We start from the raw sequence: 113,640 nt of genomic DNA, 5'->3' as shown, positions 1-113,640 counted from the left end.
GCTGCTTCCCGGCGGTGGGTATGCCACCGAAGTGGTGGTGCACGAAGGCCTGGCGCTGCTGGTGCCGCTCTCGATGGACCTCGTAGACGCCGCCGCCCTGCCCGAAGCCTAGCCACGGTGTGGTCTAACGTGTTCATGAGCGCCGAACTCGCGCCCGGCGAGACCCTGCTCGTGCACGGTGGCGGCAGCGGAATCGGCACCACCGCCATTCAGTTGGCCCGCCTCCTGGATGCCCGCGTGGCCGTGACGGCCGGCTCCGCCGAGAAGCTCGCCATGTGCGCAAGCCTCGGGGCCGAGACGCTCATCAACTATCGCGAGCAGGACTTTGTGACCGAGATCAAGGCCGCTACCGATGGGCGCGGTGCCAACGTGATTCTCGACATCATGGGCGGCGCCTACGCGGCGCGCAACATCGAGGCGGTCGCGATCAACGGTCGCATCATGGTGATTGCCAACCAGAGCAACGAACCGGCCACCTTCGATCCGGCCCGCCTCATGCAAAAACGTGCACGCTACTGGGCCACCACGCTGCGTGCCCGCTCGCTCGCCGAACGAATTGCCATCGTGCGCTCGCTGGAAGCGGCGGTCTGGCCCTGGATCGCATCGGGCGAGTTTCGACCGGTCATCGACGGCCGATTCTCTTTCGAGAACGCAGCGGATGCCCATAGCCGGCTGGAATCATCCGCTCACGTCGGCAAGATCGTGCTGGTGCCCTGACCGGGCACGACACGGGTCACAAACGGTGCGACCGCCGTACACTGCCGTGGGTTATTCGGTCAGTGCAAGTTGCGCAGCCAAGTCGCCGAGTTCGCGGGCCTGCTCGCTCGCATGGCGCTACAGCCGGGGGCGCCCGGCCCAGCGTTCGGCCTTGAGGGCCAGATGCAGCTCAAGGCGAGCCTGACCGCCCAGCGGATCGACGCCGATGAGCGAACGGATGCGCCCGAGCCGGTTGTAAATACTCGTGCGGTGCAGGTGCAACTGCTCGGCGACCTCGGCCACCGAACCGTCCTTGTCGTACATCAGCTCGAGTACCGGCAGCAGCTCCCCGTTGGGGTCGAGTTCGCGCAGCTCGGTGTAGAGGGTCGACTCCCCCGGCGACACGTCCCGCCCCTCAACCGCCAGGAACTGGTACACCCCGATGGCGCGAAACGACACCAGAGCCCCCAACTGGGCGTCCACCCACGCTGCCTGCACGGCGCTACGCGCCTCGGCGTAGGCTCCGGGCAGCCGGCGCAGGTCGGCAAAGGGCTCGCTCAGGCCGAGCAGGGCCGGCGCGGCCGACTGCCCACCGCGGCGCGAAACTTCCAGCCCGAACCGACGCAGAATCTCGGACTCGTCGATGCAGTCGATCACGTCTTGCAGCAGCAAAACAGCGTGCGTTTCGGTGCCTGCGGAGAACAGCACTGTGTTGATTCCGAGCGTGGCATACAGGGCAGAGAGCCGCTGCAGCAGGTTGCTCTCGGCGGAAGTGCGCCGGGCGTTGTTGCCCCGGTCGAGCAGGGTGGCCAGTCGCCACGGCCCGCGCCCGTGCACTCCCGGCCAGCCGCCCACGGACACGACGGCGTCGCGGTCGCCGAAGCAGGCGGCGAGAAATTGCGCCTCGCGGGCACGACGGCCATCGGAATCCGCGCTCGTGCGATTGAGCAGCATCTCGGCGAGTACGTCCAGCTCGGGGCGAATGATACGCAGTTCCTGCACGATGGAATCGGGTTCGAGTTCGTCATCCTGCTGCAGCACCCAGAGATACCCCACTCGGAATCCCCGGGCAAGCAGCGGCACGCACACCCGGCCCAACATGCCGAGCTCGGCATTCGCCGGAACCGGAACAGGCTTGACGGCCCTGGCGATGCCGTGGCTGAGCTGCCAGGCGCTGACATCGGGCGGAACGAGCTTGCTCAGCAGAAAGTTCGTGCGCACGCGGTCGGCCGTAGCCTGATGCGCGCTGTACGCGAGCAGGCCGCCGTCGAGGTCTTCCAGGGAGAGGGCGCGGCCAAGGCGCGCGGCGATGAAGGCCACCACCCGGTCGATATCGGCCGCGTTCATGGGTTTAATCTTACGCAAGCGTGTGAACGCCAGGCGACAATCGACGCGGCGTGGCGCTACAGATGTCGAACCAGGCCCGCCCGAGGCTCGGGCCATGCGGCGCATCTCCGGGAATAAAACTCCCGGACAAGTGCTAATTCCGGGGCGGTGAGACGTGCGGGGGCCAGCCCACGGCATCCGCTATCAGCAGGGCCCTGGCGCGACAGCCGTCAAAACGCGGGCTTATCGTTTCTACGCTGACCAAAGTCGATCGGCGACGCGCCCTGAAGAAGTAGGAGTTCCCCATGATCATTGGTGTTCCGACCGAAGTGAAGAACAACGAATACCGTGTGGCGATCACCGCCGCCGGAGTACACGAAGCCAAGCTGCACGGCCACACCGTGCTCGTGCAGGCCGGAGCCGGAATCGCCTCCGGGTTCTCCGACGCTGATTACGCGGCCGCCGGCGCCGCGATCGTCGAAACCGCCTTCGAGGTGTGGGCGAGCGCCGACATGATCCTCAAGGTGAAAGAGCCGATCACCGCCGAGTACGTGCACTTTCGTCAGGGCCTGATTCTCTTCACCTATCTGCACCTGGCCGCTGAGCCCGAACTCGCCACCGCCCTACTCGATGCCGGCGTCACCGCCATCGCCTACGAGACCGTGCAGAAAGCCGATCGCTCGCTGCCGTTACTCGCCCCGATGAGCGAGGTCGCCGGACGCCTCGCCGTTCAGGTCGGCTCCGCGTCGATGACCCGCCCCGGCGGCGGCCCCGGAATTCTGATGGGCGGCGTACCCGGAGTACGTGCCGCCAAGGTGACCGTGATCGGCGCCGGTGTGGCCGGCTCCAACGCCGCCGCAATGGCCATCGGCATGGGCGCGGACGTCACGATTCTCGACATCAACATCGACCGCCTGCGCGAACTCGACGCCCAGTACGCCGGACGCCTCAAGACCATAGCCTCGAACGCCTACGAGATCGACCGTTCGGTCACCGAAGCCGACCTCGTGATCGGCTCAGTGCTGATTCCGGGTGCCAAGGCCCCCAAGCTCGTCACCGACGAGCTCGTCTCCCGCATGAAGCCGGGCTCCGTGCTCGTCGACATCGCGGTTGACCAGGGCGGCTGCTTCGAAGGCACCCACGCCACCACGCACGAGAACCCCACCTTCGCCGTGCACGGCTCGATCTTCTATTGCGTGGCCAACATGCCCGGCGCCGTGCCGCAGACGTCGACCCTCGCGCTGACCAACGTCACGCTGCCCTACGCCCTGTCGATCGCCGACCGTGGCGTGCGAGCAGCGTTCGAGCGTGACGCCGCCCTCGCCGGCGGGCTCAACATCGCCGCGGGCAAGATCGCGAACCGTTCGGTCAGCGTGGCTCTCGACCTCCCGCTCGCGGACTGGACCGACCTCGTGACCGAGGCCGAGCTCACCCTCGTGTAGTCGTTGGTAACGGATGCCGGGGTCGGCCGATTTCACCCCGGCATCCCTTACCGTGTTCTCCCCGTGCCAATCGCCTGGACTACAAGGAAGTATCTCCGATGTCGCAATTGAAACCCAGCACTCGATCCGCGCCCAGCGCGCAGCCGCACCTGGCACGCTCACTGTCGAATCGTCATATCCAGCTCATCGCCATCGGCGGGGCGATCGGAACGGGCCTGTTCATGGGATCCGGCAAGACCATCTCGCTGGCAGGACCGTCGGTGATCTTCGTCTATATGATCATCGGCTTCATGCTGTTCTTCGTGATGCGGGCCATGGGCGAGTTGCTGCTCTCCAACCTCGAATACAAGTCGTTCAGCGACTTCGCCGGTGACCTGCTGGGGCCGTGGGCCGGCTTCTTCACGAGCTGGACGTATTGGCTCTGCTGGATCGTCACGGCCATCGCCGAACTGATCGCTATCGCGTTGTACACGAGCTTTTGGTGGCCCGACCTGCCCCTGTGGATTCCCGCTCTCGTGGCGGTCTTGGTTCTGCTGGGCTTCAACCTCACCAGTGTCAAGGCGTTTGGGGAGACCGAGTTCTGGTTCGCCCTCATCAAGATCGTGGCCATTGTCACGCTGATCGTCGTGGGTCTCGTGATGGTGTTCACGCAGTTTCAGTCCCCCGGTGGCTCCCCGGCGCGTTTCAGCAACCTGTGGAATGACGGCGGTATGTTTCCGACTGGCCCGATGGGGTTCATCGCCGGTTTCCAGCTCTCTGTGTTCGCGTTTCTCGGGGTCGAGCTCGTGGGCACCACGGCCGCCGAAGCGCAGAATCCGCAGAAGAACCTGCCCAAGGCGATCAACTCGATCCCCATTCGCATCATGCTGTTCTACGTTCTGGCCCTGATCGTGATCATGGCGGTCACTCCGTGGCGTGAGGTCACGGCCGATGTGAGTCCGTTCGTAGCCATGTTTTCTCTCGCCGGGCTCGGCGCCGCCGCGGCCGTCATCAACTTCGTCGTGCTCACCAGCGCGACATCCTCGGCGAACTCCGGGCTATATTCCACATCGAGAATGCTCTTCGGGCTGTCGGCGGAAGGCACAGCCCCGGGGCGCTTTCATCGTCTGAGTCGCCACAAGGTGCCGGCTAACGCGCTGCTGTTCTCCTGCATGTTTCTGCTGGTATCCGCTGTGCTGCTATATGCGAACCCGTCGATCCTGGCCGTGTTCACCGTGGTGACGACCATGTCGTCGGTGCTGTTCATCTTCGTCTGGGCGATCATCGTCGTGAGCTACATCGTGTACCGCAAGCGCCGCCCGGCGCTGCACGCGGCCTCCAAGTTCAAAATGCCCGGCGGTGTGTTCATGTGCTACCTTCTGCTGGCCTTCTTCGTCTTCTTGATCTGGGCACTCACGCAGAAGACCGACACGCTGCAGGCGCTGCTCGTGACGCCGGTGTGGTTCATTGGGCTCGCCACGGTGTGGTTCATCATTCGCCGCCGCCCGGAACTGGCCGCCCACCACGAACTTCACCGGGCGAATGTGGAGGCCGACCGGGCGTCGGCACTCGCCTTCCGCCGCTGATATCCGTGACCGGCCGCCAGTAAGCCGCTTTCGGGCTCAGCGCCTTCAGCGCGTGTAGTGAGACTCCTGCAGCTCGTACACCGGGGTATTAAGCCCCTCCATGCGGGCTTTGATCTGCAGCGCAAGGTAGTTGGAGTAGTGCCGGCTCTGGTGCAGGTTGCCGCCGTGAATCCAGAGTTGCGGAACGTTCGTGGGCTTCCACATGTTGCGTAGTTCACCCTCCCACGGCCCCGGATCCTTTGGCGTGTCGGACCCGTATCCCCAGCAGCGCCCCACCTGGTCGGCGACCTCCGGTGAGACCAGATCGGCAAGCCATCCGTTCATGGAGCCATACCCGGTGGCATACACGATGAGATCAGCTTCGAGTTCGGCACCGTCGGCGAGCACCACCGACTCGGGCGTGATGCGGTCGACCTGCCCCGACTTCACCGCGACGCGACCGTCGATAAGCAGCTGCGAGGCTCCCACATCGATGTAATAGCCGGAGCCGCGTCGCAGGTATTTCAGGAACAGGCCCGAACCATCCGTGCCAAAGTCGAGGTCGAAGCCTGCGGCGGTGAGTTGGGAGTAGAACTCGGCGTCGCGCTGCGCCATCTGTTCGAACACCGGAATCTGCGCGGTGGGCAGGAGGCGGTAAGGCAACGACGCGAAGAGCAGGTCAGCCTTTTCGGTGGTCACCCCGTTGGCGAGCGCCTGCTCGGAGTAAAGCCCACCGAGTGCGAGCTCCATGAGCGAATCGCTGCGTGAAATGTGCGTCGACGAGCGCTGCACCATGGTGACGTCTGCTCCGTGCTCCCACAGGTCGGCGCAGATATCGTGGGCCGAGTTGTTCGACCCGATCACGACGGCCTCTTTGCCGGTGTAATCACCGCCGCCGCCGTGCTGCGATGAGTGATGCTGCTCCCCTGCGAACGACTCCGCGCCGGCGAAGACCGGCGTATTCGGATACCCGGAGACGCCGAGTGCGAAGACCAGCTGCTTGGGTCTCAGGGTGACCGGTGTGCCGTCGCGCACGACCTGTACCAGCCACTCCTGGGCGTCGTCGTCGAAAGTCGCTTTGGTGCATTCAGTGCTCGACCAATAGTTGAGTTCCATGATGCTGGTGTAGTGCTCGAGCCAGTCACCGATCTTGTCTTTCGAGGCAAAAACGGGCCAGTCCTCGGGAAACTTGAGGTACGGCAGGTGGTCGTACCAGACCGGGTCGTGCAGGTGCAGGGATTTGTAGCGATTTCGCCAGGAGTCACCCGCCTTGGCGTTCTTCTCGATCACGATCGTGGGAACACCGAGCCGCTTCATGCGGGCTGCCAGGCCGATGCCGCCCTGGCCCCCGCCCACGATCACGCAATACGGCTGCTCCTCATAACCGAGCCGAGCCTCCTGGGCCGTCTTCTTCTCGAGCCACGAGGTGCGTCCTTTCGTGATTTCGTGCGACACGCCCTGCTCCCGGGTGCGCCCCTTCTTCTCTTCAAAACCCTTGAGCTCCTGCATCGTGGTGAGCAGGGTGTAGCACAATCCGTCGTTCAACCGGAGGTGGGCGTATCCGCGAGCACTACCGGTTTCGAACGTAACCCAGGCCTCCACGGCACCGGCTACACCGGTTGCCGGTTCGGCGAGCGCCCAGCTATGCGGATTTACCTGGTCGAGGGTGGCGGCGAGCATCCGTTCTATGTCGTTCTTACCCTCAAGGGTTTTCAAATTCCACGTGAACGAGATGAAATCCCGCCAGTAGCAGTCGTCAGCGAAGAGCGCGAGGGCGCCCTCGAGGTCACGGTGCTGCAGGGCGGTATCGAACCGGGCGAGCCAGTTCTCGACGATAGTAATTGGTGTATCGGGCATGTCACTCCTTTGTGAACCAGCGAAGAATCGGCCCATTGTCGGGCGCGACCTGTATGTTCAAGTACACGGCCGCAGGGGTTGCACAGGCGTTACACCTGGTCTCTGCTCGGCCTCATCGTCGAATCCAATGAGGGAGACAGCGCATGTCCACAGAGCCCAGCGGCGTGGTTCTCGCTGCTGGCCTGCGTTTTTCTTCGCCCCGCAAATACGAGCGGATGCTCCGCGCTGCCCACGATCACACCCGCGACGGTGCACCACCGCCCGCGATCACCGGCGACGTGTGGAACTCCTGGCAGCGCTCACTCGCCGCCGGCATTGACCCCGACCGCCATCTGCCCCGGCACCTGCATGAGGTGGCGGATGCCGTGGCGCTCCGCCGCGGGCATGCGCTGCAGACGGTGATGCCGGCCCTCAGTGAACTTCTCGCTGATGAGAGCTCTCAGGGTCAGCATCTGCTCGTGCTGGCCGATGCCCACGGTGAGGTTTTGTGGCGAGTCGGCAGCCGGGCGGCCTTGCGGCAGGCCGATCGGCTGGAGTTCGTGGAGGGGGCCGACTGGTCCGAGGCGGGTGTGGGCACGAACGCCATCAGCGAAGCAGTCCTCAGCGGCCGAGCGGCCCAGCTGTTCTCGGCGGAGCACCTCGTGCGCTCGCATCATGCCTGGGCGTGCACGGCCTCGCCGATCCGAGACCCGCAGACCGGAGTGGTGCTGGGGGTACTCACCGTGTCCGGGCCTCTCCACACGGTCACGGCAGACAGCGTGCGCATGGTCAAGTGTGGGGTGCGCGTTGCCGAGGAGTTGTTGCGGACCGCACAACGGGTGAACGACCGCACAACCAGAACCGTGGGTGCGGTCACGGTTAATCCGACAGCCGGGCACTCGTCAGCGGTCTCCCTCGACTTATTGGGTGAGCACCCGGCGGTTCTCACCGCCGACGGCCACCGGGTACTCCTCTCGCCGCGGCGCGCGGAAATTCTGGCCCTGTTGGAGTCGCGGGATCGCGGCTGGACGGCCGACGAACTCGCCTACTCCATTCACGGTGAGACCGGTTCTGCGGCAACCATCCGCATCGAAATGCACCGTATTCGGCAGGTTCTCGGCGATGCGCTGCAGTCAACGCCGTATCGCCTGGCCCCCGGCCTGCGCGGCACGTCTGACGCGGCGCGGGTCTTGCACCTGGTGCGCCAGGGACAGGTATCGGCAGCACTCGCCGCCTATACGGCCCCGTTCCTCTCCCGCTCAACCGCCCGGGCGATTGAACCTCTGCGGGCCGAGATCACGAGCGCGGTCGGGGCATCCGTTCGGGCCAGCGGAGATGCCGAGCTGCTGCGCCGGTGGTGCGCGACCGAGATGGGCAGCGATGATCGCGCCGCCGTACACGCCCTCGGGCGGCTAGCCGGCCAGGCCGATGCCGCCTATGTGTCGTCACTGGCTCGCCTCAGCCGCATCGACAGCGCGCTCGGCCTCTAACCGGGGCGCCTGCGCTGAGCGTTGTGCCCGCAGGGGCCGCACCGACCGGCGCGGCCCCTGCGTGCCGAAGTTACGCCGGTTTGTCGGCCGGCTCGGCGGTCTTCGCGGTCTCGGCGGTCTTCGCGGTCTCGGCGGTCTTCGCGGTCTCGGCTGCGGCCAGGCGTGCTGCCCTGGCCTCGGCCTTTGCTGCCGCAGCGGCCGCCTTGACGTCGGCTTCGATAGCGTCGACGAAAGCGGTGTGCTTGGCGCCGGGCATCCAGCCCTTGTTGGTGACCTTGACCTGGAAGATGATCGCAGCGACGACCAACACCACGCCGATGAGCACGGTGAGCATCACGCCGATGGCGGTGTTGTCGCCGAGCAGGCTCACGCCGATGAGCGTGCCAAACCAGCCGAAGTCCGCGTCACCGAAGGTGCTGTTGGCGAAGCCGAAGTTGCCGAGTACGAGCAGCAGAATGGCCGGCAGGATGGTGATCAGGATTCCGTTGACGAAACCACCGACCATGGCACCGATACGACCACCGGTGGCGTTGCCGTAGACACCGGCGCCACCGCCCGTGAAGAAGTGCGGCACCATGCCGGGCAGAATCAGGGCGAGACCAAACACCGGTCCGAGCCAGATGGCCAGCACACCGAGGCTGATCAAGCCACCAGCGAAGGACGCCAGGAATCCGATGAGCACGGCGTTGGCCGCGAACGGAAAGACGATCGGAATGTCGAGCGCGGGGCGGGCACCAGGCACGACCTTTTCGGCGATGCCTTGGAACGCTGGGACGAGCTCGCCGAGGATGGTGCGCACACCGTAGAGGATGATGGCCACACCCACGCCGAACTGCAGCGCCTGGGCGAAGGCGGCCATGATGAACGCGCCTCCGTCGACGGAGCCGAAAATAGCGAGGGCATCCGCTCGGGGAAGCGCGATGAGGCCCCAGATGGCGAAGACCATGTAGATGGCGACCATCGAGACCGAGGTAGCCACCATGGAGTCGCGCAGAAAGCGCAGGTTCTGCGGAAAGTTGATGTGCTCGGTGCTCTTGCTGCGCTTGCCGACGGCCTGGCCGACGGCGCCGGCAGCGATGTAGCCGAGGGTTCCGAAGTGGCCGATGGCGATCGTGTCGTCGCCGGTGATGCGCTTGGTCCACGGCTGGGCGAAGGCCGGCATGACGACCATGATCACGCCGAGCAGGCCACCGCCAATGACGACGACGAGCCAGCTGAGCTCGGATCCGAAGCCGACCGAGAGCACGACCGCGAGCATCATGGCCATGAAGACCATGTGGTGCCCGGTGAGGAACACGTACTTGAGTGGGGTGAATCGTGCCAGAAGCAGCATGACGATGAATCCGACGACGAGCACGTAGGCGCTGGTCGCTCCGAATTCCTCGGCGGCGAGGGCTGTGATGACCTCGTTGGTCGGAATCACGCCCTGCGCGCCGGTGACCTTGAGAATCAGGTCGCCGAGCGGGGTGAGTGAGGCGACAACCACACCGGCACCGGCACCGAGAATGAGAAAGCCGAGGGCTGCCTTGAGGCTGCCGCCGATGATGGTTCCGACCGGGCGGCGCAGGGCGATGAGTCCGACGGCCGTGATGATGCCCACCAGGTAGGCCGGCACATTCAAAATCTGCTGGCCGATGAAATCCAGAATGACTAAGAACCACTCCATGTCGGGGTGCTCCCTCTCTTACTCAGACGTGCGGTTGATGAAACAGGATTATTCGAGTGCGTCGGTGAGTTTCTGGGTGATTTCTTCAAGGTCGAAGAAGTTGTCGATGACGATGACCTGGGCCTCGACGTCGCCGATCTCCTCGGCGAGCTCTTCGCTCGTCAGCACGATCTCGGCGTCGCGCGCCATGCCGCGAGCCACGCCGATGTCGGCGGCCTCAACGTCGGCGTCGATGCCGAGTGTGCGCAGCACCTTCTCGGTGTTCATTTTCAAGAGAACGGATGTGCCGATCCCCATTCCGCAGACCGCGATGATCTTCATGAGAGTGCCTTTTCTGTGAGCAGTTGGGGGTTGGACATGATCGCGAGAACCTCGGCCGGCGAATCGGCCGCCTTGAGCGCGGCGAGCAGGTCGGCGTTCATCAGCACCCCGGCGAGGGCCTGCATCATCTCGAGGTGGCCTTCGTGGTCGGGGGCGGCCAGGCCGATAACGAGCGACACCGGGTCGTTTTTCTTGTGGCCGAACTTCACTGGCTCGTCGAGGGTGACCCAGCTGAGCCCGGCGCGCAGCACGGCGGGCGATGGGCGGGAGTGGGCGATGGCCAGACCGGGTGCGATGACGATGTAGGGGCCGAGCTTGTCAACCGCAGCGATCATCTCGGCCGTGTAGTCGTCGGTCGTGACGCCACCGGCCACGAGCGCGTCGCCGGCCAGGGTGATCGCGGCCTGCCAGTCGGCGGCGACGACGTGGGTGCGAATGGATGCCTGGTCGAGTTCGTCGGCGAGATTGACTGCCATGCCTGACTCCTTGGTTCTGGCCCTCAAACTGCAAGACCACGTCGTCTGCCCCAAAATGTTTGGTGCCGTGTCTCCGAGCCTAATGCGCATTCGGAACTTTTGTCTACAAGTGATCCAAAGTCGGGGTGAAAGTCCTTAGCGCGTGAGGTGACTGATGCGGTCGGCCTCGAACAGGGCGTCCTGCGCGATGAGCGAGGCACCGAGAACGCCGGCCTTGTTGCCGAGCCGGCTCGGCTCCACGGTGAGACCGGTGCCGGAGAAGGCGCGCACGTGCGCGAGGAGGGCCTCGCGCACCGACGACAGGTAGGGGTCGCCGGCCTCGGCGAGCTGGCCGCCGATGACGATCATGGCGGGGTTCAGCAGCCCGGCGACATCGACGAGGGCGTTCCCGATCTCGGCGCCGGCGGCAGCGAGCAGCCGCACGGCATCGGGTGAGCCCATGCGCGACAAGGCAACGATGTCGCCGGTGGTGCGAATGCGGTAGCCGAGAGCGTTGAGCTCGCGGCGAATGGCGTAACCGCTCGCGACGGCCTCGAGGCAGCCGCGCTGCCCGCAGCTGCATAGCTCGTCGCCGTAGCGAAAGCTGTGGGAGAAGTCGCCGGCACCGCCGCGGGCACCGCGGTAGACCCGGCCGTCGAGCACGAGCGCGCAGCCGATGCCGAGGCCAACCTTGAGCACGGTGAGGTCCCGATGCTCCGGCCAGCCGAGCCGGGATTCCGCGACCGCCATGATGTTCACGTCACGGTCGACGGCGAAAATGGCGGTGTAGTCGGCCGAAAAATAGTCCTGCACGAGCACGTCGTTCCACTGCGCGTCGATCTGGGGGGCGGCGAGCCGGCCGGTCGCGGCATCCACTGGACCGGGAACGCCCACGCCGATCCCCCGCACGTCGGCGCGGGTCTTGCCGAGCTGGCGCAATAGGTAGTCGAACACCTGGTTGGCCCAGGTGAAGACGGTGTCCGGGCCTTCCCAGAGGCCGATATCAGCCTGGTCTTCGATGAGAATCGTGGAGACCAGATCGGTCACCGCCACGCGGGTGTGCGAGCCGCCGATGTCGACGCTGAGCAGCAGGCCGGCGTCTGTGTTGATCGCGAAGCTTTCGGCGGGGCGGCCACCACGGGAATCACTCTGGCCGGCGACAATGATGATGCCGGCCGCGAGCAGTTCGTCGAGCCGGCGGGCGAGGGTGATGCGCGACCAGCCGAGTTCGTCGATCAGTGCCGGGCGAGTCGTCGCCAAGCCCGCGCGAATGAGATCGAGCACGACACCCGACCCGGTCGACATGGCGTGGGCCACCGCAGCTCCTTCGATTGACTTAAGTATATTTATATACCAATGTGTAAAGTATGACTGTGAATTCTCGTTCTGTCACCATCGATGCCGATGTTGATCGCTCCGCTGAAGCTCGGGCGGTTGCTGCTGCCACTGCTATTCCTGCCCACATAGTGCAGTCGAAAGGCCACGGCCACGGCGGCACCGCGATGGCGCTCGCCCCACTCTCGCACGTGCTGTACTCCCGCGTGATGCGGCACAGCCCCAGCAACCCACACTGGGTGGCCCGCGACCGGTTCGTGCTGAGCGCCGGGCACGCGAGCCTGCTGCTCTACGTGCAGCTGTTTCTCACCGGCTACGGCCTGACCCTCGACGATATTGCGGCCAGCCGCACGCTCGGTTCGCGTACCCCGGGGCATCCGGAACACGGCCATACCGTGGGTGTCGAGATGAGCACCGGCCCGCTCGGGCAGGGGGTGGCATCCGCTGTGGGAATGGCGATCGCCGCCCGCAAGGAGGCCGCCACCTTTACGCCTGGCTCGGCTTTGCTCGACCACACCGTTTGGGCGGTGGCCGGCGACGGTTGCCTGCAGGAGGGCGTCTCGGCCGAGGCGTCGAGCCTGGCCGGCACCCTCGGCCTCGAGAATCTTGTGCTGATCTGGGACGACAACGGCGTGACCATCGACGGGCCAACCACGGATGCCTTCGCCGAAGACGTGCGCGCCCGCTACCGCGCCTACGGCTGGCGAGTGCTGGAGATCTCCGACGCCACCGACCTCGACGGCATCGAACGGATGCTGCGCCTCGCCGCCACCCGCACCGGTCGCCCCACCCTCGTGGCCGTGTCCACCACCATCGGAGCCCCCTCGGCCGTGTTCGGCGGGCAGCCGGCCGCGCACTCCGGCGGATTCGGGGCCGACGAACTCGCCGCCATCAAACGCTCCCTCGGGTTCGAGGCGCACGCCACACTCGCGCAGCTCGTTTCGCCCGAGGCACTCGCCTTCTGCCGCCGCGCCGTACAGCGCGGACTCGACCTGGAGGCGGGCTGGGGCGCGGACTTCGCCGCGTGGGCCGGTTCACACCCCTTAGCGGCGCAGGCCTGGCTCGCCTTTCACTCCGGCACCGACCAGGCGGCCGCCACGGCGGCGCTCGACGCCGTCGTTATTGCCGCGCCGGGCACGCCGGTGGCCACCCGCAAGACCAACGGCCAGGTCATTCAGGCGCTGACGCCAGCGCTGGCGCTCTGGGGCGGATCGGCCGACCTGAGCGGCTCCACCAACGTGACCGTTCCGGGCACGGCCGTTTCGGCGACCAACCCCGGCGGGGATTTCATCCACTTCGGTATTCGCGAGCACGCCATGGCCGCGATTCTCAACGGCATCGCCCTGGCCGGTCCGTGGCGGCCGTTCGGCTCGACCTATCTCGTGTTCAGCGATTACCTGCGCCCGGCGATGCGACTCGCTGCGCTCATGCGCCTGCCCGTGCTCTACGTCTTCACCCACGATTCGGTCGCGGTCGGCGAGGACGGCCCCACCCACCAGCCGGTTGAGCAGATCGCCTCGCTGCGCACCGTGCCGCGCCTGGCCGTCATTCGCCCAGCGGATGCTGCCGAAACCGTGGCCGCCTGGCGTCGCCTCGTTGCCCGCCCCGACGGGCCAGCGGCACTCCTACTGTCGCGTCAGGACGTGCCGGTCGTCGGCGTTCGCAGCGGGCTCGACGCGGGCGTTGCCGCCGGCGGATACGTGACCTGGCAGAGCGGAACCGGCCTCGACTTAGCGCTGATCGCGACCGGCAGTGAGGTCTCCGTGGCCATTGCTGCGGCCGAACAGCTCAGCGCTGACGGCCTCGCGGTGCGCGTCGTGTCGATGCCGTGCGTGGAGTGGTTTGCCGACGCATCCCCGGCCTACCGCGACGAGGTTTTGCCTTTAGCGGTGCACGCCCGGGTGGCCGTGGAGGCCGGGCGCAGTGACGGCTGGTGGCGCTGGGTCGGCCCTGACGGCGAGGTCGTCGGCATCGACGACTTCGGCGAATCGGGCAGCGGGCCTGAGATCATGGCGCTTAGCGGTGTGACCGTGGAGCACGTGGTGGCGGCGGCGCAGCGGGCGCTGGCGCGCGGCATCCGGTAACACCGACCTCGACCGGGAGACCCGGTCCGTGCAGGCATCTGCCACGATCGCCACGGCGGGCGGGTTGCGCATCACCGTCGTGCGGGTGCTCGACGGCTTCGGCCCTCATCACTTTCGCGGCGCCACGGTGACCGTGGCGACCTGTTCCACCAGCGGATGCCCGTGGTCGCCGTTCGACACAACGCCCTTCTCCCACTTCAGAACGAGTCCGGCTGGGGTGTCTTCGAGATTCGCCAGGCAATTATCAAACCACGGGCCCTTGACTCCCGCCCAGTGAAATGACGGCGACGTGACCCCGGCGGATCGGGCCAGCAGCGCGGTCAGCCTTGTGGCGATGGTGTAGGCGAGCACGGCGGAGAACGAGCGCATGATGATGGGCAGCGGATTGCGGATCGGCGAGCAGACGGCCTGCACGATGCGGCTCCCCGTCGCGCGCTGCACCTCGGAGGCCGTTGAGTAGTGCACGTCGCCTGACAGGAATGTCACGGTCTGCGGAGCCGGGCCGCGGCGGCCGTCGGCCACCTCGGTGGCCATTCGTGCCAGCTGGCGAAAACTGCGCTCAAACGCGGCCCAATGCTCCAGATCGACGAGCCGGCGCAGGCGCTCGCCCACCCGGCCGCGGGCCTGCCCGACGCTCCTGTGGAGACTGCTTCATCCCACGATTCGAGGTGGTGAAGGCCGGGCGGCAGGAGAAAGGGCAGTGAGGTGCCGACCAGCAGGTGCCGAAAGCCGCCGCGCATCCGCTCGCCGAGCCGGGCGGTGAGATCGAGTTCGGTCTTACCGATGTGGGCCGCGATCTCCCGCCAGATCTCGTCGGCGGCGCGTTCCGCCGGCGACATGTTGCCGAGATGCTGGTACACCCAGTAGGAGGCCAGCCCCGCCACGATGCGGCCGTGCCACCATGACGTCGCCTCCATGTCGCGCTTCCAAGCCAGGGACGTGTTCCAGTCGTCGCGAATGTCGTGGTCATCGAAGATCTTCCCCGCATATCATCACGGCGACCCTCAACGGAGTGAGCACGTCGATCAATATCGAAGTCATTCCGACCCCGCGCTGCCACTAGCCGGCGCACTCCTGGCTCTTCTGGCGGGCATGACTGCCGTCATCGCGCTGGCTCGGCGGGCATCCGCTTAGGCGAACCGCTTCCCGAAGCTGGGCCGGCGTGCAGAACTGCGGATGGATCACCAGAATCAGGCAAAATTTTCACTGCAGCACGTGGGTCTGGTCGAGATCTCCGCAGTTGTGAACGACGAGTCGACCACATCGGCCCGTTTAGACTCGGCGCATGCCCCGCCTTGTTGTCGTTCTGCCGCTTACGCCGCTCGAAACCGGAGCGAGCTTCTTCGTCGCCGCCTGGCCGCTGCACATCACCGTGCTCGCGCCCTTTGAAACGGATGCCTCCCCAGACGAGATCGCACGCGCCACCGCCGCCGCGCTGGCCGGATTCCCTGCTATCACCGTGGTCGCCGGGCAGGACGAGCTGTTTGGTCGGCACCATGACATTGCCGTGACGCTGATCGACGAGAACGCCGCGTTGACCAGGCTGCACGACCTGCTCGTTGCCGTGCTGCGGCCACTCGCCACGTCTCCGGCCGGGCCGGCGTTTTCCGGGCCGGATTTTCGGGCGCACGTCACCGTGAAGTCGCAGGGTCGAGTGCACGCGGGCGACGCGCTCAGGCTGACCCAGATCGCGCTTGTGGACATGGTGCCGCGCGCGTCATCGAGCGGCCGCACGGTGCTCGCGACGCTCAAGCTCGGCAGCTGATCTGAACGGGCGGTCTGGCTCGCGGCCACTCCAGCGGCGAGTACGCTCGAAACCGTGCTGTCCCGCGATCTGATTCGTCTGTACCCCGAGCTCTACCACGTGGCCGCCGACGGCAGCTGGCCCGCCATCGAGCGGCACGGGCTGCTCAGTCCGGCCGCGCTCGTGACCCGCTGGGGCGTCAAGCAGGGCGCACCTCAGGCCGCCATTCTCAGCAAGCGACGAGGTGAGTCACGCGTGCTGGAGCATGCGGAATTCGGAACCGCGGTCATCCGTCATCAGAAGGCCATTCATGAGCCGTCGCTCGAGGACGCCCTCGACGATATGACCCTCGCCGAATGGTACGCAGCCCTGAACGACCGGGTGTTCTTTCACCTGCAGCCACGGCTGCTGCGCGACCTGCTGAACGCCCGCTCCTATCGGGACGACGCCCACACCGTGATCACCCTCAGCACCAAGAGTCTGGTCGCCGCGCACGAAAACGAGATCGAGCTGAGCGCGCTCAACTCCGGCTTCGCGCAGCGGCACAGCAAGGAGCCGCGGGGGCGCGACACCTTCCAGTCGATCGAGGACTACAAGCATCCGACCCGGTCGCACGCGGTGACCAAGGGGCAGGATATCGCCGAACTCGCCATTCCGCGCGGAGTGCGCGACCTGCGCGACCACGTCGTACGCGTCGAGCGGATGCGCGAGGGCACGGTTCTCGAGCGCCTCGCCTAGCGCACCGCGAGATACTCGACGGCGGCGACGATCAGGGGTGAGGTGGCGACAGCCAGCACCGTCGCAGCAGCCGCACCGGCGAGCACCGCGAACGTGGTGCGTCGGGTGCGGGCTGCGGCAACCTGCTGTTCGAGTGTGGTGAATCGTGCGTGCAGGTGCGCCGGAGCGAGCGGCTGGGCCGCTGCGCGCCAGGTCGCCGGGTCGTCGATGGCGGCGGTGAGCGCGGCCTGCTGCTCGGCGCTGAACACCCGCGGGCGAGCCACGAGCCACCGGCGCAAGCGCGGGGAGTCGATGACCGTCACGGCATCCGGCTTGCGAGCCAGCAGAATTTTGTGCGGATTGACCAGCACAATAACGGACTGAACCACGGTCGTGGCCGGCAGCACAGCACCGAGCAGTGCGGTGATCTGGGCCGATTCAAACCGGGCATCGCGCAGGTACGGCATGGCGTGATCATTGATCGGAATCGAGCGCAACGCCCCGGTCAGGTCGCGATCCCAGTGCGTCTTGGAATTGATCGAGAAGATTCCACCGGGGCCCACGACGAGGTGGTCGACCCAGAACGCGGTATTGCGAATGGGCAGGGAATGGTAAATGCTGTAGCCCTCAGGGAGCCGACCGAGAATATCGCCGACGATCATCTCGGCCTGCGCGGCGCGCAACCAGCTGAGCTCGTTCGCGTCAAGCGGCGAGGCTCCCAGGGTGCGCGCGATCCGAGAACGTGCCGGCCGATCGGCGTGCTGGCGGAGCAGTTCTTCGACGACGGACTGCCCGGCAAACCCACCGGGAGCAGACGGGACCAGAGTTGCGATGGGCATCACCGAGGCAGCCGGCTCGTGATCACGAGACGGTAGTCCAGGCCTAAGACTTGTCATAGCCACGTTCACTTGCCTCACCACGGGTTCGCACCTCGTACTATCGTGCCACCGGCACCTGCCGATTCAGTGTTCACAATCGGCAGGGCCGCAACATTGGTTAGCAATTAATAAGTAATGCTCATTCGAGTTGCGGAGGCGACGGCCTCCCCCACTCAGCCGGGCAACGTCGGCTAACCTGAAAGCCACCCCACTGATTGGAATTACTCGTGTTACACCTGACGTTCAACGTTTGCGCGATCTCAGGGCTCGCGTTCAGCGGCCTGGCCGTTCTGTTGCTACTGGCCAACTTGCTCTCGGGCAACCAGTTCGTCGACGTCATTCTGCCGGCGGCCGTGGTGTCGCTCGTGATCGGCGGCGCGTTCTCGGTGCGGGCCCGACTGCTCTCGGCCAAGGGTCACCGGCCAGCCAAACGTTAACGGGTCAGGCCGCCGCCAACTGCGCCCGCAGCGCCTCGACGACGAGGGCATGATCGTCGAGCTGTGGCAGCCCGGAGACGCCGACCACGCCCACCATCGACCCACGCACGAACAGTGGGAACGCTCCCCCGTGCGCCGCGAAACGCGTGGGATCAAGTCGGGCATCAACGTCGAAGTCGACACCGCGGCTGCGAAATTCCACGCCGACGGCGAGCGATGAGTGCCCGTAGCGGCGCACGACGGCGAACTTGCGCTCCAGCCAGCCGTCATTATCAGCGGATGCTCCCGCCAGGCCCACCTGGAACACCCGCTGGTCACCCAGCACGATCGAGATCGCGACCGGCAACGCCTGGGCGGCGGCGGTCGTGCGGAGGCGGGTGCCGAGCGCCCACGCATCGTCGTGACTGAACGCGTCGAACTGCAGGGTGCGTTCCTGGTCGAGCAGAATCTGCAGTTGGGCGAGGTCGTCGGTGTGCATCGAGGGTCCAATCCGGGGGCGTCATTGCCGTGCCACCGCGGTCGCCGGGTGGCTAGTCCCCCACGCTACCGGGCCGGGGCAGAATAGTCGGGCGACGACCCCAGGTGAGCGGGTTGTCGATCACGGCGGCGAGTTCCATGCGTTCGATCGGGCGCAACACCTGCGGGCGCGCGGCCAGCCAGTCGCCGAGCGTCGCCGCCCCGAGCACCGGCACTGTGGTCATTCTTCCCGAACGGCCGGTGACCCACAGTACGCGGGCGCCCAGCAGCACCAGCGCCGGCTGCACCGCGGTGCGTAGCGGCAGCCGCCCGCGAATCTGCGTGGTGAGCTGATTCGCGTCGGCCTGTGCCGCCGCGAGATCCGGCGAGCGCCGCCCGGCGACGAGCACGCTCTGGCAATGCACCCAGGCAATCTGACCGTCGCAGAGCTGCGCGTGCAGGGCGAGAACCCCGCCGGGGCCGACCAGCAGGCGCATCGCGCTCGGACCATCAGCATCGAGTGTGGGCAACGTGAATGCGGCCCAATGTTCGGGCAGCGTCGCGAGCAGCCTGTCGACGGCGGATTCAACCTGCGCACGAGCCAGCGCCAAGTCGGTCGGCGTCGCCGCGGGGCGGGACGCGCGGCCGAGCAGCCAGGTTGGGCCGGTTGATAATCGAGGCGCTCCGGTGCGCGTCGATTCGGGCAATACCGGGGGCGTCGACAGACGCCGCCGCGTGGAGAGTATGTGAGTCATCGGGCTCCTCGCCGGGTTCTATATCTTGCCAGTGCCGCCCCCGCCGCAAGACCCCCAGAATGGGTTACTTTTCATCAAGCGGATGCCGCCACGTCTCGAGGCGACCGGGTCGCACCACGTATATTCGAAGGGTCGTGCCGCGCGGCCAGAAGGAGCCCCATGACCGTTCGACGCCCGACCCGATCGTTCCTGCTAATTGGGTTGATCGTGGGGGTGCTCGCGGCGATCCTGGTGGGAACGTCGGTGGCGGGGTCATCCGTTTCGTCGAATCTGGCCGACCCAACCAGCAGCGGGGCACCGACGGCGACCATCGAGCCCAGGCCGACGGTAACGGCAAAAACCGCGCCGCCGCCCGGGCCCGACAACGCGGCCTTGGCCGTGCTGGCGACCCTGCCGGTGAAGGGGCGCGCGCCCAAGACCGGCTACGACCGTGAGGGAAGCTTCGGTTCGGCCTGGCAGGACCTGGACCAAAACGGATGCGACACCCGAAACGATATCCTGGCCCGCGACCTGACCGTGCTCGTAGTGGCCACTGATTGTGAGGTGCAGAGCGGCATCCTGCTCGGCCCGTACACCGGACTGACCATCGACTTCGTGCGCGGCCAGACGACCTCGTCGCTCGTGCAGATCGACCACGTCGTCGCTCTGTCGAACGCCTGGCAGACCGGAGCGCAGCAGCTGTCGCAGGAGCAGCGGGTGGCGCTGGCCAACGATCCGCTCAACCTGCTCGCCGTCGAAGGCGTCACCAACTCGCGCAAGGGGGATGGCGACACGGCCACCTGGCTGCCGCCGCTGAAAAGCTATCGGTGTGCCTATGTAGCTCGGCAGATTTCGGTGAAGGCGACCTATGCGCTGTGGGTGACGACAGCCGAACACGATGCGATGACGCGCATCCTGTCGGACTGCCCGAACGAGGTCGCGACGGCCACCGACCCCGTCGTCGCACCGGCGCCGGCACCGGTGGCCGACCCGCCGAGCGACGTCTTCTTTCAGAACTGCACCGCCGCGCGGGTGGCCGGCGCGGCCCCGGTGCACGTTGGCGAGCCCGGCTACGGCCGCCATCTTGACCGCGACGGCGACGGAACCGGCTGCGAATAGGCCGAGTCTGTTCAGTCGGCGCGCGGCAGCGTCAATGCGAAACGAGCACCGGCCAGCGCGCCAGGGGTCGCGATCGGGCCCAGGCACTCGAGGGTTCCGCCGTGCGCCCTGGCGAGAGCTCGGGCAATCGACAGACCGAGGCCGGAACCACCGCGGTTACTCGCCCGCGACGGGTCGAGGCGCACAAAACGTTCGAAGATGCGCTCGCGGTCGGCCTCGGGCACACCGGCTCCAGAGTCGCTCACCGTCAGCTGCACCGCGCCGTCAACAACGGCCAGATCGGTGCGGATGCTGCCGCCCACCTCGGTGGCGTTGCGCGCGTTCCCGAGCAGGTTGGTCGCAACCTGCGCCAACCGTGAGGCTTTCCCGCTCGGCGCGAGGCGGGTTGTCACGCAGCAGGGTCTCCGCGCTGGCCTGTAGACCGGCGGCGGGGGTGCGCAGCTCGTGCGAGACGTCATGCGGGTGAGTGGACGCAGCGCGACTCCGACCACACCGGTCAGCAACAGCCAGGTCACGACGATGGTGAGCAGGCCGGCCACGACCTCGATCGTGCGCAGCTGCACCAGCACCGCGTCGATGCCGGCCTCACTCGAGCTGAGGGTGAGGGTTCCGCCGGCGACGGTCTGGGTGACCGAGAGTCGGTCGCCGCTCTGGGTGACGACGGCGCCCGGCACTGATTCGGCGTGCGGCGGCATGCCAGGGCCACGGTCGGCGCCGGGAGTGGGGTCGGCCCGCCCGTAGACCGTGTCGCCGCCGACCGAGTAGGTCACGGTGACGTCGTCGCCGGTGAGCCGGTTCGCCAGGCTCTGCGCCTCCAGGCCCTGCTCGGCCAGAATCTGCGCGTACCCGGCCCGGTCGATCAGCCGCTGCTGCAGGTCGGCGCGCAGCTGACCGCCGAGCACGAGGTTGATCAGAATACCGACCGCCACCAGCACAATCGTGAGCATCGCCAGAACTGCGGCGACGACTCGCAGTCGCAGTGAGGTGGTGCGCATCGGGCGTACTTTCGTAGAAGGGAAACGGATGCCGCGTGCGCGGCGAGCAGACGGCATCCGCTGGTATCGGTGCCGGTCAGGCGGTGAGGCGGTAGCCGATCCCCCGCACGGTGTGGATGAGGCGCGGACCTGCATGGTCGGGGAGACCAGGCGTCCGGTGCGGCGGAGCACGGCGGTCACCCGTGCCGCGAGCTCGGCCAGTACGAAGGGCTTCATGATGTAGTCGTCGGCGCCGGCCTGAAACGCGGCAAGCCGATCGTCGACCGCGTCACGCGCGGTCACGAAGAGCACGGGTGTGTTGCCGGCAGCCCACAGCCGCTGGGCCAGGTGCAGCCCATTCTCGCCGGGCAGCATAATGTCGAGCACCGTGGCATCGGGCCGGAATCTGGCGATGCGCTCGGCGAAGTTCTCACCGTCGGGCGCGGTATCGACGACGAAACCGGCCTGAACGAGCGCCTGGCCGATCGCTCTGCGCAGCGTCTCCTCGTCTTCGACGACGAGAACGCGGGCAGGTTCGGTGGGCACGCTCTAACAGTGCGGGGCCAAGCTGAGCGTTTGCTATGCGCCTGCTGACCGTTTGGCGACCCCCGGCAAGATTCAGTTCGTCTTCAGATTCGCCCCCGAGGCTGAAAAAGAGAGAAGCCCCGAGTGGGCATCCACTAGCTCACGCGTAGGAGAAATTATGACCCGCACCAACGATTCCCAGCCCACCGACCCGAACGACCCGAACCCGTCGTCCAGAGCCTCGGAGGGTTCAACGCCCGAAACAGCTGCGGCCGCACAGGACGAAACGGCCGCGACCGAAGCCGTCGACTCGCAGTCGAGCCCGCCCTATGATGCTCAGGCCACCCTGCCGTTTGATTCGAACGCGACGGTTCCGCTGCACGATGTGCCGAACGCCGGGCAGCCGCTGGCCAGCGAGGCGAACGCGACCGTTCCGTTCGCGGCCGCCGCGAACGGCTACGCCATGCCGAACGCGCCGTACGACCCGGCCGCCCCGAAGAAGAAGACGGGAGGCTCCCGGTACCGCAAGCCCGTTCTCATCGGAAGCGTCGCCGCGGCTGCGCTGCTCCTCGTTGGCGCCGGGATCGGTTTCGGCATTGGCACCAGCGTGGGTTCGAACGCCGAATTGGCCTCGAATAACTCCAGCATCTCCAACGGTCTCGGCGCCGAAGCCGATGGCGACTCGGCCACGGAGCCCGGAGCGGGCCGCCCCGGCGGCGAGGACGGTCCCGGAAACGGCCCGGCCCACGGCGGCCCGCGGGGAACCGATGACGGCACCGCACCCGTCGCACCGCACCCGTCGACGGATGCCCCGACCGCACCGACCTCCTAACCAGCACGAGCAGAAGCCGCTCGAAGCCGTGCATTGTGCGGCGCCGAGCGGCTTCTGCCGTACCGCGCCACGCGGGTTAGAGCGCGCTGACGAGCCGCGGCAACGTCAGCAGCATTTCCAGGGCCCCGAGCGTCGTGAGAACCATTCCGAGCGGCAACCACAGCAGGCGGGTACGACGCGCCCGCGCCACTTCTGACTCAAGCTCGCCGAAGCGCTGCAGAATCTCAGCCGGTTCCAACGCTACGAGGGCCTGCCAGAGCGCGGGGTTCTCGACGAACCCGGCAATTTCCAAGCGGTCGAGGGGGGCAAGCACCGGAGGGAGCCCCTGCAGCCAGGCGCACAGATCGGCCGCCTCGATCACCTTTACCCGCGACGGTTGGGCCTTCACCGTCACGCTCTTGGTATCGACGAGCACGACCACTCCGTGTACCGACGCGGCGCGCGGCATCCGCTCGGACAGCAGAGTGGTGAGGCTGACCGCCTCGAATTCGGCCTCCCTTATATAGGGAATCTTGCGGGCACCGACCAGCACGCTGCGCCCGGCGACCAGTACCGACTTGCGCACCTGACGGTCGGAGTGCAGGGCAAATACCCCGCCCGGCCCGATCACGAGGTGATCGACGTCGGCGCCGCGCTCACCCACCGGCAGGGAGTGGAAGACGATCCATTCCCGGGGCAGTTCGGCCAGAGCCAGCCCCACGGCAATTTCAGCGCGAGCGGCGTCGAAGCAGCGCGCGCTGTCCGCGCCGAGCGGCGACCGACCGACCAGGCGTTGCACCGGGCTGCGGGGCGCAACCAGGCGTTGCTCCAGCAGGAGCACTTCTATGATCGACTGCGCAGGGCAACGCTGTCGCATTATGGAAGCATCGATGGTCACGGTTCTCCTCTTCGGGTTTTTGAACTTAGCCGTCGGACGGCCAGCCCCAGCAGCCCCCGATCGGGAGCTTGCGCGCGGGTCAGATGCCTGATTTATCGCACGAGGACGACTTTGTTCACCCCAGTACGGGGGCGGCATCGGCTCGGCTGGACTTTTACCGAATGAGTTGTGTCACGATGACATTGCCCGGTTGTTCGACAGCAACCCCACGGCACGACCAGCCCGGCATGTTGCCGTTGGTCGTAGAAATGACCGGGGGAAATTCATGATCGACAATGATCTGTCGCGCGCGGTCACCAATACGCAGGCCGCGGCGACGGCCGCCGTCGCCGCATTCAATGCCAGCACCTCCCCGGAACAGCCGGAGGGACTCCAAACTCCGTTCACAACGACTGCCCGGGCGACCGCAGCGGCTTCGGCAACGTCCTATGCCACCTGGCAAGGTGTCAGTGAGCAACGCCACATCAACTATCGGTTGTGGGTGCAATCACCAGACGGTCAGAGATACTGCGATTGGGCCCCGCGGGCGTCCCTGCTGAGCCAGGCTATCGCAGCTCGCGACGAGGCCATCCTGGCCGCCTGGCGGTTTGATGCCAGCCAAGTTATCTCGCCGGCAGAGCAGGAGGCCCTCGCCGCCAGCCAGGCCGGCACAACCACGCTCCGGTCGAAGCGCTCGCGATCCATTCGTCGAGGTGGAATTGCCCTCATGTTGCTGTCGCCCGTGGTCTGGGTCTTCGCCTACTTCTTTGTTCTGCTCACCGGCGGTGAAGTCAGCATGCAGGCTATTCTGCCCGTCGCCTGGCTCCTGCTCGGTGCCGGAGTGGTCTTCGCCGGAGCACGAATGGCTCGCCCGCTACCCACCGACGACTCCGACCTCACAGCCGGATTCGCTAACCGGGTGGCCCTGCTCGGGTTCGATCCCCTCACCGAGCCAGCCCGGCTGCCGCGGTTGTGGACCGAGGATCCGAAGGTGGGCGAGCGCCTCGATCAGTTCATGCGCGACTCCTACACGAATTTTCCGACGCCGAGCGAGCTGCCGGCTCTGCGCATTCCCGACGTACGATCGGGGCGCACCGAGGCGTCGATTCAAGTGCGGGCCGTTCTCGATCAGTTTGCCGCAACGGATGCGTTGAATCGCCTCTGACCGATCGGTCGCTCTCTCAACCAGTGAATTACCTGAGCGTGCGCGCGACCATTAGGGGACGTATATTCCTTCGATTATGCTGAAGCTAAGCAACTTAGGCATGGCCTTTTCGGTCCCCTTCGCCTGGGGGCACCGACGTAAGGCACCTGTACCATGAACAAGAAGAATATTCTCATCGCCAGCGCCATCGGCGTCGTACTCGTGTTGAGCGGCGCAGGTATTGCCCTGGCCGTCAGCGATATCGGCGATAACGATGGCCCCCTCTCCGGCGAGACGCTCGACCGTGCGAGTAACGCAGCCCTGGCCGAAGTTGGCCCCGGCACCGTGACGAGCGCGGCGCGCAACGATGACGGCGGCAGCGCCTACGACCTCGAGGTGCGCCTCGAGAACGGCACCACGGTCGACGTGGAACTCAACGACGCCTTCGACGTGGTCTGGGTCGGCGACTTCGACAATGACAACTCGAACAACTCGTCGAACAACAGCTCATCGGCACCGAGCGCGGCGACCGACACGAGCGCCGCCGACCAGGCTGCCAGCGAGCGCTCGAGCGCCGAAGCCGCAGCCCTCGCTGCGATCGGCAGCGGGCGCGTGACCGACTTCGACCGGGACGACGACTGGGACCACGTCTACGAGGTTGAGGTCACCCTCGACAACGGCAGCGACCGCGACGTCGAGCTCGACGCCAACTTCGTCGTCGTGCGCATCGACGACGTTCAGCAGTAACAGCCGTACTCGATCAACGGTTAGCGTTCGACCAGAATCCCGTCTTCGTCGCAGTAGACGGTGCGCCCGGGCGTGAAGGTCACACCGGCGAACTCGACCACGGTATCCGCTGTGCCCGAGCCGGTCTTGGAACTCTTGCGCGGATTGCTGCCGAGGGCTTTCACGCCGAGGTCGAGGGCGCCGATGGCGACCCGGTCACGCACCGCGCCGTTGATGATGGCGCCGGACCAGCCGTTCGCGACCGCGAGGTCGGCGATCATGTCACCCATGAGGGCCGAGTTGAGGGAGCCGCCGCCATCGATGACGAGCACGGCACCGTCACCGGGCGTGGACAGGATGGACTTGAGCAGGGCGTTGTCTTCGAAGCAGGTGACCGTGCGGATCGGGCCGCTGAAGCGGGTTCGCCCGCCGATTGTCTGAAACTGCAGGGGTACGGATTGCAGCTCGTCGCCACGCTCGTCGTACAAATCGGCGGTCAATACGGTCATTGTTCCTCCAGGGTTTCGTTGCTTCCAGAGTAGGCCCGGGCGCGCGGCCTACATGACGCTGTCGAGGAAGGCCTGGGTGCGCGGGTTCTGTGGATTGTCGAGCACCCTGGTCGGAGGGCCGCTCTCCACAACGATTCCGGCGTCCATGAAGACGACCTCGTCGGCGGCGCCGCGGGCGAAGCCGATCTCGTGGGTGACCACGACCATCGTCATGCCGTCGGCCGCGAGGGCGCGCATGACGTCGAGCACATCACCGACCAGTTCGGGGTCGAGGGCGCTGGTCGGCTCGTCGAACAAGAGCAACTTCGGATCCATCGCGAGGGCGCGGGCGATCGCGACGCGCTGCTGCTGGCCGCCGGAGAGTTGGGCGGGGTAGGACTGCGCGAGGTCGGCCAGGCCGACCCGGTCGAGAAGCGCGCGGCCTCGCGACAGGGCGGCGGGTTTCGGCACGCCTCGTACGCCGATCGGCGCCGCCGTGATGTTCTCGAGGGCGGTCATGTGCGGAAACAGGTTGAAGCGTTGAAAGACCATGCCAATACCCCGGCGTTGTTTGGCGACCTCGCGGCGGTTCATCTCGAAGATGCGGCCGTGCCGAGCGGCGTAACCGACGAGTTCGCCGTCGACGGAGATGCGACCGCCGTCGATACGTTCCAGGTGGTTGATGCAGCGCAGAAACGTGCTTTTGCCCGACCCCGACGGCCCGAGCAGACACATCACCTGACCGGCCGCAACATCGAGGGAGATGCCCTTGAGCACCTCGACGCCGCCAAAGCTCTTACGCACTTTGCGGGCGCTCAGCAACGGTTGATGAGCGGATGCCGTCGGGTCAGGTACGCGCTCGCGGTCGGTCACGGGGCATCCGCTCTGTTGGTGGTGGGACGAGGAACTGGACGCAGTATCTTCCACACCCGTGCGAGCGGCGTCGGCGGCAGGGTACGTGCGTTGCCGCGCCCGTAATGACGCTCGAGGTAGTACTGCGGAATGGACAGCACCGAGGTGAGGAACAGGTACCAGCAGCTGACGACGACGAGCAGTTCAACCTGTCGCAGGTTCTGCGAGGAGATCTGGGTGGCGACCGTGTACAGCTCAAGCACAGCGATCACCGAAAGCAGCGAGGTGTTTTTGAGCATCGAGATGGTCTCGTTGCCCATCGGCGGGATGATCACCCGCATGGCCTGTGGAAGCACCACCTTGAACAGGGTGAAGGTGGGGCTCATTCCCACCGAGTACGCGGCCTCATACTGGCCTTCGTCGACCGAGAGCATGCCGGCACGCACGATTTCGGCCGAGTACGCGGCCTGATTGAGCGTGAGGGCGAGCAGCCCGGCGGTGAATGCCGGGATGAGCGTGTTGGTGTCGATAGAGAACAGGGTGAAATCGGTGAACGGCACACCGAGCGATATCTGGGAATAGAGAAGCCCCAGATATCCCCACAACACGATCTGAATGAGCAGCGGCGTACCGCGAAACACCCAGACGTACATCCAGGCCAGCACGGTCATCACCGGGTTGTTGGAGAGGCGCATGACCGCCAGCAAGACTCCGAGCAGTGTCGATATCAGCATGGCGACGACCGTGAGCACGAGCGTGAGCAGCACTCCGCTGAGGATGCGCTGGTTGAAGATGAACTCGCTGATCGTTGGGTGGTGAACGTTTCCGTTGCCCCACAACGACACGCCGAGGCTGACTCCACCGCCCAGCAGGATGGCTGCAACGACCCAGCGCCACGGGTGACGCAGTGGTACGGCGACGATATCGTCAGAGTCAAGGACAGCCGGCTGCAACTGGCTCGCGCGTCGGCTCAGCGTTGTCGGCGCCATCAGGAACCGAGGTTGATGCCGGCCTGGTCGGCCGCGTAGTCGCCCATGTCGTACTTGTCGAGAATCTGCTGGTAGCTGCCGTCGTCCATGACAGACTGCAGCGCGAGCAGCAGGGCTTTGGTCAATTCCGAGTCCTTCTTGAGCACGCCGATACCGGTATAGACGGGGTTATAACCGGCCGGGTTCGCACTGTCGCGAACGACCTCGAACATCGTGCCATCACCTGCCGTCTGCGCGGCGTAGGCGGCGACAGCGGAATCAACCACATCGGCGACGGCCTTGCCCGATCGAACCGCAGTCTGAACATCCGTCTCCAGGGGCAGTTCGGCGATCTTCATCGCGGTCGAACCGCTCTTCGTGCATTCCTCGTCGTAGCCGTGCAGAATCTCGGCCTGCACCGTGGCCTTTTGCACCGCCACATTCTGGCCACACAGGTCGAGAACGGTCGTGATCTTTTCGGGGTTTCCAGCCAGAACCAGAATGGAGAACCCGGCGTGGAAGTAGTCGACGAAGTCGAGCGTGGCCTGGCGTTCCAACGTGTCATTCATGCCCGACATGATCACATCGTGTTTACCGGACTGCAGCGACGGAATAATGCTGTCGAAGGCCTGCGTCTGCAGCTCCATCGTGACACCGAGTTTGGCTCCGATCGCCTGCGCGAGGTCGTAGTCGAAACCGGTGAGGTTCTGGTTTTCGTCGAACATTTCCATGGGCGGGAACGGAATGTCGGAGGCCACCTTGATCACCCCGGCGTCCTTGTATTTCGTCGGCAAGGCCGCAGCGGCTGCCGCGTCGATCTCAGCGGCATTGGGTGTGTTGGCCGGTTCCGGGTCGCTGCTGGCTCCGCACCCGGCCAAGGAGAGCGTTGCGACAACGCCAATCGAGGCGAGAACCAGCCAGGGGGCTCTGCGGCGCTGCGTGTGATTCATGGTTTTCTCCAGACTGCTCGGCGTGATGTTTAGAAGCGGATGTTGGTGGTCGACGCGGTGACGTCCGCGAGCACGTCTGGCAGCACTTCGACACCGATGCCAGGGCCGGTGGGGAGTCGAAGGTGCCCGTTCTCGAGAACAAACGGTACCGTCAGGTCGCGCGCGTAGTACCGGTTCGAGGCCGAGGTATCGCCCGGCAGCACGAAGTTCGGCAGTCCGGCGAGGGCCACGTTCGCCGCGCGTCCGATGCCCGTTTCGAGCATGCCGCCACACCAGACCGGCACGCCGTGTGCTGCGGCGACGTCGTGGATGCGTCGGGCTTCGAGGTAGCCACCGACCCTGGCCGGTTTCACGTTGATAATGCTGCAGGCTCCGAGTGTGATTGCCGTCGCGGCGTCGCAAGCAGACTCGATCGACTCGTCGAGACAGATCGGCGTCGTGATGAGCCTGGCCAGTTTGGCGTGGCCGAGCAGATCGTCTTCCTTCATCGGCTGTTCCATCAACAGCAGGTCGAAGGGGTCGAGCCGGGCGAGTTGGCGGGCATCGGCGAGGGTGTATGCGGTGTTCGCGTCGACCTGCAGCAGAATGTCGGGGCCGAATCGTTCGCGCACTGCGCGGACCGGAGCGAGGTCCCAGCCGGGTTCGATCTTCAGTTTAATGCGCAGGTAGCCCTCGGCGAGGTAGCCGGCGACCGCGTCGAGCAGCTCGGGGATCGAGTCCATGATGCCCACCGACACTCCGGCCGGAACCGTGTCATTGACGGCGCCCAGGTAATTGCCGAAGGACACCCCGGTTTCCTTGAGTTGGGCGTCGAGAATGGCCGTTTCGAGCACGGCCTTGCTCATCATGTGGCCCTTGACCGGTTCGAGGGCGGTGGCGACGCGTTCGGCTGTGAGCCGGTCACCGAGGGCCTGCAGCCGGGGAACCAGATGGTCCCGAATGACGAGGTCGGCGGCGTCGAGAAATTCAGAGCTATAGAGCGGGTCGGGTTCTGAGGCGCATTCGGCCCAGCCTTCGGCATTGGCCGTGGTCACTCGTACCAGCGTTGTCTCACGTTCGGTCGAGGTACCGAAAGACGTTCGAAATGGGGTCACCAGCGGCAGGTGCACTCGGCGGAGCTCGATGTTTTCAATCTTCATTCGTGGTGTCCTTTGTGTTCTGAGGGCTGTAGTAGATACCAGCCGGTGCGGGTCATCGCTGTCGCCGTATACCCCTCGGAGAAGGCGTTTTGGAAGATGGCGCGGGTGCCGGTACGCCAGGCCGCTGCCAGAACCGGATCCTCTGCGCGGAGGGCGACGATGTCGGTCGGGACGCGGCACCAGAGGTCGTGGCCGAGCTCGACCAGGACCGGCTGGCCGTCCGGGCCTGTGCCACATACGGCATCCGCTGTGAAGTCGGGCAGTTCGACGAGCGCAGGGGTCCCCTCGCTGCACACCAACGTTTCGGGCGATTCGAGCAGCCAGAGCGCGACGAGACGGTCGCTTTCATCGTGCGCGTTGATTTCGTCATCCATCTCGCCGTAGAAATTCTCGACATATTCGCTGGCGTGGGCGCCGAGTTTGGTGAGATTGAAACGGGCATTGCGGCTGACCAGGGGGTCGAAGGTCCACGTCATGGTGGTGAGCCCCCGGGTAAGCGCCCAGGCGCGCTGGTGCTGTTTCAGTGCAAACCCGACGCCGGCGTCGCCGAGGCCCGGCAATACCCCGGCGATGAGCGAGTACATCGAGGGGACATCGGGAGAGACGATGGCCGCAGCGGCGCCGCAGAGCAGGCCTTCGCGGTTATAGGCGGCCGTGACGTTACATCCGGCATGGCCGATGCTGCGAAGCAGGTCGGCTGGAATCGGGGGCCCGTGCTGTGAGGTGCCCCAGACTCGAATGAGTAAGTCCGCTATGTCACGGTGGCGCTGCATCGAAGTCTCATCTACGACCCGCACCGCGGCCACGTTCGCCGCCCGCGAAGCGGCCAACTGCGCTTGGCAGACCAGGGGGCTGGGCTCGCGGATTCCGGCGCTGCGAGTGGGGATGTTGATCAACATGGCTTAAGTGTTGCCAGTCGACCCGACCAAGGCTTTAGCGTGCAGCACGAATGATATAGCAATTGTTTGTCGTACAGCACTATCACCGGTAGGTTGAGCCCATGGAGGACGGCCCAAAGCGCGAGCCCGATGGGATCGCGCTGTCCGAGCTACTCGGCATTCTGAATGGTTCCGGGCTGCGCAGCGCTTCGGCAAGGGTTTCGCGGTGGCTGCCGTTGACGAGCCCGACCCTGTTCGATCGGTGGATGCCGCCGACCGGGCCACGGAGCGGCATTCTGCTGGCCATCGGGGTGCATCCGGGCGCGCCGGAGTCCGTGGAGGTCCTGCGTGACGCAGCCCGGATTGGTTTTGGTGCGGTGGTCGTGAAGGCGCTCGCGCAGGACGTACAGCCGCTGGCAACGCTGGCCGACGACCTCGATATTGCGCTGCTGGTTGTAGACGACGAGATCGAATGGCGACAGCTGGAGGCGCTCATCAATGCTGCCCTCAGCACGGCCTCCGAAGCCGGCACCTCACCGGTGACTCTGGTTGTGGGCGATCTCTTCGCGCTGGCAAATGCGATTGCCGCGTCGATCGGCGGCGCGACTTCGATCGAGAATCTGCAACAGAATATATTGGCCTATTCCACTCTGCCGGGTCAGCCCATCGATGAGGACCGGCGCGAGGGTATCCTCGGCCGTCAGGTGCCCGACCTGCCGGAGAATGCCGAACAGTATGCGGCTCTATTTCGAGCTCCCGGCGCCCTGCGTATTGCCGGCGTGCCACCGGCACTCGACCGCCTTGCGGTCGCTGTGCGCGCCGGCACACAGGCACTTGGCTCGATCTGGGTGGTCGAGGCATCCGGCGTCCTCGACGCGGATGCTGCCGGCGCCCTTGAACGCGCCGCCGACATCGCCGCCCTTCACTTGTTGCGCGCCCGGAGCGCTGCCGACCTCGCCAAGCAACAACGCTCGGAGTTGCTGCGGCGTCTGCTGGAGGGAGGCGAAGATGCCCTTCTGGTGGTGCGCCAACTGGGTCTTGATCGCGCCGGGCCATTCACCGTACTCGCGATATCGCCCCGCATCGAGGGCCACGAACTGCGTCTGGACCGGCTGGCGGACCTTGTCGCGATGGCTTGCCAGGCACACCAATCCGGGACCGAGTGTGTGCTGATCGGTAACACGGTGTACGCCGTCTTCAGCGGCGTGGGCAGCGAGACTACGAGAGTGGAGGCGTCCGCCGCACGATTGGCCGATCGGGCAGCGGCCAGTCTGCGCGTGCCGGTACGCGCGTCCGTCGGCTCGCAGGTAGCCAGCGTCGGTCAGATCGCTCGGTCACGCCGCGATGCCGACCTCGTATTGCTGATCATGGCGAACGATGCGGCGCACGGGCCGGTGACCAGTGCGCGCGATGTGCGCAGTCAGCTCAGCCTGCTCGAACTTGGGCAAGTTCTTCGCGACACCCCACGGCTGTTTTCGTACTCGGCACAGGCTGTGCTCGACCTTGATGCCCGCTCAGGTACCGACTATGCCGCGACCCTGCGTACCTACCTTGATTGCGGGCGAGACTCGGCCAGAACGGCCGCATTGCTGTCGGTGCACCAGAACACATTGCGCTACCGCTTGCGGCGGGTGCATGAGCTGTTCGGTATCAACCTCGACCACGCTGACGACACGCTCATGCTATGGCTAAGCCTGCGCGTGGTCGATTAGCTGTTGTGCAGGCCGCCCACCGGGGCACAATAGTCAGGTGATTCGCAAACGAGTGCTCGCCCGCGGCGAGGTGCAGGGCGTCGGGTTTCGTTACCATGCCCGGGCCCAAGCGCTGCACCTCGGGCTGGTCGGGTACATTCGGAACCGGCCGGACGGGTCGGTGGAACTCGAAATCGAGGGGCGGGAGGCATCCGTTGCGCGCATGCTGCACTGGCTGGAAACCGGCCCGCGGTATGCCGTCGTGACCGCCCTCGAGGTGAGTGACGTCGCGGCAACCGGCGAGAGCGAGTTTCAGATCACCGGTTGAGGTCGGGGGCTGCCCGGCGCTGGCGTAGCGTTAGCCTATGACCGCGCGCACGAGCCCCGCCGGGGTACGGGAATGAAAGCGCGCACCGCGTTCGGTGTGGCGCGCCTCGGCCTGACCGCGGTCGAACTCGTGGCCCTCATCGGCTACTTTCAGTACACCCTCGGCGTGACTACCTTCGCCATCGCGAACTTCTTCAGCTACTTCACGGTGCAGAGCGCCATCGCATCGATGTTCGTCTTTCTGACCGCCGCGAGTGTCGCATTGCGGCGATCGACCGACCCGGCCTGGCTCGACATGTTGCGAGCGATGGTGACGACCTACATTCTGGTCTCCGGAGTCGTCTACGGCATCATCGTCTGGCAGTCGTCGAGCGCGAACTATTCCATCGAGGTGCCCTGGTCGAGCCAGCTGCTGCACTTCGTTATTCCGGTCTTGGCCCTCATCGACTGGATCGTCGACCCGTTCAAGGCCCGCCTGCCGTGGAGATATCTCGGCTGGGCCATCGTCTTTCCGGTGTTCTGGCTGGTCTTCACCCTGTTACGCGGGCCCATCGTGGGCTGGTACCCGTACTTCTTTCTCGACGCCCGCCAGGTGAGCGGCCCCGGCGAGACCGTGTTCTACTGCCTGATCATCGTGGTGATCATCACGAGCATTGCGGCCCTGCTCACCTGGATCACAAGGCTCAAGCGGATGCCGCACCACCGACTTGCGTACTGGCGCCCCTGAGCTGTTCAGCTGCACTACTACGGGTCGGGTACCGCCAGGAACGGCTCGAGCGCGGTGAGCGCCGCCGCGAGAAAGTCGTCGTCGTCGAGCTCGCTCAGCCGGGTCGCGTTTTCGGCTGCGACCAGACCCATTAGAACGGGATCGCCGGTCAGCGGCATCATGTTGATCCAGACCGGGAAGTCGGCGTCTTCGCCGACGATGGTCCAGAGGCGGGCGGAGGTATCCCAGAACGGCACGTCGAACCGCAACCAGACCTTGTCGACCACGCCCATGCCGAGCGCGCCGATGGCACCGCGGTGGGCGAATGGCAGCGCCGGCGAGAATTCGATGGCCGCGTTCTTCAGCACACCGAGTGGCACGGTCACGATCACCCGATCGGCGGACAGCGACTCGCCGGTACCAAGGCGCAGGCTCACGCCGTCGTCGTCGTGGGCCACGCGATTGACCACGCTCGAGAGCAGCATTTCGAGGCCTTCGGCGTCACTGGCGAGCAGGGTGGAGTAGCCGCCCACAACGAGCTGGTCGTCGTCGGTGCTCGCGATGTCGGTCGTGTACCAGGCCGATTGCTGGCTCGGTGTGGCCCCGGTCTCAACCTTGAGTTTCGTGGCGATCTCGTACTCGAGCCAGTCGGCATCCGAGAGGCCATCGGCGTTCGGGGTCTTCGACAGACTTGCTTCGCCCGAATCGACCAGGGCACGTTCAACCGAGACATCCTGCTGCTGATTGGCTGCCCAGCTGAGGGCTCCGGCCACGGCCTGAGTGCCGAGTGGTGACACCTCGACGATCGCCCCGGCTCGGGTTCGCACCTCGGGCGTGCGCACGAACGGCAGCAGCTTCACCCCGAGCGCCGTGAGCTCGTCGTCCAAAAAATTATCCGAGGTGTTGTGTACGAACGAGGGACCACGTTCGATCGGAAAGGGCCAGTCGTCGCTGACTGTGTCGATGCGCCCACCGATGCGGTCGCGCGCCTCAATCACGACCACGTTGAAGCCATCGTTGACGAGTTGACGGGCCGCCGTTATCCCGGCAATTCCGGCACCGACAATCGTGATACGTTCCCCCGGAGCCGCGACATCCCGCACCTGGCTGGCCGCCAGCAGACCAGAAGCGCGGGCACCCTGCACAGTGCCGGGCTCATCGGCCGCGGTCGCTTCGCCAGCGAAGAACACTCGGGCATCGACGGCCTGGCCGAGGGCTGTTCGGTGCTCTGGGGTGGCACCGACGCTGGCGTAGCTGAAGGATCCGCGGGAGAAAGGGTCGGCCGACCAGTTGGTTCTGGAGACCGTGAGCGGCTGCGGAACCAGCGAGGGGGTGAGCGTGGTTGGCGCCGGGGATGTCGTCGGAACCGGCGCCGGGGACACGCACGCGGCGAGAGCCAACACGGAAAAACCCGACGCTGTGCCGAGCAGAAAAGTGCGCCGCTTCACGATCGGTCTGCTTTAGAACGGCGGATCCCGGGCGCGCGCCCGCAGTGCTTCAGTACGGCGCCAGTCATGAGACCAAACTACCGCAGACCGTGCCGCTTGACATTTTCTTCTCGAGAGCCGCTGGTTACCGGCGCTCCTCGGCCACGGAGTTACCGCCGTCGACGACGATCACCTGCCCGGTGACGTAGGCGGCTCCTGGCGAGGCAAGAAACGCGATGACGGATGCGACTTCCCCCGGCGTGCCGCTTCGGCCGGCCGGAACCAGCGCACCCTCCAGAGCCTCGCTCGTGAGCTGGGAACCGGTCGAGATCCAGCCGGGCGCGACGGCGTTCGCCGTGATGCCCACTTCGGCCTCGTCCACTGCGAGCGCCCGCACCAGCCCGACCAGCCCGGCCTTCGCTGCGGCGTAGGCGACGTCATTGCGGCTGGCCATGATCGACCCGCTCACGCTCGACACCATCACGATGCGACCCCATCCGGCCGCGCGCATGAACCCGATCACCGTGCGAGTGGCATGAAATGCTGTGGACAGATTGATGGCGAGGCCGTGTTCCCACTCGGCCGGACTGGTCAGGATATCTCCGTGACCCATCTCGGCGTCGCCGACCGCGACCATGCCCGCGTTGTTCACGAGAATCGTCGGCTCGCTCCCGGTCGCGGCGAGCGCCACCCGCAGTCCCTCGGTACCGACGGCCGAGTCGAGGGCACAGACGATTCCGCTCGCATCGAGTCCGTGTGCCGTCAGTTCGCGCGCACGGTCGTGCACCCGCGCCGTCGTGCCCGTGAGGATCACCCGGCAACCGAGTTCACCCAGCATCCGTGCTGCGGCGAAGCCGATACCGGTGGCGCTGCCCGCCCCGGTGATGAGTGCGGTGTGCCCGCCGAGGTCGAAGGCGGCCGGGAGCGCGGTTGCGGGAGTCATGGCGTCAGGTTAGTGCCCTCTCACCGCAGACTGTGCCGGTTGACATTTTCCTCTCAAGGTAGTTAGTTAGTCACATGACCAACTAACCAGTGAACCGGCGGGGGCTGGGAATCGGGCAGCAGCATCCACTGAAAGCAGGCAGTCCTTGATCGAAGCGGGCAAACCGATCTTCGTGCAGATCGCGGAGCAGATCGAGAACGACATCATCGATGGCGTCATTGAGGAAGAAACATCCGTTCCGTCGACCAACGAATTCGCGGCCTTTCACCGCATCAATCCGGCGACCGCTGGCAAGGGCGTCAACCGTCTGGTCGAAGACGGCATTCTCTACAAGAGGCGAGGAATAGGAATGTTTGTAGCAACCGGAGCTCGGCAACGACTGGTCGTCGCCCGCACCGAACAGTTTCGGGCCAACTTCGTCGGCCCCCTGCTCAGTGAAGCCGCCAAGCTCGGCATCACCCCGGAACAGGTGGCCGGAATGATCAACATTGAATCGAGAAAGGGCAGTAACTCATGACTGACACCGCTGTGCGCGTCGCCGGCCTCACCAAGAAGTTCGGCGCCCTCACCGCTATCGACGACGTGAGTTTCACGGTCGAACGCAACAAGATCTATGGTCTGCTCGGCCGCAACGGCGCCGGCAAGACTACCCTGATGCAGCTGCTCACCGGACAGCAGTTCGCCACCAGCGGCACCCTCGAGGTGTTCGGCGCCTCCCCCGTTGAGAACGCGCGGGTGTTGCAGTCGCTGTGTTTCATCAAGGAAAGCCAGAGATATCCGGACAGTTTTCGGCCCCAACACGTCTTCGCGAGCGCTCCGTGGTTTTTCGCGAACTGGGACGACGCCTTCGCCGCCCGTCTGGTGGAGGATTTTCGGCTGCCGCTCAACCGTCCGATCAAGAAACTCTCCCGTGGTCAGCTCTCGGCGGTCGGCGTGATTGTGGGGCTCGCCTCGCGCGCGCCGCTCACCTTCTTCGATGAGCCCTACCTTGGACTCGATGCGGTCGCGCGGCAGATCTTCTACGATCGCCTGCTCGAGGACTACGCCGAGTATCCGCGCACCATCATGCTCTCGACACACCTCATTGACGAGGTCAGCAACCTGCTCGAGCACGTTCTCGTGATCGACGAGGGCCGTATCCTCATGGACCAGGACGCCGAGCAGCTGCGCGGCTCAGCCAGCACCGTGGTCGGCAAGAAAACGGATGTCGACGCTTTCGTTGCCGGCCGCGACATTATTTCCCGAGATGGTATCGGCGGGCTCGCCTCGGTGACCGTGGCCGGCCTCGGCGAGGCCGAACGGGCCGCCGCGCGCGCCGCCGGACTCGAGCTCTCGCCCGTGTCGCTGCAGCAGCTGATCGTGCAGCGCACCACGAGCACCACCGGCAGCGCAACCCTTGATGAAACCGAGAGCAAGACCGACGCCTGGAGCACACACTCATGACCGTCACCGATTCGCTGACCGGCACCGCGGCATCCGTTCACCCGCGGAGCGCGCCGGCCCGCATCTGGAACGTGGTGCGGTTGCACCTCATCGACCGCCGAACCTACATCGGTATCCCGTGGCTCATAGTGGGCATGGCCTTCGTGATCACCATCTTCATCGCCCAGATCGTCGGTTTCACGACCGGCGGACTCGGCACCCCCGACGCCATCGAGGGCCAGCGCTACAGCTGGGCCGTGCTCTCACCGCAGTGGTACCTGGTTGTCGTGGGCGTGCAGGCCATCTCCTTCGGGTTTCCGCTCGCGCTCGGTTTCGGCGTCACCCGCCGGGACTTCTACCTCGGAACAGCGCTGCTGTTCCTACTGATCTCGGCCGCCAACGCCCTCGCGTTCGCCCTGCTGACCCAGCTCGAACAGCTGACCGAGGGGTGGTTCATCGACACCTATATGTTCAACGCGCTCTGGCTCGGCATCGACGGGTTCTGGGTTGACCTTTTCTCGTTCTTCGTGATGCAGCTGCTCGTGTTCTTCATCGGGGCGTCGATCGCGACCATCTATATGCGCTGGCGCATGCCCGGCATGCTCGTGTTCTGGAGCTCGCTGGCCCTGGCCATCGTCGGCGCGGTCACGATCATCACCTTCACGAGCAACTGGCCGGCAGTTGCTATCTGGTTCGGCGCCCAGGGAATCGGCGGCATCTTCGCCTGGCTGCTTCTGCCCGCAGCGGTCGCCGGATTCGGCGGCTTCCTGGCTCTGCGCCGCGCGACCCCCAAGAACTAGCTACTTCAGGAAGCCATCGACTAAAAGGGCGCGCACCTTGGGCAGCAGCTCGGCGGTCAGCGCTGGCTCGTCCGCGTCGAGCAGCTGGGCGAGGGCTCCGATGATGGCGCCGACGGCGAGCTCACCGTCGCAGGCACCGACCAGCCCGGCCAGGGCGGTGTCGAGCGGCAACGAGCGGCCGAATCCGCTGCCCTGGTGCAGGGTCATGAGCGTCGGATCCTGCTGTCCTGGCCAGTAGTGGCGCTCTTCGGTGACGTCGGAGGCCACGGTGAGATTTGTGCGCAACAGGCGCGCATCATCCGTTGCCGCCTGCCAGTCGTGCGCGGCGAGACACTCGGCGAGGTGCGCGCCGAGCCCGGCCGGGTTGTGGCCCAGGGCATCGGGCAGGCGCTCGAGGCGACGCAGGCCGGGAGCGGTGCCCCGGGTGGATGCGGTTTCCGGCAGGCGCAGCAGCAGGTAGCCGAAGCCGACCCGACCCACTCCGCGCGCCTCGAAGTCGTTCAGCCAGGCCTTGTACAGCCGGTCGAAATCGGGACCGGGGCGGGTGCCGCCGTCGCGGATCCAGGTCTCGGCATACTCGCCCGGCGTCTGCACCTCGCGCTCGATGATCCACGCGTCGAGGGCACCCGGCGTGAGCCAGCGCTCAAGGCGCTCGAAGGCATCCGTTTCACCGAAGTATTCCCAGTTTCCGAGCAGCTGAACAACTCCGCCGGGCGTGAGGTGGTTGGCGGCGCCGCGCACAACAGCCTCGACCAGGGCATCACCGACCATTCCGCCGTCGCGGTACTCGTAGCTCGGCACTCCCTCGGTCCGCGGGGTGATCACGAACGGCGGGTTCGAGATGATGTGGTCGAACCGCTCCCCCGCCACCGGCTCGAACAGGCTGCCGAACCGAAACTCGATGTTGTCGATCTGGTTGAGCTCGGCGTTCAGCGCCGCGAGCTCGAGCGCACGCACCGAGATGTCGGTCGCGACGACATGCTCGGCGTGCCGGGAAGCGTGCATGGCCTGGATTCCGCAGCCGGTGCCGATGTCGAGCGCCCGCTCAACCGCGCGCGGCATCATGAGCCCGCTCAGGGTGCGCGAGGCGCCGCCGATGCCGAGAACGTGACTTTCGCCGAGCGGATGCCCGAGCGCCAGCTCCCCCAGATCGCTCACGATCCACCAGCTGCCGGCCCCGTGCGCGTCAATGAAGCTGTACGGACGGAGGTCGACGAGCGGGCGCACGAGCGCATCGACGGCGGCCACGAGCCCGAGTCGTTCAGCACCGGCTGCCCCGAGTGTCGGCAGCGCGGCATCGAGATCGACACGCGGAACCGCGTCTCCGAACAGAAACAGCCGAGCCAGCGTCGCGGCGGGCTCATTCCGCCCCAGTTTGACGGCGAGCGTGGCGAGCGCCCGCTGGGCCGGAACCCGCTGGTTGCGGCGGAGGGCGGCATCCGCTTCTATGCCCCACAGTCCGGTCAGGCCAGGAACCGAGAAATGAGCGGCCGCGAGGTCGGTGCGGAGGCGGGGAACGAGAGTTGCAGGAGTCACGGTTCTATTCAACTCGATGCGCGCGGTCACAACCAACGCATGGTGAACGCCCGGACCACCAGTTCGTTGGCCGGCGGCAGCGTGAGACCGCGCACGACGGCGTTGCGAACGCCGAGTCGCAGACCGTGGGCTGGCCGGCCCATCTGCATGTTGAATCCGGCTTGCAGGGCCGCTCGCCGGGCGGCGCGGCGGCGCGTGCGGTCGTAGCGGGCCAAAACGGATGCCGCCGCTGACGGTTCGAGCAGCGCCCGCTGCACCGCCGGCGCGAGGGCCACGGCGTCGAGCCAGCCGAGGTTCATGCCCTGCCCACCGATCGGGCTGATCTGGTGCGCCGCATCGCCGATCAGCACCACGCGGCCCGTGCACATGCTCCCCGCGAGCCGCTGCTGCACGGCGAAGGCGCTGACAGCCCCGAGCGGCTGGGCAACGCTGACTCCTGTTCGGTGACGGATGAGCGCGGCGAAGTCGGCGCTGTCGGCATCCGTTGCGAGAAAATCGGTCATCGCCACCCACCGACGCCGATCGCCGGGCAGCGGAAACGACTCGACCACGCCGCCGCGCTCGAAGTAGAGCACCGCGCCGGTATCTCTCGGGTCAGGATCGGCGAAGTCACCCATGAGATACGTTTCACCGCGGCCGAGCTGCCGCCAGGCGATGCCTGCCGCCTGACGCACGCGGCTGCGCGCGCCGTCCGCGCCGATCACGTAGCGGGTATCGATCGGGCCGGCGTCGGTCGTGAGTTTCAGGGCGTCACCGCGGTCTTGCACCCCGGACACGGTCACGCCGCTGCGATACAGGCCTGGGCGGAGTTGCTCGAACCGATCGCGCAGCAGCGCCTCCGTCTCGTATTGCGGCAGGGCGACCACGAACGGATACGCCGGCGCGACCTTCTCGAACGACATCTGCCCGAGCCGGCGCGAATCGCAGCGCACCTCTCCCGTGCGAATGCGCACGGCCCGCTCGAGCAGGGCGTCGGTGATGCCGATGGCGGCGAGGGCGGCCAGCGACGGCGGGTGAATGCCGATCGCCCGCGACCGGAGGGACGGCGTCTCGCGCTGCTCCAGCACCTCAACGTCGAGCCCGCCGACGGCGAGTACGCAGGCGAGCATGGTGCCGACCGGGCCGCCACCCACGATGACGACGTCACGCATCAGGCCGCATCCCAGCCCAGCACGAGCCGCGACGGCAGGCCGCGCGACACCGTCCACCCAGCGGGCACCGCCGCCCGCAGCTCGACGGCCGTGTAGCTGCGTTGAATCGAAGTGAGCCCGTCCGGGCGAATATAGGAATGCCGAAAGAACGGCCAGGTCGCCGCCGCGAACCCGAGGTACGCGTAGTTGGAACGCTCCAGATCGGCGTGCAGCACGCGCACGCGAGCGAGATCCTCCGAGTCCACGAGCAGCCCCTTCAGCTCGTCCACGCTCAGATGGTGCAGCACGTGATTGGACACCACGAAGTCGAAGCGCGCGCCCTCTGCGACGAGGTCGGAGCTGAGCGCCCGGCGAAACGAGAGGCCGGCGATCTTCGGCTGGCTGGTCGCGAAGACGTGCGCACGGGCATCCGGATCGATGCCGGTCACGGTGAGCCGCAGTCCGTCGCGCACTGCCCAGCGGGCCAGCGATCGCGAGACATCGCCACCGCCGGAGCCGACGTCGAGCAGCGTCGTTTCGGTCGTGGTGGACAGAGTCGGGCGGATGCTGCGGCGATAGATCCCCGGCCAGCCCGACACGACCGCATTGACCACCTGAAAATTCTGGTACGTGCGCGTGAGCATGGCCGGGTCGCACAGCGGGGAATCCATGATCTCCACGGCCCCATGCGCCCGCACGCGCAGTGACGGAAGGGCCATTCAGCCCTCGATCACGGTCATCAGGCCGGACTCCACGGTGAGACCGGGGCCGAACGCCATGGCGCAGACCCGTTCACCGTCGGCGGTGGCTGGGCCGTCGAGAATTGCCTTCATGACGAAGAGAATGGTCGCGCTGCTCATATTGCCGTTGGTGCGCAGCGTCTCACGCGAAGGCAGCAGCTGGTCGGGGCGGAGTCCGAGTTTGGCCTCGGTCTTGTCGAGAATGCTCCGACCACCGGGGTGGATCGCCCAGTGCTCGATCACCGAGCTCAGCGTGGCCGGCGGCGCGAGGGTGAGGACCGGGGCCGCGCTGGCCGCTGCATCCGCTTCACAAGGGACGGCCACGAGCTGCCGGGTGATCGACGCGTCGCGGGCAAACAGGGGCGCGAGGGCACTCTCGATGTGTTCGTCGATGATGTGCGGAACGTAGGTGCTCAGAATCATTTCGAAGCCCTCATCGCCGATTTTCCAGGCCATGTCGCCCTCACCGACCGGGGTGATGACCGTTTCGAACAGGTCGAGACCGAGGGCTTTCTCGCCGGGCAGCGGTGCCCGGGAGCTGACGATACCGGCGGCCGCGCCGTCGGAGAACAGCGAGGAGGCGACGATGGTGTCCGGGTCGCTCGAGGTGCGCAGGTGCAGCGAGCAGAGTTCGGCGCTGACCACGAGTACGACCGCATTCGGGTCGGCCTCGACGAACTGCTTCGCGGTGCGGAGGGCAGGCATGGAGGCGTAGCAGCCCATGAATCCGAGGTGGTAGCGCTGGGTGCTGGCATTCAAGCCGAGTTCGCGCACGAGCATGTAGTCGGGGCCGGGGGCGTAGAACCCGGTGCAGGAGACTGTGACGACGTGGGTCACATCTTCCGGGCGAATGTCGGGGCAGGCGGCGAGCGCCCGGCGGCCAGCCTCGACGAAGAGTTTGGTGGCTTCCGTGATGTAGAGCTCGTTACGCACCCGGGTACTCGGCACCAGCAGAAGTTGCTGCCGCGCATCGAAGAACTGCGGATCGGCCGAATCGTTGTCGAGGGTGAGCTCGGCAATCACGGTATGTCGGGTTTCAATACCCGACACGTTGAAACTAGTGCTGACCAGCCGTTGTGCCAGTCGGCTGAGTCCGGGCTGGGCGGCGAAAATGTCGCGCACCTGCTCCTGGATCAGAATCGTCGGGGGAACTACGGTCTGGAGCGCTCTCAACGTGACGGCCATGAGTTAGTCTCGCACGTGGTTTCGATTGAGTACACCCCTCCGAGGCCGAATCTCAGGGCGTTGGCGAATCTAGGGCAGTCGAGCGAACAGCCGAGTTCCACTCAGCGCGAGCAGCAGGCCGGCGGTCACGATGGCCGCAACCCCGCCCAAGTAGGCCACGATGGTGCCGAGCGTACCGACGCGCTCGAACAGGCTGCTGTCCAGCACGAGGGTCACGATGAAGGCCACGGCGGAGATCGCCCCGCACCCGATCGACAGCCAGCGCACCACGCGAATCGTCGACTGTCGCAGCCCGGTAAAGGCTGGCCATCGTGAGCTGGGGGCGGCAGCATCCGTTTGCGGCACGACACCTACCCGCGGCCAGGCCAGCACCGCCCCGGCGAGGCACCCCCAGAATGCGACCCAGAGCAGGGCTGCAATCACGTCGCTCGGCCGATGCCACTGGTTGGCAAGCGTGGCCACACCGGCCAGCACGGCGAAAGCGGTGCCCCACCCGGCGACCATCGGGCGCATGCGCGGGCTCGCGACCAGAAAGACCACCAGCGCGGATGCCGCCGCCACCGTCGTATGCCCCGACGGGAATGAGTTTCCGGCGTAGCCCTCGACCGCGAGGTCGGGACGGGCCAGAATGCCATACTTCAGCAGTTGGGCCGAGGCAGTCGCCGCCGCTGCCGCGACCAGGGCAACCACGAGGGTGCGCCAGTTGCGGCGCACGAGCGCGATGACGGCGGTCAGCACCACGCCGAATGCCACGGCGATGTCCGGAACAGAGTCCAGCATCCGACCGGTGAACGAGGTAATGCTGCGACGGCCGAATTCGGCGCCGTCATAGGCAAGCTGGTCGGCTTCCTGGCCGGCGTGGCTGCGCACGAAGAACAGGTAGAGACCGATGAAGGCCACGGTGGTAAGCGCGGCCCCGGCGACGTACCCGAGCGAACCCTGTTTCAGGGAGTTTCGAGGGGACCAATTGCGCACGGTCAAGCATGCCACAGTGTTTCTGGGAGACGCGGTTTCTGGGAGACGCGGTTTCTGGGGCCCGCTACCGGGTAGCGAGAACGACTTTGCCGTGCAGGTGGCCCGCCATGAGGTGGCGGTAGGCGTCCTGCACCTGATCGAGCGGGAACACCCGGTCGATCGGCAGCACGATCTCACCGTGCGCAATCAGTGTGGCCAGCGCCTCGAGGTCGTTGATGTCCGCGAACTGTCCGCCCACCTCGGTTACGCCCGCGCACCCGTACCTCACCGCGCCCGGCCTGCGGCTGCTCATCGTGCACGATGCTCAACACCTCTGGCTCACCAAATTCGTCAATGCGTACGTATCGAGCCATGCCTCAGCCTAGAGGCCCGCTCGTATGTCACCGACCGACCACGAATTGTCTCGCCCATTTACCCCAATTGCTGCACGATTGATGCGTGGCGTACACCGGTTGTTCAAGAACTTCTGATCGAATAGTGTCTACCACCGAGAGGGCATGCCGAAAGAGCGTGCACCCGACAAACGAATGGACGAGCTGTGAGCATTCGAACGGCTGAGTACCCCCGGCCGGACCACTTCCTGTTACACCTGAGCGACACCCACCTGCTGGCGGGAGGCTCAAAGCTCTATGGCAGCGTCAACGCTGAAGCCCATCTGGCCGAGCTGTTCGCCGAGGTCGAGGCATCCGGGGCCCGCCCCGAGGCCATCGTCTTCACCGGTGATCTCGCCGACAAGGGCGAACCGGGCGCCTACGAGCTGCTGCGCAAGATCGTCGAGCCGGCCGCTGCCAGGCTCGGTGCACGCGTCATCTGGGTGATGGGCAATCACGACAATCGTTCGGTTTTTCGCACCGAGTTGCTCGACCAGGCCGCGAGCGAGGCCCCGATCGACCGGTCCTATGACCTTAACGGCCTGCGCCTGATCACCCTCGACACCTCGGTCCCCGGTCACCATCACGGCGCGGTGAGCGACCAGCAGCTGCTCTGGCTCGCCGACGAGCTGCGGGTACCGGCGCCCGACGGCACGATTCTGGCCATGCACCACCCGCCGATTCCGAGCGTGCTCGACCTGGCCAACGCGGTGGAGCTGCGCGACCAAGATCGCCTCGCCAGCGTGCTCCGCGGCACTGACGTGCGCAGCATCATCGCCGGACACCTGCACTACTCGTCCATGGCCATGTTCGCCGGTATCCCCGTGTCGGTGTCGTCGGCCACCTGCTACACCCAGGATCTGAACGTTCCGGTGGGCGGCACCCTGGGTCGCGACGGCGCACGAGCCTTCAACCTCGTGCACGTCTACCCGGGCACCGTGCTGCACTCCGTGGTGCCGCTCGGCCACTATCCAACGCTCGACTACGTCGACGCCGCCGAAAGCGCACGTCGTCTGCGCGCTTCCGGCGTCGAGATCACGCCGTCGGAGACTCTGCCTGCATTGCGTGAGCCGCCAATGACCCGACCGATCCCAGTTCTGCGATAGTGGCAACACTGGCCCGTTCCCACGGTGCCACGATCGGAAAGTACAGCTCCAGAAATTCGGTGACCGCAGCGCGGCGCACCTCGGTGGAAATCTCCGGGTGACTGCCGTCGTTCAGGCAGAACATGTCCTGATCGCGACGCTTGCGCAGGTGATTCATCTGGCGCAGGGCGATGCGTAGTGTCGTCTCGATGTAGAGCGAACGCACCTGAGTTTGGGCGACCGCACGACCGGTCATCAAGGCGTAATAGTGGTACAGCGAGTTGGTGACCGAGATGTCGGTCGCCGAACGAAAACGACTCGCCGCGGTGCGGCTGAAGTCCTCGGGAAATTCCTGTTCCAACTCGAGCAGCACACTCTTGCGCATGGGAGCTGGCGTGTGCTCCAGGTGCCGGGTGGTGACCTTGCCGAAGCGCCCACGCAGCAGCGCCCGGTTCACGCGAGCGGCGTTCTCGAACCCGCTGCGGGTCGGATCGTTCTCGCCGAGGCCGATCCGAGTGGCTGCCTCCACAAACTTGGTCACCCCACCGGGTGAGAAGAACAGCTCCGGACCGACCGGGCGACCGAAGAACATGTCGTCGTTGGAGTAGAGAAAGTGCTCGGCCAGCCCGGGAATGTGGTGCAGCTGGCTTTCCACGGCGTGCGAGTTGTGAATGGGCAGCACGCTCGTGTCGACGAAGAAGTCCTCGCTGCGCATGATGGTGACGCGAGGATGCTCGGAGAGCCACTCCGGCACCGGTGAGTCAGTGGCGATGAAGATGCGGCGAATCCAGGGTGCGAACATGTATACGCTGCGCAGGGCGTACTTGAGCTCGTCGATCTGGCGAAAACGGGCGTCGGAATCGTCACCCTCCCCGATGACATAGGCCTTCATACGTTTGGCACGTTCCCGCTGAAACTCGTCGCTAGAACCGTCGACCCAGCTGAACACCAGGTCGATGTCGAAGGACACGTCGCTGGCCAGGTCGTCGAACATGTTCTGCAAGGTCAGCCAGGTGCGTCCATACAGGTCGATCGTGGTTTCGCGGGCTTCGGAGCGTGGCAGCCGGGTGCGCATGAGCGCGTTCTCGACCGGGGCGATGATTTCATCTTCGCCGAAACGCCACAGCTCGAACTGGAACGCGGTCTGGGCGCCGTAGCGCAGGCGGCCGATCGGTTCGATGCGCGGCCGGTAGACGCGAAAGACGGAGGACTTGCGCAGCGTCATGAGGGCGCCATCGGCGAGCAGAAACTGCTGGCTGACGTTGCCATCGAGCGGCTTGGCGTAGAACGGCTCGTTGGCGAATGCCGCAGTCAGGACCTTGGTGATTTCCTTGCGCCGCTTGCGGTCGACGGCGATGACCGGACGGTTGTGGTCGCCGCGCACGAGTAGAAAGTCGATGCCGGCGTTGGTGAGGGCGTCGTACACGGCCACGAGGTCCTTGACCATGGACTCGTGCGGAGTGTAGTGACCGTTGATGAGGGCGATCTCACCCTTGCGCACGACGAGGTCGTCGCGGTCGAACCGGCGCGTACGGGCATCCGGTGTGATCAGCACCAGCTCCGGCTCGCTGCTGAGCGACAGAGTCGGGATCAGGCCGGTGTTGGTGGGTGGTTCGGGTTCACTGGAGTCGTAGCCCACGGAGTCGGGGCGTAAGGCGTCGGTGTCGAAGATGTCACCGCCGAACGAGTCGGGGTCCCCCTGCTCGCCAGTCTCCGGTTGTGCGTCCGGAATATTGCGTGTCGCCATGGTCCTCCTTGAGAAAGTGGAGCACTCCAGCGCGACCAGCCGGGGCTGAAACCGAGGAATGCGGCCGAAAGTGCCGGCGTGAATGGTTCAGAGTGTTTCGCAGCGTGGATCTTCTCGAGAAGTGACGAGGTTCTCGATGAGCGACTGGCGTTTGGTGAAACGCGGGGACATTTGTCTTTAGTGTACGTCGCGATGTCGGTAGTTTGCTGCGGCGTCTAGCAGCCAGGGAGATGAGCCCAGGAAATGCGAAATGAGGAAGTGGGGCGAGGTTATACCCCGATGTTAGCGCTTGTGCGGCCGCACCGATTGTTGCGCTTCGGCGGTAATTTCGCTCAGGAGTCTGGCCGTGCCCGCGATCGGTGGCAGCTGCGCCGGGTCAGTGATCGGCAGCTGGCAGACGAAGTCGCGGCAGAGGTACGCGGTGGGTTGGCCGGCCTTGGCCATCCGCGCCAGGAACAGGCCGAAGCCGGCCTCCGCAAATGCTTGGGCCTGTGACTCTGAAACGGATGCGACCACTCGCGCCGCGTGGCGTCGGGCGAGGTCGTGCAGGGTGATGGCCGGGCGGTTTGCCGCGGCGGCACCAAACCGGTCGGGCGAGACGATCACGAGCTGCTCGATCGGGGCGTTGAGTTCGTCGAACAGGCGCAGGGCGGCGCCGTAGGCAAGTGGCCGGCTCGGTGCCAGAGTTGCGACGAGGCCGAGGCCGGCCTGCGCGGCCAAACGATAGCGGTCGTCGCCGGTGAGGCTGTGCAACAGCAGTGCGGCATCCGCTGTGGCGGAGAGTCCGGAGGGGTAGGCACCCTCGGAAGGGTCGATGGCGCTAACCAGGCCCTGCCGGCTGAGCACTGGATCCGCGCCGTTCGGAGAGCGGAAGGCAGGCGCGTCGGTGGCTGCTGGTAGCGTGCTGTCGAGCAGGTGACGAGCCTGGGTGGCGTAGCAAACGTTACCGGTGACGAGCGCGAGTTCGAGGAGTCCCCGTGCGTACATGCCGTAGTCCTCCAGCGTGGCGTTCGCTGTGGAGGTGCGTGCGGCAACGGAGGCACGAACGAGGGTGCCGTCGGCGCGCACGTGGTGTTCGCGCAGGTAGTCGGCCGCGCGGCAGGCGGCGTCAATGAGACGGGGCTGGTCGAAGGCGAAGCCGGCCCGGGCGAGAGCCTGAATCGCGAGTCCGTTCCAGCCGGTGAGTACTTTCGTATCGAGGGCCGGCGGGGTCTGCCGCAGACGGTCGCCCGGTTCGAGTGCGTAGTAGCCGCCCTCGACCCGATGGCCGTCGACGGTGCTTTCCGAGTCTTGGGCGCTGGCAAACCCGCCTCCCGGAAGCTGCATCACGTCACAGAGAAAGCGGGCAATTCCCTCGGCGACGTGACGTACCCACGGTGCGCCGGTGAGCATCCAGGCGCGGGTGTAGAGGCTGAGCAGCTGGGCGTTGTCGTAGAGCATCCGTTCGTAATGTGGATCACTCCAATCACGGTTGACCGCGTAGCGAAAGAAGCCGCCCTCGATCGGGTCGCGAAGCGGTGACGCGCCCATGAGCTTGAGTGTGCGCAGCGCGAGCATTGGCCCGTCGCCGTTCGCGTCGCCGTGCCCGAGCAGAAAGGAGAGGGCAGGGGCCACCGGAAACTTTGGTGCACCGCCGAAGCCACCAAAGCGGGCGTCTTCATAACCGACCAGCTCGGTGACCGCCCGGTCGAGCACTGCGGTGCTGGGATGCAGGGGCACCGCGGCACCACCCGCCGCCGCGGCACCCTCGGCGAGCTCACGCGCCGATTCGGCGAGCAACTCGGCCACCTTGGTGGCGCCGGCCCTGACCTCGGCCCGCCGGGTGTGCCAGGCCGTCGTCACCGCGGTCAGAACGTCGCGAAACGACGGATGCCCCGCCAGGGCCACCGGCGGAAAGTACGTTCCCGCGTGAAACGCCTGCCCGTCGGGGGTGACGAACACGTTGAGCGGCCAGCCGAGTCCCTCGATGAAGGCACTCGCGGCAGAGAGATAGCTCGCGTCGACATCGGGGTGCTCCTCCCGGTCGACCTTGATGCTGACGAAGTGGGTGTTGAGGTACTCGGCAATCGCCGGGTCGCTGAAACTCTCCCGCGCCATGACGTGACACCAGTGGCAGGTGGAGTAGCCGATCGACACCAGCACGGGCACATCGCGCTCGCGGGCTTCGGCAAAGGCTTCCTCGCCCCAGCCGAACCAGTCGACCGGGTTGTCGGCATGGCTGCGCAGGTAGGGGCTGATGGCGTCGGCGAGGCTGTTGGGCATGCTCTATTCTGCGCCCCGTTGCCCGGGCGGGCGAGGTCAGGGCAGCAGGGCAGCCCCGAGCAGGGCGTTGCGGCGGCGTTGAACCCGCACCCAGACCACGAAACCCACGAGGGTGAAGGCGCCGTAGAACAGGTACAGCACGGCCGAGGCGTAGTAGCCGGCGCTGATCAGCAGTGGCACGCCGACCACGTCGACGGCTACCCAGATCAGCCAGAATTCGGTCCAGCCCTTGGCCATTCCGTAGGTCGCCAGCAGCGATCCGGTAAAGATCCAGGCATCCGCCCAGACCGGTTCGAACGAGCCGAGGGCGCGAAAGATGGGGGTGAGCACCAGGGTGCCGGCGACGAGCCCGAGCCCCAGCAGGATGCGGGTGCGGTTACCGGCCCAGTGCGGGGCGACGGCAACGTGCACCGCCGAGTTGCGGCTGCGCTGCCACTGTACCCAGCCGAAGATCGACACGATGATGAACATGATCTGCCGGCCGGCCTGCCCGAGCAGATTGACCGGGTTGGGAGTGCCGAACACAGCGCCGAGAAACACGGTGAACAGCAGGGCGTTGCCGATGATGCCGACCGGCCAGGCCCAGATCTTGCGGCGCATGCCGCCGACGGCGCTCGCGATGCCGAAGGCGTTGCCGACGACCTCGCGCCAGAGAATGGTCTGGGTGCCGATCTGCAACTGGGCGTCGAACAGCCATTCAATCGGGTTCATGGGGATCTTTCTGCGCCCGCGGCATGTGCCGCGCCTGACAAAGCGCGGCGTGTCCAATCTACGCCGCTGCCCGGCCCTCTGCCGCCCGATGACAGAGCGGTGGCCCCGCAGAGTCTGCGGGGCCACTCAAACGGATGCTTCGGGCTAGTTCACCTCGTTGGGGTGCGCCGAGACGCGGCCGGCGCGTTCGAGCGCGGAGATCATGGTGACCTCCGTGTGGGTGAGTTCGAAGTCGAACACGTTGAAGTTCTCAATCATGCGCTCCAGCCGGTTCGACTTGGGGAACAGGATGTTGCCCACCTGCAGGTGCCAGCGAATGACGATCTGCGCGGGCGACTTGCCGTGCGCGTCGGCAGCATCCGTTATGATCTGCTCGTCGAACAGGGGGTACTTGCCCTGGCCCAGCGGGCCCCAGGCCTCAATGTTGATGCCGTTTTCGCGAGCGAACGCGGTGACTTCCGGCTGCTGGTGCGCTGGGTGCAGCTCGATCTGGTTGACCGCGGGCACAATGCTGGTCTCGTGCAGCAGGCGGTCCAGGTGCGGCACCAGAAAGTTCGAGACACCGATGGATCGGGCGCGGCCCGATTCCTGGATCTTTTCCAGGGCGCGCCAGCTCTCTACAAACTTGTCGTTCGCCGGAGCCGGCCAGTGAATCAAATAGAGGTCGACGTAGTCGAGGCCAAGCTTCTCGAGGCTCTCCTCGAACGCGTCAAAGGCCGACTCGGTACCCTGACGGTCGTTCCACAGCTTGGTCGTGATGAACAGATCGGAGCGGTCGATGCCGGAGGCGGCCAGAGCCTTGCCCACGCCCGCCTCGTTGCCGTAGATGGCGGCGGTATCGATGTGGCGATAACCGACCGACAGCGCGTCGGCCACGATGCGGGTGGTCTCGTCAGGTTCGACCTTGAACACGCCGAAACCGAGCTGCGGAATCGTGTGGCCGTCGTTGAGGGTGATGGTGGGAACAGATTTCGTCATCCCCTCACCCTATGCGCCCCGAAAGCCGTGCACCCCCCGAATACCCAGTGTTCACTGACCGCGAAAACGCCCTCGGAGTGCGACGAAGTATTATTGGAGCTTCATGGAAACGCTCAACATCACCTTCCCGCCCGAACTGCCGGTCAGCCAGCGCCGCGATGACATCGCCGCAGCCATCCGCGACAACCAGGTCGTCATCGTCGCCGGCTCGACCGGGTCGGGCAAGACCACCCAGCTGCCCAAGATCTGCCTCGAACTCGGCCGCCAGAACATCGGCCACACGCAGCCCCGCCGGCTCGCCGCCCGCACGATCGCCGAGCGCATTGCCGAGGAGCTCGGCCAGGAGGTCGGGCAGCTCGTCGGCTACCAGGTGCGGTTCACCGACAAGGTCGGCGCCGATACCCGGATCAAGTTGATGACCGACGGCATCCTCTTGAATGAGATTCACCGCGACCGCATGCTGCAGAAGTACGACACGATCATCATCGATGAAGCGCACGAGCGCAGCCTCAACATCGACTTTCTGCTCGGCTACCTGCGCCAACTGCTGCCCAAGCGCCCTGATCTGAAGTTGATCATCACCTCGGCCACCATCGATCCGGCCAGCTTCGCAAAGCACTTTGCCGCCGCCGACGGCACCCCGGCGCCGGTGGTCGAGGTGTCCGGGCGCACCTTTCCGGTGGAGATTCGCTACCGGCCGCTGGTGGCCGAGCCCGGCATCGACGACGATGACGACACGACGGATGCCGCTCCCCCGGTCGACCGCGACTACATCGAGGGGATCACCGCCGCCCTCGACGAGCTCGAACGCGAGTCGAACGGTGACGTACTGGTCTTTCTCTCGGGCGAGACCGAGATTCGCGACGCGGCCGACGCCCTGCAGGGTAAATACGCCTCCTCGGCCAGTCGCAACCCGACCGAGGTGCTGCCGCTTTACGGCCGGCTGTCGTCTGCCGACCAGCATCGCGTGTTCCAACCATCGACCGTGGCGGGGGTGAAGCGGCGCATCGTGCTCGCGACCAACGTCGCCGAGACCAGCCTGACGGTGCCGGGCATCCGCTACGTGATCGACGCCGGAACTGCGCGCATCAGCCGGTACAGCGTGCGCTCGAAGGTGCAGCGGCTGCCGATCGAAGCCATCTCGCAGGCCTCGGGCAACCAGCGCAGCGGCCGGAGCGGGCGCACCAGCGACGGCATCGCCATCCGCCTGTATTCCGAGGAAGACTATCTGCGGCGCCCGGAATACACCGAGCCGGAGATTCTACGCACCAACCTCGCCGCCGTCATTCTGCAGATGATCTCGCTCGGGCTCGGCGATATCGCCTCGTTCCCGTTTTTGACCCCGCCGGATTCCCGCAATATCAAGGACGGCCTCGACCTGCTCGCCGAACTCGGCGCGATCGAGGCAGAGGGAGCCGGCCGCACCAAGAGCGGCCGCGGCCGCGTTGCAACGGATGCCGCAGCCCCGGCCGGCCCGGCCACCCCGCGCCTCACCCGAATCGGCCAGCAACTCGCGCAGCTGCCGATCGACCCGCGGTTTGGCCGCATGGTGATCGAGTCGAAAACCCAAGGCACCAGCCGCGAAGTCATGGCGATCGTGGCCGGGCTCACCATTCAGGACCCGCGGGAGCGCCCGCTCGAGCGGCGTGCGCAGGCCGACCAGTTCCACGCGCGATTCGCTGACCCCACGAGTGACTTCCTCAGCCTGCTCAATCTCTGGAACTACCTCGAGAAGCAGCAGTCCGAACTGGGCTCGAGCGCCTTTCGGCGGCTGTGCAAGAACGAGTACCTCAACTACCTGCGGGTGCGCGAATGGCAGGACGTGCTGCGCCAGTTGCGCCAGCTGGCCAAACCGCTCGGCCTGCACCTCGGTGAGCCGAGCGCGAACCCCGACGGCGTGCACCGCTCGCTGCTGGCCGGGCTGCTCTCCCACATCGGGCTGAAGGACGTCGCCAAGAAGGACTATGTCGGGGCGAGGCAGCAGCGCTTCGTGCTGTTTCCCGGCTCGACCCTCGCGAAGAAGCAACCGAACGCTGTCATGAGCGCCGAACTGGTCGAGACCAGCCGACTGTTCGCCCGCATGAACGCTGTCGTCGACCCGGCCTGGGCCGAGCCGCTCGCCGGCGACCTGTGCAAGCGCAGCTACTCCGAACCGCACTGGGAGATGAAGCAGGGCGCCGCCGTCGTGTACGAACGCGTGACGCTGTACGGCGTGCCGATCGTGGCGCGGCGCCGGGTGCAGTTCTCCCGCATCGACCCGGCCTATGCCCGCGAGCTGTTCATTCGGCACGCTCTGGTCGAGGGCGAGTGGGACCGCGCGTCGGGGCCGCAGTCTGTCGCCGCCGAGAAAGAAGCCGACCGCGGCGGTCGCGGGCCTTCGCGCAGCGAGCGCGTCAGCATCTCCGTGGACGGGGGCGCTGCCTCGGGCGGGCGCGGGTCCGGCGGCGCGCCCGCGGTAGGCTCCAGCGCGAGCCGCGGCGGAAGGCCCGGCCAGACCGGCGACCCCGGCATGTGGGCGTTCGAACGGGCCAATGCCCGGCTGCGGGAGGAACTGGCCGAGCTGGAGGAGCGCACCCGGCGCCGGGACATCCTCTTTGACGACGAGGCTGTCTTCGACTTCTACCAACGGCGCATTCCGGCTGATGTCTCGTCGACCAAGAGCTTCGAGGGCTGGTGGCGCAGTGCCCGCTTCGACACCCCCGACCTGCTCACGATGACCGCCGACGCGCTCGTGGCCGAAGACTCCCCCGAGATCGACGAGGGGCTGTTTCCGCCGAGCTGGCAGCAGGGTGACCAGCGCCTGACCCTCGGGTACCGCTTCGAGCCCGGTGAGGAGGACGACGGCGTAACCGTGCGCATCCCGCTCGCCCTGCTCGCCCGACTGTCGCCGAACGGATTCGACTGGCAGGTGCCCGGCCTCCGCGCCGAACTCGTGACCGCCATGATCAAGTCACTGCCGAAAAGCATCCGGCGCAATGTCGTTCCGGCCGCCGACTGGGCCACGCGACTGCTCGGCGAGCTGCCCGGCGAACCCGGAATTGTGGAGACCCTGCCGACGCCGGTGCCCGAGGTTTCGTTCGCTGAGACCCTCGCCGCGCTGATTCAGAAGCTCACCTATGTGCCGGTCACCGCACGCGACTTCGAGCTCGGCCGCGTTCCCTCCCACCTGCGCATGACCTTCGTCGTCACCGACGAGCGCGGCCGCACGGTCGCCTCCGACAAGGACCTCGCCGACCTGCAGCGCCGCCTGGTCACCCGGGTGCGGGAGAGCGTCGCGAAGGCGACCAGCGCCGCCGCCCCCAGCAATGCCATCGAACGCGGCGGCATCACCACGTGGGACCTCGGTGAACTCCCCCGCTTCCTCGACACGAAGCAGGGTGACAACACGATTCGCGGGTATCCGACGCTGGTCGATGACGGGGCATCCGTTTCTATTCGCATGATGAGCACCGAGCTGGAGCAGGCCCGTGCGCTGCCCCGCGGGGTGCGGCGGCTGCTGCTGCTCGCGACGCCGTCGCCGGCCGCGTACGTACAGCAGCACCTGACCGCGGCCGAGAAGCTTTCGCTCGCGACCAGCCCGTACAAGAGCACGCAGACCCTGTTCGAGGATTGTCTCGCGGCCGCGGTCGATGACGTATTGTTTCGCGTGCGTCCAGGCGGCCAGGTGTTCATGAAGGCGGAGTTCGACACCATTCGCGACCGGGTGTCGGGGGTCGTGATGGATTCCATGTTTGAAACTGTCGGCCTGGTCGCCCGCATTCTGACCGCCCAGCGCCTGGCCGATAAGGCGCTCAAGGCCGCGACCAGCATGGCGCTGCTGCCCGGAATCAGCGATGCCCGCCAGCAGCTGACAGCGCTGGTCTACCCCGGGTTCGTCAGCGATACCGGCCTCGCCCGGCTGCGCCACCTGCCGCGCTACCTCGGCGGAATCAGCGCCCGGGTGCCGAAACTGGTCGACAATCCGAGCCGCGACCGGGTCTGGATGAACGAGACCCAGGCCGCAACCACCCGGTTCGAGAACGCCGGCGGAACCATGCCCCTGAAAGCGGATGCCGCGGCATCCGTTCTGCGCGCCCGCTGGATGATCGAGGAGCTGCGCATCAGCTTGTTTGCGCAGGAGCTCAGAGCGGCAGAGCCCGTCTCGCTGCAGCGTATCCAGAAGGCGCTCGCCGGATAGTTCACGCCCCAGGCCCACCTTATGAACCCGGGCCCAGTCTATAAACTGGGCCCGGGGACGGGGCCCGGGCCCCGTCCCCGGGTGGTGGTGCGGGGCTAGAGCACCTTGGAGAGGAAAGCCTGGGTGCGGTGGTGCTGGGGGTCGGCGAGCACCTCGGTGGGCACGCCGCTCTCGACGACGACGCCGCCGTCCATGAAGACCAGGGAGTCGGCGACCTCACGGGCGAATCCCATCTCGTGGGTGACCACGATCATGGTCATGCCATCGCGAGCGAGGCCCTGCATCACGTCGAGCACCTCGCCGACGAGCTCGGGGTCGAGCGCACTGGTGGGCTCGTCGAACAGCATGAGCTTGGGTTCCATGGCAAGGGCACGAGCAATAGCGACCCGCTGCTGCTGACCGCCGGAGAGGTGCGCCGGGTAGTAGTCGGCGCGTTCGGCCAGTCCCACCCGGGCCAGCAGGGCGCGAGCGTTGGCCTCGACCCCGGCCTTGGACAGGCCTTTGACCCGGATCGGCGCTTCCATGACGTTCTGCAGCGCGGTCATGTGCGGAAACAGGTTGAACCGCTGGAACACCATGCCGATATCGCGACGCTGCCGGGCGGCCTCCTTCGGGCGCATCTCGTAGAGCTTGTGGTTGGCTTCGCGGTAGCCGATGAGCTCGCCGTCGACACTGAGGCGTCCGGCCGAGACGACCTCGAGGTGATTGATGCAGCGCAGGAAGGTGGACTTGCCCGAGCCGCTGGGCCCGACCAGGCACATGACCTCGCCGCGCTTGACCTCGAGCGAGATGCTCTTGAGCACCTCATTGGAACCGAAGCTCTTGGAGACACGGTCGGCGACGACCATGGGGGTATCGGGCATCAGCGGTCTCCCTTGTGCGGGTCGGTGCGGGGAAGCACCACGGTGGGCTGGCCGCTGCCGACGACCCGGGTGACGCCCGTGATCGACGCGGTGGCGTCATCCGCTTTCTTGTCGGGGCGGCGGTCGCCGATGCCGCGGGCGAACCGCTTCTCGAGGAAGTACTGGCCGACCATGAGGATGGAGGTGAAGAACAGGTACCAGATCGACGCGACGATGAGCATCGGCACCGTTTCGAAGGTGACCGCGGCGATATCGCGGGAGCGGGTGTAGAGCTCGAGCGTGAACGGGATAGCCGTCACGAGCGAGGTGGTCTTGAGCATCGAGATGACCTCGTTGCCGGCCGGCGGGATGATCACCCGCATCGACTGCGGAACGATGACGCGCACCATGGTCTGGAACCAGCTCATGCCGAGCGCGGTGGCGGCTTCTTCCTGCCCGCTGTCGACCGAGAGCAGGCCGGCCCGCACGATCTCCGCCATGTAGGCGGCTTCGTTGAGCGCGAGCCCGATGATCGCCAGGATGAACGCGGAGAGCGCCACCCGGGTGGGGAAGGACACCCACGGGTCGGTGAATGGGAGTCCGATGTCAATGGACTGGTAGATCGTGCCGATCAGGCCCCAGAACACCAGCTGCACGTACACCGGGGTGCCGCGGAACACCCAGAGGTAGACCCACGCGATGCTGTTGACCACTGGGTTCGGTGACAGCCGCATGATCGCGAGGGTCACCCCGAGGATGATCGCGATGATCATCGAGTACACCGTGAGCTGCAGGGTCACGAACGCCGCCTGCGAGATGCGCTGGTCGAACAGGTACTTACCGACGGCCGGCCAGTCGTAGGCCGGCCGCATCGCCGCATCGGCGACGAACAGCGCGACAATGAGCAATAACACCACCGCGAAGGTGTTGCGCCACGGGTGGCGCAGGCGAATCGCCTTGATTCCGGGCTCCGTCTTGCCGCCCGGCGCGGCCGTGTCAGTCATGATGTGAGTCGCTTACTGCTCTAGCCGTTGGAGGCGGCGTTGATGGTGATGGTGTCGATGCCACCGTCGGTGACACCCCACTTGTCGAGGATCTTGCCGTAGGAACCGTCATCGACCATGGACTGCAGGGCGGCCTGCACGGCCTTGGTCAGCTCGGAACCCTTGTTGACGGTGATGCCGTAGGGCGCCGTGTCGAAGCTCTCGCCGGCCGGCTGCAGCTTGCCGCCCGACTTGGAGATGGCGTAGAGGGTGACGGGCGAGTCGGCGCTGAGGGCGGCGGCCTTGCCGAGAATGACAGCGTTGGTCGCTTCGTCCTGCGAACCGTAGGGCAAAATCTCGATCTTGTCCTTGCCAGCGGCGAGGCAGGCGTCATTCTTGGCGGGCAGCTCGTCGGTGTATTCCACCGTGCCCGACTGCACGGCGACGGTCAGGCCGCAGGCGTTGTCGGGGTCGACGGTCGTTCCGGCGGGCGAGGCCCAGAGAATGCCGGCGTTGTAGTAGTTGACGAAGTCAACCTGCTTCTCGCGCTCGAGGTTGTCGGTGAACGAGGATTCGCCCATGTCGACGGTGCCGCCGGTGATGCTCGGAATGATGTTGTCGAACGATGCAATCTGGTACTTGGTCGTCAGGCCGAGCTTGGCGGCGATGCCGTCGGAGAGTTCGATGCCCCAGCCGATCGGTGCGCCGGCATCGTTCTTGAACTCGTTCGGCGGGTAGGCCGCATCGGTTCCGATAATGAGCACGCCGGCGCTCTTGATAGTGGCGGGGAGCAGCGCGACGGCTGCGGCATCCGCTTCAATGGTGGCAGCGGCGCCGGGCGTCGTGGCGGCCGGAGTCGAGTTGTCGACACAGCCGGTGAGCAGCAAAACGGCGGCGGCGGCAAAAGCCGGAACGAAATAGCGTGCGCGCATGGCACTTCCTTCTTGATTTGGTCGAAAGTGCGGGATTCGCCAGTGAATCCCACACGCGGGTAAGACTTATCGAGCCTAATGCACACCGGAGCGCGCGAGAATCGAGACGGCACCCCCCATCCGCCGTTTTTTTGACGAGCGGATGCTGCGGATCTATCGTCAAGAGGTGCCCACCACCACCCCGAACATTCTGTACACCTCCCCCGACGATCCGCTCGCCGCTCCTCTCGTGGCTGAACTGTCGCGGGAGTACGACGAACGCTACGGCCTGAACGACGGCATTCCGTCGTCGGTCGAGCTCAGCCGCTACCCGACCCGGCGGTTTCAGCCGGTCGACGGTGGTACTTTTCTGCTCCTGGTCGAAAACGGGCAGGCGGTGGCCGGCGGAGCTTTCATGCGGGCCGACGACGACACCACCGTCGAGGTCAAACGGGTGTGGACGCACTCAGCGCATCGTCGCCGCGGGCTGGCCCGTCAGGTGGTGGCCGAGCTCGAAGCGGAAGCTGCACGGCGCGGCATTCGCTCGATCGTGCTGACCACGGGAGCCCGCCAGCCGGAGGCAGTGGCGCTCTACCTCGCGCTCGGCTACGAACCGCAGTTCGACCTGGACGAGGACTGGGAGTCGATCGGGTATTTGGAGTTTCGCAAGCAGCCTTCGGTCGTCGACGAGTCGGGCCAGACGCCGCTCTGACGGCACGCACACAACGGATGCCGCGCGCCCAGCTGGGCCAGCGGCATCCGTTTTTTGAAGCGTGCTACTGGTTGACGGCGGCGGCGAGCAGGGTGACGTAGTCGTCGAGGCCCCAGCTCAGCGAGAGTCCGGTGGGCGGCGAGACCGAGCTGATGAACGCGGCGCCGACCGGGCTTGCAACCGTGCCGGCCTGCACCTGCGGCATCGCCTGGGAGTAGCTGGCGTCCAGGAACGCATCCGACTGTTCTTGAGTGGATCCGAAGTTGACCAGCAGGTCGCTGGAGAGTTGGTCGAGCTGTTCGTAGCTGAGCGTGTAGTAGAAGCTGGCCTCGTCGGTGGCGAGCTCATCGACGGCGGGGGCGCTGACGAAGCCGAGGTCGAGCGTGAAGGCGACGCGCGGGTCTTCCTTCTTATAGACGTAGAAGGTTCCGTCGCTGTCGCTCGTGAGGGCGATGGTCTTTTCGGCGAATTCGGGGTGCGCGGCGGCTTGGTCAGCGATTTCAGTGTCGATGGACGCAAGCAGAGCGGTCGCCTCGGTGCTCTTGCCGAGTGCGGTGCCCGTGATCTCGATCAGATCGCGCCACGGGGTGGCCCAGGCGTCACCCGGGTAGGCGACGACCGGCGCGATCTTGCTGAGCAGGTTATATTCCTCTTCGGTGATACCGGAATACGCGGCGAGAATAACGTCGGGTGCGGCCGCGGCGATGTCCTCGTAGGGCGGCTCCTCGGTGTCGGGCAGTACGACCGGCATTTCCTGGCCCTTGAGCGCATCGGAGATCCACGGCAGTACGCCATTCTTGTCGCCGCCGTAGCTCTGGAACGGAATCGCCACCGGTATCACGCCGAGCGCAATCGCGTCATCGGCACTGCCCCAGCCCCAGGCTACGACGCGGGTCGGCTGCTCATCGATCGTGGTTTCGCCGAAGGCGTGCTCGATGGTGACGGGAAAGCTGCCGGATGCAGCGGTGTCGGCGGCGGGGGCCGTCGCGGCGGCGGTGCATCCGCCGAGCCCCAGGGCGAGGATGCTCGCTGCGGCCGCGAGCGTGATGGTCAGGCATCGGGACACGAATTTCTCCAGTTCGTTGGCAACAATACTTAGGGTAGCCTACCCTAACTTTAGACCTGCTGGTGTAGCCGGGAACGAGTCGCGGGCGCAGGATCGGCGGGCGCCGGATCAGGGTCGGCCGCTCGCCCGTGGAACCGGCCGATCGGAACGACCATGGGCGCACCACAGACCGGATCTGGCACGATCCGTGCCTCGAGGTCGAAGGCAGAGCGCACGATCTCGGCGGTGAGCGTGTCGGCGGGCGCGCCAGTCGCGATGATTTTGCCGGCGCGCATGACGACGAGGTGGTCGGCGTAGCGGGCGGCGAGGTTGAGGTCGTGCAGCACCATCACGACGGTCGTTCCGTGTTGGCGGTTGCGCTCGAGCAGCAGGTCGAGCACTTCGATTTGGTGGGTCACGTCGAGAAATGTCGTGGGTTCGTCGAGCAGCAGAATCTCGGGGTCCTGGGCGAGGGCCATGGCAATCCAGACCCGCTGCCGCTGCCCGCCGGAAAGGTCTTCGAGGTGGCGGGCTGCAAGCTGCTCGGTGTTCGTGGCGGCCATCGCCGCGGCGACGATCTCGTCGTCGGTACTCGACCACTGCCGAAACCAGCCCTGGTGCGGGTAGCGGCCTCGCCCGACGAGGTCGGCCACGGTGATGCCGTCGGGAGCGATGGGCTGCTGCGGCAGCAGTCCGACGACGGTCGCGACCTTCTTCCCTGGCAGCGCTGCGATGTTGCGGCCACCCAGGGTGACCTGGCCGGCATCCGGTTTGATCAGTCGGGAGAGCCCCTTAAGCAGGGTGGATTTGCCGGAAGCGTTGGCGCCGACGATGACCGTGATCGCACCGGGGATGACCTCGAAGTCGAGGCCGTCGATGATGGGCGTGTGGTCGTAGCCGAGGGTGATGCCTTCGGCGCGCAGTTGGTGGGTCATCAGGCGCCCTTTCCGGTTTTGTTGCTGGTGGCGAGCAGCCAGAGCAGATAGGGGGCGCCGATCGCGCCCGTGATGATTCCGGCGGGGAGTTCGAGCTGCCCGGGCAGCAGATGCTGTGCCGTGAAATCGGCCACGGCAGTGATGAGGGCGCCAACGAGTGCCGCGGGCACGAGTGCGAGGCCGCCGGTGCCGAGCACGCGCCGGGCGATCGGTGCCGCCACAAAAGCCACGAAGGCGAGCGGACCGACCGCCGCGGTCGCCGTCGCGGCGAGGGCAACCGCGACTACGAGCAGCAGGAGTCGAGTGCGTTCGGCCCCGACGCCGAGGCTTGCTGCGAGGTCATCGCCGAGTTGCAGGGCTTGCAGTCGCCCGTCAGCCAAGCGAATAACCGGCAGCAGCACGAACAAAACGAGGGCCACGACGGCGATGTCCTGCCAGCGGGCGCCGCTCACGCTGCCGACCAGCCAGAGCAGCGCGCCCTGCGCGTCGTTCAGGTCGGCGCGGGACAGCAGGTAGCCGAGCACGCCCTGCACCATGAAGGCGACGCCCACGCCGATCAGCACGAAGCGATAGCCGACCACACCGCCGCGCCAGGCCAGCAGGTAGATGGCGCAGGCGACAATGATGGCTCCGGCGAAGGCGGCGAGGGAGGTGGCGACACTTCCGAAGCCGAGAATGAGCATGCTGAAGACGGCGGCGGCGCTCGCTCCCCCGGTGACTCCGATGATGTCCGGGCTGGCGAGCGGGTTGCGCAGCACGGTCTGGAACAGGGCGCCGGACAGCGCGAACGCCACGCCGACGAGCACGGCGAGGGTCAGTCGGGGCAGGCGCAGCGAGAGCACGATGAAGTTTTCGCCCTGGCTGCCCTGGCCGGTGAGGGTGCGAAGCAGGTCCGGAACGCTGAGCGAGTACGCGCCGACGGCGAGGCTGAACGCCGCGACGACGACGAGGGCAGCCAGGAGTACGAGCACGACGCTCCGGTTGCGCAGGCCGCGCTGGGCGCGCGCGTGCGCCAGGGGGGTAGCATCCGCTCTCTGCAAAGTTGTCATCACAGGCCTGCCAGTTTCACGCGACGCACCAGGGCGATCAGCACCGGCGCGCCGAGAAACGCGACGACGAGACCGGCCTCGATTTCGCCGGGCTGGGCGATGAGGCGACCGAGCACGTCGGCGAGCACGAGCAGGGTCGGGCCGAACAGCGCCGAGAACGCGATGATCAGGCGGTAATCGGGGCCGGTGATCCACCGGGCCACGTGCGGCACGGCGAGGCCGACGAACACGATCGGGCCGGCCATCGCCGTCGCCGAGCCACAGAGCAGCACGATGGCGACGGCGCAGACGATGCGGGCGGTAATCAGGTTTTGGCCGAGGCCGCGGGCGAGGTCGTCGCCCAGCGCGAGGGCGTTGAGCATGCGGGCGGCCACGATCGCCAGCACCAGACCAACCAGGATGAACGGGGCCAGCGGCAGGGCGGCGTCGAGGCCGCGTGCCACGAGCGACCCGGCCGCCCAGAACCGGTAGCGATCGAAGGCTTCGGTGTCGGCGAGCAGCACGATAGTGATGAGCGAGGTGAACGCGGCGGTCAGCGCGGTTCCGGCGAGGGCGAGCTTGACCGGCGTCGCACCCTCACGGCCGAGAGAACCGATGAGGTACACGATGGTGGCCGCGACGGCGGCGCCCGCGAAGGCGAACCAGACATAGCCAAGCGAGGACGTCACCCCGAACCAGGCGATCCCGGCGACGACGAACAGCGAGGCGCCGGCGTTGACGCCGAGCAGGCCGGGGTCGGCGATCGGGTTGCGCGTGACGCCCTGCATGAGAGCGCCGGCCAGGCCGAGGGCGAGGCCGGCGAGCAGGCCAACGGCGGTGCGCGGCACCCGCAGGTCGAGAATGACGGTGTGGTCGGTCAGGGTGCGGTCCGGGCTGAACAGGGCGTTCCACACGGTGCCGGGGGCGATCTCGCGGGTGCCGACCAGGAGCGATGCGGCCACGCTGAGCCCGAGCAACCCGACGGCGAGCGCGAAGCCGATGACGACCCGGCGCGGGCGGGCGCACGGTGACACCGGCACAGCCACGGGTCGATCCGGAGCCAGGGTCATTGAGCTTCGGACCGGCCGAGCCGCCAGTAGCCCATGAAAGCCACCCTTGAGCGGTCGATGCCGGTCTGACTCACCAGAAACCGTCGCAGGAGTTTGATCGTGCAGGATTCTCCGGCGAGCCAGGCGTAGAACCCGGCCCCGTTCTCTTCGGCGGGCGATTCCCAGAGCACGTCACAGTCCACGTCGACCTCGGCGAGCGGCTGCGGGGCCGCCGCGACCGCGGCCTCGACCAGGGCGCGATTGCTCGCAACCCAGCCACGCACTGCGGCGTCGAGGCGCTCTCCGTGCGGCGCCCGATCGCGAGCCAGCCAGGTGATCTCGCACCCTGCGGGCAGAACGAGAGGCAGGGCATCCGCCCCAGTGGGTATCTCGATGAAGGCGTGGGCGCGGCGGCCGGCCGGCAGGCTTTCGAGGATGCTGCAGATTGCGGGGGCGGCGGTCTCGTCGCCGGCCAGCAGCAGGTCGGTCGCCTGGCCGGGGTGCCAGTCGAGGCCGATGGAACGACCCGGGCTGCGCTCGTCGGGGCCGACGATGACGACGTCACTGCCGATGGAAACGGCCTGCAGCCAGCGCGCAGCCGGGCCGAGTGCGCCGTGAGCGGCGTGGGTGACGAAATCCACGTCGAGTTCCCGCTGTTCGGGGCGCACGGCGCGAATCGTGTAGGTGCGAAAAGGGTTGCGATCGGCGTCGGGCAGTGCACGCCAGCGGTCATACCAGCGGCCCGTGGCAATGGTTTCCTCGTAGTCGGCGCCGATATCGGAGAGTCCCCGGCCGGGCAGCGGAAACACGATCTTGACGCGCTGGTCCAGCCCGGCCGTGCCGAAGGTGTCGAACTGTTCACCGAAGAAGGTCACCCGGGTGAAATGTTCACTCAATAAGCGGATGCCGACGACCGTCGCGCGATAGGGCCGGTAGGCCGGGCGGTCAGCGACCGTCATAGCGCCGGGGCCGGTCACGCTCGGTAAGGTAAGCATTACCTTAGTATGGCATGCCTTGCCTCAGATCAGGCTGTACGGTCTGAAACTGTCCTGGCGCGCTGACTCCCCAGTTTTCGATTCAACCGACCCTAGACTGAAATCATTGTGAAAAGTTACTGGACCCTTCTGCGCACGCCGGGCGTATCCCGCCTGATCGGCGCGCAGTTGACGGCGAGGTTTCCCTTTGGAATGCTCTCCCTCGCCTTTCTCATTCACATCGAGCGCATCTTCGATTCGTACGGTGCGGCGGGGCTCGTTCTGGGCGCGATGAGTATCGGCCAGGCCATCGCCGGTCCCCTGACCAGCCGGCTGATGGGCCGGCTCGGCATGCGCCCGGTCATCATCGCGACAATGTTCATCTGCGCCGTGTCGATCGTGGTCATGGCACTGGTTCCGCTGTCGGTACTGAGCCTGATGCTCATCGGATTCGTCGCCGGACTGTCGACCCCGCCGATCCAGCCGGCCGTGCGCACCATCTACCCCAAAATCGTCAACTCCCGCCAGCTCACCCCGCTGTTCTCGCTCGACGCCTCGGCGCAGGAGATCATCTGGGTGCTCGGGCCGGTGATCGCAACCTTCGTGGCTTTGCAGGTATCGACGACCGCGGGCATCCTGCTCGCCGCGTTCTTTCTGGTGGCCGGCGGAATCTGGTTCGTCTCGCTGCCCGAGGTCGGCCGGGTGCGCATCCCCCGCAGCCGGCGCAAGCTCGGCGTCGTGCTCAAAAAGCCCGAGGTACTGCTCAGCACCATCGTCGGGTTCACGTTGGTCGCGGCCTGCGCCGCCGTGGAAGCCGGGGTGGTCGCGGTGTTCGGCCACGGCAGCGCCGATGCCGGCTGGGTGCTCGGCATCTTCGCCATCGGCTCGCTCATCGGTGGGCTCGCCCTCGGCCACGCCCCGATCGGCCCCTGGGCGCTCGCTGCCCGCATGCTCATCGTCACGATCGGCCTCGCCCTGGCCAGCCTGTGGCTCACCTTCTGGTGGCTGTCCTTTGCCCTGCTTCTGGCCGGGGTCGGCATCGCCCCCGCCTTCGCCGTTCTGTTCGGCATCGTCTCGGCCAGCGTCAAGTTCAGCGACACCGCCGAAGCCTACGGCTGGGTCGGCACCGGCCAGCTGATCGGCGCCGCCATGGGCTCCGCCATTGCCGGGTTCTCGATCGACCACTCCGGACCGGTCTCGGCCATCTACGTCGCCGCCGGCTTCGCCGCCCTGGGCTGCATCATTCCCGCGCTCGGCCGCCGCTGGCACCCCGACCTGCGCGGCCGCGACATCAGCCCCATCCCCGACACCGAGCCCATTCAGATTCAGGTCTCGTAGCATTATGGGATGACCTCCCTCACGCTCAATGACGGCCACGTGATCCCCCAGCTCGGTCTCGGGGTCTATAAAGTAGCGGATGCCCTCGCCGCCGACACCGTCGAGGTCGCCCTCGCCGCCGGGTACCGTCACGTCGACACCGCAGCCCTCTACGAGAACGAGGTCGGCGTCGGGCAGGGTCTCGCGCGCTCGAACGTGCCCCGCGAGGACGTGTTCGTGACCACCAAGGTGTGGAACGACCGCCACTGCTACGACGAAACGCTGAAAGCGTTCGACGAGAGCCTGGCCAAACTCGACCTCGACTACGTCGACCTCTACCTGATCCACTGGCCGGCCCCGACCCAGAATCGCTACGTCGAGACCTATCGGGCGCTCGAGGCGATCCGGGCCACGGGCCGCGCCCGCTCGATCGGCGTCTCCAACTTTCATCCGCACCACCTCGACCGGCTGCTGAATGAGACCGAGGTCGTTCCGGTGCTCAACCAGGTGGAGTTGCACCCGTGGCTGCCGCAAGCCGAGGTGCGCGCGTATGATGCGGCCCACGGCATCCTGACCGAAGCGTGGTCGCCGCTGGCTCGCGGGCGTGCGATCGGCAACCGGGCCCTCGATGCGATCGGCGCCAGGCACGGCAAGTCGGCCGCGCAGATCGTGATCGCCTGGCACCTCGCGCTCGGCAACGTGGTCATTCCCAAGTCGGTCACGCCGGCGCGCATCCGCGCCAACATCGACGTGTTCGACATTTCCCTCGACGCCGACGACCTCGCGGCGATTGCCGGTCTGGAAAGCGGCGAGCGCACCGGCAAGGACCCCGACGACCTCGACTGAGCCCTATAGGGGAACGAGGGCGTCCGGCCCGAGCGGGTCTGGCACGTCTTCGGCGTTCGGCAGGATGCTGATGAACCGGTAGAACACGATGCCGAGCACCGTCGCGACTACGCCGCCAATGATGAAGGGCAGGGCAAGATCGATGCGCCCGACCAGACCGCCGAGCACGCTCCCGATCGGTGTCGCTCCCCAGAGCAGGGTGCGCCACGTGCCGTGCACTCGCCCGAGCAGATGTCCCGGAATGATGCTCTGCCGCAGGGACATCACCAGAATGTTCCAGACTGTCACCGCGCCGCTGCTCACCGCGAAAAAGATCACGGTCACCCACAAGTTGGGCCAGAGGCCAACAATCAGGAACGCCAGGCCGCTCAAGACCAGCATGATCGCCATGGTCGGCCCGGCATTCAAGCGGTTCTTGAGCGGTGCCGTAAAAACCGATCCAACGATGCCGCCGATCGCGCCGCTCAGCATGAAGACTCCGAACCAAGCCTCCGGTACCGCGAGCGGTCCGAGCACGAACAGCACGAAGCTGGCCGTGGCGAAGGAGAACGCGAGTCCGATGGTAGTGCTCAGCAGCCAGAGCGTGACCAGCATGCGGCTCTTCACGATGAAACGGTAGCCGTCGACGAACTGGCGATACCAGGCGGCTTCGGTCTGGTCGCCGATCAGAGCGTGCTGCCGTCCCGACGCGATCTTCGGCAGGAACAGCGCGAGCGCTGCGGCGACCAGAAAAGCCACCGCGTTCGCACCGAGCGGAATCAGCACCGAAACGGCGAACAGCAGGCTGGTGAGCGGCCCGGCCAGAAAATTCTGCACCACGAGCTCGCCGGCCTCGATGCGGGAATTGGCGCGGGGCAGGTCGGCGCGGCCGATGATGCTCGGAACGACCGCGCGGGTCGCCCCGTCGTACACGGTCTCGAACGCACCATAGATGAAAATAAGGGCGTACAGCCAGACGATGGTGAGGGCATCCGTTGCGGTGAGCACACACAGGGCGACGGCGAGGATCATGCGCACGGTGTTGGCGAGTGCGAGGGCGATGCGACGGTCGATGCGGTCGACCAGGATGCCGGCCGGGATGGCGCAGAGCAGCCACGGCAGCATCGCCATGGCCGCGATACCGGCGATCAGCAGGGGGTCGTCGGTGAGCCGCGCCGCGAGCAGGGGCAGCGCGGTGCGCGCGATACCGTCACCGAGATTGCTCGCGAGGCTCGCCGTGAACAGGTTGTTGAAGGCCGGCCCGAGGCCGCCCGACAGGCGACGCCGCATCACCAGCGGGGGTGAATCTGCTCCCGCAGGAGCCGATCGTAGACATCCTGCACGCCCTCGTTAAAGGCGAGGTCAAGTGGTTCGGCAACGCCCGCCGTGGCATTGCCCTGCGCCTGCGCGACCGAGCGAGCGCCGGGAATGACGGCGCTCACGCCGTCGATCTGAGCAACCCAGGCCAGCGCAGCCTGCGCGGGAGTGAGGCCGGCCGGGGCCAGAGCGGCAAATTCAGTCGCGGCCTGCAGGCCTACCTCGAAGTCGACGCCGGAGAAGGTCTCGCCAACGTCGAAGTGGCTGCCGTCACGGTTGAAGTTGCGGTGGTCGCTCTCGGCGAACACCGTCTCGCGGGAGTATTTGCCGGTCAGCAGTCCGCTGGCCAGCGGCACCCGCGCGATAATGCCGACCCCGGCCTCCCGCGCGGCGGGCAGCACCTCATCGAGCGGCTTCAGTCGAAACGCGTTCAGGATGATCTGCACGGTGGCGACGCCGGGGTGGCTGATCGCGGCGAGGGCCTGGGCGCAGGTCTCCACGCTCACGCCGTAGTTGCTGATGACGCCCTCGTCGACGAGGGTGTCGAGCGCGTCGTAGACCTCGCCCGAGTCGAAGACCGCGCTCGGCGGGCAGTGCAGTTGTACGAGGTCGAGGGTGTCCGTGCCCAGGTTTGTGCGCGAGCGGTCGGTCCAGGCCCGAAAATTGCCAAGCACGAAATTCTCGGGCAGCTGCTCGGCCCGCCGCCCCATCTTGGTCGCTACGGTGATTTCAGCGCCCGGGGCGTCGTGCGCGAGAAAATGCCCGATCAGGCGTTCGCTGCGGCCGTCACCGTAGACATCCGCTGTGTCAAAAAAGGTGATTCCGGCATCAGCGGATGCCGCCAGCACAGCGGTCGCGTCAGCGTCAGACACGGCACCCCAGTCGGCGCCGAGCTGCCAGGTTCCGAGGCCGATCACGGAAACAGTGCGGCCGGTTCGTCCGAGGGTGCGTTTGTGCATAGCTCCAGCTTAGGTAGGGGGCGGTTTCAGCGCCGCAAGAATTTCTGGTCTGGCGGGGAAGACGCTCAGACCGGGCGACCGCCGACGATCGCGATGGCGCGGGCGGCGAGACGACTACCGGCATCCGCTGCTGACGTCATCGACGCACCCTCGAGCCACGCTGCGACGAAACCGGCACCGAAGGCATCGCCGGCCCCGGACGCGTCGGTCCGGTCACCCCCTGCGGCTGGCACCATCACCGGAGGCTGTCCGTCGACTGCGACAACCGCGCCCTCGGCCCCCATGGTTAGTGCGACCAGCCCAAAACTCTCAGCGAGACGCGTCGCAACGTCGAAAGGATCCTCCAGCCCGGTGAGGGCACGCCCCTCGGGAAGGTTGGGCAACAGAACGGATGCCCCCGCCACCGCCCGCAAGAAATGCGCCACCCCGAAATCCGCCAGTTGACCGCCCGACCCGGGGTCCACGACGACGGGCACCCCACGCTCGCGGCATCGCCCCAGGAGGTGTTGGAAGGAATCAACCGTCCCCTCCGGGTCGTGCTGGCCGGAGAACACCGTATACCCGGTGAAATACAGCGCCGCAGCACCATCGAGCAGGGAATCGGGCACGTCGTTCGGAGTCAGAACCCGGTTGGCCCCGCGTTCGATCAGCACGGTACGGCCCTCGTTCTCATCGACAATGACGATGATCGTGCCCGTAGGACGGGTCGCGTCGGGAGTGAGGTGAGCCCGCACACCGAAATCAGCGAGGAAGGCGGCATGGTAGTCACAGTCGATGGCGCCGACCCGCCCGATGAAGTCCACGTCGACCCCGGCATCTCCGAGCCAGGCCGACACGTTGGCCGCAGCACCGCCCGGGACCTGCCGAATCGATGACTGCGTATCGGTATCGACAAGCGGCTCCCGATGCGGTCGAACGACGATGTCGTCGATCACGTCGCCGAACACCACAACCCGTGGGCGTCCACCATCGCTCAAGTTATTCCCCCTTGAATTAGTGCTGGCCGGAATTCTTAGTGGTCGGTCTGGCCAGGCCGCACCGACCCCCGAATGACCGAACATTCTCTGAGCCTAGTGGCCCCCGATGCGCTCCGCGATCAGCGGACCGCCATCCTGCACGGGTTCCCCCGGGTCGCCGATGCGCCAGGCACCCGCGACGGCTTCGAGGGCACGGGCGAACCGTGCTGGCTCGTCGGCGCTGAGCGTGAACAGGGGCTGCCCCTTGACCACGGTGTCGCCGGGCTTGGCGTGCAGGTCGATTCCGGCGGCGTGCTGCACCGGATCCTGCTTGCGCGCCCGCCCCGCGCCGAGCCGCCAGGCACCGATCCCGAACGGCAGGGCCTGCTGTTCCACCAGCACGCCGCTCCGCTCGGCGAGTACGACGTGGGTTTCGCGGGCAACCGGCAACGCGGCATCCGGGTCGCCGCCCTGCGCGCGAATCACGGCGCGCCACTTGTCCATGGCCCGACCATCGTTCAGGGCGGCCCCCACGTCGACGCCGGTGATTCCAGCGAGTGAGAGCATCTCCTCGGCCAGAGCCACGGTGAGTTCGACCACGTCTTTCGGCCCGCCGCCGGCGAGCACCTCGACCGATTCGCGCACCTCATTGGCATTGCCGATGGCAAAACCGAGCGGCACGTTCATGTTGGTCAGCAAGGCGGATGTCGCCACCCCGGCATCCTCGCCGAGTTCCACCATGGTGCGGGCGAGCTCGCGTGAGCGCTCGATATCTTTCAGAAAAGCACCGGAGCCGAACTTCACGTCGAGCACGAGAGCGCTGGTGCCCTCGGCGATCTTCTTCGACATGATCGACGACGCGATCAGCGGAATCGCCTCGACCGTTCCGGTGATGTCGCGCAGGGCATAGAGCTTGCCGTCGGCCGGAGCCAGACCGCTGCCGGCCGCGCAGACCACGCCGCCGATCTCCTGCAACTGTTTAAGCATCTCGGCGTTGCTGAGGTTGGCGCGCCAGCCCGGAATGGACTCGAGCTTGTCCAGCGTGCCGCCCGTGTGGCCGAGGCCACGACCCGAAAGCTGCGGCACGGCCGCGCCGAACACCGCGACGAGCGGCATCAGCGGCAGGGTGATCTTGTCGCCGACACCGCCGGTGGAGTGCTTGTCGGTGGTCGGCTTGCCGAGCCCGTCGAAGGTCATGCGTTCGCCGCTCGCGAGCATCGCCATGGTCAGCGCCCGAATCTCGTTACGGCTCATGCCGTTCAGAAAGATGGCCATGGTCATGGCGGCCATCTGCTCGTCGCCGACGTAACCACGCGTGTAGGCGTCGATCAGCCAGTTGATCTGCGCTTCGCTGAGTTCGCCGCGGTCGCGCTTGGTGTGGATGAGGTCGACGGCGTCAAACGCTTCGATGGTGGTCATTCCGTGTGTTCCTTTACAGCGTGATACTCGGCGAGCTGGCGTGGCCCGAAGGCATCCGGCAGCACCTCGTCAATGGTTTTCACGCCGGAGACGGTTTCAAGCAGCATGCCCGGCGCGGAGTGTTCATACAGAAGCTGCCGGCAGCGACCGCACGGCATGAGAATGCCACCGTTGCCGTCGACGCAGGTGAAGGCCACGAGGTGGCCGCCGCCGCTCCGGTGCAGCGCGGAAACCAGACCGCACTCGGCGCAGAGGGTGAGGCCGTAGGAGGCGTTCTCCACGTTGCATCCGCTGATCACTCGTCCGTCATCGACCAACGCCGCAACGCCCACCGGAAACTTGGAGTACGGCACGTAGGCGGTCTTCATGGCGGTGAGGGCGACCTCCCGCAGCGCGGCCCAGTCGACGGTCACCGTGCTCACTTGATGTACGGTTTTCCGTCGGCGGCGGGGGCCCGCGAGCGGCCGACGAACCCGGCCACGGCGAAGATCGTGACGACGTAGGGCAGCATGAGCATGAATTCACTCGGCACCGGCGAGCCAATGATGCCCAGCACGTTTTGCAGGTTGGTGGCGAAGCCGAACAGAAGCGCCGCGAGGGTGGCCTTGATCGGATGCCACTGGCCGAAGATCACCGCGGCGAGGGCGATGAAGCCCATGCCGTTTGTCATCTCCTTGTTGAACGCGCCGACAGCACCGAGGGTGAAGTACGCTCCGCCGAAGCCCGAGATGACGCCGCCGAGGGTGACGGCAACGAAACGGGTGCGGTTGACGTTGATGCCGACGGTGTCGGCGGCCTGCGGATGCTCACCCACGGCCCGCACGCGCAGGCCCCACTTGGTGCGAAACAGGCCAAAATACACCACGGCAACGGCTACGTACATGATGTAGACGATGATGGTCTGGCGAAAAAGCACCGGGCCGATGATGGGGATTTCGCTGAGCAGCGGAATGTTGAGTCGGGGAAAGACATCGGGTGAGTTGAGGTTGGCGCTCGGGGCGAGAACCTGCGAGTAGAGAAAGCTGGTGAGCCCGATCACAAGCACGTTGAGCACGACGCCGACGATGACCTGGTCGACGAGATACTTGAGCGCGAATGCGGCCAGCACCATGGAGACGAGCGCTCCGGCGACCATCGCGGCGAGCAAGCCGATGTAGGGGTTGCCCGTGGCGGAGGCGACGACCGCTGAGCTGAAGGCACCGGCCAGAAGCTGCGCCTCGATGGCAACGTTCACGACGCCGGCTCGCTCGGACAGCACACCGCCGAGGGCACCGAAGATGAGCGGGGCGCTCAGGGTGACCGTTCCGATCAGCAGTCCGGGCACCGGAATGGTCGATCCCGATGCAGCCCAGGCCAGAAAGCCGACCAGAAACAGCAGGGCGAACAGAATGGTCAGCACGATCGGGATCTTGCGGTGGCGGTAGACCAGCCAGACCGACGCCGCGGCCAGCAGCACGAGCACGATGGCGATGATCACCCCGGTGGCGAAAGTCGGAAGGGCCATCTCGGGCAGCTGAATCAGGTCGCGCGCTTCGGACAGACGGAAGGTGCTGAGCTCGCCGCGCTGGCCTCGTCCGAGCACCACGAACAGGATCAGGGACAGCACGGCAAAGCCGCCGAAGGTGATCGGAATCTTCCAGCTGCGAATTTGTGCCGTCGTCGCGATCGCGGCGGAAACGGGAGCTGTGCTCTCTGCGATCGTGCTCACTTCGCCACCACCTCGTTGCTCTTGCTTGCCTTGACGGCGCTGATCTTGGGTTTTCTCGTGGTGCCTGGCGTCGGAAGGTGGAACATGGCCCGCACCAGCGGCGGGGCAGCGATGAACAGCACGATCAGAGCCTGTACGACCACGACGATATCGATGGGCACACCCTCTGCCGCCTGCATGGAAAACCCTCCGGCTTTGAAAGCACCGAAGAGAATGCCGGCGGCGAAGATTCCCCAGGGCTTAGACCGGCCCAAAAGTGCCACCGTGATGGCGTCGAAACCGATACCCGCGTCGATACCGGAACCGAAACCAGTCGTCACCGTACCGAGCACCTGGTTGATACCGGCCAGCCCCACGAGCGCACCCGAGATGGCCATGGCATACAGGTAGACGTTCTTCACGTTGATGCCTGCTACCCGGGCCGCGCTGGGGTTTTGACCGACGGCGCGAAACTGAAACCCGAGGTTGGAGCGGCTGAGCAGCCACCAGACGAAGATTGTGGCGGCGATGACCGTGAGAAAACCGGCGTGGAGGTTGTATCGGGGGCCAAACAGGTCGGGGAACACCGCGGTGGACAACATCGGCGGGGTCTTCGGGTTATTGCTCCCCGGAGCCTGGAGGGCACCCGGCGTGCGCAGCAAGAACTGGATGAGGTAGAGCGCCACGAAGTTGAGCATGATCGTGACGATCACCTCGTGGGCACCGGTGCGAGCCTTGAGCAGGCCCACAATTCCGCCCCAGATAGCCCCGCCGAGCAGTCCGGCCAGGATAGCGACAATCAAGTGGATGCCGGCCGGCAGCTCGACCGCAAAAGCGACATAGCCAGCGGCCCCGGCGGCGATGAGCATCTGCCCACGACCGCCGATGTTGAACATCCCCACCCGAAAGGCGAGCCCGACGCCGAGGCCGGCCGCGATCAGCGGCGTGGCGAAGGTGAGGGTTTCGGTCAGCGGGCGTATCGCGGTGAGAAAGTTCTGCGCCCGAAAGTTATAGATCGACCCCTGGAACAGGGCGGAATAGGCTCCCGCGACGGCGTCCCACACGGCCTGCAGCAGGTCGGCCGGACGGGAGAAGAAGTACCCGGCCGTCTCCTGTACGCGTTCATTGGTGAATGCGATCAAAATGGCGCCGACCACGAGCGCGAACACGACGGCGAGAATGGAGATCATGGCGCTGCCGCCGGTGATGTCGCGCAGGCTTTGGGTCCAGCGCTCAGACCCGTCCTTCCGGCCAGGTCCGGCAGCCGGAGCGGCGGGAGCCGGCGCTGCCGGTGCCGTCAGGTCGCTCACAGTGCAGCCTCGGTTTCGGGGGCGTGTTCGCCGGCCATCATGAGGCCCAGCGTGGCGCGGGGGGTGTTGCCAGGAACGATTCCAACGATTTCTCCTCGATACATCACCGCGATGCGGTCTGCGAGCGCGACGACCTCGTCGAGCTCGGTGGATACCACGATCACGGGAATACCCGAATCCCGCGTTTCGATAATGCGGGTGTGCACGAACTCGATCGAACCGACATCGAGCCCGCGGGTGGGCTGGGCTGCCACGAACAATCGCAGCTCCCGACTCAGCTCACGGGCGAGCACCACTTTCTGTTGGTTGCCACCGGAGAGCCGGCCAGCCTCCATGGCACTGCCCTGCGAACGAATATCGAACTCGTGAATCTTCTCGGCGGCGAATTTGGCTCGAAATCCCAGCTGGAGGTTTCCGCCCTTCACGAACGGCGCCCCGGAGCTGCGGTCCAGCATGAGATTCTCGGCGATGCTGAAATCGGCGATGAGGCCGTCTTCGGTGCGGTCCTCGGGAACGAACCCAACGCCGGAATCGAGGATGCGCCGCACGCTGTAGCCGCGCAATGGTTTTCCGTCGAGTTCGATCGACCCGGTCACGTGGTGCTGCAGCCCGATCAGGGCTTCGGTCAGTTCGGTTTGGCCGTTGCCCTGCACCCCGGCAATGGCGAGCACCTCACCGGCCTGCACGTCGAAGCTCACGTTGTTGACGACGATCTGGTTGCGGGCGTCGATGACCGTGAGATTCTTTACCGACAGTGCGGTACCGCGCAGCTCCGGCGCGTTCTTGTGCACGGTCAGTTCGACGGCACGACCCACCATGAGTGATGCCAGCTCGGCGTTCGTCGCGGTCGGCGAGGCTTCACCGACAACGGTTCCCAAGCGGATGACGGTGATGCGGTCGGCGACGGCGCGCACCTCCCGCAATTTGTGCGTGATGAACACGATTGAGGTGCCGGACTCGGCGAGCTGGCGCATGATGATCATGAGCTCGTCGGTCTCTTGCGGGGTGAGCACGGCGGTGGGTTCGTCGAACACCAGCACCTTCGCATCTTGGGACAGCGCCTTGATGATTTCCACCCGCTGCTGCACACCGACCGGCAGATCTTCGATCAGGGCGTCCGGATCGATATCGAAGCCGAAGCGGTCGGAGATCTCGCGAACCTTGGCGCGGGCCGAACTGAGATCCAGGCGTCCGCCGAAGGTGGTCTGTTCGTGGCCGAGCACGACGTTCTCGGCAACAGTGAACACCGGAACGAGCATGAAGTGCTGGTGGACCATGCCGATTCCCGCGTTCATGGCGTCGCCGGGACCGGCGAATTTCTGCACCACGTCGTCGAGCAGAATCTCGCCCTCTTCGGCAATGTACAGGCCGTACAGCACGTTCATCAGGGTGGACTTGCCAGCGCCGTTCTCACCCAGGAGGGCGTGAATTTCACCCGACTCGACGGTGAGGGAGATGTTGTTGTTGGCGACCAACGCACCAAAGCGCTTGGTGATGCCGCGAAGTTCGAGCTTCATTCATCCTGAATTCTTGAGTCGAGCATGGCGGGAGTGCACGAGGGTAATGAAATGGGGAGGCCGAAAAATCGGCCTCCCCATTGCTGTCAGCGTATTACTGCTTGGGCGAAGCGGGTGATTCCACCGTGATCGAACCGTCGATGATACCAGCCTTGATCGCGTCCAGCTCGTCGGTCATGGTCGCGGGGACCTTGGATTCGAAGTCGTGGAACGGCGCAACTCCCACGCCGTCGTTGGCCAAGGTACCGACGAATGCGGTGGCATCGAAGGCACCTGTGCCGGCACCGGTGACGACGTCGGACACGCCGACCTTGATGCCCTTGAGAATGCTGGTCAGGAACAGGTCAGCGCCATCCGGGTAGGTCTCGTATAGGTCGGCGTCGACACCGATCATGGCGATGTCCTTGCCCGAGCTCTTGATCGCTTCAATCGCGCTCAGGAAGATCGGTCCACCAACGGGAAGCAGCACGTCGGCGTTCTGGTCGATGAGGCCCTGGGCCTTGGCGAGCGAGTCGACGCCTGCAGCGAAGCCACCGGTGAAGGAGCCGGTCTGCGAGGCGACGTCCCAGCCGACGGTCTGAACGGACGTACCGTTCTGGTCGTTGAAGTAGGTGACACCGTCAGCGAAACCATCCATGAAGATGGTGACCGGGGGAATCTGAAGTCCGCCATAGGTTCCCACGACGCCGGTCTTGCTGTAGCCGGCTGCCGCGTAGCCGGCCATGAAGCCGGCGGGGGCGGTGTCGAACACGATCGGCTTGATGTTCGGCGCGTCTACCTCACCGTTGAAGTCGAGGTCGGCGGTGTCGTCGATGATGGCGTAGTTGACTTCGGGGTTGGCCAGAGCCGACTCGACCGTTGCGGCGGCGAGGTTGAAGCCTACGGTGACGATGAGAGAGCAGCCCTGGTCGACAAGGTTCTGCACGTTCGACTGGTAGTCAGTCTCGGTCGCAGACTCGACCGTGATCGGCGTGACGCCCAGGGACTTGGCCGCTTCGTTGAGTCCTTCGAAACCGAGCTGGTTGAACGACTTGTCGTCGAATCCACCCGCGTCAGAAACCATGCAGGGAACGAAGTCGCTGGCTGCGGCGGAGTTAGTGTCATCGGTAGTCGCCGGCGCCTGGGCACAGGCCGCGAGCATCGCCACTGAGCCGAACATTGCAAGACCGGTGAGTACGGTCTTACGGGTCGAAATTGTCAAGAGGACCTCCAGGGTGCTGCCCAGCTAGATCGCACGGGCGTGGTGCGATCCACGTTACCGAATGTGACGCTGCGCAGATGAGCAATGTGCGTGCGCGGGCGAGTCGTTACCAAGCCGCGACATTACGGAAACATTTCTCCCCCTATTGGGGTGAACTGGGGCCGTTTACATCGATGATCCCGGCTATGATAGCGGCCCGGATCTGATCGACCTCGTCACTGAGTTCGGTGGTCACCAAGCCGGCCTGGTCGTGGAAGTCAGCGATCTCGACGCCGCCGTTCTTCAGCGTGCCGACGAACGCCGTGTTGTCGAAGCTGCCGTCGAGGTCAGAGCCGATGGTTTCCACGACCGCGGCCGACGTGTTTTTGAGCACACTCGTGAGCACAACCGACCGGAACTGTTCCGGAAGCGTCACAAAGCCGTCGTTGTCGACCCAGATAATGGTCACGCCCGGCGTCTCGATCGCGGCAGCGGCCGCACCCTGCCCCACCTGGCCGGCCACCGGCAGAATAATGTCGGCGCCCTGGTCGATGAACGACTGGGCGAGGGCCTTGCCCTTGTTGACGTCTTCGAAGTCGCCGGTGAAGCGGCCATCCTGAAGCTCCTTGTTCCAGCCGAGCACCTTCACGGCAGCCTTGTGCTTGTCGTTGTACATGGCGACGCCGTCGACGAAGCCGTCCATGAACAGGGTGACGGGCGGCTGGTTACCGCCGCCGAAGGTGGCGACGATTCCAGTCTTGCTCACCCCGGCAGCGAGGTAGCCGGCCAGAAACGACGCCTGGGCGGTGTCGAAGACGATCGGTTTCACGTTGGGGGCATCGACGACCTCGTCGACGATTGCAAAGTGCACCTCGGGGTTCGCGGTGGCTTCGGCCAGCGTGGCGTCGGCGAGTTCGTAGCCGACGGTGAGAACGAAATCACAGCCGGTGGCGACGGCCTGGCTCACATTGGGCGCCAGATCGGTCTCCGAGGTCGAGACGATAGCGTCGGTATTGATGTTGTAGGTCGTCGCCGCTTCCTGCAGGCCTTCCCAGCTGGACTGGTTGAAGGACCGGTCTTCGAGGCCGCCCGAGTTCGTGACCATGCGGGCGCAGTAGTCGGGCGCCGTCGCATCCGCTGTCGTGGTGGGTGCCGGTGCCTGCGCGCACCCGGCCAGCAGCAGAGCGGATGCCGCGAGGGCAGAAACAGCAATCACACGACGCATGGACACTCCTTAAGCATGAATTGGAATTCTAGTCAGGAATGGCCTACAGCACATCGCTGGAGCCGGAGAGCTTTAGCGCGTCGACGACAGCCTTGACCTTCTGGGCGTTCGCGCTGGTCGTGACCAGCAGGGCGTCGGGAGTGTCGATCACGACGATGTCCTCCACCCCGATCAGTGCGATCATGCGACCGGTGTGGCTGACCACGATGCCGCTCGACGAGTCGGCGAGCACTCGCGCGCCCTCGCCGAGGATGGCGAGGTTGGATTTGCGGCCGCCGGAGTGCAGCTTGGCGATCGAGGCGAAGTCGCCCACGTCGTCCCAGTCGAACTGGCCGGGAATCACGACGAGCTTTCCGGCAGCCGCGGCGGGCTCGGCGACCGAATAGTCGATCGCGATCTTCTTCAGGCGCGGCCAGACCTGGTCGACGACAGCGCCGCGGGCCGGGGTGTCCCAGGCTTCGGCAAGTTTCATCAGTCCGGCGTGCAGCTCGGGCTCGGCCGAGGCAATCTCGGCCAGCAAGCGGTCAGCGCGCGCGATGAAGATGCCGGCGTTCCACAGGTAGTTGCCGTCGGCGAGGTATTGCTCAGCGACCTCGGGGCTCGGCTTCTCGACGAAGGAGTCGACGGCCAGGGCGGTCGGGGCGCCGTCGATGGGCAGGGGCGCCGCGCTCTTGATGTAGCCGAAGCCGATCGCGGGCTCGGTCGGCTGGATGCCGATCGTGACGATGTAGCCGGCATCCGCTGCCGCAACCGCCTCGGTCACCGCCGAGCGGAAGAGGGCGTCGCCCTTGATGACCTGGTCGGCCGGGAACGATCCGATGATCACGCCGGGTTCGCGCAGCTCGAGAATGGCGGCGGCGAGGCCGATCGCGGCGGTCGAGTCGCGCGGTTCGCTTTCGAGAACGACGTTCGGATCGGCCAGTTCGGGCAGCTGCTGCTCGACGGCGGCCCGGTGGGCACGCCCGGTGACGACCATGATGCGTCGCTCGGTCGAGAGCGGAACGAGGCGATCCCAGGTATCGCGCAGCAGGGTGCGGCCAGAGCCGGTGAGGTCGTGCAGAAATTTGGGGGCATCCGCTCGCGACAGCGGCCACAGCCGGGAGCCGATGCCGCCGGCGGGAATCACGCTGTACAGGCGGTCGATGGGCTCACTGGACGTAATCATTGGATCAGACTATCGGGCGGCCCCGATGCGAGTGCCTGACACCACTGTTCATGCGCCCGTCACCCGGCGGCAATCGTCGCGACTTAACCTCGAACCATGCGGATCGCAGTCATCAGCGAAAGTTTTCTCCCCACCGTGAGCGGGGTGACCACGAGCGTGTGCAAGGTGCTCGACCACCTGGCCGCCACCGGACACGAGGCCCTGGTCATCGCCCCCTCCGGTGCCCCAGCCGAGTATGCGGGTTTTCCGGTGCACACCGTCTCCGCCGTGAACTACCGCGAATTTCCTGTCGGAATGCCGAGCCCGCAGGTACAGAAGCTGCTCGCCGACTTTCGCCCGGACGTGCTGCACGCCGCCTCGCCGTTTCTGCTCGGCGCCCAGGGCATCAGCGCCGCCAACCGGCTCGACATCCCCTCGGTCGCGATCTTTCAAACGGATGTCGCCGGTTACGCTCACCGAAATCACCTCGGCCCCGCAACGGCCCTGGCCTGGCGATTCGTGAAGTGGGTACACGAGGGTGCCACCCGCACCCTCGTTCCATCGTCGTCGTCGATGGCCGCCCTGCTGCGCCTCGGCGTGCCCCGCCTGGCCATGTGGACCCGCGGTGTCGACCTGACCGGTTTTCACCCCAATCTGAAGAACGATCCGGCGGTCGCCGCGCTCCGGGAACGGATTGCGCCCGCGCTCAAGACGGAAGGCCAACGCGATGTGATCGTGGGCTACGTCGGTCGCATGGCCCCGGAGAAGCAGGTGGAGCGGCTTCGTGCGCTGCGCGGGGTGCCGGGCATCCGTTTGGCTCTCGTCGGAGACGGACCGAGCGTACCTTCTATACGGCGGGCCCTCGCGGGCATGCCGGTCACCTGGCTGGGGCGGCTGTCGGGCCGCGAACTCGCCGTCGCCTACGCGAGCTTTGACGTGTTCGTGCACGCCGGTACCGAGGAGACGTTCGGCCAGACGCTGCAGGAAGCGCACGCGGCCGGGCTGCCGGTGGTGGCCCCGCACGCCGGAGGGCCGATCGATCTGGTGGCGCACGGCGAGAACGGGTATCTGTTTCGACCGAATGACGACCGTGATCTCAAGCACTGGGTGTGCCAGCTCGCACTCGACCCCATGCTGCGTGCGCGCATGGGCGAAGCCGGGCGTCGCGCAGTGCTCGGGCGCTCCTGGCCCACGGTCTGCGCCGAGCTGGTCGACTACTACGAGCAGGCCATCGACGAGCGCCTCGCCGTGCGCGCCGGCACTCACGTGCCACCCTCGATGCAACGTTAGGGCACCCTAACTGACACGAGAAGGCGGAGCACTTGTAGACTAACTAAATGTGCTAATAGCGCATTCTCGGTCTCACTTAAGAGCCATAATTCAGCCAGGGAGGGTTGTTCATGCCACAGACGGCAGGAACCCTAGATTCTCAGCAGAAGACGACGTCACGTCGCCCCGCCGGCACCCTGTATCGGGGTAACACGGGCATGTGGTCGTGGGTATTGCACCGCATCACCGGCGTCGCAATTTTCTTCTTTCTGCTCGTCCATATTCTCGATACGGCGCTCGTGCGGGTCAGCCCCGAAGCGTACAACGCGGTTATCGGGCAGTACCAGACACCGATCATGGGTCTCGGTGAGGTCGCACTCGTCGGCGCCATCGTGTTCCACGCCTTCAACGGTCTGCGCATCATTCTGATCGACTTCTGGAACGCCAAGCACCAGCGGGTGCTGTTCTACGTCGTCATCGGCCTCTGGGTCGTCACCATGCTGGGCTTCGCGCCGCGCCACCTCATCAACGTGTTCAGCCACTAGGGGGCGACAATATGACTTCAACAATCGAAGCTCCCCGCAGCCCGTACACCCGCAGCACGAAAAAGAGCGGGGTCAACTGGGAAAAGTGGGGCTGGATCTACATGCGCGTCTCCGGCGTCGTGCTGGTCGTGCTCATCTTCGGCCACCTGTTCGTCAACCTCATGATCGGTGAGGGCGTCAGCGCCCTGAACTTCGCGTTCGTCGCCGGCAAGCTGACCAACCCGTTCTGGATGGTTTGGGACGTCATCATGCTCTGGCTCGCCTTGATTCACGGCGGCAACGGCATGCGCACCCTGGTCAACGACTACGCCACCTCGCGGATCAGCCGCGGCATCCTGAAGGTCGCGATTCTGGTCAGCGTCGTCGCGCTGATCACGCTCGGCACCCTCGTGGTGTTCACCTTCGATCCTTGCCCCGCCGGTGCGCCCGCCGACCTCGTGGCCTCGTTCTGTAAGTCCCTCTAGGAGCTGCACTAACAAATATGACTTCTTCCACAGCGTCCCCGGAGTCCACCGTCGTAGACGGCGTGCACTACCACCAGCACGACATCGTCATTGTGGGAGCGGGTGGAGCCGGCATGCGTGCCGCCATCGAAGCCGGCCCCCACGCCAGCACAGCGGTCATTTCCAAGCTCTACCCGACGCGTTCTCACACCGGTGCGGCGCAGGGCGGGATGGCTGCGGCCCTCGCCAACGTCGAGGAAGACAACTGGGAATGGCACACCTTCGACACGATCAAGGGCGGCGACTACCTGGTTGACCAGGACGCCGCCGAGATCCTGGCCAAGGAAGCCATCGACGCGGTCATCGACCTTGAGAACATGGGCCTGCCGTTCAACCGCACGCCTGAGGGAAAGATCGACCAGCGCCGTTTCGGTGGCCACACTCGCGACCACGGTAAGAGCCCGGTGCGTCGCGCCTGCTACGCCGCTGACCGCACCGGCCACATGATCCTCCAGACGCTCTATCAGAACTGCGTCAAGCGCGGCATCAACTTCTTCAACGAGTACTACGTACTCGACCTGGTCATGACCAACGTCGACGGTGTCGACCAGCCGTCGGCCGTGGTGGCCCTCGACCTGTCGAGCGGCGAACTGCACGTGTTCCAGGGCAAGGCGTTCATCTTCGCCACCGGTGGTTTCGGCAAGATCTACAAGACCACCTCCAACGCCCACACCCTCACCGGTGACGGCGTCGGCATCGTCTGGCGCAAGGGTCTGCCGCTCGAGGACATGGAGTTCTTCCAGTTCCACCCGACCGGGCTGGCCGGATTGGGCATCCTCTTGACCGAGGGAGCTCGCGGCGAGGGAGCAATCCTTCGGAACGCTTCAGGTGAGCGTTTCATGGAACGTTACGCACCGACCATCAAGGACCTCGCCCCGCGTGACATCGTCTCGCGCTGCATGCTCAAGGAGGTCGCGGAGGGTCGCGGCGCCGGGCCCGACAAGGACTACCTGTACCTGGACTGCACCCACCTCGGTAAGGAACTGCTCGAGACCAAGCTGCCCGACATCACCGAATTCGCGCGCACCTACCTCGGCGTCGACCCGGTCACCGAGCCGGTTCCGGTCATGCCGACCGCGCACTACGCGATGGGCGGCATCCCGACCAACGTGAAGGCCGAAGTCTGGCGCAACAATGAGGTCGTCGTTCCCGGGCTGTACGCAGCCGGCGAGTGCGCCTGCGTCTCGGTGCACGGCTCGAACCGTCTCGGCACCAACTCGCTGCTCGACATCAACGTGTTCGGCAAGCGCGCCGGCAACAACGCCGTTGAGTACGTCAAGACGGCCGAGTTCGTTCCGCTGCCGGAAGACCCGGCCAAGGAGGTGCGCGAGCTGCTGGAAGGCATCCGCTCGTCGACCGGAACCGAGCGCATCGCCGTGCTGCGCAAGATTCTGCAGGAAGAAATGGACAAGAAGGCTCAGGTGTTCCGCACCGATGAGTCCCTCGCCGAGGTCACAGAGACCATCCACCTGCTGCGTCAGCGCTACAAGAACATCGGCGTGCAGGACAAGGGTCGTCGATTCAACACCGACCTGCTCGAAGCCGTCGAACTGGGCTTTTTGCTCGACCTCGCCGAGGTCGTCGTCTACTCCGCCCGCAACCGCAAGGAAAGCCGCGGCGGCCACCAGCGCGAGGACTACCTCGTTCGTGATGACGAGAACTACCTCAAGCACACCATGGCGTACCTCAAGGGTGACGCCATGTCGGCCGATGCCGCCGACCACATCAAGCTTGACTGGAAACCGGTTGTCATCACCCGCTACCAGCCGATGGAGAGGAAGTACTAGTGAGTACCGCCACAATCGATAACAAGCCCGTCGTGCCGGAAGAGATCAAATCCTTCACGGTCACGCTCATTATTCGTCGCTTCAACCCGGAGGTCGACGACGAGCCGCACTGGCAGGATTTTGACGTGCAGCTCTACCCGACCGACCGCGTGCTCGACGCGCTGCACAAGATCAAGTGGGAGCAGGACGGCTCGCTGACCTTCCGTCGCTCCTGCGCTCACGGCATCTGCGGCTCGGATGCCATGCGCATCAACGGCCGCAACCGTCTTGCCTGTAAGACGCTCATGAAGGACCTCGACGTTACGAAGCCCATTTATGTGGAGGCCATCAAGGGCTTGCCGCTGGAGAAGGACCTCATCGTTGACATGGAGCCGTTCTTCGCCTCCTTCAAGGCAATACAGCCGTTCATGATGAACAGCGTCAAGCCGGAAAAGGGCAAGGAGCGCATCCAGACGGTCGCCCAGCGCGCGCGCTTCGACGACACCACAAAATGTATTCTCTGCGCGGCATGCACGTCGAGCTGCCCGGTGTTCTGGACCGACGGCCAGTACTTCGGCCCGGCCGCCATCGTCAACGCGCACCGTTTCATCTTTGATTCGCGCGACGATGGCGCCCAAGTGCGCCTCGACATTCTCAACGACAAAGAGGGCGTGTGGCGTTGCCGCACGACCTTCAACTGCACGGATGCCTGCCCCCGCGGCATCCAGGTGACCCAGGCCATCGCCGAGGTCAAGCAGGCCATCATGCGAGGCAAGGCGTAACTGCCCGATTGCATGAAGAACACCCCCGTCGATTCGACGGGGGTGTCTCTCGTTAAACTGGCAGAGTGAAAGAACTTGTAGCGCGCGTCCAGACTTGGCGCCCCGTGCGGGTCGTGACTCATTTCAGCAGCGTGGGCGGCAGTATCTTGGCCGCCGGTATGTCGTATCAGGCGATTTTCGCCATTTTCGCGGCCGTTTGGGTGGGTTTCTCCATTGCCGGACTGTTCTTGACCGCGAACCAGCCCCTGCTGGACGCGCTCTATGCAATCATCAACCAGTCGATTCCGGGATTGATTGGCACCGACGGCATCATTGACCCAAAGCTGCTGGCGGCCGCCGGAATTTTCACCTGGATCGGTGCGATAGCACTGGTCGGGCTGCTGTTCACCGCGCTCAGCTGGCTGTCGGCCACGGCCCAGGCCGTGCGCACCGTGTTCGATATGCCCCCGCAGACCACGTTCTTCGTCTGGGTGAAGCTCCGTGAGCTCGGCCTTGGGCTGGTGTTCGGCCTGGCCCTGATTCTCTCGGCCGTCGTGTCGCTCGCCAGCACAGCCCTGCTCGACGTGCTGTTCAGTGTCTTTCACCTGCCGCAGGACTCGTTCTTCTATGAGGCGTCGGCCCGGCTGATCGGTCTGGCGGTCGTGCTCATCATCGATACGCTCACGCTGGCCGGCCTGTTCCGGGTGCTCTCCCGGGTGCGCATTCCCCCGCGGCGGCTGTTTACCGGAGCTCTGCTCGGTGGCGTCGCTCTCGGCCTGCTCAAGGTCCTCGGCGGCGCGCTCCTCGGCGGCGCCAATCGCAACCCGCTCCTGGCGACGTTCGCCGTGATCATCGGGCTACTGATCTGGTTCAACCTCGTGAGCACGGTCACGCTGATCGCCGCGTCCTGGATTGCGGTGGGCATGGACGACGCGGGGATCCCGCCCCACACCCTGAGCGCCGATGAAGCCGCCGCCAGCCAGCGCCGGCGCATGCACGACGCTCTCCGGCTGACCGCGCAGGGCGAGCTCAGCTCGGCCAGGGCTGCCGTCGACACCTCGCCCTGGTATGTCCGCTGGAGCGCCCGGCGACGGCTCCGCGCGGCCGAGGCGATCGTCGCTGGGTACGCCAAGGCGGATGCGGCTCAGACCACTAAGTAGACTTGGCCCATGTCTTCAGCTAAGCCCCTACGCATTGCCAGCATCAACACGAACGGGGTACGAGCCGCGTACCGCAAGGGGATGGGCGACTGGCTGAATGCCCGAGACGTTGACATTCTCGCGATTCAGGAAGTGCGTGCCTCCACCGAGGACCTCGAGGGACTGCTCGGGCCGGACTGGAACATTCTGCACGATGCCGCCACCGCGAAGGGGCGGGCCGGGGTCGCCTTGGCGAGCCGCGCCGGAGCATCCATTCATCGTGTTGCCTTGGGCGCCGAAGAATTCGACAGCGCCGGCCGCTGGCTCGAAGCCGACTACGAGGTCAACGGGCAGGTCATCACCGTCGTGAGCACCTACGTGCACTCCGGCGAGACCGACACCCCCAAGCAGGTCGAGAAGTACAAGTTTCTCGACGCCATGCTCGCGCGGCTGCCCGAACTGACCGCGCACAGCCCGCTCGCGCTCGTACTCGGCGACCTGAACGTGGGGCACCGCACGCTGGATATCAAGAACTGGCGCGGAAACAAGAAGCACGCCGGCTTCCTGCCGGAAGAGCGGGAGTATTTCGACCGTATCCTCGGAGCGGAAGGCGACCCCCTGTACAACGCGGGTGCCGGACTCGGCTGGGTCGATGTCGGGCGCAAGTGGGCCGGCGAGGTCGAGGGACCGTACACCTGGTGGTCCCAGCGCGGCCAGGCTTTCGACAATGACACCGGGTGGCGGCTGGACTACCATCTGGCCAGCCCGCTGTTGGCGGCATCCGTTGGTTCCTACGCGGTCGATCGGGCCGCGGCGTACGACCAGCGCTGGAGCGACCATTCCCCCGTCGTTGTCGACTATGACCTTTCTGGAGCGTTGAACTCATGACCAAACCCCGCCTGTATTCGGGCATGCAGCCCTCCGCCGAGTCCCTGCAGATCGGCAACTACATTGGCGCGCTGCTCAACTGGAAGTCGCTGCAGCAGACGCACGACGCGTTCTTCTCCATCGTCGACCTGCACGCCATCACCGTGGCGCAGGAGCCTTCAAAGCTGCGGGAGAACACCCGCGGCACTGCGGCGCAATATATTGCGGCCGGCATCGACCCGTCGGCATCGACGCTGTACGTGCAGTCGCACGTGGCCGCGCATGCCCAGCTGGCCTGGGTTCTGAACACCATCACCGGGTTCGGTGAGGCCAGCCGCATGACGCAGTTCAAGGACAAGTCCGCGCGGCACGGCGCAGACGCGACCACCGTTGGCCTGTTCGCCTACCCGACGCTGATGGCCGCGGACATTCTGCTGTACCAGACCGAGGTGGTGCCGGTCGGGGAAGACCAGCGCCAGCACGTCGAACTCACCCGCGACCTCGCGCTGCGCTTCAACTCGCGGTTCGGCGACACCTTCACGGTTCCCGAGGTGGCGATCGTGAAGGAAACCGCGAAGATCTACGACCTGCAGAACCCCGTGTCGAAGATGAGCAAGTCGGCCGAATCGCACGCCGGGGTCATCTGGTTGCTCGACGAGCCCGGTGTGACTCGCAAGAAGATCATGCGCGCGGTGACGGATGTCGATGGCGGCGTGGTGTTTGACCGCGAGAACAAGCCGGGTGTGGCGAACCTGCTCACGATCTACTCCGTGCTGGCCTCGCGCACGATCGAGTCGCTCGAAACCGAGTATGCCGGGCGCGGCTACGGCGATCTCAAGAAGGGGCTGGTCGAGGTTGTTCTGGGCACCTTCGACCCGATTCGCGAGCGCGTCGCCGAACTGCTCGGCGACCAGGCCGAGCTCGACCGGGTGCTGGCGTCGAACGCCGCGAGGGCTGACGCTGTCGCGAACGAGACGCTGGCAACCGTCTACGACCGGGTCGGCTTCCTGCCGCGCCGCTGATGCGTCCGTTCGTGCTGTCATCGCCCGGGGTCGTGCTCGATCAACCGGTGGCCGACGATGCCGATCGAGTCTTCGAGTACTGCCAGGACCCGATCTTCGAGCGCTTTCTGACCGTTCCGTGGCCGTACCGCTTCGAGCACGCCGAAGGATTCCTCAGCGAGTATGTTCCCGCCGGATGGATGTCGGATCGAGAATATACCTGGGCGCTGCGCGAGACGGCCGGGGCAGACCTCCTCGGCGTGATCGCGCTGCGCTTGACGGGAGAATCCGTCGCGGCCGACGCTTCCGTCCACCGGGTGGGGTCCATCGGCTTCTGGTTGGGCGCCCCGCACCGTGGCCGCGGGCTCATCCCCGAAGCGCAACGACTGGTCGCCGATTGGGCGTTCTCATCCAGACTCATCGATGTTCTGCACTGGGAGTGCCTGCTCGGAAACGTCGCGTCAGCCCGAGCGGCGTGGAAGTCGGGGTTTCGGTATTCCGGGGTGGGGCCATCCGTCGCCGCCTACCGGGACGGAAGCTACCCTGACTCGTGGCAGGGCCACCTCGCCGCCGGAGACGACCGTGGGCCACAGCCCGGCTGGCCCGCAGAGACCCTGGGCTCGCGATGATGCCGAGGGTTGTTCTGTTCGACCTCGACGACACCCTCTTCGCACACCGGGGAGCGGTTGCAGCGGGCATTCTGCTGCACCTCGACCGGATCGGCGGCGAATTCGCTACCGGCGACCGGACGGCGGCCACCGCGCTCTGGGATGCACTCGAGGAGGAGCACTACCACTCCTACCTCGCCGGCACTCTGGATTTCGCCGGCCAACGCCGCGCCCGCGCCCAGGACTTCGCGGCGTCATTCCGCGTTTCGTTGACTGACGCCGAGGCTGACGCCTGGTTCGACGACTACTTCCTGAGGTACCGGGCCAGTTGGCGGCTGCACGACGACGCCCTCCCCTGCCTCGATGCGCTGGTGGAGCTTCTGCCCGGAGTGCGTTTTGGCCTCATCACGAACGGCGACCCGGTCTTTCAGGGCGAGAAAATTTGGCGGGTCGGATTGCACGACCGGTTCGAGCACGTCGTCACCTCGGGTGCACTCGGCGTCGCCAAGCCCGACGTGCGCATCTTCGAGCACGCCTGCGCCCTGTTCGGCGTGCCCGTGTCAGAGGCGGTGTATGTCGGGGACCGGCTCCGCACGGATGCTCTGGGCGCGGCTGCTGCGGGACTGACGGGGGTCTGGCTCGACCGCGCCACCCCATCCGCTGTCCCACTGACGCCTGCCGACAAAATAGACGCCGCGCGCCTCCGTATTCTTCGGATCGAGACCTTGGCCGAACTCACCAGTGCGCTCAGCGGGCAGTCAGTGGAAACGCGCCCGGCCTAACTCCAATTCGCGGCCGCAAATTGCAGGAATTATGCGGCTGGGCCAGGTGGAAAGGGGAGACAGAGCGGAGGCCGGATGGCCAGCTGCTCGTCGAGGCGAGATGCCGAAAGCCCGGCTCCGCGTTGGCGGGGCCGGGCTTTGGGTCACACGGGCGGACGCTAGCGCACGTCTTCGTCTACCCAGTCGAGGGTCTTCGTTACGGCCTTCTTCCAGTTGCGCAGGAGGCGGTCGGCCTCGTCCTTGTCCATGGAGGGCTCCCAGCGGGAGTCTTCCTGCCAGTTGGCGCGGAGGTCGTCGAGGCCGCTCCAGAATCCGACCGCTAGGCCGGCCGCATACGCGGCACCGAGGGCGGTGGTCTCGGCGACGACCGGGCGCACGACCGGCACGCCGATGATGTCGGCCTGGAACTGCATGAGCAGGTCGTTCGCCGTGGCGCCGCCGTCGACCTTGAGCTCAGTCAGCGGCACGCCGGAGTCGGCGTTGACCGCGTCGAGCACCTCGCGGGTCTGGTACGCAATGGCCTCGAGCGCCGCGCGTGCGATGTGACCCTTGTTGACGTAGCGGGTAAGGCCGACCAGGGCACCGCGGGCGTCGGACCGCCAGTACGGCGCGAACAGGCCGGAGAAGGCCGGTACGAAGTAGGCTCCGCCGTTGTCCTTGACCGTCTTGGCGAGGTCTTCGATCTCAGAGGCGTTCTTAATGATGCCGAGCTGGTCGCGCATCCACTGCACGAGCGACCCGGTCACGGCGATCGATCCTTCGAGCGCGTAGTGCACGGGGGCGTCGCCGAGCTTGTAGCCGACCGTGGTGAGCAGGCCGTTCTTCGAGTGGATGATCTCGGTGCCGGTGTTGAAGATCAGAAAGTTACCGGTGCCATAGGTGTTCTTCGCTTCGCCCTGGTCGAAGGCGGCCTGGCCGAAGGTTGCGGCCTGCTGGTCGCCGAGGATGCCGGCGATCGGCACCTCGCGCAGCAGGCTGTGCCCGCTCGCGATGCCGTAGACCTCGGATGAAGACTTGATCTCGGGCAGCATCGACTTCGGCACGTCGAAGATGGCGAGGATCTCGTCGTCCCACTGAAGGGTTTCGAGGTCCATGAACATGGTGCGGCTCGCGTTGGTGACGTCGGTCGCGTGCACGCCGCCCTCGATGCCACCGGTCAGGTTCCAGAGGACCCAGGAGTCGGTGGTGCCGAACAGGAGGTCGCCGGCATCCGCTTTGGCGCGGGCACCCTCGACGTTTTCGAGGATCCAGACGATCTTGGTGCCGGAGAAGTAGGTGGCCAGTGGCAGGCCGACCTTGCCCTTGAACCGCTCGACACCGCCATCCGCTGCGAGACGATCGACGATCGGCTGGGTTCGCGTGTCCTGCCAGACGATGGCGTTGTAGACGGGCACGCCGGTGTTCTTGTCCCAGACGACAGCGGTTTCGCGCTGGTTGGTGATGCCGATGGCTTCGATGTCGTGGCGCGTGATGTTCGCCTTTGACAGCGCCTGGCCGATGGCCTCACGGGTGTTGTCCCAGATTTCCTTCGGGTCATGCTCGACCCAGCCGGCCTGCGGCAGAATCTGTTCGTGCTCGAGCTGGCCGGTCGAAATGATCGACCCCGCCTTGTCGAACACGATCGCGCGGGAGCTCGTGGTTCCCTGGTCGATGGCGAGAACGTACTTGGCCATGTGTAACTCCTTTGTTGTTCCAGGTGGAATTTCTAAGTTTAAAGCGGATGCTGCAGAATACGTCGAGTGGCTTAGCCCAGGATGGGTAGCAGCACTCCCGACGAGGCGCCGGCAAGGACGCCACCGATGATGGGGCCCACGACCGGCACCCAGGAATAGGACCAGTCGCTCGACCCTTTGCCCTTGATCGGCAGCAGGAAGTGCGCGATGCGGGGTCCGAGGTCACGGGCGGGGTTGATGGCGTAACCGGTGGGCCCACCGAGAGAGGCACCGATCGCGATCACGAGCAGGGCCACCGGCAGCGCGCCGAGGGCTGCCAGGCCGCCGCCGTCGCCGTTGCGGCCGAAACCGATGACGACGAAGACGAGCACGAAGGTGCCGATGATCTCGGTGACGAGGTTCCAGCCGTAAGAGCGGATGGCTGGCCCGGTAGAGAAGACGCCGAGCTTGTTGGCGGCTTCCGGCTCCTGGTCGAAGTGCTGCTTGTAGGCGAGCCACACCACGACGGCGCCGAGGATGGCACCGATCATCTGGGCGCCGATATAGGTCAGCGTCGATACGACATTGACCGGCACGCCCGAACCGAAGGTGTCGGCCCCACTCGCGACGAGACCGAGGGTGACGGCCGGGTTCAGGTGGGCACCGGAGTTGTAGGCGGCGATCACACCGGCGTAGACCGCGAGGCCCCAGCCGATGGTGACCATGAGAAAGCCGCCGCCGAAACCCTTGTTCTTGGCGAGGGCGACGTTGGCGACCACGCCACAGCCGAGTAGCACGAGGATGGCCGTTCCCACGACCTCTGACATAAAGACGACACCGAGATTGTCCACATTGACCTTTCAGATGGGGTGCTGCTGGTCACCGCGCTCGACCTAGTTGTCGAGTGCGGCTGTCGTGCGTTGTGTCTAAAACGTATCGGCGCCCAAGGCGGAGTGAGCCGGTTTCGCCTGCACATTCGTGCAGATTGCCGGCAATCGTCAGCCCCGGACGGGGGGTCAGGCGCCGAAGACGGCGGCCTCGCTGACGGCAGCGAGGTCGACCCCGTGCGCGTCGATCAGGATGCCGCGTGCCAGCTCGATTTCTTCAGCCCGGCGTTCGGCGTCCCAGCCGAGCACGGGGGCGACGACGAGCGCGAGCTCTTTGAGCAGCGGGGTGGTGACCGCGCCGACGAAGGCCATGCTGGTGCGGCGCAGGAGCACGTCGATCAGGCGCACGACGCTCTCGGTCGATGCCAGAAACTCGATCTCACGCCGGCTGTAGGCCGCGTTGTGCTGGAGCGGGGCATCCGCCGGACCGCTTGGGTCGGTCAAGAACTCGATGACCTCGCTGGCCCGCGTTCCGTACCGGGCGAGCAGGGCTGCGGCGCGGTCAGTGCCGACCTCGTCGCCGTGGGCGGTGACCCAAACCTGGTGGGCGGCATCCGTTGCCGGGAAGTTGCGCCCGCCACCGATGGCCAGGCCCTCGGTAGAGACGGTGCGCGGCAGGCCAAGCAGCTTCAGAATGTCGGTGCTCAGGTTTTCGGCCAGGGCACGGAACGTTGTCCACTTGCCTCCGACCAGGCTGAGCAGGGTGCCGTCGGCGGCTCCGGCGCGGGGCAGCGGACGCGACTCGATGCGATAGTCGCGGGAGACGAAACCGGGGGCCTCATCGTCGTGGCGGGGCAGCGGGCGCACACCGGCGAAGCGAAACACGATGTGCGAACGATCGACCTTTACCGTTGGGAAAACGTGCGCGACCAGGTCGAAGAAGTAGTCGATCTCAGGTTCGGTGCACCGAATCGGCTTGGTCATATCGTGCTCGAGGTCGGTGGTACCGACCAGAACGCGGCCCTTGAGCGGGTAGATCAACACGATGCGACCGTCTTCATGCTCGAAGAAGATCTCGCGTCCACCGGTTGCCGCGAGCAGCTCCGGGTTGTCGAGCACCACGTGGGAGCCTTTGGTGCCGCCCATGAAGGTGCTCGGCTGACCGAGGGCAGAGTTGGTGAGGTCGGTCCAGGGGCCACTGGTGTTGACGACGACATCCGCCTGGAATCGGAATTCATCGCCGGTGATGGTGTTGCGCAGGAGCACACCGTTCTCATCCATGCCCGCGGCTTCAACGTAATTAGCGGCGCGGGCGTGGGGACCGGCGTCGAGGCCGTCGCGCAGCACATCGAGGGCGAGACGCTCAGGGTCGTGCATGGCCGCGTCGTAGTAGGTGGCGGTGTACTTGAGGCCGGGGTTCAGCAGCGGCAGGGCGGCGAGCGCCTTGGCACGGCCCTTGAACTCGTGGCGCGGCACGGTGCCGCCGTCGCGGGAGAAGGCGTCGTAGATCATCATACCGAGCTTGATGAGCATGGCGCCGCGCTCAACGTGCTTGGCTCCCTGCTTGTGGGTCAGGAACCGGAGCGGCGCTGCCATCACACCGGAGAAGGTGGAGAAGATGGGAATGGTCGTCTGCAGCGGCTTGACGTAGTGCGGCGCGATCTTGAGCAGGCTGTTGCGCTCCGTCACCGACTCCTTCACCAGGCGAAACTCACCGTTTTCGAGGTAGCGCACGCCGCCGTGGATCATGTGCGAGCTGGCCGACGAGGCGCCGGAGACGAAGTCGTTCTTTTCTACGATGACCACGTCGACGCCCTGCAGTGCCAGATCGCGGAAGGTCGCGATGCCGTTGATGCCTGCGCCGATGATGAGCACCTGGGCGTTCGGATGAGCGGAGATCGCGGTCGAAGTCTGTGAGTTTAAGAACGACATTGTTGTCACCTCTGTCTCGGGCTTGCACTCGACAAGCCATGTGAATAGATTCATTCTGACAGTCCTACATAATTTCTCAACCGGATTGAACATACGTGCAAGGAGCCGCTGTGACCTTCGAGACCGACCCCGTGCAGTCCGACCGCAGCCGCGATGCCCTCACCGCCGCGCACCTGTACTACATGCAGGACCTCACAATGGATGCCATTGCCCAGGAGCTACATACCTCCCGTTCCTCCGTCTCCCGCTTGCTCAGCCACGCTCGAGAGACCGGCCTGGTCGACATCCAAATCAAGTCCCCACTGGATGCCCCGAGTCACCTCGAGCAGCAGATCGAGGCTCGATTTCAGATCACCGCGCACGTCGTTCCGGTTCCGGACAGCGCGAGCGATGTCGATCGGCTCGAGCGTGTGGCCCTGTCTGTTGCACGGATTCTCGGCCAATACTTTGACTCGAACATGACCATGGGTATCGCCTGGGGTTCGACCATGAACGCGATCAGCCGGCACGTGACGCCCAAGCAGACGCACAACTCGCAGATCGTGCAGCTCAACGGCGCCGGAAATATGCGTACGACCGGTCTCGGCTACGCGAGTGAGATTCTCGGCCGTTTCGGAACGGCCTTCGGCGCGCATGTGCAGCAGTTTCCGGTGCCGGCCTTCTTCGACGACCCCGCGACCAAGCAGGCGCTGTGGCGCGAGCGCAGCATCAGTCGCCTGATCGATATGCAGTCCATCATGGATATCGCCCTGTTCGGCCTCGGTTCTCCGTTCTCCGGCGTGATCAGCCGGGTCTACGCCGGCGGCTACCTCGAGCAGGCCGAATTCGACGCCCTCAGCGCGGCCGGCGTGGTCGGCGACGTCGCGACAGTGTTCTACCGCGCCGACGGTTCGGCCGACGATATCGCCATGAACGAACGCTCCACCGGTCCGGACTTCACCGCGCTGCGCCGCACCCCGCGCCGCATCTGCGTTGTGGCCGGTCGCTCCAAGCTCGCGAGCCTGCGCGGCGCTCTGGCCGCACACCTCATCACCGACCTGTTCGTCGACGAGAGCACGGCCCGCGCCCTGGTCGAGGCAAACTGATCGGATATTGAACGGAATACCACGGCGCGCAGGCTGTTGCACTATAACTAGAAGTACTACACGTGCTCCGGGGTCGGTGTAATTCCGAACCGGCGGTTAAAGTCCGCGACCCGTTAGTCCCTTTGACGAGGGACCGACGGTTGAGCTGGTGAAACTCCAGCACCGACGGTTAAAGTCCGGACGGGAGGCGCACGAGTTGGTTGGCCCCTACGGTTGACCGACGGGTTTTAGGCATGATGATGCACACCCACGCCCCCGGAGCTCGTCCGACACGGATGAGGGCGGGATGACCAACAACGCGGCAGTTAACGTGGGCCTGCGGAGCGCCATGCGCCGCGCCCTCGAGCTGGCCGCCCAGGGCCTCGCCACCGGAGTCAACCCGCGGGTGGGCTGCGTAATTCTGAATGCCAACGGCGAGACCCTCGCCGAAGGGTGGCACCGCGGCGCCGGCACCCGGCACGCGGAGGTCGACGCGCTCGCACAGCTCGACCCCGGCGCCGCTCGCGGAAGCACCGTCGTTGTCACGCTCGAACCGTGCAACCATATCGGCCGCACCGGTCCGTGCGCAGAGGCCCTGATCGATGCCGGCGTGGCCCGCGTCGTGTACTCGGTGACCGACCCGGGCCAGCACTCCTGCGGCGGGGCCGACCGGCTGCGCGCCGCCGGCATCGAGGTGCAGGGCGGGCTGTTCGCCAATGTCGGCGAGGCTTTTCTCGCCGACTGGCTCGTCGCCGCCCGCCTCGGTCGCCCGTTCGTCACTCTCAAATGGGCGTCGAGCCTCGACGGGCGCGCGGCCGCCGCCGACGGCTCCAGCCGTTGGATCACCGGCGACGCGGCCCGCCTCGACGTGCACCGACGTCGTAGCGCCTCCGATGCGATCCTGATCGGCACCGGCACCGTTCTCGCCGATGACCCCGCCTTGACCGCGCGCGACGCCGACGGTGTGCTGCTCCCCCGGCAGCCCGTGCCCGTGGTGGTCGGGCGACGCGAGGCGCCGGCATCCTCTGCCCTGTTTGCGCACCCGCAGCAGCCGCTGTTCTTCGACGGCCTCGACCTGCCCGGCCTACTCGCCGACCTGCACAAACGCGCCGTGCGCAGCGTGTTCATCGAGGGCGGCCCAACCGTGGCGAGCGCGTTCGTGGCCGCCGGGCTGGTCGACGAATACCTCGTCTACCTCGCGCCGACGCTGATCGGCGGCCCGCGACTGGCCCTCACTGACATCGGCGTAGCCGCAATCGGCGAGCAGCGCCGCCTCTCTATCCACTCCCTCGACCGCCTCGGCGACGATGTTCTCATCGTGGCCCGACCGCTCACACCCTAAGGAACCCATGTTCACCGGAATCATCGAGGAGCTCGGCCAGATCGAGCGCATCGAGACCACAGCGGATGCCGCCCGCCTCACCATCCGCGGCCCACTCGTGGTCGACGGCGCCGGTCACGGCGACTCCATCGCCGTAGCCGGCGTCTGCCTCACCGTGGTCGAACGCACCCCCGACACGTTCACCGCCGACGTGATGGCCCAGACCCTGTCGATGTCGACCCTGTCTGACGCCAGAGTCGGCTCCACGGTCAACCTCGAACGCGCCGCCCTCGTCGGCGGACGACTCGGCGGCCACATCGTGCAGGGCCACATCGACGGCACCAGCACCGTACTCGCCGTCACCCCCGGCGAGGCCTGGCGGGTGCTGCGATTCAGCCTCAGCGCCCAGCTGGCGCCGCTCGTGGTCGGTAAGGGGTCGATCGCCATCGACGGCGTCTCCCTCACCGTGAGCAACATCAGTCCGGCCACCGATGTGAACCAGTGGTTCGAGGTGTCGCTCATTCCGGAGACCCTCACCGCCACCACCCTCGGCGAACGCGCCGTCGGCGACCGGGTCAACATCGAGACCGACATTCTGGCGCGCCACGTCGAACGGATGCTGGCCCTCGCCACCCACAATTCCCAGCCCGAAGCAGCAACAAGGAGCGCATCATGAGCCTCGCCGATATTCCCTCCGCACTCGACGCCCTGCGCCTCGGCCGACCGGTCATCGTCGCCGACGACGAGGGCCGCGAAAACGAGGGCGACGTCATCATCTCCGCCCAGTTGGCCACGCAGGAGTGGATCGCCTGGACCGTGCGCTACTCCTCCGGATTCATCTGCGCGCCGATGACCAACGAGATCGCCGACCAGCTCGACCTGCCGGTGATGGTGCTCAACAACGAGGACCCACTCGGCACCAACTACACGGTGAGTGTCGATGCCGCCGACCGGCTGTCGACCGGCATCAGTGCCGCTGACCGCGCCCACACCCTGCGGGTGCTGGCCGACCCGCAGTCGGCCCCGGCCAGCCTGCACCGCCCCGGCCACATCCTGCCGCTGCGGGCCCGCGACGGCGGCGTGCGAGAGCGCGGCGGCCACACCGAAGCCGGCGTCGACCTCATGAAACTGGCCGGCCTGGTTCCGGTCGCCGCGATCGCCGAGATCGTCGCCGAGGACGGCGAAATGATGCGCCTGCCCGGCCTGCTCGAACTCGGTGAGCGCGAGGGGCTGCTCGTCATCACGATCAAAGACCTGATCAGCTACCTGGACGAGTTCCACCCGAACGAGGCGCTGCCGACGATCGCCCCGATCATCGAGGCCCCGCGGGTCGACTTCGAGGTGGAGACCACGGTGCCCACCCGGCACGGGGCCTTCCGAGTACGCGCCTACCGGGACCGCTCCACCGGTGCCGATCACGTCGCTTTCGTCGCCGGAACCCCGGTCAATGGTGCCATTGTGCGGGTGCACTCCGAGTGCCTCACCGGGGAGGCCTTCGGCTCGCTCAAGTGCGAGTGCGGACCGCAGCTCGACGCCTCCCTCGACATCATCCAGGCGGAGGGCGGCGTCGTCGTCTACCTGCGCGGCCAGGAGGGGCGCGGCATCGGCCTGATCAACAAGCTGCGCGCCTACGAGCTGCAGGAGGACGGCCTCGACACCCTCGACGCCAACCTCGCGCTGGGGCTGCCCGGCGACAGCCGCGATTACGGCGCGGCCACCAGCATCCTGCACGATCTGGGTTTGCAGTCGGTGCGGCTGCTCACCAACAACCCGGAGAAGGTGCGTCAACTTGAACTGCACGGCGTCGCCGTGACCGAACGGGTGCCGCTCGTGGTGGGTATCGGCGAGTTCAACGAGGAGTACGTCGCCACCAAACGTGACCGCATGGGTCACCACATTTCCAACATCGAAATCATGAACGGAATCGCCTAATGGCTGGAACAGGACCCACAATCAGCGTTGACGGACGCGGCCTTCGGCTCGTCATCGTTGCCGGTCTGTGGCACACCGGCATCACCGACGGCCTCATCGCCGGCGCGACCCGGGTGCTCGAAGCGAGCAACGCCGAATTCTCACTCGTTCGCGTTCCGGGCAGCTTCGAATTGCCCGTCGCCTGCAAGGTCGCGCTCGATAGCGGTGCCGACGCGGTCGTCGCGCTCGGCGTGATCATTCGCGGCGGCACCCCCCACTTCGAGTTCGTTTCGAATGCGGCAACGGATGGCCTCACCCGCGTCGCCCTCGACACCGGCAAGCCTGTGGGGTTCGGCGTCTTGACGCTGGACGACGAGCAGCAGGGCCTCGACCGGGCCGGATTGCCCGGGTCGAAGGAAGACAAGGGCGAGGAGGCGGCATCCGCTGCCCTCTCGACCGCGTTGGTGCTTCGGGAGTTGCGCGGGCACATCGGGTAAGGGACGGCGTCTTTGTGTCTCTAGGCTGAACGCATGGACCTTATACGCAATATTCTGCTCATTCTGCACTTCGTCGGACTGGCTTCGCTGCTCGGCGGCTTTCTCGTGCAGATCAAGCCGATCATTGTCGGCAAGGGCACGATCGTCGCCGCAATGTTCCACGGTGCGCTGACCCAGCTGGTCACCGGCGTGCTGCTCGTCGGCATCATCGAGATGGGTTCGCTCGGCCACATCGACAATGCCAAGATCGGCGTCAAGCTGGTCGTGCTCCTCGTGATCACCGTGCTCGTGATCGTCAACCGCAAGAAGCCGAGCGTTTCATCGCTCGTGCTCTGGGCCATTGGCGCCTTGACCCTGGCCAACGTTGCCATCGCGGTGCTCTGGAAGTAACTGCGCGAAAGCGGGCTAAGGTATTTCGTGACCTCTACACGCGGCCACACCACCATTCGTGCGTAAACGCTTCCGCGGGAAGTCAGATCGACTTGCGGGTTTCGTCGGCGCTCAGCCATCCTTTCGAAAGCGTTCCATCCTCATGTCAACAAGCACAGCGTCAGTATCGACGCCGACTACACCTCTCAATCCGAAGAGTCGCGTCATCATGGCGAGCCTCATCGGCACGACCATTGAGTTCTACGACTTCTACGTCTACGCGACGGCAGCCGTTCTGGTCTTCCCGCACCTGTTCTTTCCGACCGGCAACGACACCACCGCGCTGCTCGCCTCCTTCGCCGTCTTCGGCGCTGCGATGGTCGCCCGCCCGATCGGCGCGCTGTTCTTCGGCCACTTCGGTGACCGCAAGGGACGCAAGGCCACCCTGGTCGGCGCTCTGCTCACGATGGGTATCGCGACCTTTTTGATCGGCCTGCTGCCGACCTACGCCATGATCGGCTGGTGGGCACCGCTCATGCTCGTCATCCTGCGTCTCGCCCAAGGCTTCGCCCTCGGTGGGGAGTGGAGCGGCGCGGCGCTGGTTGCGACCGAGAATGCTCCGGTCGGCAAGCGCGCCTGGTACGGCACCTTCCCGCAGGTCGGCGCCCCGCTCGGCTTCATCATTGCCAACGGCCTGTTTCTCGGCCTCGCCCTCGCGCTGCCGTCGACCGACCCGACCCGTCCGTCGGAGGCGTTCCTCGAGTGGGCCTGGCGCGTGCCGTTCCTGTTCTCGGCCGTGATGGTCATCGTCGGACTCTGGGTGCGTCTGCGCCTAGTTGAAAGTGACGTCTTCACCAAGGTCGTCAAGGCTGACAGGGTTGAGAAGCTGCCGCTCGCTGCCGTGTTCAAGTCCAACTGGCGCGAACTCATCCTCGGCACGTTCATCATGCTGGCCACCTACGTGCTGTTCTACCTGATGACCACCTTCACGCTGAGCTACGGTCGTGCCGCCACCGATGCCGAGGTCCCCGGACTCGGCTTCACCTACAACAGCTTCATTCTCATGATGATTCTCGGCGTGGTGTTCTTCGGAATCTTCACCCTCGCCTCCGGCCCCTGGGCGGATAAGCACGGACGTCGCAAGACGCTCATCATCGTGACCCTGTTCATCATCGTGTTCGGGTTCCTCTTCGTGCCGTTGCTCGGTGCCGGTGACCTCAGTGTGATGCTGTTCCTCATCGTGGGCTTCTCGCTCATGGGCATGACCTTCGGCCCGATGGGCGCGTTGCTGCCCGAGCTGTTCCCGACCAATGTGCGCTACACCGGCTCGGCGTTCGCTTACAACATAAGTTCCATTCTGGGTGCCGCAGTTGCCCCGTTCATCGCCGTCTGGCTCTGGACGATCGGCGAGGGCAGCCCGTTCTGGGTCGGCATCTACCTCTCGGTGATGGGTGTCATCACCCTGATCGCGCTGATCCTGAGCCGCGAAACCAAAGACCTCGACCTGCACCGCTGAGTTCTTTCGGTACGGCATCCGCTCCTCTCACGCTCGGCGTGGGGGGAGCGTTGTCAGTTCAGGAAGAGGGCTTTGAGGCGGCGGGTGGTCGCGAACAGGCCGACCACGATCATCACGGCATAGTAGAGCACGTGCCAGAGCAGCCCAAGGTTGACCTGGCCGGTGGTCAGTGCCCGCACGAGCTCGACACCGTGCCAGAGCGGCAGCGCCTGGATCACATATTGGATTCCCTGCGGGTAGACGCTGAGCGGGTAGAACGTGGCCGAAAACAGAAACATCGGCAGCAGCACGAAGTTGATCCAGTCCATCTGCTGGAACGTCTTCATGTAGCTTGTGACCGCCATACCCACGCTCGCAAAGCCGAACGCGATGAGCAACACGGCGAGCAGGGCGAGCAGCGCCCACCAGGACAGGTTCAGGCCGAGGGCCTGCATGACGAGCATGAATCCGGTCGCGTAGAGCAGTCCGCGCAGCAGGGCGAGCGAGATCTCGCCGAGTGCCACGTCGAGCGGGCCGAGCGAGGTCGATAGCATCCCCTCGTAAAGCTTGGCGAACTGCATCTTGAAGAACACGTTCCAGGTCGAGTCGTAGATCGCGCCGTTCATCGCGGCGACGGCGAGCAGGGCCGGGGCAATGAACGCTGCGTAGGAGACCTGGGTGCCGTCGGCGGTCTGCACCTGCCCGATCAGTGCCCCGAGGCCGAGGCCCATTGACAGCAGGTAGAAGATGGGCTCGACGAAGCCGCTCAGTACGACGAGGGAGTTGGTGCTGCGGGTCGCTCGCCAGCCGCGCGCCATGACACTGCGCGCGTTGCCAGCATAAAGGTGGCCGAACGCGCGCGGCGGGCGAGCGCCCGCCGCGATCGTCGACGGAGACAGCTGCGGCCCGGTCACTTGTTCAACCTGTCGGCCGTGAGGCGGCGGGCACAGATCCAGCCGACGGCCAGCAGCGCGGCGAGATAGAGCACGTGCACGAGGCTCAACCAGATCGGCTCCGGCATACCGTAGGCGAAGACTCGAGAGAGTTCGGTGCCGTGCCAGAGTGGCGAGATCCAGCCGATCCACTGCAGGTACGGTGGCAGCACATCGAGGGGAAAGAACGTGCCCGAGAACAGGGTCATCGGCAAAATGACGAAGCGTTGCACCATGGCGAGCTGTCCGGTGTCGTCTTTGAGGGTGGCCGTGTAGGCCATCACGAGCGCCCCGAAGGCCAGGCCGGTGAGCAGCGCCACGAGCACAGCGACGAACCCCAGTGGCCCCGGTACCGCCCCGAAGACCAGCATGAAGACGAAGAAGATGGCACAGGTGAGCAGCATGCGCGCGGCGACCGAGATGACGATGCCGTTGATGATCTGGCCGGGCTGAATCGAGCTTGCGTTCATGCCGAAGAAGGTGGGGTTCCACTTGAAGCCGAGCATGATCGGGTAGGTGAACTCTTCGGAAGCCACCGCGATCGCACTGCTGGCGAGCAACGCCGGGGCGAGGAAGGAGAGGTAGCTCACCCCGTTGACGGCGTCGTCGCCGAGATTGCCGTCGACCAGGCTTGCCAGGCCTACCCCCATCGCGTACAGGTAGACCAGCGGGCTGCCGATTGCTGTGAACAGCACGGTCTGGGCATACGACCGCATCACCAAAAATCGGTGTTCGGCCACATACCAGGAGCCGTAACGGCGGGTACGCGCGGCCTGCGCGACCGCCGCCGCGAGCGTATCAGAGCGGATGCCGTCGCTCGTGTTATCGGAAAGCGTGCTCATTCGATCAGGTTTCGGCCGGTGAGCCGCAGGAACACGTCTTCGAGGCTGGAGCGACGCACGAGGCTGGTGATCGGGTGGAGGCCGGCTGCGGTCATCCGCTCTAATTCATTCTCGCCGCTGTCGCTGTAGACCAGGATGCGGTCGGGCAGCACGTCGACCCGCTCGCCATAGCCCTCGATGCGGCCCGCGACCTCGGCGTTCTGGGTGGACCCGAACCGCACCTCGAGCACTTCGCGCGAGGAATAGCGGCGAATGAGGTCGGCCGGGGAACCTTCGGCCATGATGCGCCCCTTGTCGACCACGACGAGGCGGTCGCAGAGCTGCTCGGCTTCGTCCATATAGTGGGTGGTGAGGAGCAGCGTCGTGCCCTGCTCTTTCAGGCGGAAGAGGCGGTCCCAGAGAATGTGGCGTGCCTGCGGGTCGAGGCCGGTGGTCGGTTCGTCGAGGAGCAGGATGCGCGGGTCGTTGATGAGGGCCCGGGCGATGGTGAGGCGACGCTTCATGCCGCCGGACAGGTCGTCGACCTTGGCGGAGGCCTTGTCGGCGAGCTGCGCGAACTCGAGCAGTTCGTCGGCCCGACGGGCCACCCGGGCGCGCGGCAGCCCGAAGTAGCGGCCGTAGACCAGTAGGTTCTCCCGCACCTTGAGTTCCATGTCGAGGTTGTTCTCCTGCGGAACGACACCGAGCTGGGAGCGAATCTCGGGACCATACCGATTGGGGTCGAGGCCGAGCACAGTCAGGTCGCCGCTCGTGCGCGTGGAGACCGCACCGATCATGCGCATCGTCGTGGATTTACCGGCGCCGTTGGGCCCGAGCAGCCCGAAGGACTCCCCCGGCGCAACCTCAAAGCTGATGCCGTCGACGGCGACGAAATCGCTTGCGTTCTTGACCGGATAACTTTTGACGAGATTCTGGGTGGCGATGACAGGCTCTGGCACAGTTCTAACCTAGACCGCACCGGTGACACTGGGGATTGTTCGCATCTTCGGCAGCTACGATTCTCTGGTGACTACCGCTACCCGTGTGCCCGAATCCGCTGCTGCATCCGCTTCCCCGAGCGCCGGGAAGACACCGCGCGGCCGACGCGGCCGACCCGTTCCCGCCGGTCCCCGCGCCACGTTCAGCCAGTTATTGCCCTACCTGTTCGAGCACAAAAAGGTGCTCAGCGTCGTCATCGTTCTGAGCGTGCTGGGCGCCGCCGCGAGCCTGGCCCAGCCGCTGCTCGTCAGCCAGGTCATCACGATCGTGCAGGCGAATGACCCACTCGGGTCGCTCGTTGGTGTGCTGATTGCGCTCGTGGTCATTTCGGGCCTGATCAGCGGCTACCAGCACTATCTGCTGCAGCGCACCGGCGAGGGCGTCGTGCTCTCCAGCCGGCGCAAACTGGTCGGGCGACTGCTGCGACTGCCGATCAGCGAATTCGACGCCCGCCGCACCGGAGACCTCGTCTCCCGCGTCGGCAGCGACACCACCCTGCTGCGCGCGGTACTCACCCAGGGCCTGGTCGAAGCGATCGGCGGGTCGCTCACCTTCATCGGCGCACTCGTGGCGATGCTCATCATCGACCCGGTACTGCTCGGCCTGACCGTGCTCGTCATCGCAGTGTCGGTGGTCACCGTCATCCTGCTGTCCCGCCGCATTCGCACCGCCAGCACGGCCGCCCAGGTGAAGGTTGGCGACCTCGCGGCCAGCGTCGAACGCGCCATCAGCGCCATTCGCACCGTGCGCGCCGCCAATGCCACCGACCGTGAAGTCGCCGTGATCGAGGAAGACGCCCGCGGCGCTTGGCGCATGGGTATCAAGGTTGCCAAGATCAGCGCCCTCGTCGTACCGATCGCCGGCATCGCCATGCAGGTGTCGTTTCTCGTGGTGCTCGGCGTCGGCGGTTTTCGGGTCGCGAGCGACGCCATCACCATCGCCGACCTGGTCGCGTTCATTCTGTTTCTGTTCATGATGATCATGCCGCTCGGACAGTTCTTCGGCGCGATCACCTCGGTTAACTCCGCGCTCGGCGCGCTCGGCCGTATCCAGGAGATCATCGACCTGCCCGCCGAGGACCAGTTCGACCGGGACATCGCCCCGCTCGCCATGACGGTCGGCGCCGCCAACGAAAAGGTGCGCCCCGAAGCCGCCGCGATCAGCTTCGAGAACGTGCACTTCGGCTATGCGGTCGCTCCGGTCGACGCTGATTCCAACGAAGCGGATGCTGCCGCCGCCGATATCGAGACCGCTCCCCCGTCAACAGACCCGCGGCCGGTGCTCAACGGCGTTTCTTTCGCTGCCCCGCGCGGACTGCGCACGGCGCTCGTCGGGCCGAGCGGCGCGGGCAAGAGCACCATCCTCGCCCTGATCGAGAGGTTTTACGACGTTTCGGACGGCACCGTGCGACTGGGCGGGCTGGACATCCGCTCGCTGGATCGCACCGCGCTGCGCGCCCAGATCGGCTACGTCGAACAGGACGCCCCGGTGCTCGCCGGGTCGCTGCGGGACAACCTCACTCTCGCGACCCCCGACGCCACCGACGAGGACTGCATCACCGTGCTGCACGCGGTCAACCTGGGCGAGGTACTCGACCGCGACCCGGCCGGACTCGGGGCTGCGGTCGGCGAATCGGGAGTGAAACTCTCCGGTGGCGAACGCCAGCGGCTCGCGATCGCGCGGGCGCTGCTCGCGGCGCCACCGATTCTGCTGCTCGACGAGTCCACCTCGAGCCTCGACGGCAAGAACGAGCAGATGATGCGGGAGGCCATCGACGCCGTCGCGGCCGACCGCACCCTGATCGTGATCGCGCACCGCCTGTCGACCGTGGTCGACAGTGACCAGATCGTGGTGCTCGACCACGGCCAGGTCGTCGGCGTCGGCACGCACTCCGAGCTCGTCGTCTCGACCCCCCTCTATCGCGACTTAGCAAAACACCAACTACTGGTCTAGCCCGCCATGCCGGTATTTTTTACCGGTAAATATGCGACACGCCGCACAGATTGACGCGCGATTACTGCGTGTCGCGAAATCTACCGGGGTTACGTGCGCCGAAAGCGCAGAGTGACGAGCTGAAACGGGCGCAGCTCCAGCGTCAGGGCGGCGTCATCGGCCTCGATGACGGCGGCCGAGATGACCGGGCGCTCCAGTAGGTCGGTCTCGAACATTTCGGTCGCGTCGAATGAGCGGATGACGCGGGCCAGGGCCCGGGTACCGTGCGCCTCGTAGACCCGCACGATGACGTCGCCGCTGCCGTCTTCGGCGAGTTTCACCGCCTCGATCACGACGGCCGGGTTGTCGACAGTGAATAGCGGCTCCACTGGCGTGGAACCGACGCCGGTTACGGTGCGGATCGGCAGATTCAGTCGATAGCCCTCATATACCGCGTCGGGAATACTCGCGCCCACGCGCAGAGCAACGCGTAGCTCGTGCCGCCCCTGGTCGGCGGTCGGATCGGGAAAAAGCGGCGCGCGCAGCAGGGAGAGCGACACGGTCGTGCCGATGCGGGGTGCGGCATCCGCTTCTGAAGCGAAGACGGTGCGGGTGATCGAGTGCCCGTAGGTGGAATCGTTGGCGACGGCCACTCCGAAGCCGGGTTCGCCGACGTGCACCCAGCGGTGGGCGACGGTTTCGAAGCGGGCCGCATCCCACGAGGTGTTTGCATGCGTCGGACGGAATATATGGCCGAACTGAATCTCGGAGGCGGCCCGGTCAGCGGCGACCTCGAGCGCGAAGTTTAGCCTCAGCAGTTTCTGGCGCTCGTGCCAGTCGATGTTGAACGTGAGGTCGATGGCACTCGAGTCTTGCGCCAGGGTGACGTCTTGGGTGATAGTCGAGGCACCGAAGCGCCGCGTGACGCGAACGCCGACCTGACCGTGGGGCAGGTGGTCGAGCTGCTCCACCGTCTCGGCGTCGGTGAGCGCCTCGAACAGGCGTGCGTTGGGGGTGTCGATGTCCCAGGCATCCCACTGGGTGGGGGTGTCGCGGTGCAGGGTGAGCAGGTTGGCCCTGGCTCCGGTCGGCACGACCTCGCGCTCGGCGTGGCGATCGTAGATCGAAGTGAAGAGACCGTCGGCGTCGATGGTCACGCGCACGTGCCGGTTCGACAGTACCCAGCCGGCGGGGGTGCGCGCGATCGTGGCGCCAAGAAGGGAATCCGCAACCTGCGTGACACCGCAAAGTGCGGGCACACCCTCCTGGGCGTAGGGCCCCGCGTTCAGCAGAATCGCGTCGTCGCCTGGTCCGCACAGCGCTCGAACGGATGCCTTGATCACCCCTTCGAGCACCCCCGCGACCCGCGCATACTCACGCTCGGCCTGTTGGTGAACCCAGGCGATCGACGATCCCGGAAGAATGTCATGAAACTGTTGCAGCAACACCGTCTGCCACGCGTTTTCGAGTGCCGCGCGTGGATACTCCGCTCCTGACCGAATGAATGCCGTCGTCGCCCATAACTCGGCCTCCCGCAGTAGGTGTTCGCAGCGCCGGTTGCCCTGCTTGGTGCGGGCCTGCGAGGTGAGCGTGCCGCGGTGAAACTCCAAGTACAGCTCCCCCGACCAGACCGGTGGCGCCGCGTAATCGGCCTCCGCCGCCTCGAAGAACCGCCGCGGACTCGACAGCTCGACCGTGGGCGATCCCTCGAGGGACGCGGTGCGGTGGGCGGCGGCGATCATCTCCTCGGTCGGTCCGCCGCCGCCGTCGCCCCAGCCGAACGGCACGAGCGAGGTGTTCGCGACACCCTTTTCGCTGTAGAGGCGTTCGGCCCGGGCCAGTTCGAGCCCGGAGAGCTGCGCGTTGTAGTCGGCGACCGGCGGAAAGTGTGTAAAGATGCGGCTGCCGTCGAGGCCCTCCCAGAGAAAGCTGTGGTGCGGAAACACGTTCGTGTCGTTCCAGGAGAGTTTTTGGGTGAGAAACCAGCGGCTGCCGGCGGCCCGCACGATCTGCGGCAGCGCCGCCGAGTATCCGAACGAGTCCGGCAGCCAGACCTCGAGTGGTTCTACCCCGAACTCGCGCAGGAAAAACCCCTTGCCCGCCACGAACTGCCGCGCCAACGCCTCACCGCCGGGCATGTTCGTGTCGGATTCGACCCACATTCCGCCGGTCGGCACGAAGTTGCCGGCCGCGACGGCCCGCCGCACCCGCTCGAACAGCTCAGGGTAGCCGTCCTGCAGCCAGGCGTATTGCTGCGCCGACGAGGCGGCGAACACGAAATCGGGGTACCGGTCAATCAGGTCGAGCACGTTGGAGAAGGTGCGCGCGACCTTGCGCACCGTCTCCCGCACCGGCCACAGCCAGGCACTGTCGATGTGCGCGTGCCCGACAGCGTGCACCCGGTGCGCGCTGGCATTCGCCGGGCTCGCGAGCACGTCGGCGAAGGCGGCCCGACCAACCGCCGCCGTGCCGCCGACATCGTCGGGGTCGAGAAGGTCGAGGCAGCGTTCCAGCGCCCGCAGAATGTTCGCCCGTCGGGGCGAGGCGGCCGGCAGCTCGCGGCGCAGGCCGTCTAGCGCTACGACGTCCTGCAGAAGGTGCCAGGCCTGTGTGTCGCGCGCTGCGACATCCGCTTGCCGCAGGGTGTAGAGCGGCGTGGTGCCGGCGGTGGCGAGGTCGCCCAGCGGGGTGGGGGTGAAGCTGAAGTCGGCGGCGATATTGGGGTTGGCGGCCGCCTCGATGTACATATCGACAATTTCGCCGGTGACCGTGACGGCACGGTTCAGCGATTCGACGCCTTTGAGGAGTCGCCCGTCTGGGTTGTAGGCCGTGCCCTCGGCCTGAAACCCCGGCACGGCGACCGTGAACCCGAGGTCGACCACGACCTCGATGCGGGTTTCGGCCAGGCCGGCCCACTTGGGCGGCACCGTTCCCGTCAGGTGAAACCACACCGTGCCCCAGGGCCGCCCCCACGCCTCGCCCACGGCAAACGGCGTGAACGGATGCGAGACGGCCTCCGCAAACGAGACTGGCTCCCCCGGCGCCACCCAGGCCGTGACCGTGAGCGGCGCGGTAGCCCCATAGATCGCCGGCTGCAGCCGTTCGCGAACAAACCGATTCATCCGGGCCTCGACGAGTGCGCTGTCGTCATGCATGCTCGCATCCTACGACCGTGGCTGTCGTCGAGCGAGGCGGCGTGCTGACGAGCATCCCCGTGGTGGGGCCCACCTTACGTCCCTGGGCCCAGTTTATAAACTGGGCCCAGGGACGGGGCCCGGGCCCCGACCGCGGTGGGGACGCGAAACGGCCCCGCCACCAGGGGTGGCGGGGCCGTTTCGCGCTGCCGGGACTAGTCCTTGAGGTGGTAACGCACGCTCGCGAGCTCGGCGCGCAGTGCCGGCGGCACCTTGTCGCCGAACTTGTCGAAGTACTCCTCGGTCAAGTCGCACTCGGCGAGCCAGCTGGTCTTGTCGATGGCGAAGAGCTGGTCGACGGCTTCCTTGGACAGGTCGAGACCGTCGAGGTTCAGGCCGTCCTCGGCCGGGAGCAGGCCGATCGGGGTGTCGACGGCGTCGATGCGGCCCTGAATGCGGCGTATCATCCACTCCAGAACCCGCGAGTTCTCGCCGAATCCGGGCCATATGAAGCTGCCATCGGGGCCTTTGCGGAACCAGTTCACCTGGAAGATCGCCGGGGCGTTGGTGCCGAGTTCCTTGCCGACCTTGAGCCAGTGACCCCAGTAGTCGGCCATGTTGTAGCCGCAGAACGGGAGCATCGCGAACGGGTCGCGGCGCAGCTCGCCGACGATGCCGTCAGCAGCGGCAGTCTTCTCGGACGAGATCGTCGCGCCCATGAACACGCCGTGCTTCCAGCTGCGGGCCTGCGCCACCAGCGGAACGTTGGTGGCGCGACGGCCGCCGAAGACGATGGCGTCGATCGGCACGCCGCCAGCAGCTTCCCAGTCGTCGGCGATCGACGGGCACTGGGCGGCCGCAACGGTGAAGCGGGAGTTCGGGTGGGCGGCGGTACGGCCGGAGTCGGGCGTCCAGTCCTTGCCCTGCCAGTCGATCAGGTGCTCGGGAGCCTTGTCGGTGAGGCCTTCCCACCAGACATCTCCGTCGTCGCGCAGGGCGACGTTGGTGAAGATGGTGTTGCCCCACATGGTGGAGACGGCGGTCGGGTTGGTGGTTTCACCGGTTCCGGGGGCGACTCCGAAGAAGCCGGCCTCTGGATTGATGGCCCAGAGACGGCCGTCTTCGCCCTGACGCAGCCATGCGATGTCGTCGCCGATGGTCTCGACCGTCCAGCCGGGAACGGTCGGGCGCAGCATCGACAGGTTCGTCTTGCCACAGGCCGACGGGAACGCGGCGGCCACGTGGAACACGCCGCCCTCCGGCGAGATCAGCTTGATGAGCAGCATGTGCTCGGCCAGCCAGCCCTCGTCGCGGCCCATGACCGACGCGATACGCAGGGCGAAGGACTTCTTCGAGAGCAGGGCGTTTCCGCCGTAGCCGGAACCGTAGGACCAGACCTCGCGGGTGTCGGGGAACTGCACGATGTACTTGTCGTCGTTGCAGGGCCATTCGATGTCGGGACGGGTGATGCCCGACGCGTCAACGAGCGGGTAGCCGACGCTGTGCACGGTGTGCACCCACGGGTCGCCATCTTCGATCATGGTCAGTACGGTCTCGCCCATGCGGGTCATGATGCCCATATTGAGCACGACGTAGGGGGAATCGGTGATCTCGACGCCGAGCTGCGAGATGGGGCCGCCGAGCGGGCCCATCGAGAACGGCACGATGTACATGGTGCGACCGCGCATACTGCCCGCGAAGACGCCGCGCAGTTCGGCGCGCATGGCCGACGGTTCGGCCCAGTTGTTGGTGGGGCCGGCATCCGCTTCATCGTTGGAGCAGATGAAGGTGCGGTTCTCGACGCGGGCAACGTCCTTCGGGTTGGTGCGGGCGAGGAAGCTGTTCGGGCGCCATTCCGGGTTGAGACGGATGAGCTGGCCTGAAGTAACGAGCAGTTTGGAGAGCTCGTTGGCCTCGCGCTTGGAACCGTCGCACCAGACGATGGCGTCGGGTTCGGTCAGGCGAGCAACCTCATCGACCCAAGCCTGCAGGTTGGGGTCGGTGCTGTCCGTACGCGACGGGTACGCATCCCCGTTGGTCTGGAGGGAAGAGTTGGTGAGAGTCATATTCTGGCCTTTCCGGTTGTTCGGGTAGGTGCAAATTTATGGAACGTCGGGCTGCGTTGCTTACTTGACGTTGCGTACGGCCATAATTTCGGCCACAAATCAAGGATGCTCCCCTCTGCAGACGAGAACCGGCGATATTGCCAGTTAAGAATGTTCATTCTTTAGATATTGTTAAGGAATGTCGCCTCAAGCTTCTGATCTGATCACCCTCGGCCATCGCATCCGCCATTTTCGAAGCGAACGCGGCCTCACGCTCGACCAACTCGGTGAGCGGGTCAGTCTCGCGGGCAGCCAGCTGTCACTGATCGAGAACGGCCGCCGGGAGCCAAAACTCTCGACGCTGCAGGAACTCGCGACCGCGCTGTCGGTCGACCTGGCCGAGCTGCTGCGCCGGGAAGCGCCGAACAATCGGGCGGCGCTCGAGATCGAACTCGACCGGGCGCAGAAGAATCCGCTCTACGGCGCGCTCGGCCTGCCGGTCGTGAAAGTGACCAAGGGGATGCCGCTGCCCGCGATCGAATCGCTGCTCGGCCTGCACCGCGAGCTGTCCCGCCGGGCCAGCGAGGCCATCGCCACCCCGGAGGAGGCCCGCCGCGCCAATACGGAATTGCGCGAGCGGATGCGCGAGCAGGGCAACTACCTGCCGGCCATCGAAGAGCTCGTGGAGGAACGGGTGCGCGCGAGCGGCCACATCTCCGGCGCGCTCACGCACCGCGAGGTGAGCGTTATGGCCGATCAGCTCGGTTTCAACCTGATCTACGTGAACGATCTGCCCAACTCCACCCGGTCGGTCACCGACCTCGCCAACGGCCGCATCTACCTGCCGCCGGCCTCGATTCCCGGCGGGCACGGACTGCGGTCGATGGCGTTGCAGGCGATGGGCCACCGATTGCTCGGGCACGAACGGCCGGGCAGCTACGCCGAGTTCCTGTGGCAACGACTTGAGATCAACTATTTCGCGGCGGCGTGTTTGATGCCGCGCGAGGCATCCGTCGCCTTTCTCTCCAACGCCAAGCAGGAACGCGAGCTGTCGGTCGAGGACTTTCGCGACACCTTCGGCGTCACCCACGAGGCGGCAGCGTTGCGCCTGACCAACCTCGCCACGAGTCACCTCGACATGACGCTGCACTTTCTGCGGGTCAACGGCGACGGCGCCCTGCAGAAGGGGTACGAAAACGACGACCTACCGTTTCCGGTCGACGTCACCGGGTCGATCGAGGGCCAGTACGTCTGCAAGCAGTGGAGCGCCCGCAGCGCCTTCACCCACACCAACCGCACCACCGAGTTCTACCAGTACACCGACACCCCCGCCGGCACGTTCTGGTCGGCCACCCAGACCGGGTCAACGGATGCCGGCGAGTTCTCGATCAGCGTCGGCGTTCCGTTCGCGCAGGCCAAGTGGTTTCGCGGGCGCGAGACCACCCAACGCACGGTGTCACGCTGTCCAGACGAGTCATGCTGCCGCCGCCCCAACTCGGATGCCGCCGCGCGCTGGGCCGGCCGGGCCTGGCCGAGCGCCCGGCTGCACGCGCACGTTCTGTCGCCGTTGCCGTCCGGCACGTTTCCGGGTGTCGACGACTCCGAGGTGTACGCGTTTCTGGAGGCGCACGCCGCGGAGTAACGGGACCATATAGTTTGAAGCAGGTAGTTGACCGCTTAGAGTTCACAGGAGAACCGCATGCGCCTGATCGAGGCCCCGTCCAGCCCCGCGTCGCCCACCCGGGCCAGCGAGCCCGACCGCCTCCCCCTGCGCGTCGGCCTCGTGCAGCATCGCTGGCACGCCGAGGCGGCGACGCTCGAGACAGAGCTGGCCGACGGCATCCGTTTGGCGGCTGAAGCCGGCGCGCGCATCGTCTTTCTGCCCGAACTGACCCTCAGCAAATACCCCGGCAACGTGCGGGCTACAGGAATTCCCAAAGCGGATTCCGAGCCGCTCCTGACCGGCCCCACCTACGAATTCGCCGCGGCCCAGGCGCGGCTGCACAATGTCATCGTGCACGCGTCCCTGTTCGAACGGCCGGCTGACACCGACGAACCGAACGACCCGCGCGGCTACAACACGGCCATTCTCGTATCGCCGACCGGCGAGCTGCTCGGCCGCACCCGCAAAACGCACATTCCGGTCACGGCGGGGTACTACGAGGACACCTATTTTCGGCCGGGTCCCGCCGAAGACGCCTACCCGGTCTACGAGGTGGCGGGTTCCCGCCTCGGTCTGCCGACCTGCTGGGACGAATGGTTTCCCGAAGTCTCCCGACTGTACGGGCTCGGCGGTGCCGAGATTCTCGCCTACCCCACCGCGATCGGCTCTGAGCCGCTTTTTCCGAAGTTCGACACCCAGCCGATCTGGCAGCAGGTCATCGTGGCCAACGGCATCACCAGCGGACTGTTCATGGTCGTGCCCAACCGGCACGGCGACGAGGGCGACCTCACCTTTTACGGTTCCTCGTTCATCTCCGATCCGTTCGGACGCGTGCTGGTGCAGGCACCGCGCGGCGAATCCGTGGCGCTCGTGGCCGACCTCGATCTGACGCAGCGCGAGGAGTGGCTCACCCTGTTCCCATTCCTGTCCACCCGCCGGCCCGACAGCTACGCGGCGCTGACGGCGGCGGTCGACCCGGCGCATCCGTTTGGATCGGCGCGCGCATGACCTGGCGCATGCCGGCCGAAACCGCGCCGCAGGACCGGGTCTGGATGGCTTTTCCGGCTGGCGGCTACACCCTCGGGGACACCGCAGCCGACGCGCACGAGGCACGCCGCACCTGGACCGCCGTCGCCCATGCGATCGCCGACTTCGAGCCGGTGACCATGGTCGTCGACCCGGCCGCCCGCGCCGACGCTGTCCGCTATCTGAGTAGCGAGATCGAGGTCGTGGAAGCCGAGCTGAACGACAGTTGGATGCGCGACATCGGTCCGAGCTTCGTGCACGACGCGGATGGCCGGCTCGGCGCCGTCGACTGGACCTTCAACGGCTGGGGCGGCCAGGACTGGGCCAGCTGGGACAAAGACGAGTCGGTCGGTCGGTTTGTAGCGGATGCCGCCGGCGCAGCCCTCGTAACGTCGTCGCTCGTGAACGAGGGCGGCGGCATCCACGTCGACGGCGCGGGCACAGTGCTGGCGACGGAGAGCGTGCAGCTTGACCCCGGACGTAACCCCGGCACCACGACCGCCGACGTCGAAGCAGAATTCCGCCGCACGATCGGTGCCGAGCACGTCGTCTGGCTGCCGCGCGGTCTCACCCGCGACCAAGCCCGGTTCGGCACCCGCGGGCACATCGATATGGTCGCCACGATCTCGTCGCCGGGCACGATTCTGCTGCACGCGCAGAACGATCCAGGGCATCCCGACTACCCGCTGACCCGCGATTTCCGGGCCCTCCTGGCCGCCGAACACGATGCGGCCGGGCGCTCGTTCACCATTATCGATCTGCCGGCGCCCGCCGTGCTGCGCGACGACGAGGGCTTCGTCGACTACAACTACGTCAACCACCTCGTGGTCAACGGCGGCGTCATTGCCTGCAGCTTCGGTGAGGAACGGGCCGATGCCATAGCCCGCGACCTGCTCGCCGCCGCTTACCCGGGGCGACGGGTCGTGTCGGTCGACGCGCGGCCGTTGTTCGCGCGCGGCGGCGGCATCCACTGCATCACGCAGCAGCAGCCGTCTGCACTGCGGGCCTGATCAGGCGTCAGCCGGCCGACGCGCGTTGCGCCACAAGCCGAAGATGAGCGGCAGAACGAGAACGATCCCGAAAATCAGATAGGCCCACTCACCAAGCTCGTTCTGCAGGATCCCGACGCCGGAGACCAGGAGTGCGATCTGGAGCATTCTCCAGACCAATGCTGGAAGCCGCTGGCGCCCCTTGAATTTCACGAAGGTTCCCGAGCCACGGTTCGGCCCCGATATCCTCGAGGCTTCCACGAGACCGAGGGCCGTCGAGATAGCAATGAGAACGACGCCGAGCAGAAGCTCCATCAGCGCTGTACGCCTGCAGCGACCTGCCGATTATGCCAGAACCGCACGAGGTTGAACGGCACCAGAACGGCGATGATGAGCAGCACGAACGCCCAGGGGCCGACCTCGGCCGTCATGAGGTTGGCACCCCAGATCACCAGGACGACCGCACCGATATTCAACAAAGTGGATGCCCGTGGCTGGGTCGGGGCCGTGCGCATCAGCGGGATCACGACCCCGGCGTTGGCGCGGGACAGCCAGACCGCGTAAACGATGCCACAGGCGAACCCGGACAAAACGAAAATCGCGCCGAATATCACTGCCCTGCGGTCGTGCCCCCTGACGAGTCGTTTCTACAAGCCTAACCGCAGGGTAACGCCGGTCACGCGTTACTTTCTATTTGGAAAGTACCTGCTAGCCTTCCAGCAGAGCCATGGCGCGGCACCCGCTCGCTGCACCGGCGTGAAGCGAGGAACCACCATGAAGCCGAACGACACGGACCGTCTCGATGCAGCGGGAGCCGCGCGCTTGCTCGAGGCCGGCGCCGTCGCGAGCGCCCGGGCCGACGGCGCTGTCGACCATCGGGTATTGGCCCGGACGCAGTGCGGTATCGCGGCTGCGATGTTCATCTACATCAGCGCATTCCTGCTGCTGTTCGGCAACCAGACGCAGGAGGCTGTGTCGGGAGCAGCATCTGGCGGCTATGCCTACGCCAACGTCTTACTCATTCCCTTTCTCGTACTCACGCAGCTGGTCATGGGAGTGCGCGATCGGGTGCGCGTTCTGCGCGCGCATCGGCCTTCCCTCGTCTTCACCCTGATTGGGCTGATTCCGTTCCTCGCTCTTGCCGTGCTGAGTGTTTTCGGCGTGAGCTATCCATGGGGCTTCAACCTCGTCGCTGCCGCCGCACCGGCCGTTCCAATGGTCTGGTTGGGCCTGAAATCGGCCCGCCGGGCGGACCCGCCAGCTACGACGGTCGCACACACCGAACCGGGCCGGCCCGCCCGGATCATGACCGCGAGTCTCGGCCTCTATCTCGGACTCACCGGCATGCTCGCGGCCTTCAACGGGTTCGCTCTCACCGGTCTCGGCCTCATCACCGTGTTGATCGTGCTGCTCGCCCTGTTCTCGTCCCGCTGGGGACTGCCCAGCCTCGGAGCCGCGTGGAGCACCCGCGAATGGACCGCCTACGCCCTCTCGTTCACCCTGCTGGTCACCCTGGCCGTCGTGCTCGCCCGCACCCCGTGGAACACGCCGCTGGTCGGCGTGGTCGGAGGAATGCTCGTGGCCGCGCCGCTGGTGGTCGCGGCCGTTCGCGGCGCACGGTCATGACCGA

General features: G+C 66.0%; 107 protein-coding genes and 1 riboswitch (2 of these 108 running past the window's edge). Of the genes, 47 read left to right on the top strand and 60 right to left on the bottom strand.

Annotated elements, in window-relative coordinates; all coding sequences use genetic code 11:
* A protein-coding gene (locus CXY78_RS22150; RefSeq protein WP_369827310.1) for an alcohol dehydrogenase catalytic domain-containing protein crosses the window boundary here: on the top strand, positions 1–112 show its end. It extends 260 nt beyond the left edge of the window; the window shows 112 of its 372 coding nt (coding positions 261–372); its start codon lies off the left edge, out of view; its stop codon occupies positions 110–112.
* A gap of 23 nt (positions 113–135) precedes the next feature.
* Positions 136–717, top strand: a complete 582-nt coding sequence (locus tag CXY78_RS22145; RefSeq protein WP_369827309.1) for a zinc-binding dehydrogenase — start codon at positions 136–138, stop codon at positions 715–717.
* A 117-nt stretch (positions 718–834) separates the two neighbouring features.
* Here the strand turns inward: CXY78_RS22145 and CXY78_RS13470 are convergent, their stop codons facing one another.
* Positions 835–2,043 carry a CdaR family transcriptional regulator gene (locus CXY78_RS13470; RefSeq protein ID WP_104089763.1) on the bottom strand — a complete coding sequence of 403 codons (1,209 nt, stop codon included), beginning with the start codon at positions 2,041–2,043 and terminating at the stop codon, positions 835–837.
* A gap of 284 nt (positions 2,044–2,327) precedes the next feature.
* On the opposite strand from CXY78_RS13470, the gene ald reads away from it, so the two are divergent.
* Both ald and cycA read left to right on the top strand, forming a co-directional pair.
* The gene (gene ald, locus CXY78_RS13465; protein ID WP_092338879.1) at positions 2,328–3,464 is read left to right on the top strand and encodes an alanine dehydrogenase; all 1,137 of its coding nucleotides are present in this window, start codon (positions 2,328–2,330) and stop codon (positions 3,462–3,464) included.
* Positions 3,465–3,562: 98 nt separating this feature from the next.
* Positions 3,563–5,029 (top strand): D-serine/D-alanine/glycine transporter, encoded by a 1,467-nt coding sequence (gene cycA / locus CXY78_RS13460; RefSeq protein ID WP_104089761.1) that lies wholly within the window; start codon positions 3,563–3,565, stop codon positions 5,027–5,029.
* Between the two features lie 45 nt (positions 5,030–5,074).
* Here cycA and CXY78_RS13455 read toward each other — a convergent pair whose 3' ends face one another.
* A complete protein-coding gene (locus CXY78_RS13455) occupies positions 5,075–6,865 on the bottom strand; it encodes an NAD(P)/FAD-dependent oxidoreductase (RefSeq protein WP_104089760.1) in 1,791 nt (596 codons plus the stop codon).
* 143 nt (positions 6,866–7,008) lie between these two features.
* Between CXY78_RS13455 and CXY78_RS13450 the strand changes: the two genes are divergently transcribed.
* Positions 7,009–8,334, top strand: coding sequence for a helix-turn-helix domain-containing protein (locus tag CXY78_RS13450; RefSeq protein ID WP_104089758.1), 1,326 nt, complete (start codon positions 7,009–7,011; stop codon positions 8,332–8,334).
* 70 nt (positions 8,335–8,404) lie between these two features.
* Here CXY78_RS13450 and CXY78_RS13445 read toward each other — a convergent pair whose 3' ends face one another.
* From CXY78_RS13445 to CXY78_RS13430, 4 genes are all read right to left on the bottom strand, one after another.
* Positions 8,405–10,000 (bottom strand): PTS ascorbate transporter subunit IIC, encoded by a 1,596-nt coding sequence (locus CXY78_RS13445; protein ID WP_104089757.1) that lies wholly within the window; start codon positions 9,998–10,000, stop codon positions 8,405–8,407.
* 48 nt (positions 10,001–10,048) lie between these two features.
* A complete protein-coding gene (locus CXY78_RS13440) occupies positions 10,049–10,321 on the bottom strand; it encodes a PTS sugar transporter subunit IIB (protein WP_104089755.1) in 273 nt (90 codons plus the stop codon).
* On the bottom strand, positions 10,318–10,797 hold the full coding sequence (locus tag CXY78_RS13435) for a PTS sugar transporter subunit IIA (RefSeq protein ID WP_092338891.1): 480 nt from the start codon (positions 10,795–10,797) through the stop codon (positions 10,318–10,320). The genes CXY78_RS13440 and CXY78_RS13435 overlap by 4 nt, the downstream gene beginning before the upstream one ends.
* A gap of 135 nt (positions 10,798–10,932) precedes the next feature.
* Positions 10,933–12,093, bottom strand: a complete 1,161-nt coding sequence (locus CXY78_RS13430) for an ROK family protein (RefSeq protein WP_092338893.1) — start codon at positions 12,091–12,093, stop codon at positions 10,933–10,935.
* A gap of 56 nt (positions 12,094–12,149) precedes the next feature.
* Between CXY78_RS13430 and CXY78_RS13425 the strand changes: the two genes are divergently transcribed.
* Entirely contained in the window at positions 12,150–14,195 is a 2,046-nt protein-coding gene (locus CXY78_RS13425) for a transketolase (RefSeq protein ID WP_233206188.1), read from the top strand.
* A 108-nt stretch (positions 14,196–14,303) separates the two neighbouring features.
* On the opposite strand, the gene CXY78_RS13420 is transcribed toward CXY78_RS13425, so the two are convergent.
* Positions 14,304–14,681: a hypothetical protein gene (locus tag CXY78_RS13420; RefSeq protein ID WP_140425710.1), complete on the bottom strand. Its 378-nt coding sequence runs from the start codon at positions 14,679–14,681 to the stop codon at positions 14,304–14,306.
* Positions 14,678–15,112 carry a hypothetical protein gene (locus CXY78_RS13415; protein ID WP_104089751.1) on the bottom strand — a complete coding sequence of 145 codons (435 nt, stop codon included), beginning with the start codon at positions 15,110–15,112 and terminating at the stop codon, positions 14,678–14,680. Before CXY78_RS13415 ends, CXY78_RS13420 begins: the two co-directional genes overlap by 4 nt.
* A gap of 368 nt (positions 15,113–15,480) precedes the next feature.
* Between CXY78_RS13415 and CXY78_RS13410 the strand changes: the two genes are divergently transcribed.
* Both CXY78_RS13410 and CXY78_RS13405 read left to right on the top strand, forming a co-directional pair.
* Entirely contained in the window at positions 15,481–15,960 is a 480-nt protein-coding gene (locus CXY78_RS13410; RefSeq protein WP_104089749.1) for a 2'-5' RNA ligase family protein, read from the top strand.
* A gap of 54 nt (positions 15,961–16,014) precedes the next feature.
* Complete coding sequence (locus tag CXY78_RS13405) at positions 16,015–16,677, top strand: hypothetical protein (protein WP_104089747.1); 663 nt, start codon at positions 16,015–16,017, stop codon at positions 16,675–16,677.
* Here CXY78_RS13405 and CXY78_RS13400 read toward each other — a convergent pair.
* A complete protein-coding gene (locus CXY78_RS13400) occupies positions 16,674–17,495 on the bottom strand; it encodes a nuclease-related domain-containing protein (RefSeq protein WP_233197379.1) in 822 nt (273 codons plus the stop codon). The two genes, CXY78_RS13405 and CXY78_RS13400, sit on opposite strands and share 4 nt — an antisense overlap.
* A 266-nt stretch (positions 17,496–17,761) precedes the next feature.
* On the opposite strand from CXY78_RS13400, the gene CXY78_RS13395 reads away from it, so the two are divergent.
* Positions 17,762–17,971, top strand: coding sequence for a hypothetical protein (locus CXY78_RS13395; protein ID WP_092338902.1), 210 nt, complete (start codon positions 17,762–17,764; stop codon positions 17,969–17,971).
* Positions 17,972–17,975: 4 nt separating this feature from the next.
* On the opposite strand, the gene CXY78_RS13390 is transcribed toward CXY78_RS13395, so the two are convergent.
* Positions 17,976–18,449 (bottom strand): heme-degrading domain-containing protein, encoded by a 474-nt coding sequence (locus CXY78_RS13390; protein ID WP_092338904.1) that lies wholly within the window; start codon positions 18,447–18,449, stop codon positions 17,976–17,978.
* A 52-nt stretch (positions 18,450–18,501) separates the two neighbouring features.
* On the bottom strand, positions 18,502–19,182 hold the full coding sequence (locus CXY78_RS21070) for a hypothetical protein (RefSeq protein ID WP_092338906.1): 681 nt from the start codon (positions 19,180–19,182) through the stop codon (positions 18,502–18,504).
* A gap of 159 nt (positions 19,183–19,341) precedes the next feature.
* On the opposite strand from CXY78_RS21070, the gene CXY78_RS13380 reads away from it, so the two are divergent.
* Complete coding sequence (locus CXY78_RS13380) at positions 19,342–20,280, top strand: DUF1524 domain-containing protein (protein ID WP_104089741.1); 939 nt, start codon at positions 19,342–19,344, stop codon at positions 20,278–20,280.
* 11 nt (positions 20,281–20,291) lie between these two features.
* Here the strand turns inward: CXY78_RS13380 and CXY78_RS21905 are convergent, their stop codons facing one another.
* Positions 20,292–21,800: a response regulator gene (locus tag CXY78_RS21905; RefSeq protein ID WP_104089740.1), complete on the bottom strand. Its 1,509-nt coding sequence runs from the start codon at positions 21,798–21,800 to the stop codon at positions 20,292–20,294.
* Positions 21,801–21,957: 157 nt separating this feature from the next.
* Here CXY78_RS21905 and CXY78_RS13370 point away from each other — a divergent pair, with 157 nt between their 5' ends.
* Complete coding sequence (locus CXY78_RS13370) at positions 21,958–22,611, top strand: hypothetical protein (RefSeq protein ID WP_104089738.1); 654 nt, start codon at positions 21,958–21,960, stop codon at positions 22,609–22,611.
* Between the two features lie 76 nt (positions 22,612–22,687).
* On the opposite strand, the gene CXY78_RS13365 is transcribed toward CXY78_RS13370, so the two are convergent.
* The gene (locus CXY78_RS13365) at positions 22,688–23,488 is read right to left on the bottom strand and encodes a nuclease-related domain-containing protein (protein ID WP_158253321.1); all 801 of its coding nucleotides are present in this window, start codon (positions 23,486–23,488) and stop codon (positions 22,688–22,690) included.
* 265 nt (positions 23,489–23,753) lie between these two features.
* Here CXY78_RS13365 and CXY78_RS13360 point away from each other — a divergent pair, with 265 nt between their 5' ends.
* On the top strand, positions 23,754–24,632 hold the full coding sequence (locus tag CXY78_RS13360) for a hypothetical protein (protein WP_104089735.1): 879 nt from the start codon (positions 23,754–23,756) through the stop codon (positions 24,630–24,632).
* Positions 24,633–24,785: 153 nt separating this feature from the next.
* Complete coding sequence (locus CXY78_RS13355; protein WP_104089733.1) at positions 24,786–25,358, top strand: hypothetical protein; 573 nt, start codon at positions 24,786–24,788, stop codon at positions 25,356–25,358.
* Between the two features lie 20 nt (positions 25,359–25,378).
* Here the strand turns inward: CXY78_RS13355 and rraA are convergent, their stop codons facing one another.
* The 6 genes from rraA to CXY78_RS13325 are packed head-to-tail and all read right to left on the bottom strand — an operon-like array spanning position 25,379 to position 30,633.
* Positions 25,379–25,846 carry a ribonuclease E activity regulator RraA gene (gene rraA, locus CXY78_RS13350; RefSeq protein WP_104089731.1) on the bottom strand — a complete coding sequence of 156 codons (468 nt, stop codon included), beginning with the start codon at positions 25,844–25,846 and terminating at the stop codon, positions 25,379–25,381.
* Between the two features lie 48 nt (positions 25,847–25,894).
* The gene (locus CXY78_RS13345; protein WP_304466265.1) at positions 25,895–26,698 is read right to left on the bottom strand and encodes an amino acid ABC transporter ATP-binding protein; all 804 of its coding nucleotides are present in this window, start codon (positions 26,696–26,698) and stop codon (positions 25,895–25,897) included.
* A complete protein-coding gene (locus CXY78_RS13340; RefSeq protein WP_104089730.1) occupies positions 26,695–27,666 on the bottom strand; it encodes an amino acid ABC transporter permease in 972 nt (323 codons plus the stop codon). The genes CXY78_RS13345 and CXY78_RS13340 overlap by 4 nt, the downstream gene beginning before the upstream one ends.
* Complete coding sequence (locus CXY78_RS13335) at positions 27,666–28,595, bottom strand: ABC transporter substrate-binding protein (protein ID WP_104089728.1); 930 nt, start codon at positions 28,593–28,595, stop codon at positions 27,666–27,668. Before CXY78_RS13335 ends, CXY78_RS13340 begins: the two co-directional genes overlap by 1 nt.
* Before the next feature lie 29 nt (positions 28,596–28,624).
* The gene (gene menC / locus CXY78_RS13330) at positions 28,625–29,734 is read right to left on the bottom strand and encodes an o-succinylbenzoate synthase (protein WP_104089726.1); all 1,110 of its coding nucleotides are present in this window, start codon (positions 29,732–29,734) and stop codon (positions 28,625–28,627) included.
* Positions 29,731–30,633 carry a chorismate synthase gene (locus CXY78_RS13325; protein WP_104089724.1) on the bottom strand — a complete coding sequence of 301 codons (903 nt, stop codon included), beginning with the start codon at positions 30,631–30,633 and terminating at the stop codon, positions 29,731–29,733. Before CXY78_RS13325 ends, menC begins: the two co-directional genes overlap by 4 nt.
* Positions 30,634–30,734: 101 nt before the next feature.
* Here CXY78_RS13325 and CXY78_RS13320 point away from each other — a divergent pair, with 101 nt between their 5' ends.
* From CXY78_RS13320 to CXY78_RS13310, 3 genes are all read left to right on the top strand, one after another.
* Positions 30,735–32,324, top strand: coding sequence for a helix-turn-helix domain-containing protein (locus CXY78_RS13320; RefSeq protein ID WP_104089722.1), 1,590 nt, complete (start codon positions 30,735–30,737; stop codon positions 32,322–32,324).
* Between the two features lie 37 nt (positions 32,325–32,361).
* Positions 32,362–32,631: an acylphosphatase gene (locus CXY78_RS13315; protein WP_104089721.1), complete on the top strand. Its 270-nt coding sequence runs from the start codon at positions 32,362–32,364 to the stop codon at positions 32,629–32,631.
* A 72-nt stretch (positions 32,632–32,703) separates the two neighbouring features.
* Positions 32,704–33,357 (top strand): Pr6Pr family membrane protein, encoded by a 654-nt coding sequence (locus tag CXY78_RS13310; protein WP_092338937.1) that lies wholly within the window; start codon positions 32,704–32,706, stop codon positions 33,355–33,357.
* 17 nt (positions 33,358–33,374) lie between these two features.
* Here CXY78_RS13310 and CXY78_RS13305 read toward each other — a convergent pair whose 3' ends face one another.
* Together CXY78_RS13305 and CXY78_RS13300 are read right to left on the bottom strand one after the other, a co-directional pair.
* On the bottom strand, positions 33,375–34,784 hold the full coding sequence (locus CXY78_RS13305) for an NAD(P)/FAD-dependent oxidoreductase (RefSeq protein ID WP_104089719.1): 1,410 nt from the start codon (positions 34,782–34,784) through the stop codon (positions 33,375–33,377).
* 124 nt (positions 34,785–34,908) lie between these two features.
* The gene (locus CXY78_RS13300; RefSeq protein WP_104089718.1) at positions 34,909–35,706 is read right to left on the bottom strand and encodes an SDR family NAD(P)-dependent oxidoreductase; all 798 of its coding nucleotides are present in this window, start codon (positions 35,704–35,706) and stop codon (positions 34,909–34,911) included.
* Between the two features lie 145 nt (positions 35,707–35,851).
* Between CXY78_RS13300 and CXY78_RS13295 the strand changes: the two genes are divergently transcribed.
* The 3 genes from CXY78_RS13295 to CXY78_RS13285 are packed head-to-tail and all read left to right on the top strand — an operon-like array spanning position 35,852 to position 37,928.
* Complete coding sequence (locus CXY78_RS13295; RefSeq protein ID WP_104089717.1) at positions 35,852–36,223, top strand: GntR family transcriptional regulator; 372 nt, start codon at positions 35,852–35,854, stop codon at positions 36,221–36,223.
* The gene (locus CXY78_RS13290) at positions 36,220–37,149 is read left to right on the top strand and encodes an ABC transporter ATP-binding protein (protein ID WP_104089715.1); all 930 of its coding nucleotides are present in this window, start codon (positions 36,220–36,222) and stop codon (positions 37,147–37,149) included. Before CXY78_RS13295 ends, CXY78_RS13290 begins: the two co-directional genes overlap by 4 nt.
* Positions 37,146–37,928, top strand: coding sequence for a hypothetical protein (locus CXY78_RS13285; RefSeq protein ID WP_092338946.1), 783 nt, complete (start codon positions 37,146–37,148; stop codon positions 37,926–37,928). Before CXY78_RS13290 ends, CXY78_RS13285 begins: the two co-directional genes overlap by 4 nt.
* On the opposite strand, the gene CXY78_RS13280 is transcribed toward CXY78_RS13285, so the two are convergent.
* The 6 genes from CXY78_RS13280 to CXY78_RS13255 form a co-directional block, all read right to left on the bottom strand.
* Complete coding sequence (locus CXY78_RS13280; protein WP_104089713.1) at positions 37,929–39,464, bottom strand: methyltransferase; 1,536 nt, start codon at positions 39,462–39,464, stop codon at positions 37,929–37,931.
* Between the two features lie 26 nt (positions 39,465–39,490).
* Positions 39,491–40,615, bottom strand: coding sequence for an NAD(P)/FAD-dependent oxidoreductase (locus CXY78_RS13275; protein WP_104089711.1), 1,125 nt, complete (start codon positions 40,613–40,615; stop codon positions 39,491–39,493).
* Positions 40,615–41,313 carry a class I SAM-dependent methyltransferase gene (locus CXY78_RS13270; protein ID WP_092338951.1) on the bottom strand — a complete coding sequence of 233 codons (699 nt, stop codon included), beginning with the start codon at positions 41,311–41,313 and terminating at the stop codon, positions 40,615–40,617. Before CXY78_RS13270 ends, CXY78_RS13275 begins: the two co-directional genes overlap by 1 nt.
* Positions 41,314–42,519 (bottom strand): type III polyketide synthase, encoded by a 1,206-nt coding sequence (locus CXY78_RS13265; protein ID WP_092338953.1) that lies wholly within the window; start codon positions 42,517–42,519, stop codon positions 41,314–41,316. It abuts the gene before it with no gap.
* A gap of 69 nt (positions 42,520–42,588) precedes the next feature.
* Positions 42,589–43,494: a phosphatase PAP2 family protein gene (locus tag CXY78_RS13260; protein WP_140425708.1), complete on the bottom strand. Its 906-nt coding sequence runs from the start codon at positions 43,492–43,494 to the stop codon at positions 42,589–42,591.
* 64 nt (positions 43,495–43,558) lie between these two features.
* Entirely contained in the window at positions 43,559–43,786 is a 228-nt protein-coding gene (locus tag CXY78_RS13255) for a zinc-binding dehydrogenase (protein ID WP_092338957.1), read from the bottom strand.
* Between the two features lie 246 nt (positions 43,787–44,032).
* On the opposite strand from CXY78_RS13255, the gene CXY78_RS13250 reads away from it, so the two are divergent.
* Positions 44,033–44,971, top strand: a complete 939-nt coding sequence (locus tag CXY78_RS13250) for a phosphodiesterase (protein WP_092338958.1) — start codon at positions 44,033–44,035, stop codon at positions 44,969–44,971.
* Here CXY78_RS13250 and CXY78_RS13245 read toward each other — a convergent pair.
* The 4 genes from CXY78_RS13245 to CXY78_RS13230 form a co-directional block, all read right to left on the bottom strand.
* A complete protein-coding gene (locus CXY78_RS13245) occupies positions 44,901–46,697 on the bottom strand; it encodes a stealth family protein (RefSeq protein WP_104089709.1) in 1,797 nt (598 codons plus the stop codon). The genes CXY78_RS13250 and CXY78_RS13245 overlap by 71 nt on opposite strands.
* A gap of 282 nt (positions 46,698–46,979) precedes the next feature.
* Entirely contained in the window at positions 46,980–48,959 is a 1,980-nt protein-coding gene (locus tag CXY78_RS13240; RefSeq protein WP_104089708.1) for a thioredoxin domain-containing protein, read from the bottom strand.
* Between the two features lie 36 nt (positions 48,960–48,995).
* Complete coding sequence (gene pnuC / locus CXY78_RS13235; protein ID WP_104089706.1) at positions 48,996–49,670, bottom strand: nicotinamide riboside transporter PnuC; 675 nt, start codon at positions 49,668–49,670, stop codon at positions 48,996–48,998.
* Positions 49,671–49,814: 144 nt separating this feature from the next.
* Positions 49,815–50,648 carry an aldo/keto reductase gene (locus CXY78_RS13230; RefSeq protein ID WP_092338966.1) on the bottom strand — a complete coding sequence of 278 codons (834 nt, stop codon included), beginning with the start codon at positions 50,646–50,648 and terminating at the stop codon, positions 49,815–49,817.
* A 103-nt stretch (positions 50,649–50,751) separates the two neighbouring features.
* On the opposite strand from CXY78_RS13230, the gene hrpA reads away from it, so the two are divergent.
* Positions 50,752–54,825 (top strand): ATP-dependent RNA helicase HrpA, encoded by a 4,074-nt coding sequence (hrpA, locus tag CXY78_RS13225; protein WP_104089705.1) that lies wholly within the window; start codon positions 50,752–50,754, stop codon positions 54,823–54,825.
* 95 nt (positions 54,826–54,920) lie between these two features.
* Here hrpA and CXY78_RS13220 read toward each other — a convergent pair whose 3' ends face one another.
* From CXY78_RS13220 to CXY78_RS13210, 3 genes are read right to left on the bottom strand one after another with little or no spacing between them, the layout of a single operon-like run.
* Positions 54,921–55,673, bottom strand: a complete 753-nt coding sequence (locus CXY78_RS13220) for an amino acid ABC transporter ATP-binding protein (protein ID WP_158253324.1) — start codon at positions 55,671–55,673, stop codon at positions 54,921–54,923.
* Between the two features lie 14 nt (positions 55,674–55,687).
* Positions 55,688–56,671 (bottom strand): amino acid ABC transporter permease, encoded by a 984-nt coding sequence (locus CXY78_RS13215; RefSeq protein WP_104089702.1) that lies wholly within the window; start codon positions 56,669–56,671, stop codon positions 55,688–55,690.
* A gap of 20 nt (positions 56,672–56,691) precedes the next feature.
* Positions 56,692–57,582 (bottom strand): ABC transporter substrate-binding protein, encoded by an 891-nt coding sequence (locus tag CXY78_RS13210; protein ID WP_092338974.1) that lies wholly within the window; start codon positions 57,580–57,582, stop codon positions 56,692–56,694.
* Between the two features lie 166 nt (positions 57,583–57,748).
* On the opposite strand from CXY78_RS13210, the gene CXY78_RS13205 reads away from it, so the two are divergent.
* Entirely contained in the window at positions 57,749–58,273 is a 525-nt protein-coding gene (locus CXY78_RS13205) for a GNAT family N-acetyltransferase (RefSeq protein ID WP_233197366.1), read from the top strand.
* A gap of 64 nt (positions 58,274–58,337) precedes the next feature.
* On the opposite strand, the gene CXY78_RS13200 is transcribed toward CXY78_RS13205, so the two are convergent.
* From CXY78_RS13200 to CXY78_RS13180, 5 genes are read right to left on the bottom strand one after another with little or no spacing between them, the layout of a single operon-like run.
* Positions 58,338–59,339 carry an iron-siderophore ABC transporter substrate-binding protein gene (locus CXY78_RS13200; RefSeq protein ID WP_092338978.1) on the bottom strand — a complete coding sequence of 334 codons (1,002 nt, stop codon included), beginning with the start codon at positions 59,337–59,339 and terminating at the stop codon, positions 58,338–58,340.
* Positions 59,340–59,389: 50 nt separating this feature from the next.
* Positions 59,390–60,253, bottom strand: coding sequence for an ABC transporter ATP-binding protein (locus CXY78_RS13195; protein WP_092338980.1), 864 nt, complete (start codon positions 60,251–60,253; stop codon positions 59,390–59,392).
* Positions 60,253–61,302 (bottom strand): iron chelate uptake ABC transporter family permease subunit, encoded by a 1,050-nt coding sequence (locus CXY78_RS13190; protein ID WP_092338982.1) that lies wholly within the window; start codon positions 61,300–61,302, stop codon positions 60,253–60,255. Before CXY78_RS13190 ends, CXY78_RS13195 begins: the two co-directional genes overlap by 1 nt.
* Entirely contained in the window at positions 61,302–62,327 is a 1,026-nt protein-coding gene (locus CXY78_RS13185; protein WP_233206187.1) for an iron ABC transporter permease, read from the bottom strand. Before CXY78_RS13185 ends, CXY78_RS13190 begins: the two co-directional genes overlap by 1 nt.
* Before the next feature lie 20 nt (positions 62,328–62,347).
* Positions 62,348–63,325 (bottom strand): siderophore-interacting protein, encoded by a 978-nt coding sequence (locus CXY78_RS13180; RefSeq protein ID WP_233206186.1) that lies wholly within the window; start codon positions 63,323–63,325, stop codon positions 62,348–62,350.
* A gap of 108 nt (positions 63,326–63,433) precedes the next feature.
* Between CXY78_RS13180 and CXY78_RS13175 the strand changes: the two genes are divergently transcribed.
* Positions 63,434–64,642 carry an MFS transporter gene (locus tag CXY78_RS13175; protein WP_104089697.1) on the top strand — a complete coding sequence of 403 codons (1,209 nt, stop codon included), beginning with the start codon at positions 63,434–63,436 and terminating at the stop codon, positions 64,640–64,642.
* Between the two features lie 9 nt (positions 64,643–64,651).
* Positions 64,652–65,467, top strand: coding sequence for an aldo/keto reductase (locus tag CXY78_RS13170; RefSeq protein WP_092338989.1), 816 nt, complete (start codon positions 64,652–64,654; stop codon positions 65,465–65,467).
* 3 nt (positions 65,468–65,470) lie between these two features.
* Here CXY78_RS13170 and CXY78_RS13165 read toward each other — a convergent pair whose 3' ends face one another.
* From CXY78_RS13165 to CXY78_RS13115, 11 genes are all read right to left on the bottom strand, one after another.
* Positions 65,471–66,736 carry an MFS transporter gene (locus tag CXY78_RS13165; protein WP_104089695.1) on the bottom strand — a complete coding sequence of 422 codons (1,266 nt, stop codon included), beginning with the start codon at positions 66,734–66,736 and terminating at the stop codon, positions 65,471–65,473.
* Positions 66,736–67,722 carry an aldo/keto reductase gene (locus CXY78_RS13160; RefSeq protein ID WP_092338993.1) on the bottom strand — a complete coding sequence of 329 codons (987 nt, stop codon included), beginning with the start codon at positions 67,720–67,722 and terminating at the stop codon, positions 66,736–66,738. The genes CXY78_RS13165 and CXY78_RS13160 overlap by 1 nt, the downstream gene beginning before the upstream one ends.
* A gap of 65 nt (positions 67,723–67,787) precedes the next feature.
* Positions 67,788–68,699: a carbohydrate kinase family protein gene (locus CXY78_RS13155; protein ID WP_158252824.1), complete on the bottom strand. Its 912-nt coding sequence runs from the start codon at positions 68,697–68,699 to the stop codon at positions 67,788–67,790.
* 93 nt (positions 68,700–68,792) lie between these two features.
* Positions 68,793–70,097 (bottom strand): thymidine phosphorylase, encoded by a 1,305-nt coding sequence (locus CXY78_RS13150; RefSeq protein WP_092338997.1) that lies wholly within the window; start codon positions 70,095–70,097, stop codon positions 68,793–68,795.
* A complete protein-coding gene (locus CXY78_RS13145; RefSeq protein WP_092338999.1) occupies positions 70,094–70,519 on the bottom strand; it encodes a cytidine deaminase in 426 nt (141 codons plus the stop codon). The genes CXY78_RS13150 and CXY78_RS13145 overlap by 4 nt, the downstream gene beginning before the upstream one ends.
* Complete coding sequence (locus CXY78_RS13140) at positions 70,516–71,805, bottom strand: ABC transporter permease (protein ID WP_092339001.1); 1,290 nt, start codon at positions 71,803–71,805, stop codon at positions 70,516–70,518. Before CXY78_RS13140 ends, CXY78_RS13145 begins: the two co-directional genes overlap by 4 nt.
* Positions 71,802–73,094, bottom strand: a complete 1,293-nt coding sequence (locus tag CXY78_RS13135; RefSeq protein ID WP_369827308.1) for an ABC transporter permease — start codon at positions 73,092–73,094, stop codon at positions 71,802–71,804. Before CXY78_RS13135 ends, CXY78_RS13140 begins: the two co-directional genes overlap by 4 nt.
* A complete protein-coding gene (locus tag CXY78_RS13130) occupies positions 73,091–74,611 on the bottom strand; it encodes an ABC transporter ATP-binding protein (protein WP_092339003.1) in 1,521 nt (506 codons plus the stop codon). The genes CXY78_RS13135 and CXY78_RS13130 overlap by 4 nt, the downstream gene beginning before the upstream one ends.
* A 94-nt stretch (positions 74,612–74,705) precedes the next feature.
* A complete protein-coding gene (locus CXY78_RS13125) occupies positions 74,706–75,812 on the bottom strand; it encodes a BMP family protein (protein WP_092339005.1) in 1,107 nt (368 codons plus the stop codon).
* A 142-nt stretch (positions 75,813–75,954) separates the two neighbouring features.
* Positions 75,955–77,016 carry a BMP family protein gene (locus CXY78_RS13120; RefSeq protein WP_092339007.1) on the bottom strand — a complete coding sequence of 354 codons (1,062 nt, stop codon included), beginning with the start codon at positions 77,014–77,016 and terminating at the stop codon, positions 75,955–75,957.
* A gap of 43 nt (positions 77,017–77,059) precedes the next feature.
* A complete protein-coding gene (locus CXY78_RS13115; protein ID WP_104089693.1) occupies positions 77,060–78,181 on the bottom strand; it encodes a mannose-1-phosphate guanylyltransferase in 1,122 nt (373 codons plus the stop codon).
* 96 nt (positions 78,182–78,277) lie between these two features.
* Between CXY78_RS13115 and CXY78_RS13110 the strand changes: the two genes are divergently transcribed.
* From CXY78_RS13110 to CXY78_RS13065, 10 genes are all read left to right on the top strand, one after another.
* Entirely contained in the window at positions 78,278–79,450 is a 1,173-nt protein-coding gene (locus CXY78_RS13110; RefSeq protein WP_104089692.1) for a glycosyltransferase family 1 protein, read from the top strand.
* Between the two features lie 110 nt (positions 79,451–79,560).
* A complete protein-coding gene (gene sdhC / locus CXY78_RS13105; protein WP_104089690.1) occupies positions 79,561–79,974 on the top strand; it encodes a succinate dehydrogenase, cytochrome b556 subunit in 414 nt (137 codons plus the stop codon).
* An 11-nt stretch (positions 79,975–79,985) separates the two neighbouring features.
* Positions 79,986–80,438, top strand: a complete 453-nt coding sequence (locus CXY78_RS13100) for a succinate dehydrogenase hydrophobic membrane anchor subunit (RefSeq protein ID WP_092339013.1) — start codon at positions 79,986–79,988, stop codon at positions 80,436–80,438.
* 17 nt (positions 80,439–80,455) lie between these two features.
* Entirely contained in the window at positions 80,456–82,264 is a 1,809-nt protein-coding gene (sdhA, locus tag CXY78_RS13095; RefSeq protein ID WP_092339015.1) for a succinate dehydrogenase flavoprotein subunit, read from the top strand.
* Positions 82,264–83,025: a succinate dehydrogenase iron-sulfur subunit gene (locus CXY78_RS13090; RefSeq protein WP_092339017.1), complete on the top strand. Its 762-nt coding sequence runs from the start codon at positions 82,264–82,266 to the stop codon at positions 83,023–83,025. Before sdhA ends, CXY78_RS13090 begins: the two co-directional genes overlap by 1 nt.
* A gap of 65 nt (positions 83,026–83,090) precedes the next feature.
* Entirely contained in the window at positions 83,091–84,164 is a 1,074-nt protein-coding gene (locus CXY78_RS13085; protein WP_233206185.1) for a YihY/virulence factor BrkB family protein, read from the top strand.
* A 9-nt stretch (positions 84,165–84,173) separates the two neighbouring features.
* The gene (locus CXY78_RS13080) at positions 84,174–85,031 is read left to right on the top strand and encodes an exodeoxyribonuclease III (RefSeq protein WP_104089686.1); all 858 of its coding nucleotides are present in this window, start codon (positions 84,174–84,176) and stop codon (positions 85,029–85,031) included.
* Positions 85,028–86,032, top strand: coding sequence for a tryptophan--tRNA ligase (trpS, locus tag CXY78_RS13075; protein ID WP_104089684.1), 1,005 nt, complete (start codon positions 85,028–85,030; stop codon positions 86,030–86,032). The genes CXY78_RS13080 and trpS overlap by 4 nt, the downstream gene beginning before the upstream one ends.
* Before the next feature lie 11 nt (positions 86,033–86,043).
* Positions 86,044–86,640 (top strand): GNAT family N-acetyltransferase, encoded by a 597-nt coding sequence (locus tag CXY78_RS13070; RefSeq protein ID WP_158252823.1) that lies wholly within the window; start codon positions 86,044–86,046, stop codon positions 86,638–86,640.
* Positions 86,637–87,401, top strand: coding sequence for an HAD family hydrolase (locus tag CXY78_RS13065; RefSeq protein WP_104089682.1), 765 nt, complete (start codon positions 86,637–86,639; stop codon positions 87,399–87,401). The genes CXY78_RS13070 and CXY78_RS13065 overlap by 4 nt, the downstream gene beginning before the upstream one ends.
* 158 nt (positions 87,402–87,559) lie before the next feature.
* Here CXY78_RS13065 and glpK read toward each other — a convergent pair whose 3' ends face one another.
* From glpK to CXY78_RS13050, 3 genes are all read right to left on the bottom strand, one after another.
* Entirely contained in the window at positions 87,560–89,074 is a 1,515-nt protein-coding gene (gene glpK, locus CXY78_RS13060; protein WP_092339028.1) for a glycerol kinase GlpK, read from the bottom strand.
* Between the two features lie 71 nt (positions 89,075–89,145).
* Entirely contained in the window at positions 89,146–89,880 is a 735-nt protein-coding gene (locus CXY78_RS13055) for an MIP/aquaporin family protein (RefSeq protein ID WP_092339488.1), read from the bottom strand.
* Positions 89,881–90,069: 189 nt separating this feature from the next.
* Positions 90,070–91,812 (bottom strand): glycerol-3-phosphate dehydrogenase/oxidase, encoded by a 1,743-nt coding sequence (locus tag CXY78_RS13050; protein WP_104089680.1) that lies wholly within the window; start codon positions 91,810–91,812, stop codon positions 90,070–90,072.
* A gap of 110 nt (positions 91,813–91,922) precedes the next feature.
* On the opposite strand from CXY78_RS13050, the gene CXY78_RS13045 reads away from it, so the two are divergent.
* The 7 genes from CXY78_RS13045 (at position 91,923) to CXY78_RS13015 (ending at position 98,490) form a co-directional block, all read left to right on the top strand.
* Positions 91,923–92,897 (top strand): sugar-binding transcriptional regulator, encoded by a 975-nt coding sequence (locus CXY78_RS13045; RefSeq protein ID WP_338061540.1) that lies wholly within the window; start codon positions 91,923–91,925, stop codon positions 92,895–92,897.
* Positions 92,898–92,956: 59 nt separating this feature from the next.
* A riboswitch (FMN riboswitch) is annotated at positions 92,957–93,093 on the top strand.
* Positions 93,094–93,183: 90 nt separating this feature from the next.
* Complete coding sequence (gene ribD / locus CXY78_RS13040) at positions 93,184–94,218, top strand: bifunctional diaminohydroxyphosphoribosylaminopyrimidine deaminase/5-amino-6-(5-phosphoribosylamino)uracil reductase RibD (protein ID WP_233197364.1); 1,035 nt, start codon at positions 93,184–93,186, stop codon at positions 94,216–94,218.
* Between the two features lie 7 nt (positions 94,219–94,225).
* Positions 94,226–94,873 carry a riboflavin synthase gene (locus tag CXY78_RS13035; protein ID WP_092339032.1) on the top strand — a complete coding sequence of 216 codons (648 nt, stop codon included), beginning with the start codon at positions 94,226–94,228 and terminating at the stop codon, positions 94,871–94,873.
* Entirely contained in the window at positions 94,870–96,129 is a 1,260-nt protein-coding gene (ribA, locus tag CXY78_RS13030; protein WP_092339034.1) for a GTP cyclohydrolase II, read from the top strand. The genes CXY78_RS13035 and ribA overlap by 4 nt, the downstream gene beginning before the upstream one ends.
* Complete coding sequence (ribH, locus tag CXY78_RS13025) at positions 96,129–96,605, top strand: 6,7-dimethyl-8-ribityllumazine synthase (RefSeq protein WP_104089679.1); 477 nt, start codon at positions 96,129–96,131, stop codon at positions 96,603–96,605. The genes ribA and ribH overlap by 1 nt, the downstream gene beginning before the upstream one ends.
* 33 nt (positions 96,606–96,638) lie before the next feature.
* The gene (locus CXY78_RS13020) at positions 96,639–96,995 is read left to right on the top strand and encodes a hypothetical protein (protein WP_104089677.1); all 357 of its coding nucleotides are present in this window, start codon (positions 96,639–96,641) and stop codon (positions 96,993–96,995) included.
* A gap of 142 nt (positions 96,996–97,137) precedes the next feature.
* On the top strand, positions 97,138–98,490 hold the full coding sequence (locus CXY78_RS13015) for an MFS transporter (RefSeq protein WP_167552410.1): 1,353 nt from the start codon (positions 97,138–97,140) through the stop codon (positions 98,488–98,490).
* A gap of 53 nt (positions 98,491–98,543) precedes the next feature.
* On the opposite strand, the gene CXY78_RS13010 is transcribed toward CXY78_RS13015, so the two are convergent.
* From CXY78_RS13010 to CXY78_RS13000, 3 genes are read right to left on the bottom strand one after another with little or no spacing between them, the layout of a single operon-like run.
* Complete coding sequence (locus CXY78_RS13010; RefSeq protein ID WP_233197375.1) at positions 98,544–99,368, bottom strand: ABC transporter permease; 825 nt, start codon at positions 99,366–99,368, stop codon at positions 98,544–98,546.
* An 11-nt stretch (positions 99,369–99,379) separates the two neighbouring features.
* Complete coding sequence (locus tag CXY78_RS13005; RefSeq protein WP_104089675.1) at positions 99,380–100,243, bottom strand: ABC transporter permease; 864 nt, start codon at positions 100,241–100,243, stop codon at positions 99,380–99,382.
* Complete coding sequence (locus CXY78_RS13000; protein WP_104089674.1) at positions 100,240–101,181, bottom strand: ABC transporter ATP-binding protein; 942 nt, start codon at positions 101,179–101,181, stop codon at positions 100,240–100,242. Before CXY78_RS13000 ends, CXY78_RS13005 begins: the two co-directional genes overlap by 4 nt.
* A gap of 67 nt (positions 101,182–101,248) precedes the next feature.
* Here CXY78_RS13000 and CXY78_RS12995 point away from each other — a divergent pair, with 67 nt between their 5' ends.
* Complete coding sequence (locus CXY78_RS12995; protein ID WP_369827307.1) at positions 101,249–103,174, top strand: ABC transporter ATP-binding protein; 1,926 nt, start codon at positions 101,249–101,251, stop codon at positions 103,172–103,174.
* 89 nt (positions 103,175–103,263) lie between these two features.
* Here CXY78_RS12995 and CXY78_RS12990 read toward each other — a convergent pair whose 3' ends face one another.
* Together CXY78_RS12990 and CXY78_RS12985 are read right to left on the bottom strand one after the other, a co-directional pair.
* Entirely contained in the window at positions 103,264–106,308 is a 3,045-nt protein-coding gene (locus tag CXY78_RS12990; protein ID WP_104089672.1) for a glycoside hydrolase family 38 C-terminal domain-containing protein, read from the bottom strand.
* A 194-nt stretch (positions 106,309–106,502) separates the two neighbouring features.
* On the bottom strand, positions 106,503–108,353 hold the full coding sequence (locus CXY78_RS12985) for a phosphoenolpyruvate carboxykinase (GTP) (protein WP_104089670.1): 1,851 nt from the start codon (positions 108,351–108,353) through the stop codon (positions 106,503–106,505).
* Between the two features lie 178 nt (positions 108,354–108,531).
* On the opposite strand from CXY78_RS12985, the gene CXY78_RS12980 reads away from it, so the two are divergent.
* From CXY78_RS12980 to CXY78_RS12970, 3 genes are read left to right on the top strand one after another with little or no spacing between them, the layout of a single operon-like run.
* Positions 108,532–109,974: a helix-turn-helix domain-containing protein gene (locus CXY78_RS12980; RefSeq protein ID WP_092339050.1), complete on the top strand. Its 1,443-nt coding sequence runs from the start codon at positions 108,532–108,534 to the stop codon at positions 109,972–109,974.
* A 57-nt stretch (positions 109,975–110,031) separates the two neighbouring features.
* On the top strand, positions 110,032–111,003 hold the full coding sequence (locus CXY78_RS12975; RefSeq protein WP_092339051.1) for a nitrilase-related carbon-nitrogen hydrolase: 972 nt from the start codon (positions 110,032–110,034) through the stop codon (positions 111,001–111,003).
* Complete coding sequence (locus CXY78_RS12970; protein ID WP_104089669.1) at positions 111,000–112,031, top strand: agmatine/peptidylarginine deiminase; 1,032 nt, start codon at positions 111,000–111,002, stop codon at positions 112,029–112,031. Before CXY78_RS12975 ends, CXY78_RS12970 begins: the two co-directional genes overlap by 4 nt.
* Here the strand turns inward: CXY78_RS12970 and CXY78_RS12965 are convergent, their stop codons facing one another.
* Together CXY78_RS12965 and CXY78_RS12960 are read right to left on the bottom strand one after the other, a co-directional pair.
* Complete coding sequence (locus CXY78_RS12965) at positions 112,032–112,325, bottom strand: hypothetical protein (RefSeq protein ID WP_104089668.1); 294 nt, start codon at positions 112,323–112,325, stop codon at positions 112,032–112,034.
* A complete protein-coding gene (locus tag CXY78_RS12960; protein ID WP_104089666.1) occupies positions 112,325–112,624 on the bottom strand; it encodes a hypothetical protein in 300 nt (99 codons plus the stop codon). Before CXY78_RS12960 ends, CXY78_RS12965 begins: the two co-directional genes overlap by 1 nt.
* 160 nt (positions 112,625–112,784) lie before the next feature.
* Here CXY78_RS12960 and CXY78_RS12955 point away from each other — a divergent pair, with 160 nt between their 5' ends.
* Both CXY78_RS12955 and CXY78_RS12950 read left to right on the top strand, forming a co-directional pair.
* The gene (locus CXY78_RS12955) at positions 112,785–113,636 is read left to right on the top strand and encodes a hypothetical protein (RefSeq protein WP_104089664.1); all 852 of its coding nucleotides are present in this window, start codon (positions 112,785–112,787) and stop codon (positions 113,634–113,636) included.
* Positions 113,633–113,640, top strand: partial view of a transcriptional regulator gene (locus CXY78_RS12950; protein WP_092339061.1) — the start only. Its footprint extends 337 nt past the window's final position; 8 of the gene's 345 nt are visible here — the first part of the coding sequence; its start codon is at positions 113,633–113,635; its stop codon lies off the right edge, out of view. Before CXY78_RS12955 ends, CXY78_RS12950 begins: the two co-directional genes overlap by 4 nt.

The sequence above is a fragment of the Cryobacterium sp. N19 genome (genome assembly GCF_002929595.1).
Taxonomy (GTDB): Bacteria; Actinomycetota; Actinomycetes; order Actinomycetales; family Microbacteriaceae; genus Cryobacterium; species Cryobacterium flavum.
Note: the sequence above shows the minus strand (reverse complement) of the source record. Positions and strands in the feature narration are given on the sequence as shown.

Excerpts from the sequence above, each read along its gene's own strand:
- CXY78_RS22145 (WP_369827309.1), top strand. The coding sequence starts at position 136 with ATGAGCGCCGAACTCGCGCCCGGCGAGACCCTGCTCGTGCACGGTGGC.
- CXY78_RS13470 (WP_104089763.1), bottom strand. The coding sequence starts at position 2,043 with ATGAACGCGGCCGATATCGACCGGGTGGTGGCCTTCATCGCCGCGCGC.
- ald (WP_092338879.1), top strand. The coding sequence starts at position 2,328 with ATGATCATTGGTGTTCCGACCGAAGTGAAGAACAACGAATACCGTGTG.
- cycA (WP_104089761.1), top strand. The coding sequence starts at position 3,563 with ATGTCGCAATTGAAACCCAGCACTCGATCCGCGCCCAGCGCGCAGCCG.
- CXY78_RS13455 (WP_104089760.1), bottom strand. The coding sequence starts at position 6,865 with ATGCCCGATACACCAATTACTATCGTCGAGAACTGGCTCGCCCGGTTC.
- CXY78_RS13450 (WP_104089758.1), top strand. The coding sequence starts at position 7,009 with ATGTCCACAGAGCCCAGCGGCGTGGTTCTCGCTGCTGGCCTGCGTTTT.
- CXY78_RS13445 (WP_104089757.1), bottom strand. The coding sequence starts at position 10,000 with ATGGAGTGGTTCTTAGTCATTCTGGATTTCATCGGCCAGCAGATTTTG.
- CXY78_RS13440 (WP_104089755.1), bottom strand. The coding sequence starts at position 10,321 with ATGAAGATCATCGCGGTCTGCGGAATGGGGATCGGCACATCCGTTCTC.
- CXY78_RS13435 (WP_092338891.1), bottom strand. The coding sequence starts at position 10,797 with ATGGCAGTCAATCTCGCCGACGAACTCGACCAGGCATCCATTCGCACC.
- CXY78_RS13415 (WP_104089751.1), bottom strand. The coding sequence starts at position 15,112 with ATGGAGGCGACGTCATGGTGGCACGGCCGCATCGTGGCGGGGCTGGCC.
- CXY78_RS13410 (WP_104089749.1), top strand. The coding sequence starts at position 15,481 with ATGCCCCGCCTTGTTGTCGTTCTGCCGCTTACGCCGCTCGAAACCGGA.
- CXY78_RS13400 (WP_233197379.1), bottom strand. The coding sequence starts at position 17,495 with ATGCCCATCGCAACTCTGGTCCCGTCTGCTCCCGGTGGGTTTGCCGGG.
- CXY78_RS13390 (WP_092338904.1), bottom strand. The coding sequence starts at position 18,449 with ATGCACACCGACGACCTCGCCCAACTGCAGATTCTGCTCGACCAGGAA.
- CXY78_RS21070 (WP_092338906.1), bottom strand. The coding sequence starts at position 19,182 with ATGACTCACATACTCTCCACGCGGCGGCGTCTGTCGACGCCCCCGGTA.
- CXY78_RS13380 (WP_104089741.1), top strand. The coding sequence starts at position 19,342 with ATGACCGTTCGACGCCCGACCCGATCGTTCCTGCTAATTGGGTTGATC.
- CXY78_RS13370 (WP_104089738.1), top strand. The coding sequence starts at position 21,958 with ATGACCCGCACCAACGATTCCCAGCCCACCGACCCGAACGACCCGAAC.
- CXY78_RS13360 (WP_104089735.1), top strand. The coding sequence starts at position 23,754 with ATGATCGACAATGATCTGTCGCGCGCGGTCACCAATACGCAGGCCGCG.
- CXY78_RS13355 (WP_104089733.1), top strand. The coding sequence starts at position 24,786 with ATGAACAAGAAGAATATTCTCATCGCCAGCGCCATCGGCGTCGTACTC.
- rraA (WP_104089731.1), bottom strand. The coding sequence starts at position 25,846 with ATGACCGTATTGACCGCCGATTTGTACGACGAGCGTGGCGACGAGCTG.
- CXY78_RS13340 (WP_104089730.1), bottom strand. The coding sequence starts at position 27,666 with ATGGCGCCGACAACGCTGAGCCGACGCGCGAGCCAGTTGCAGCCGGCT.
- CXY78_RS13335 (WP_104089728.1), bottom strand. The coding sequence starts at position 28,595 with ATGAATCACACGCAGCGCCGCAGAGCCCCCTGGCTGGTTCTCGCCTCG.
- menC (WP_104089726.1), bottom strand. The coding sequence starts at position 29,734 with ATGAAGATTGAAAACATCGAGCTCCGCCGAGTGCACCTGCCGCTGGTG.
- CXY78_RS13325 (WP_104089724.1), bottom strand. The coding sequence starts at position 30,633 with ATGTTGATCAACATCCCCACTCGCAGCGCCGGAATCCGCGAGCCCAGC.
- CXY78_RS13320 (WP_104089722.1), top strand. The coding sequence starts at position 30,735 with ATGGAGGACGGCCCAAAGCGCGAGCCCGATGGGATCGCGCTGTCCGAG.
- CXY78_RS13310 (WP_092338937.1), top strand. The coding sequence starts at position 32,704 with ATGAAAGCGCGCACCGCGTTCGGTGTGGCGCGCCTCGGCCTGACCGCG.
- CXY78_RS13300 (WP_104089718.1), bottom strand. The coding sequence starts at position 35,706 with ATGACTCCCGCAACCGCGCTCCCGGCCGCCTTCGACCTCGGCGGGCAC.
- CXY78_RS13290 (WP_104089715.1), top strand. The coding sequence starts at position 36,220 with ATGACTGACACCGCTGTGCGCGTCGCCGGCCTCACCAAGAAGTTCGGC.
- CXY78_RS13285 (WP_092338946.1), top strand. The coding sequence starts at position 37,146 with ATGACCGTCACCGATTCGCTGACCGGCACCGCGGCATCCGTTCACCCG.
- CXY78_RS13275 (WP_104089711.1), bottom strand. The coding sequence starts at position 40,615 with ATGCGTGACGTCGTCATCGTGGGTGGCGGCCCGGTCGGCACCATGCTC.
- CXY78_RS13270 (WP_092338951.1), bottom strand. The coding sequence starts at position 41,313 with ATGGCCCTTCCGTCACTGCGCGTGCGGGCGCATGGGGCCGTGGAGATC.
- CXY78_RS13265 (WP_092338953.1), bottom strand. The coding sequence starts at position 42,519 with ATGGCCGTCACGTTGAGAGCGCTCCAGACCGTAGTTCCCCCGACGATT.
- CXY78_RS13255 (WP_092338957.1), bottom strand. The coding sequence starts at position 43,786 with ATGAGCAGCCGCAGGCCGGGCGCGGTGAGGTACGGGTGCGCGGGCGTA.
- CXY78_RS13245 (WP_104089709.1), bottom strand. The coding sequence starts at position 46,697 with ATGGCGACACGCAATATTCCGGACGCACAACCGGAGACTGGCGAGCAG.
- CXY78_RS13240 (WP_104089708.1), bottom strand. The coding sequence starts at position 48,959 with ATGCCCAACAGCCTCGCCGACGCCATCAGCCCCTACCTGCGCAGCCAT.
- pnuC (WP_104089706.1), bottom strand. The coding sequence starts at position 49,670 with ATGAACCCGATTGAATGGCTGTTCGACGCCCAGTTGCAGATCGGCACC.
- CXY78_RS13230 (WP_092338966.1), bottom strand. The coding sequence starts at position 50,648 with ATGACGAAATCTGTTCCCACCATCACCCTCAACGACGGCCACACGATT.
- hrpA (WP_104089705.1), top strand. The coding sequence starts at position 50,752 with ATGGAAACGCTCAACATCACCTTCCCGCCCGAACTGCCGGTCAGCCAG.
- CXY78_RS13220 (WP_158253324.1), bottom strand. The coding sequence starts at position 55,673 with ATGGTCGTCGCCGACCGTGTCTCCAAGAGCTTCGGTTCCAATGAGGTG.
- CXY78_RS13215 (WP_104089702.1), bottom strand. The coding sequence starts at position 56,671 with ATGACTGACACGGCCGCGCCGGGCGGCAAGACGGAGCCCGGAATCAAG.
- CXY78_RS13210 (WP_092338974.1), bottom strand. The coding sequence starts at position 57,582 with ATGCGCGCACGCTATTTCGTTCCGGCTTTTGCCGCCGCCGCCGTTTTG.
- CXY78_RS13195 (WP_092338980.1), bottom strand. The coding sequence starts at position 60,253 with ATGACCCACCAACTGCGCGCCGAAGGCATCACCCTCGGCTACGACCAC.
- CXY78_RS13190 (WP_092338982.1), bottom strand. The coding sequence starts at position 61,302 with ATGACAACTTTGCAGAGAGCGGATGCTACCCCCCTGGCGCACGCGCGC.
- CXY78_RS13180 (WP_233206186.1), bottom strand. The coding sequence starts at position 63,325 with ATGCTTACCTTACCGAGCGTGACCGGCCCCGGCGCTATGACGGTCGCT.
- CXY78_RS13170 (WP_092338989.1), top strand. The coding sequence starts at position 64,652 with ATGACCTCCCTCACGCTCAATGACGGCCACGTGATCCCCCAGCTCGGT.
- CXY78_RS13165 (WP_104089695.1), bottom strand. The coding sequence starts at position 66,736 with ATGCGGCGTCGCCTGTCGGGCGGCCTCGGGCCGGCCTTCAACAACCTG.
- CXY78_RS13160 (WP_092338993.1), bottom strand. The coding sequence starts at position 67,722 with ATGCACAAACGCACCCTCGGACGAACCGGCCGCACTGTTTCCGTGATC.
- CXY78_RS13150 (WP_092338997.1), bottom strand. The coding sequence starts at position 70,097 with ATGACCACCATCGAAGCGTTTGACGCCGTCGACCTCATCCACACCAAG.
- CXY78_RS13130 (WP_092339003.1), bottom strand. The coding sequence starts at position 74,611 with ATGAAGCTCGAACTTCGCGGCATCACCAAGCGCTTTGGTGCGTTGGTC.
- CXY78_RS13120 (WP_092339007.1), bottom strand. The coding sequence starts at position 77,016 with ATGCGTCGTGTGATTGCTGTTTCTGCCCTCGCGGCATCCGCTCTGCTG.
- CXY78_RS13115 (WP_104089693.1), bottom strand. The coding sequence starts at position 78,181 with ATGATTACGTCCAGTGAGCCCATCGACCGCCTGTACAGCGTGATTCCC.
- CXY78_RS13110 (WP_104089692.1), top strand. The coding sequence starts at position 78,278 with ATGCGGATCGCAGTCATCAGCGAAAGTTTTCTCCCCACCGTGAGCGGG.
- sdhC (WP_104089690.1), top strand. The coding sequence starts at position 79,561 with ATGCCACAGACGGCAGGAACCCTAGATTCTCAGCAGAAGACGACGTCA.
- CXY78_RS13100 (WP_092339013.1), top strand. The coding sequence starts at position 79,986 with ATGACTTCAACAATCGAAGCTCCCCGCAGCCCGTACACCCGCAGCACG.
- sdhA (WP_092339015.1), top strand. The coding sequence starts at position 80,456 with ATGACTTCTTCCACAGCGTCCCCGGAGTCCACCGTCGTAGACGGCGTG.
- CXY78_RS13080 (WP_104089686.1), top strand. The coding sequence starts at position 84,174 with ATGTCTTCAGCTAAGCCCCTACGCATTGCCAGCATCAACACGAACGGG.
- trpS (WP_104089684.1), top strand. The coding sequence starts at position 85,028 with ATGACCAAACCCCGCCTGTATTCGGGCATGCAGCCCTCCGCCGAGTCC.
- CXY78_RS13065 (WP_104089682.1), top strand. The coding sequence starts at position 86,637 with ATGATGCCGAGGGTTGTTCTGTTCGACCTCGACGACACCCTCTTCGCA.
- glpK (WP_092339028.1), bottom strand. The coding sequence starts at position 89,074 with ATGGCCAAGTACGTTCTCGCCATCGACCAGGGAACCACGAGCTCCCGC.
- CXY78_RS13055 (WP_092339488.1), bottom strand. The coding sequence starts at position 89,880 with ATGTCAGAGGTCGTGGGAACGGCCATCCTCGTGCTACTCGGCTGTGGC.
- CXY78_RS13050 (WP_104089680.1), bottom strand. The coding sequence starts at position 91,812 with ATGTCGTTCTTAAACTCACAGACTTCGACCGCGATCTCCGCTCATCCG.
- ribD (WP_233197364.1), top strand. The coding sequence starts at position 93,184 with ATGACCAACAACGCGGCAGTTAACGTGGGCCTGCGGAGCGCCATGCGC.
- CXY78_RS13035 (WP_092339032.1), top strand. The coding sequence starts at position 94,226 with ATGTTCACCGGAATCATCGAGGAGCTCGGCCAGATCGAGCGCATCGAG.
- ribA (WP_092339034.1), top strand. The coding sequence starts at position 94,870 with ATGAGCCTCGCCGATATTCCCTCCGCACTCGACGCCCTGCGCCTCGGC.
- ribH (WP_104089679.1), top strand. The coding sequence starts at position 96,129 with ATGGCTGGAACAGGACCCACAATCAGCGTTGACGGACGCGGCCTTCGG.
- CXY78_RS13020 (WP_104089677.1), top strand. The coding sequence starts at position 96,639 with ATGGACCTTATACGCAATATTCTGCTCATTCTGCACTTCGTCGGACTG.
- CXY78_RS13015 (WP_167552410.1), top strand. The coding sequence starts at position 97,138 with ATGTCAACAAGCACAGCGTCAGTATCGACGCCGACTACACCTCTCAAT.
- CXY78_RS13005 (WP_104089675.1), bottom strand. The coding sequence starts at position 100,243 with ATGAGCACGCTTTCCGATAACACGAGCGACGGCATCCGCTCTGATACG.
- CXY78_RS12990 (WP_104089672.1), bottom strand. The coding sequence starts at position 106,308 with ATGCATGACGACAGCGCACTCGTCGAGGCCCGGATGAATCGGTTTGTT.
- CXY78_RS12985 (WP_104089670.1), bottom strand. The coding sequence starts at position 108,353 with ATGACTCTCACCAACTCTTCCCTCCAGACCAACGGGGATGCGTACCCG.
- CXY78_RS12980 (WP_092339050.1), top strand. The coding sequence starts at position 108,532 with ATGTCGCCTCAAGCTTCTGATCTGATCACCCTCGGCCATCGCATCCGC.
- CXY78_RS12975 (WP_092339051.1), top strand. The coding sequence starts at position 110,032 with ATGCGCCTGATCGAGGCCCCGTCCAGCCCCGCGTCGCCCACCCGGGCC.
- CXY78_RS12970 (WP_104089669.1), top strand. The coding sequence starts at position 111,000 with ATGACCTGGCGCATGCCGGCCGAAACCGCGCCGCAGGACCGGGTCTGG.
- CXY78_RS12965 (WP_104089668.1), bottom strand. The coding sequence starts at position 112,325 with ATGGAGCTTCTGCTCGGCGTCGTTCTCATTGCTATCTCGACGGCCCTC.
- CXY78_RS12955 (WP_104089664.1), top strand. The coding sequence starts at position 112,785 with ATGAAGCCGAACGACACGGACCGTCTCGATGCAGCGGGAGCCGCGCGC.